This is a genomic window from Mesorhizobium sp. M0518 (assembly GCF_040321125.1).
GTDB lineage: Bacteria > Pseudomonadota > Alphaproteobacteria > Rhizobiales > Rhizobiaceae > Mesorhizobium.
In genome coordinates, this window is sequence record NZ_JAMYQY010000019.1 from 1 (window position 1) to 112,862 (window position 112,862).

Sequence of the window (112,862 nt, forward strand, 5' to 3'; positions counted from 1 at the left end):
CGCTCGCGCCTCCGGGGTGGGTTCGACATTTAGATCCTGGACCCCTGCCCCCCCCTCCGCGCGCCGCCCGCCCGGCCCGCCGCTCTCGCGCCCGCGCCCCCCACGCCCACTTCAACCTTCAAGGGTTACCAGAGACCGATGAACCTGTTTCGTACGATTGGTTTGATGCTGTTGTTCCTGCTGGCGACACTGTCGTCCTCCGGCGCCGGCGAAGCCGATCTGCGCGGCATCATCGCCAAATTCGCCGCGGCCAAGGGCTTTTCCGAGATCGGAGCCGTCGTCCACGAACTGGCTGCTGCCGGCGATCCGGCGGTGGAGCGGCCGCTTGCGGCACTGGCCGACGGCAACCTCTATGTCCGCAAGGCCGATTCCCTGGTGTTTGTCGGCAAGGAAGCGGGCGAAAGCGTCCAGCTTTCCGACCCGTTGAGCGGCGAGGCATCGGGCGAGGCGGCCAAGGACGACATCACCAAGATCAAGGTCAACAACACGCTGCGTCGCGTCATCCGCGATGCGTTGGGCACGCTGACGCTTTGCGCCAAGGATCCGGCCGTGCGCATCGCCGCCGCCGACACCATGTTCAAGACGCCCGACGCCGCAAACATCGGACCGCTCGACACGGCAATCGCCAGTGAGACCGTGGCCAGCGTCAAGGCGCTGCTCGAACAGGCTCGTGCCGCCTCCGTTCTGGTCTCCGACCGGCCTGAAGCCGACAAGCTCGCTGCAATTGCCCTGATCGGCGCGCGTGGCGACCGCGATGCGGTTTCCCTGCTCACCTCGGTCGAGGCGAAATCCACCGACGCGGTCAAGCAAGCGGCGACGACCGCAATCGCCAACATCAATTCGACGCTGGCCTTCTGGGATGCCGGCCAGAACATCTGGTACGGCATTTCGCTGGGCTCGGTGCTGCTGCTGGCGGCGATCGGCCTTGCCATCACCTTCGGCGTCATGGGCGTTATCAACATGGCGCACGGCGAGATGGTCATGCTCGGCGCCTACACGACCTTCGTCGTCCAGCAGGTGATCCGCACCTCCTTTCCCGGCCTGTTCGACTGGTCGCTGGTTATTGCGCTGCCGCTGGCTTTCCTCGTCTCGGCTCTGGTCGGCCTGATCATCGAGCGCGGCGTCATCCGCTTTCTCTACGGGCGGCCGCTGGAAACACTGCTTGCGACTTGGGGCGTCTCGCTGATCCTGCAACAGGCCGTGCGTTCGATCTTCGGGCCGACCAACCAGGAGGTGGGCAACCCCTCGTGGATGTCGGGCTCGTTCAATGTCGGACAGTTGGCGATCACCTGGAACCGGCTGTGGATCCTGGTTTTCGCGCTCGCTGTCTTCGGCATCCTGCTCTACGTGATGAAGCGCACGCCCTGGGGCCTTCAGATGCGCGCCGTCACCGCCAACCGGCGCATGGCCGCCTCGATGGGCATCAGGACGCCATGGGTAGACGCGCTGACTTTCGCGCTCGGCTCCGGCATTGCAGGCATTGCCGGTGTCGCGCTCAGCCAGATCGACAATGTCTCGCCCAATCTCGGTCGCGGCTACATCATCGACAGCTTCATGGTCGTCGTCTTCGGCGGCGTCGGCAATCTGTGGGGCACGCTGGTCGGCGCCTTCTCGCTTGGCATCGTCAACAAGTTCCTCGAGCCCTATGCGGGCGCGGTGCTCGGCAAGATCGTCGTGCTGGTGCTGATCATCCTGTTCATACAGAAGCGCCCGCGCGGCCTGTTCGCGCTCAAGGGCAGGGCGGTGGAAGCATGATCACGGGACGCTTCTTTGCCGCCGGCGCGGACCGCCGCATCGCCATCACGATCTTCATCCTGCTGGCGGTGGCCGTCATCGTGCCGCTGCTCAACCTTGCGGTGTCTCCTGCCAGCGCCTTCTACATCCCATCCTACATTGTCGCGCTGACCGGCAAATATCTCTGTTATGCACTGCTCGCCTTGGCGCTCGATCTTGTCTGGGGCTATTGCGGCATCCTTTCGCTTGGCCACGGCGCCTTCTTCGCGCTCGGCGGCTATGCGATGGGCATGTATCTGATGCGCCAGATCGGCTCACGCGGCGTCTACGGCAATCCCATCTTGCCCGACTTCATGGTGTTCCTGAACTACAAGGAATTGCCCTGGTTCTGGTACGGTTTCGACCATTTCTGGTTCGCCGGCCTCATGGTGCTCGCGGTGCCCGGCCTGCTCGCTTTCGTCTTTGGCTGGTTCGCCTTCCGCAGCCGCGTCACCGGCGTTTATCTCTCGATCATCACCCAGGCGATGACGTACGCGCTGCTGCTTGCCTTTTTTCGCAACGACATGGGGTTCGGCGGCAACAACGGCCTGACCGATTTCAAAGATATTCTGGGCTTCAACGTGCAGGCCGACGCGACGCGCTCGGCGCTGTTTGCCGCCAGCGCCGTGATGCTCGCGCTAGCCGTCTTCGTCACCTGGGCGATCGTCGGCTCCAAATACGGCAAGCTCTTGATGGCTGTGCGCGATGCCGAGAGCCGCACGCGCTTCCTCGGCTGGCGGGCGGAGAACGTAAAACTGTTCGCCTTCACCGTCTCGGCCGTCATGGCCGGCATAGCCGGCGCGCTCTACGTGCCGCAGGTCGGCATCATCAATCCGGGTGAATTCGAGCCGGCCAATTCGATCGAGGTCGTTGTGTGGGCCGCCGTCGGCGGGCGCGGCACCATTGTCGGACCGATCATCGGTGCGTTGCTGGTCAATGCCGGCAAATCCTGGTTCACCGGCGTGCTGCCGGAATTCTGGCTGTTTGCCTTGGGTGGGCTGTTCGTCGCCGTCACGCTCTTGCTGCCCAAGGGCATCATCGGCATGTGGGACAGCTGGCGCGGCAACGCCAGGGCGTTGCGGGCAGCTTCGATTGCCGAGGAAGCCGGCACCGATGCCGACGTCCCGCCGCCGGCGAAAATCGTTCGCAGCGAGGCGAGAAAGCCCGGCGACTGGTCCGCCAGCAACCCCGAACCGCAGCCGGCGGAGTGAGCGACCATGTCAAAGTCGAACACGATCCTTTATCTCGACGGAGTTTCGGTCTCCTTCGACGGCTTTCGCGCCATCAACAATCTGTCGCTGGTGCTCGACAAGGGTGAGATGCGCGCCATCATCGGCCCCAACGGCGCCGGCAAGACGACGATGATGGACATCGTCACCGGCAAGACGCGGCCCGACGAAGGCGACGTGTTCTTCGACGGCCAGGTCGATCTGACCAAGCATGATGAGGCCGAGATCGCCATGATGGGCATCGGCCGCAAGTTTCAGAAGCCGACCGTGTTCGAAAGCCACACGATCGAGGAAAACCTGATGCTGGCGCTGAAGGGGCCGCGCTCGATCTTCCCGGCGCTGTTCCATCGCCGCTCGGCCGCCGAGACGCGGCAGATCGATGACATCCTCGGCATCATCCGGCTTGGCGACAAGCGTGACGAACTGGCGGCCAATCTGAGCCATGGGCAAAAGCAGTGGCTCGAGATCGGCATGCTCTTGGCGCAGGACCCGAAACTGCTTCTGGTCGACGAACCGGTCGCCGGCATGACCGATGCCGAGACCGAGGAAACCGCGCGGCTGCTCAAGGATATTGCCCGCGACCATTCGGTCATCGTCGTCGAGCACGACATGCATTTCGTGCGCGAGCTCGGCGTCAAGGTCACCTGCCTGCATGAGGGCTCGGTGCTGAGTGAGGGCACACTCGATTTTGTGTCGGCCGACGAGCGTGTCGTCGAAGTCTATCTGGGGAGATGAGCATGGTTTGGCGGGTGCAGTTCCATCACTTCGATTTGTCGTTTCTGCGGTTCTGGAAAAGGCGCTGACATGCTCGAAGTTTCCAATGCCACGCTGCACTACGGCGCCGCCCAGGCGCTGCGCGGCGTGTCGCTGAAGGCGGGCGCCGGCAAGATCACCTGCGTGCTCGGCCGCAATGGCGTCGGCAAGACCAGTTTGATGAGATCGATCGTCGGCCATCACCGGCTGACGAGCGGAAGCGTTGCCTTCGAGGGGAAGGCGCTCGACCGGAGCGCGGCGTATGACCGCGCCCGGTCGGGCATCGCATTCGTACCGCAGGGCAGGGAGGTCTTTCCGCTGCTCACCGTGCGGGAGAACCTGGAATCAGGCTTCGCGCCGCTGAAACGGGCCGACCGCAACATTCCTGCACATGTCTTCGAATTGTTCCCGGTGCTGAAGCAGATGCTCGGCCGTCGCGGTGGCGATCTTTCCGGGGGCCAGCAGCAGCAGCTCGCCATCGGGAGGGCATTGGTGATGCGGCCGAAGCTGCTGGTGCTCGACGAGCCGACCGAAGGCATCCAGCCGTCGATCATCAAGGACATCGGCCGCGCCATCCGCTACCTGCGCGACCAAGCCGGCATCGCCGTGCTTTTGGTCGAACAATATCTCGATTTCTGCCGCGAACTCGCCGACGAGGTCAACATCATGGACCGGGGCGTGATCGTCCATACCGGTCCGGCGGAAGATCTGGACCGTGCCGATGTCCGGAAGTTCCTGACGGTGTAGAATCGCCGCCGCACTTCAGTTGACGATCCGAAGTCCTTGCCAAATCCAATATTTCTCCGGCCCTGCATCAGCGTCTCTGGTGCATCGGCAACTGCGTGCTAGTCTTTTCCTAGGCTTTTGTGAGTCGGCCGCTTCCGTACCAGTCTGGTTTATCGCAGATCGAGGCCGCGGCTATCACCGGCAAGTCTCACGCAAGCAAGGCTTCCTAGCTTCTCTCCTGCGATCTTTGTCGTTCAACGCGTTTGGGCACACAGGCTAAGGGACAGCCATGGAACGTTACGTCGAGGACTACCAGAAGCGGCGGCTTACCGAGCGCGTCGATATCATCACTGCCATCAACATCTTGAAGTCCCAAGGCTACGGCCATGACGACCTGATCGAGGAGATCACCAAGGTCTTCTATGTCGACCTGGATGCATTCAATGAAATCGTGATGGCGGCGTAGAGCAATTCTGGGAAAAGTGCGAAGCGCTTTCCCTGGATAATTGCATCAGACAACGGGTTAGAGCAGCTCGCCGTTTCCTTGAAACGGTGAAATGCTCTGGAAGTCGCACAGCTCATCGTGATCGTGGCTGCCACAGATGCGCGATCAGCCTGCGCGCCTGAACGGAGAGGCGGTGACGCGGTTGCGGCCACCGCGCTTGGCGTCGTAGAGCGCCTTGTCGGCGGTATTGAGCACCTTGTCGAAGCCGAGACCTTCCTTGGTGCCGAAAGCAAATCCGGCACTGACCGTGCATATCAGCGAGCCTGTCTCGGTTTCGATGCGGTGCGCGGCAAAAGCTGTCCGTATGGCCTCGGCGGTGGCCTCCACCGTTTCGGGCAAGGTCCGCTTCAGCACCAGCGCGAATTCCTCGCCGCCCATGCGCGCGGCGACGTCGCCCGGGCGGAGATTGCCGGCGAGTTCCCGTGCGAACACCTTCAGCACCTCATCGCCGGCGGCGTGGCCGAATTCGTCGTTGACGGCCTTGAAGTTGTCGAGATCGAAGACGACCACCGCCGTGAAGGCGCCGACCGGCGCATCGCCGTGCAGGTCGAACAGGGCGCGGCGGTTGAGCAGGCCGGTCAGCGGGTCGGTCAGGGCATTGTGGCGGTGATGCCGGGCCAGACGTCCCTGGTTCAGGGCCAGGGAAAGCGCCCCGATCCCGGTCATGCTGGCGATGACGATGATGAGGCTCAGTTCCTCGGCCCAGTTGCTTGGCGCATGTCCAAGGACCAGCTTTCCATCCAAGGCTAGAACCATGGCGCAGAGAGCGAAGGATGCGGCCGTGGCGGAATAGAGCGCGGTGATACCGATCGTCAGGGCAGGGGCTTCGTCGCGGCCTTTCCAGTATTCGACCGCCGTTGCGAACAGAAGCAAGGCGGCGAAGGCATTTTCGAACATGAAGCCCAGCCCGTCATAGCCTAGAGCCATCGGAGGCAACGTCACGGCCAGCGAAATGGCGCTGCCAAGCACCGTTCGCGGCACTGGCGAGCCGCCGGTTCTGAACTGGTAGGCCGCGCCCAGCATTGTCGAGAAACCGAGCAGGAGGAAAGCCAGCGTGGCGATGCCGAGCAGGCGCCCGGGCATATCGATATAGGCGTCATAGACAAAAATATCGCCGACCACGAACACCAGACTGATCGCCCATGTCAGCAGGAATTTCTCCGAGCGAGCGGTCAGCCACATGCCAAACAATGTCAGGCTCAGGCAGGCAGCGGAAAAACCGACAGCCAGCAGAAGTGAAGTGTAGTCGAGCGACATGCCCCTCGTCCTTGCCCGCGGCGGCCCAAATCTGCGACTGGTTCGGCTGGATTCATGCAGCAAGGAGGTATCGATAAGGTTACGACGGTAGCGAAGATGCCATGATTCCGCTGCGTCAGGGCACCGGCTGACCCTGGTCCACTCGCTTCATCAGTGCCATGGCGCCGAACGGCGCGCGCACCTTGCCCTCGGTGATGAAGTAGACGAACACGTCGCGCGGCTTGACCGGCGCATCGGTGGCGGGGTCGGCGCGCCGCAGGTCGGCCGGCTGCTTGCCTTGCGCCCAAATCTTTACCCGCGCGGCCCATTCATCGAGGCCTTTCGGCGTGTAGCAGTCGGGATTGTCATCGCTGCCGGTCTGCAGCCGGGCGTAGACGAAATCACCGGTGACATCGGCGATGTCGGGATATTTGGCATGGTCGGCGTAAACGATCGCGGCCTTGTATTTTCGGGCAAGTGCTGCGAATTCCGGCACGACAAAACTGTCGTTGCGGACTTCGAGCGCATGGCGCAGCCCAACGCCGTCCTGCTTTTCCGGCAGCAGTTTCAAAAAGGCTTCGAAATCGTCCGGATCGAATTTCTTGGTCGGCGCGAACTGCCACAGGATCGGCCCGAGCTTTTCACCGAGCGCGGCAACACCCGAGCCGAGGAAGCGCATCATCGATTCGCCGGCCTCGCCGAGCACGCGCCGGTTGGTGACGAAGCGGTTGCCCTTTAGCGAGTACACGAAACCGTCCGGCGCCTCGTTGGCCCATTTAACGAAGGTCGGCTCCTTGAAGCTGGAATAGTAAGTGCCGTTGACCTCGATGCTCGGCACCTGGCGAGTGGCGTAGTTCAGCTGCTTGGCCTTGGGAAGCTTGTCGGGATAGAAGGACGTATCCCAGGGCTCGAAGGTCCAGCCGCCCATGCCGGCGCGGATTGTTCCCGATGTGCTCATTGTCATCCTCCCAGTGCTGAAAAAATCAGGCCGCGGTGGTCTCATCGACGACTTTTGCCATGTCGACGAGCACCCATCCCGGCCGGTAGGGATTGGGCCGGCGACCCGTTTCGTGGAAACCGTAGGCCAGATAGAGCGCGATGTTCCGCTCCATCCTGGCGTTGGTGTAAAGCCGCACCTCGGGCAAGCGCCACAGCCGCGTCTGTTCGTCCGCGTGTTTGAGCAACGCAATACCGAAGCCTTTGCCCTGAAAGTCAGGAGAGACCGCGACGGAGAAGATCATCGCGTGATCGTCGTGCCGTTCCAGTGTGAGTACTCCGGCAATTTCGCTGCCGCTTTCCAACACCCACACCTCGCCGCGCGCGATGCGCGGCGTATAGTCTTCGGTGACTGGGATCGGCGGTGCGCCTAACAGTGCAGTGTAAGGCGCATAGGCCGCTTCCGTCAGCGAGACGACAGTTTGGAGATCACCGGCAAGCGCTCTTCTGATTTTCATTCAAAAGCTCTCCAGGCGCCAACCGGTCCGATCACTCCGCCGCTTCGCGCTTGCCTCCGGGGCGCCGCTCCAGAAGCTCCTTGAGGAACTGGCCGGTGTAGCTGCGCTTCTCGCGCACGATTGCTTCCGGCGTGCCGGAGGCAACCAGTTCGCCGCCGCCGTCGCCGCCTTCGGGGCCGAGGTCGAGCACCCAGTCGGCGGTCTTGATCACTTCGAGATTGTGCTCGATGACCACCACCGTGTTGCCCTGGTCGACCAGTTCATGCAGCACTTCCAACAGCTTGGCGACGTCGTGGAAATGCAGCCCGGTGGTCGGCTCGTCGAGGATATAGAGCGTCTTGCCAGTTGCCTTGCGCGACAGTTCCTTGGCGAGCTTGATGCGCTGCGCCTCGCCGCCGGACAGCGTCGTCGCCTGCTGGCCGATGTGGATGTAGCCGAGGCCGACCTGCTTCAGCGTTTCGAGCTTGTCGCGCACGCCGGGCACGGCGGCGAAGAAGTCGACGCCTTCCTCGACCGTCATGTCGAGCACGTCGGCGATCGACTTGCCCTTGAACACGACGTCGAGGGTCTCTCTGTTGTAGCGCTTGCCGTGACAGACGTCGCAGGTGACGTAGACGTCGGGCAAAAAGTGCATCTCGATCTTGATGACGCCGTCGCCCTGGCAGGCCTCGCAGCGGCCGCCCTTCACGTTGAAGGAGAAGCGTCCCGGCTGGTAGCCGCGCGCCTTGGCTTCGGGCAGCCCAGCGAACCAGTCGCGGATCGGCGTGAAGGCGCCGGTATAGGTGGCGGGGTTCGAACGCGGTGTCCTGCCGATCGGCGACTGGTCGATGTCGATGACCTTGTCGAGGAATTCGAGACCCTCGATGCGGTCGTGTTCGGCCGGATGTTCGCGCGAGCCCATGATGCGGCGCGACGCGGCCTTGAACAGCGTCTCGATGAGGAAGGTCGACTTGCCGCCGCCCGACACGCCGGTCACGGCGGTGAAGGTGCCGAGCGGGATTTCTGCGGTGACGTTCTTCAAATTGTTGCCGCGCGCGCCGACGATTTTCAGGCGGCGGTTCTTCTTCGCCTCGCGCCTGACACCAGGCGTCGCCACTTCGAGCGCACCGGACAGGTATTTGCCGGTGATCGAATTGGGATTGGCCATGACCTGCTGCGGCGTGCCCTGGGCGATGATCTCGCCACCATGGATTCCGGCGGCCGGGCCCATGTCGACGACATAGTCGGCATGCAGGATGGCATCCTCGTCATGCTCGACGACGATCACCGTGTTGCCGATGTCGCGCAGATGCTTCAGCGTATCGAGCAGACGGGCATTGTCGCGCTGGTGCAGGCCGATCGATGGCTCGTCCAGCACATAGAGCACACCGGTAAGACCCGAGCCGATCTGCGACGCCAGCCGGATGCGCTGGCTCTCGCCGCCCGACAGCGTGCCGGAATTGCGCGACAGCGTCAGATAGTCGAGCCCGACATCGTTGAGGAAGCGCAGCCGCTCGCGGATCTCCTTCAAGACCCGCACCGCGATCTCGTTCTGCTTGTCGTTGAGCGACGCTGGCAGGTCGGTGAACCACTGGTCGGCCTTGCGGATGGAAAGCTCGGTGACTTCGCCGATGTGCTTGCCGGCGATTTTCACCGCCAGCGACTCGGGCTTCAGCCGATAGCCCTTGCAGACCGGGCAGGGCGTCGCCGACATGAAGCGCTCGATTTCTTCGCGCATCCAGGCGGATTCGGTCTCTTTCCAGCGCCGCTCGAGATTGGGAATGACGCCTTCAAAGGTCTTGGTGGTCTTGTAGGAGCGCAGGCCGTCATCATACTGGAAGGTGATTTCGCGCTCGCCCGTGCCGTGCAGGATGGCTTCCTTGGCCTCTTCGGACAAATCCTTGAACTTGTCGCCAAGCTTGAAGCCATAAGCCTTGCCCAGCGCTTCCAGCGTCTGCGCGTAATAGGGCGAGGTCGACTTCGCCCACGGGCTGACGGCGCCGTCGCGCAGCGAGATGTTCTCGTCCGGCACGATCAGATTGCCGTCGATGGCGCGCTGGCTGCCGAGACCGTCGCAGGTCGGGCAGGCGCCGAACGGGTTGTTGAACGAGAACAGCCGCGGTTCGATTTCCGGAATGGTGAAGCCGGAGACCGGGCAAGCGAACTTTTCCGAGAACAGGATGCGCTCATGCGTCTCGTTCTTCGACTTGTTGACCGAATCCTCGCCGGTCTGGCTGGCATCGAGCGGCTTGTCGGCGAATTCGGCGACCGCCAGCCCATCGGCCAGCTTCAGGGCGGTCTCGATGGAATCGGCAAGCCGCGTCGCCAGATCGCCGCGCACGACGATGCGGTCGACGACGACGTCGAGGTCATGCTTGTACTTCTTGTCCAGCGCCGGCACGTCGGCGATTTCGTAGAAGACGCCATCGACCTTGACGCGCTGAAAGCCCTTTTTTTGCAACTCCAGCAATTCCTTGCGGTATTCGCCTTTGCGGCCGCGCACCATCGGCGCCAGGATGAACAGCCGCGTGCCTTCCTCGACCGCCAGCACGCGGTCGACCATCTGCGAAACCGTCTGGCTCTCGATCGGCAGGCCGGTGGCCGGCGAATAGGGGATGCCGACGCGCGCAAAAAGCAGCCGCATATAGTCGTAGATCTCGGTGACGGTGCCGACGGTCGAACGCGGGTTCTTCGAGGTGGTCTTCTGCTCGATGGAGATGGCGGGCGACAGGCCGTCGATCTGGTCGACGTCAGGCTTCTGCATCATCTCAAGGAATTGCCGCGCGTAGGCCGACAGGCTTTCGACGTAGCGGCGCTGGCCTTCGGCATAGATCGTGTCGAAGGCAAGCGATGACTTGCCGGACCCCGACAGGCCGGTCATGACAATCAGGCTGTCACGCGGCAAGTCGAGATCGACATTCTTCAGATTGTGTTCGCGCGCCCCGCGAATGGAAAGATATTTATGGTCGGCCATAGCCGGTCGCCGCCTCAGAATCTGGAATTTCCTGGAATGGCGGGTTTTCCCGGCCATCCCCTATGTAGGTAGTTTTGCCGCCACGTCGAGAGACGCCACAATTCCCGACCAAAGCGTTTAACCGTCTTTCGCGTGAACGGGCAAGCGGAAAGAACAAAGGCCGAACACGCTCCTGACAAAGCTGTGCAAAAGCTGACCTGCACGTAACCTTCCGGCGATCACATTTTTCGGTAACCGGCTATTGATGGTTGACGCCACCAGCTGACGGGAGCAGTCTCCAGCAGTCAACGAAGACGGCCGTCTTTCGATGGCCTCGCCGCCCAAAGGCGGCCTGCGAGACGCCGCAGGCATTTGCGATTTGTGCTTCGTGACGACAACGTCGCAATGGACAAAGGAGCGGAGCTATGACGCCACCGGATCGTCCCATAGGGTTCCAGTTGTTACTGGAGCGGCGGCAGGCATAAGTGCCAGGGTTTAGCGTTTTCGCCACCCGACAAACCGTGACCTGCCATATCCCCGTAAAAATCAGAGACTGTTAGTCGGATCGTCGGTTGAACGCCGCGTTGCATCCGAAATCAAATGCCGGCAGTACACTCCCGGTAGAGATTGGATTTGAGATCCAAAAAGGCCCCGTCCGTTTGCGCAAAGCACGGCGGGGCCGTTTTCATGTGCGGATTGTCTGTTGGCGACAGGCGCAACGCAGCACGCGCCGACAGACTGTCAGTGGCGCGGCGGCCCGATCGAGCCGGCGCCGACATCGACGGTGATGCTGCCGGAAATCCTGACATCCGTATCGCCGATCTTGAACTGGCCGTTGCCGTTGCCGGGAAACGCGTCGTCGGGCTCCGGAGCCGGCTTGGCGATGCGGTAGTCACCGGTTACGCCGGGCAGGGCGCCTTTTTGCGTTGACGGCGAACTGTCTTCGGCAAGTGCCGCGCCGCTGATGAGGCCCGCAATGGCGAGCGCTACAACGGCGATGACGCGGTGCAATGATCTGGACTGATGAGTGTCGGTCATCCCAAGACTATAGTGGCGCGCCGCCGATGGAACCAGACCGGCATCGTCAAATCTTCGACAGCCGGACGGACTCCGATCCGGCCCTGGCTCACGCCGCCTTTTTTCGCGTGTCGAAAACATGGTCGACGATGCCCCATGCCTGGGCCTCGCGGGCGGTCATGAAGTGGTCGCGGTCCAGCGTGCGCTCGACCTCTTCATAGCTGCGGCCGCAATGCTGCGCGTAGAGTTCGGCCATGTGCCGTTTCGTCCGGCCGATGCGCTCGGCATGGCGCTGGATGTCGGAGGCCTGGCCCTGGAACCCGCCCAGCGGCTGATGCAGCAGGATGGTGGCGTTCGGCAGCGAGATCCGGCGCCCCGGTGCGCCTGCCATCAGCAGGAACGAGCCCATCGATGCGGCAAACCCCATGCATACGGTCGACACCGGGCAGCTGATGTATTGCATTGTGTCGTAGATGGCGAAGCCGCTGGTGACCACGCCGCCCGGCGAGTTGATGTAGAGCGAGATCTCCTTGTCGGGATTGTCCGATTCCAGCGACAGAAGCTGCGCGCAGACCAACGCCGAGATGTCGTCGTTGATCTCACCGTTGATGAAGACGATGCGCTCGCGCAGCAGTCGTGAAAAGATGTCGAAGGCGCGTTCGCCGCGGCTCGATTGCTCGATCACCATCGGAACCAGATTGGCAACACCGCTCATTGTCTCTCTCCGTCTGTTTGTTTTCAGGCCGCGCGCAGCAGGAGGCGAGGCGTGTTTGCGGCGATTGGCTTAGGTGACCTGTTTGCATCGAGCGAAAGCCGGCAGCCGGCGCCTGCCATGGCGACGGCAGGCATGGCCTTGCGGGCAAAGCCGTCATGGACGACACGCAGATGCGTGCCGCCGGAAACGGTTCGGGCAAGTGTGAAGGTGACGGTGCTGTCGAGCGGATCCTGCCTGGCTGCGTCGCCCGGCTGCTCCCGCCAGGAATAGCGCAGCAGCTTCTCGGGATCGGCGTCGAGGATTTCGCATTCGATCGACGCGCCCGTTCCGGCGAAGGCAAAACGGTTGCCCATCTCGGGTCTGATGTCGTTCGGCATCATCCAGGCGGCGAGCAATTCCGGTACGGTCAGGGCCCGCCAGACCTTTTCCGGCGGCTCGGCAAGCTCGTACTCGAACTCGAGCGCATCCGCGGCGTCGCTTTGGCCCGCGTTGGTCGTTGATCCCGCCTTCTTCATTGATCCATGTCCTTCAAAACCGCCTTCAGCCTTTCGATGCGCTCCGGCCAGAAGGTCCGGTAGCGTTCGATCCAGGAGAGCAAGGGGGCGAGCCCCTGCGGATCGGCGCGGTAATAGGCGTTGCGGCCGGCTCGCCGCTCGACCACCAGCCCGGCCCCACGCAGCACCGCCAGATGCTGCGACACCGCGGGCTGCGACACCGTCATCCCGGTGCGCAATTCCGACACGCTCATCTCGCCGGCGGCCAGCCGCTCAAAGACGGCGCGGCGCGTCGGGTCGGCCAGTGCCCGGAAAATCTCTGCTTCGATCATGCCAAAAGCATAAGTGAATACTTATTGATTTGGCAAGCGGTCTTTTCAAACCCATATGAGCGGCTTCGGCATTGCTGCCATTCCTTGACAATAAGCAGCGATGCGGATAAGAACGAAAAGGGAACAAAAACCTTGTGGGTAAAGGCAGCCATGGCAAGCGGCGATCGCCTGCAGCCTGTAAGGTGCTGCGACAAAAATTTGTTTCGGATGAGCGCGGAGAAATATCATGGCGGGTAGCGTCAACAAGGTCATTCTGGTCGGCAATCTCGGCGCGGATCCCGAAATCCGTCGCCTGAATTCGGGTGAACCGGTCGTCAACATCCGCATCGCCACATCGGAAAGCTGGCGCGACAAGAATTCCGGCGAACGCAAGGAAAAAACCGAGTGGCACAACGTCGTCATCTTCAATGAGGGCATCGCCAAGGTGGCGGAGCAGTATCTGAAGAAGGGCATGAAGGTCTATGTCGAGGGCCAGTTGCAGACGCGCAAATGGCAGGACCAGACCGGTGCCGACAAGTACACGACGGAAGTCGTGCTGCAGAAATTCCGCGGTGAGCTGCAGATGCTCGACGCACGCGGACAGGGCGAGGGCGGTCAGGTCGGCGGCTATACCGGTGGCGGCAGCAGCCGTGGTTCCGATTTCGGTCAGTCCAGCCCGAGCGAAGGCTTCAATCGCGGCGGCGGCGGTACCAAGAGCGGCGGCGGTGGCGGTTCGTCGCGCGAATTGGATGACGAAATCCCGTTCTGATCGCAACAGTTATGTCAGACACAGTGCCCCGAGAGTCATTCATGGACTTTCGGGGTTTTGCATCGTGATTGAGGCTGACCGGGCCGATCAAGGAAATACGGTGAAAGGACGAGTTCGGTGAAAGCACGCGTAAAGTGGGTCGAGGAGCGCACCTTCGTCGGGGAATCCGGCAGCGGTCACAAGGTCGTGCTCGGAACAGCGCACGGATCGGAAGGCAAGACGCCGGGTCCAAGCCCGATGGAGCTGGTGCTGATCGGCACCGGTGGCTGTTCGGCCTATGATGTCGTGCATATCCTCGAAAAAGGCCGCGAGGCGGTCGAGGACTGCGTCGTCGAACTCGACTCCGACCGGGCCGAAACCGAGCCCAGGGTTTTTACACGCATCCATATGCATTTCGTCGTCAAGGGCAGGGCACTCTCCAGCGACAAGGTGAAACGCGCGATCGACCTTTCGATCGAAAAATATTGCTCGGCGTCTGCGATGCTGGCCAAGACCGCGACGATTACCCACGATTTCGAAGTGATCGACACGACGGTGAAATAGGGCCGGCTTCGGCGGCAGCTCGTCGCGTTACCCCGCCATCAGCGCCTTGATGCCGTCGGCCACGAATTGCACGGCCAGTGCCGCCAGGATGACGCCAAGCAGCCGGGTCAGGATCGAACGACCAGTCTGGCCGAGGATGCGGTCGATGCGTTCCGACAGCACGAACACCAGATAGGTGATGGCGAGGCAGACGAAGATGATGCCGACCAGGGCTGCCTGCGCGGCAAATCCCTGAAATGAACCGGAAAGCAGCACCGTCGCCGAAATCGCGCCGGGGCCGGCGATCAGCGGGATCGCCAGCGGGAAGGCGGCGATGTTGTGGATCATGTCCTTGGTGATGGCGACGTCGCCGATCTTCTCCTTACGGTCCTGCCGGCGCTCGAACACCATCTCGAAGGCGATGAAGAACAGCAGGAAACCGCCGGCGACGCGGAAGGCCGGCAACGTTATGCCGAACACCGACAGGATCGATGCGCCGGCAACTGCAAACAACGCCATCACCAGGAAGCCGATGATCGAGGCACGGACGGAAACCTGCTGGCGCTCCTCGCGGTTCATGCCGCGCGTTACGGCCAGGAACAGCGGCGCCAGGCCAGGCGGATCGATGGTCACGAGAATGGTGACGAAGGCGTTGAACAGGCTGTCGAAACTCGGCATCTCTGACCCTCCCGCCGGGCCGTGCCCGGACAGAATATTGGTAGAGCAAAGCCCGGTCGGTGGGAACTGTCAGCGGGAAAGTGGTTGATGCCGGCGCAAAGGATCGCGACGCTTTTATTCTGGGCTGCTGCTGCATTCCTCGGCGATCAAACCTCTCGGCGCGCCAGGAACTCGACTTCCAGCCGCCATGTCGCGCCATTGTCTTGCGAGCGTTCGCCCAGCCATCGGAAGGAGTTTTCGGTGATGCGTGAAAAGCTCCAGCGTACTGAACTGCCGGTGCCGTCGGCGCCCACTTGCATGATCGTGTCGCCCTCGGCGCGACCGAGCTGGCGGCTGTAATACTGGTTGCGCGGATCGCTCCAGAAGATGTGCCAGGCATCCGCGCCGGGATCATAGACGCGCAGCGTCGTGCCATAAAAAGTCCATTTGCCGAGCGAAGGCTGGGAACCAGTGTCCCGCGCGGGCAGGATCCACACGTCCTGAATCGCCCGGCCTTCCAGCACCCAGCCGAAATGCACCTCGCCACGCCCGGTCAGCACCGTACCGTCCTCGAGATGGCGCGAGGCGTTGAAAGTCCAGGCGCCGACGAAGCGGCCGTAAAGGCTCAGTTTTTCGGCAAGCCCTTCGATCGGTCCGGGGCTATGCAGGGCTTCGGCAAACGAGGATTGATCGAACATGGTTGTGGCCTCTTCTTGTCAGGAGACCGGGAAGGGTAGGCGGTGAAGGGGTTCTGGGCTTGGGAAAAATTGCTATATTTCGGCCATGACAGCGACCACACATATTCTCGCCTCCGGACCTGGCTGGCACGTGACGGATGTCATCTGCACGGCCGGTGCCGGCGACCGGCCGTTCGAGGAAGCACATCAGGATTTCTGCGTGGCTGCCGTCACCAGCGGCACGTTCCGCTACCGTGCGCAACAAGGCACGGCGATGCTGGCGCCCGGCGCGCTCCTGCTCGGCAATCCCGGCACATGCTACGAATGCGGGCATGAGCATGGCGGCGGCGACCGTTGCCTGTCGTTTCATTTCGGACCGTCTTACATGGAGCGGGTCGTGGCCGGCGTGCCGGGCGCCAGGAAGCTGGCCTTCGCCACGCCGCGCCTGCCGCCTTTGCCGGTGCTGGCGCCACTGCTGGCCGAGGCGGAAGCCGCGCGCGAGACTGCTGACATGGATGCCTTCGAGGAACTTTCCCTGCGCATGGCCGGTGCCGCCGCGACGATTGCCACCGGAGCCACGCATGTCAGGCGCGCGCCGAGCCGCCGCGATCAGAAACGGGTGGCCGAAGCGGTGCGGCGGATAGAGTTGGATGCCGACGGGCCGGTCTCGCTTTCAGCGCTTGCGGATGAGACTGCGACCAGTCCTTACCATTTCCTGCGCATCTTCCGGCAGGTCGCGGGCATGACGCCCTATCAGTTCTTGCTCAAGACGCGGCTGCACAGGGCAGCGGTGCGGCTGCAGATGTCGGATGATGCGGTCTCGGCGATCGCCTTCGGGGCCGGCTTCAACGACCTGTCGACCTTCAACCGCCGGTTTCGTCGTGTCATGGGCGAAACGCCCGGTAAGTATCGCGCCCGCCGTGGCGCTATGGGCCTTCGCGTCTCGTGAATCGGCTCAGGTGCTCGCAAGGGCAGCCACAGGGTCCAATCCATCGCGCTCGTGGCTTTTGCTCGGGGAAAACGTCCATTGCAGGCTTTTGCGTCGATGGCGGCGAAACCGCCTTGGCCATATCGTCGCAATCAGTGGTATCCATTTGAAATTACCACCAAAAATGACACTGGAAAAGTGCTGGGAATGTTGGAGTTTCAGCCTTGCTTCCTATATAAGCACCAAGTGATTCCTGATTAGATTGTGATCCGATTTGACCGACCAGAAGACACCGCGCGGCGCCGACGGCGGCCCCACCGGCATCGAGCCGATATCCATCGTCGAGGAGATGCAGCGCTCCTATCTCGATTACGCCATGAGCGTCATCGTCAGCCGTGCGCTGCCGGACGTGCGCGACGGCCTCAAGCCGGTGCATCGCCGCATTCTCTTCGCCGCCCATGAGAGCGGTTACCACTGGAACCGCAAATATGTGAAGTCGGCGCGTCCTGTCGCCGACGTGATGGGTAAATACCATCCGCATGGCGACGCCTCCATCTATGATGCCTTGGTGCGCATGGCACAGGACTGGTCGCTGCGCGTTCCGTTGATCGACGGGCAGGGCAATTTCGGCTCGATCGACGGCGATCCGCCTGCGGCGATGCGCTACACGGAAGCGCGCCTGACCAAGGTCGCGCACGAGCTCCTGGAGGATATCGACAAGGATACCGTCGATTTCCAGGACACTTATGACGCGTCGGGCAGCGAACCGAAGGTTCTGCCGGCACGGTTTCCCAACCTTTTGGTCAACGGCTCGGGCGGCATCGCCGTCGGCATGGCGACCAACATCCCGCCGCACAATCTCAGCGAAATCTGCAACGGCGCCATTGCCCTAATCGACAATCCGGCGATCGACCTGCCGGCGTTGATGGAGATCATTCCGGGACCGGATTTCCCGACCGGCGGCATCGTGCTTGGCCGTTCGGGCATCTACAACGCCTATTCGACCGGCCGTGGCTCCATCGTCATGCGCGGCAAGGTCAACATCGAACAGCGCGGCAATGACCGCGAGTCGATCATCATCACCGAAGTTCCCTACCAGGTGAACAAATCGTCGATGATCGAGAAGATGGCTGAACTGGTGCGCGACAAGCGTATCGAGGGCATTTCCGATATCCGCGACGAGAGCGACCGCCAGGGCTACCGCGTCGTCATCGAGTTGAAGCGCGACGCCGTTGCCGACGTCATCCTCAACCAGCTCTATCGCTTCACGCCGCTGCAGACCTCTTTCGGCGCCAATATGGTGGCACTGAATGGCGGCAAACCGGAAGTGATGAACCTGACCGATATGCTGAAGGCGTTCGTCGCCTTCCGCGAGGAGGTGATCACAAGGCGGACAAAATTCCTGCTGCGCAAGGCGCGCGACCGCGCCCATGTGCTGGTCGGTCTCGCCATCGCCGTCGCCAATATCGACGAGATCATCAAACTGATCCGCACCGCTCCGGATCCGCAGACAGCGCGTGAGCAGTTGATGGAGCGGCGCTGGCCCTCTGGCGACGTGGAATCTCTGATCCTCCTGATCGATGACCCGCGTCATCGGATCAATGAAGACGGCACCTACAATCTGTCAGAGGAACAGGCGCGCGCCATCCTCGAACTGCGCCTGCAGCGCCTGACCGCGCTCGGCCGCGACGAGATCGCCGACGAGTTGAACACGATCGGCGCTGAAATCATTGATTATCTGGACATTTTGTCGTCCCGAGCGCGTGTCCAGAAGATCGTCAAGGACGAGCTTGCCGCCGTGCGCGACGAGTTCGGCACGCCGCGCCGCACCGAACTCACCGACGGCGGTTCGGACATGGAAGACGAGGATCTGATCCAGCGCGAGGACATGGTCGTGACGGTGAGCCATTCCGGCTACATCAAGCGCGTGCCGCTGTCGCTCTACCGGGCGCAGCGCCGCGGCGGCAAGGGCCGCTCCGGCATGTCGACCAAGGAAGAGGATTTCGTCACCCGGCTGTTCGTCGCCAACACCCATACACCGGTGCTGTTCTTTTCCTCGCGCGGCATCGTCTATAAGGAAAAGGTCTGGCGGCTGCCGATCGGCAATCCGCAATCACGCGGCAAGGCGCTGATCAACATGCTGCCGCTGGAGCAGGGCGAGCGCATCACCACCATCATGCCGCTGCCCGAGGACGAGGCCAGCTGGAGCGAACTCTACGTGATGTTCGCCACCACACGTGGCACCGTGCGCCGCAACGATCTATCCGACTTCGTCCAGGTCAACCGCAATGGCAAGATCGCCATGAAGCTGGAGGAAGCAGGCGACGAGATCCTCGGCGTCGAGACCTGCACCGACAAGGACGACGTGCTGCTGACCGCCAGTTCCGGCCAGTGCATACGCTTCTCCGTCGGCGACGTGCGCGTCTTCCAGAGCCGCAATTCGGTCGGCGTGCGTGGCATAACCATGGCCGAGACCGACCGCATCATCTCGATGTCGGTGATAGAGCATGTCGATGCTTCGCCGGCGGAACGCGCCGCTTACCTGAAGCGCGCGGCGGCGGAGCGGCGTCTTGCCACAGAAACGGCCGGCGAAGAGGAAGAGATCGCGCTGACCAATGAGGAGATCGGCGAGGAGACGGAGCTTTCCGAAAGCCGATACGAAGAGCTCAAGGCGCACGAACAATACGTGCTGACGGTGACCGAGTTCGGCTACGGCAAGCGTTCGTCGTCTTATGATTTCCGGCTGACTGGACGCGGCGGCAAAGGCATCCGCGCCACCGACGTGTCGAAGGCAGCCGAGATTGGCAGGCTGGTGGCGACGTTCCCGGTCGGCAATGACGACCAGATCATGCTGGTGTCGGACGGCGGCACCGTCATCCGGGTGCCGGTCAACGGCATCCGTTTCGCCAGCCGCGCCACCAAGGGCGTGACCATCTTCAACACGGCTGAAGGTGAAAAGGTGGTTTCGGTCGAGCGGATATCGGAACCGCAAGCGGACGAAGAAAGCGACGAGACGGTCGAGGGCGGTCCCGATGCCGCTCCGGCGCCTGACGCCGGTCCGGAGGGTACGGACTAAGTCCGGCACCCAGGTTTTGACATGGCAACGCCGGCCAGTTGGCCGGCGCAGCAGCAAATCAGGCTTTATCAGTAGTGACGATATGGCTTGCGCAGGCCGAAGCCTTCGAAGCGCTTGGTGTTTGCCTTGACGCGGATGCGTTGTGCCTCGTGATGCAGCCCAAAGACGGTGGCGATCAGCATGGCGACGGTCATTGCGGTGGCGAGCATGTAGATCAGCATGTGCGTGTTCTCCTGCGCCTAACAACGGATAGATGGGATTTTGGTTTCATCTTATTAAGGTGCAACCTAGTGAACGCTGCGTGAAGGCTTCGTGATCAGCGTGTTCATCTGTCGTTCATGTGCCGGAAAAGGTTCATGGCCGGCGCGCCGATCGGATTTGCCTTTGCGAGAGAGGCTCGCTAGAGCCTGTTCCATCTTGATGGACGGAAGATGGAACAGGCTCTAGCTTTCATTTGAGCATGATCTCTAGGACAAACGAAAAACCGTTTGTCCGCAAAAACCGGTTTCCACTTTTTGGGATCATGCATTAGAAGCACCAGCCATGACTGAACGCATCGCCCTCTATGCCGGCTCCTTCGACCCGCTGACCAACGGCCATCTCGATGTGCTGAAGGCCTCGCTGGCCGTGGCCGATATCGTTTATGCGGCGATCGGCATCCATCCGGGCAAGCAGCCGCTGTTTTCCTTCGAGGAGCGGGTGAAGCTGATCGAGACGGCGACGAAGACGGAATTCGGCAGCGATGGTGCCCGCATCAAGGTCGTCGCCTTCGACGGGCTGGTCATCGACGCCGCCAGGAAGCACGGCGCCTCGATCATGATCCGCGGCCTGCGCGACGGCACCGACCTCGACTATGAGATGCAGATGGCCGGCATGAACGAGACCATGGCGCCTGAACTGCAGACGGTTTTTCTGCCCGCCAGTCCTTCGGTACGCACCATTACCGCCACACTTGTCCGCCAGATTGCCTCGATGGGCGGCGACATTCGCCCCTTCGTGCCGGCGGCGGTTGCCGGCGCGCTCACAGCCAAGTTCAAGAAGTAAGTTTTCGGAGAAAACCATGCAGCTGAAAAAGCTAGCCTCGTTCCTTGTCGTGCTCGCCGGTCTTGTGGCTGCGTCGGTCTCGGCTTTCGCCGCCGACCCGGAAAACACAATGATCATCACGCTGAAGGACGGCGACGTCACCATTGCGCTGAGGCCCGATCTGGCGCCAAAGCATGTCGAGCAGATCAAGAAGCTGGTGCGCCAAGGCGCCTATGACAACGTCGCCTTCCACCGCGTCATCGACGGCTTCATGGCGCAGACCGGCGACGTCAAGTTCGGCAATATGAAAAAGGGTTTCAGCGCCGAGGCCGTTGGCACCGGCGGTTCCGACCTGCCCGACCTGCCCGCCGAATTCTCACAGACCGAACATTATAAGCGCGGCGTGGTCGGTATGGCCCGCTCGCAGGACCCCAATTCGGCCAATTCGCAGTTCTTCATCATGTTCGCTCCGGCACCGCCCCTCGATGGCCAGTACACGATCGTCGGCAATGTCGTCAGCGGCATGGAACTGGTGGATCACATCAAGAAGGGCGACCAGGCGGACAACGGCACGGTCACCGATCCCGACCGGATGATCAAGGTGCGCATCGCCGCCGACAAGTAAATTGTCGAATAACTCTGTTTTTCTGAAAAAGGATATCTGACATGGCCGAAATCAAGGACCGCGAGAACGCGCTCATCATGGAAACGACCAAGGGCAATGTGGTCATCGAACTTTTCCCCGACCTGGCGCCGGGCCATGTCGGCCGCATCAAGGAACTGGCCAGGGAAGGCGCCTATGACGGCGTGGTCTTCCACCGCGTTATCGAGGGTTTCATGGCGCAGACCGGCGACGTCAAGTTCGGCAATTCCAGCAAGCATTCCTTCGCGCCGTCCCGCGCGGGCATGGGCGGCTCTGAAAAGCCGGATTTGAAGGCTGAATTCTCCAACGCCAACCATGCTCGCGGCACCTGCTCGATGGCCCGTTCGCAGAACCCGAACTCGGCCAATTCGCAGTTCTTCATCTGCTTCGACGATGCCGCCTTCCTCAATCGTCAGTACACGGTCTGGGGCCAGGTCATCGAAGGCATGGACAATGTCGACAAGATCAAGCGCGGCGAGCCGGTGCAGGATCCCGACAAGATCGTCTCGCTGAAGGTCGCGGCCGACGTCAAGTAAGGGCAAACGACAATGATGGGCGTCGTCTGGTCGCTTCTCGGCATCCTGTCCGGCGCCTTCATTGCCATTCAGGCGCCGATCAATTCGCAACTGGCGCGCGGCCTGGGCCTCCCGGTCGCGGCGGCTGCGTTTTCGTTCCTGTCGGGCGCGATCGTGCTCGGCATTATTTCCGTCACGGTGGTGAAGCTGCAGGGCATCTCGCTCGACTGGAAGGCGCCGGCGCCCTGGCTGTTCGTGGCCGGCGGCATGCTGGGCGGTTTCTATGTCACGCTGTCGACGATTCTCACGCCACGCATGGGTGCGGCCGCGCTGATGGCGTTTCTGGTCGCCGGCCAGTTGCTGGCCGGCATGCTCATCGACCGCATCGGCTTCCTCGGCGTCGCGGTGCGTGAAATCTCGCTCGGTCGCATCGCCGGCGCGGTGCTGCTGCTGGTCGGAGCGCTGCTCGTCCGGCTCTACTGATGCGCGTCGATCTCTTTGACTTCGATTTGCCGGAGGAGCGCATCGCGCTTCGCCCGGCGGAGCCGCGCGACAGCGCCAAGATGCTGGTGGTCAAGCCGGGCGAGGCGCTCGACGACCGGACGGTTGGCAACCTGCCATCGTTGCTCAGGGCCGGCGACGTGCTGGTGTTCAACGACACCAAGGTCATTCCAGCGCAGCTCAAAGGCATCCGGCGGCGGGGTGAGGCGACGGCGCAGGTCGAAGCCACGCTGCATATGCGCATGGCGCCGGACCGCTGGCTGGCCTTCATGCGGCCGGGCAAGCGCATCGCAGCCGGCGACCGTATCCATTTCGGCCATGACGGCAATTCCTGTTTCCTCGGTCAGCTCGACGCCACGGTGATCGAGAAAGGCGAGGGCGGCGAAGCGCTGCTTGACTTCGATCTGTCGGGGCCGTTCCTCGACGAGGCGCTGCACGCGGTCGGCCACATTCCGCTGCCGCCCTACATCGCCTCGAAACGCGACGACGACGAACGCGACCGGGCCGACTACCAGACCATCTATGCAAGCGAGGAAGGCGCCGTTGCGGCTCCGACAGCGGGCCTGCATTTCACGCCGGAGCTTTTTGCAGCGCTTGACAGCAAGGGCATCGAACGCCGCTTCGTCACCTTGCATGTCGGCGCAGGCACGTTCCTGCCGGTGAAGGCGGACGATACCGCCGACCACAAGATGCATGCCGAGACCGGTTCGGTCAGCGAAGCCACTGCGGACGCCCTGAATGCCGCAAGAGCAAGGGGCGGGCGCATCGTCGCTGTCGGCACGACCTCGCTGCGTCTGCTGGAGAGTGCGGCGCGTGAGGACGGTACTCTGGCTGCGTGGTCCGGTCCGACCGATATCTTCATCACGCCCGGCTACCGTTTTCGCACCGCCGACGTGCTGATGACCAATTTCCATCTGCCGCGCTCGACGCTGTTCATGCTGGTCTCGGCCTTCAGCGGCCTCGGCACGATGCGCGCGGCCTATGCGCATGCCATCGAGAGCCGCTACAGATTCTATTCCTATGGCGACGCAAGCCTGCTTTTCCGAGCGGAGACGAGCGATGGACGATGATCTGCAAGCCTTTGACCGTGATGCGCTGGTCGCGGAAGTGAAAAAACTGCGCGCGGGCATTCGCCAGCACCGCGATTCCACCATGCGCGGCATCCACTACCGCCAGTCGCTTGACAATCAGGCGCCGGACGCCCCGGTCCACGACAAGGAATTCAATGGCTAAGCCGTTCAGCTTCAAGGTTCTGGCAACCGACGGCAAGGCGCGACGCGGCGTGATCGACATGCCGCGCGGCGAAATCCGCACGCCGGCCTTCATGCCGGTCGGCACCGGCGGCACCGTCAAGGCGATGTATATGGACCAGGTGCGCGGTGTCGGCGCCGACATCATCCTGGGCAACACCTATCATCTGATGCTGCGGCCCGGCGCCGAGCGCGTCGCGCGGCTCGGTGGCCTGCACGAGTTCGCCCGCTGGCCGCATCCGATTCTGACCGACAGCGGTGGTTTCCAGGTGATGTCGCTGTCGAAGCTGAGAAAGCTGACCGAAAAGGGCGTCACCTTCCGTTCGCATATCGATGGCGCTGCCTACGAGATGTCGCCGGAGCGGTCGATCGAGATCCAGGGACTGCTTGATTCCGACATCCAGATGCAGCTCGACGAATGCACGGCGCTGCCGGCCGAGATGAAGGAGATCGAGCGCGCCATGGAGCTGTCGCTGCGTTGGGCCGAGCGCTGCAAGACGGCGTTCGGCGATCAGCCGGGCAAGGCGATGTTCGGCATCGTGCAAGGCGGCGACAACGCAGCGCTCAGGGTGCGTTCGGCGCAGGCGCTGAGCGCGATGGAGCTGAAGGGCTACGCGGTTGGCGGCCTGGCCGTCGGCGAGCCGCAAGCGGTGATGCTCGAAATGCTCGACATCACCTGTCCGGAATTGCCAGCGGACAAGCCGCGCTATCTGATGGGCGTCGGCACGCCTGACGATATCCTGAAATCGGTGGCGCGCGGCATCGACATGTTCGACTGCGTAATGCCGACGCGGGCCGGCCGCCACGGCCTTGCCTATACAAGGCGCGGCAAGGTCAATCTGCGCAACGCCCGCCATGCCGACGATCCGCGGCCGCTCGACGAGGAAAGCGACTGCCCTGCCGCCCGGGACTACTCACGCGCCTATCTGCATCATCTGGTGCGCTCACAGGAGGCACTTGGCGCCATGCTTTTGACCTGGAACAACCTTTCCTACTATCAAAAGCTGATGCAGGATATCCGCGCTGCGATCGAGGCCGGCGCCTTCGAGGCGCGCGGCGCGGAAATCACCGAGGGCTGGGCAAGGGGCGATATCCCGTTGCTGTGAGGCCTCAAGTGCTGAGCGAATTCGAGGCGCGCAGGCTGCAACCGGTGATCTGGAACGTGCCGTCGGGCTGTTGCTGCAACGTGTAGACAGCCTCGTAGTCCTTGCCGTTGGGGCCGACGATCAGCACCTGCTGGACGATCGAACCCGGAGCCGTCTCCTCGACCTTGCCGAAGGAATAGGTCCGCGGCTTGCGCACCGGCGGATAGCCGTTGGTCACCATGTTCATGAAGGCGTCGACGGTCGGGAAGATCCGCTTCACATTCGGGGCGGCGAAGCTGTAGGCAGTGGCGCCGTCATCGGCAATGAGGGCCTCTAGCTGACTGTCGATGACGGACTGGCCCGCCTTGATCTCGGCATCGCCGGCCAATGCCGACGATACAAAGAGGAATGGAACGACTGCGATTGCGAAAAAGGCGTGGCGCATGGCCTGTCTCCGTTATCCCGCGAAATATCTTCCCTCAAAAATGGTGCTGTCCGAAGACGCATCATAACATACGCTTGGCAGCGCATCGCGGTTTCAGCGATTGCGAATAATCGCTGGCGATCGGCGGCAGGTTGCATGCTGGTGTAGCAGCTGCGGAAGGTCGCAGCCCAGGCCTGGGCCGGCTGGGTACGGATTCCAGCGCTTGAAAGCCCGCCTCCAGTCTGCCAGAAGGGCCGCTGGACTTGGACGTTTAGCGGGACGAAGCCATGAAGGCGTTTTTCGTGCAGATCAAATGCGAGCTCGGCAAATCCTATGAGGTTGCCAGCGCGCTTGCCGATGCCGAGATCGCCTCGGAAATCTACTCCACCGCCGGCAATTACGATCTGCTCGCCAAATTCTACGTCGACGATGAGGAAGACGTCGGCCATTTCGTCAATGAGAAGGTGCAGATTCTCCCCGGCATCAAGGACACGTTCACCGTCGTCACGTTCCGCGCTTTCTAGCTGGCAAACGCATTTGCCCGGGCACGAGGCAAAGGCTGACCAGGGTCATATTTCGACTGCCTCAATTTTAGGCAGGCGCAACATACTGATCGCCCGTATCTCCCAAATCACCGATTGCGCTTGATTTTCTCCGGCGACGCCAGTGAAATGGCGTCACAGGGGAGTATGCGATTGGCAGCGTTCGATGAAATGCTTCCGGAAGTCTCCGGATTGAGAAGACCGTATTCGGCTTATGATCGCTGGCTGAAGGAGCAGGACCCAGCCAGGTTGACCGAGAAGATGCAGGACGCCGAACGCGTCTTCCGCAAGACCGGTATCACCTTCGCCGTCTATGGCGAGCAGGAAGCCTCCGAGCGGCTGATCCCGTTCGACATCGTTCCCCGCATCATTTCAGGCAATGAATGGCGGCGCCTCACGCAGGGCATAGAGCAGCGCGTGCAGGCGCTGAACGCCTTCCTCGACGACATCTACCATCGCCAGGAAATCCTGCGCGCAGGGCGCGTCCCCAGGGAATTGATCGCCAGGAACGAGGCCTTCCTGCCGGAGATGATCGGGGTCAGGCCGCCGGCCGGCGTCTATACCCACATCATCGGCGTCGACATCGTCCGCATCTCGGAGGACGAATTCTACGTGCTGGAGGACAATGCGCGCACGCCGTCGGGCGTCTCCTACATGCTGGAGAACCGCGAGACGATGATGCAGCTGTTCCCCGAGCTGTTCCAGAAGATCAAGGTGCGGCCGGTGGAAAACTACCCTCAGCTTCTGCGCCAGTCGCTGGCGGCGGTGCGGCCGCAAAGCACAAAGGGTGCGCCGACCATTGCGGTGCTGACGCCCGGCAGTTTCAACTCCGCCTATTTCGAACACGCCTTCCTCGCCGACCAGATGGGCGTGCAACTGGTCGAAGGCCAGGATCTGCGGGTCGTCGACGGGCATGTCGCGATGCGCACGACCGAAGGCTACAAGCAGATCGATGTGCTTTACCGCCGCGTCGATGATTCCTTCCTCGACCCGCTGACCTTCCGGCCGGACTCCGCACTTGGCATACCCGGCATCATGGATGTCTATCGGGCCGGCAACATCACCATCGCCAACGCGCCGGGCACCGGCATCGCCGACGACAAGGCGATCTATTCCTACATGCCCGAGATCATCGAATTCTACACCGGCCGCAAGGCGATCCTGGGCAACATCCCAACCTGGCGCTGCTCGGAGCCCGACAGTCTGAAATACGTGCTCGAACACATCGACGAACTGGTGATCAAGGAAGTGCACGGTTCCGGCGGCTACGGCATGCTGGTTGGGCCGGCAGCAACCAAGAAGGAATGCGAGACGTTTGCCAAGAAACTCCAGGCAAAACCTTCGAATTACATCGCCCAGCCGACGCTCGCGCTGTCGACATGCCCGATCCTGACGGAAAAGGGGTTGGCGCCGCGCCATGTCGATCTCAGGCCTTATGTGCTGGTCTCCGACCGCATCCAGATCGTGCCCGGCGGGCTGACCCGCGTCGCGCTGAAGGAAGGCTCGCTGGTGGTCAATTCCTCGCAGGGCGGCGGGACGAAGGATACGTGGGTGCTGGATGATTGAAGTGAGTGAGTAAGGAATTAGGCAGTAGGCAGCAGGCAGCAGGCAGCAGGCAGTAGGCAGTAGTGGAAGCAGAGGACAGGGAAATGCCATATTCCATTGAGATTCAAACTCTTACTATTCCCTACTGCCTATTCCCTACTCACTAGCCCGAGGGGCCAATTCAATGCTTTTAGGCCGCACCGCCAACGGGCTCTATTGGATGAACCGCTATATCGAGCGGGCGGAAAACATGGCGCGCTTGGTCGATGCCGGCCTGCGCATGGCGCTGACCCGCACGCAGAGCGCCTCGGAAGAGTGGAGTTCGGTGCTGCTCAGCGCCGGTTCCGACGTCACCTTCAGCCAGAAATATTCTGACTATACCGCCGCCAATGTCGCCGACTTCCTGTTGCGCGACACGTCGAACCCGTCGAGCACGATGGCGTCGATCGAGACGGCCCGCAACAATGCCCGCATGGTGCGTACCGCGCTGACGCGCGAAACCTGGGAAAGCATCAACGAAGCCTGGATGTCGCTGAAGCGGATGCTGGCCAGGCCGATCGACGAGCGCGACCTGCCCAGCGTGCTCGACGCCATCAAGCGCGAGACGGCGCTGATCCGCGGCTCATTCTACGGCACCATGCTGCGCAACGAGATCTTCGACTTCTCGCAGCTCGGCACTTATGTCGAGCGCGCGGACAACACGGCGCGCATCCTCGACGTGAAATATTATGTGCTGCTGCCGTCGATCTCCTGGGTCGGCTCGACGCTCGACAATTATCAGTGGGAATCGATCCTGCGTTCGGTCTCGGCGCATCGCTCCTATCGCTGGGTCTACGATGCCGATTACAAGCCGACCAACATTGCCGATTATCTGATCCTCAACGTTCGTATGCCGCGCTCGCTGATGTTCTGCTATCGCTTCCTGTCGGAGCATCTGAAATTCCTCGGCGACGATTACGGCGAACGCCATGCCTGCCACGCAACGGCCGAGAAGACGCAGACAATGCTGAGAGCCGGGTCGATCAAGGGCATATTCGACGCCGGCCTGCATGAATTCCTGGCCAATTTCATTCGCGACAACACCAAGCTGGGCGAAGAGATCGCACAAGATTATCGGTTCAATTGAGCATGGTCCCGAAAGGTGGAGCCGGTTTTCTCAGACAAATGGAAACCGTTTGTCCGGAGATCGTGCTCACAAACGGAATAGAAGCATGCGGCTGAAGATCACCCATCGGACCGAATACCGCTACGATGCGCCGGTGCACTATCTGTTGCAGCGGCTGCGGTTGCTTCCGGTCAGCGGATCGACGCAGACTGTTCTGTCCTGGGCTCTGGCGATCGAAGGCGCGCGCGAAGAGGTCCGCTTCGTCGACCATTTCGGCAACGACACAAGGCTGTTGAGCGTCGAGGGCGAGCGCGACTTCATCACTGTGGAAGCATCAGGCGAAGTGGTGACGCGCGACACCGCGGGTGTCTCGGGACCACACCAGGGCTTTACGCCGCTCTGGCTGTACAGCCATGAGACACCATTGACGACGATCGGCAGCGGTGTTCGCGATCTCGCCGCGTCGGTCGGCAAGGGCAGCGACATTGAAAGGCTGCACCGGCTGATGGCCATCATCGGCGAACGCGTCGCCTACACGCCCGGCACCACCAACGCGACGACGCCGGCGGAGGAAGCCTTGGCGCTCAAGACCGGGGTCTGCCAGGATCATACCCATATCTTTGCCGCCGCCGCCCGCGCCATGGGCTTTCCAGCTCGCTATGTCAGCGGCTATCTGATGCTGGATGCCACGGTCGAGCAGGCGGCCAGCCATGCCTGGGCCGAAGCGCATGTCTCGGGTCTCGGCTGGGTTGCCTTTGATGCCGCCAATGGCATTTCACCCGACGAGCGTTATGTAAAGGTGGCAACGGGCCGCGATTACCGCGACGCCACGCCGGTGTCGGGAATTCGGCTGGGACAGGCGGAAGAACGGCTTGCGGTCACCGTCACGGTGGAGCAGTAATCCTCCGCACGATTGCTGCCGAGCGATTCATCGTTTCAAGGAACGCCGAACCGCTCTATCCCCTTGTTTTAACGCAATTCCGCACGGAAAACCGCTTCACACTTTTCCTGGAATTGCTCTAGAAGAGATTCCATGACCTATTGCGTTGGCCTGAAGATCGACCGCGGGCTCGTGTTCATGTCGGACACGCGCACCAATGCAGGCATGGATTCCATCTCCACCTTTCGCAAGATGCATGTCTGGGAAGAGCCGGGCGAGCGTGTCATCGTTTTGATGTCGGCGGGCAATCTGGCGACGACGCAGGCCGTGGTCAGCCTGCTCGACGAGCGCACCAAGGCGATCTCCGAAAGGCATTCTACGGTGCTCGAAACGCCGTCGATGTACCAAACGGTCCGCATTGTTGGCGACACGGTCAAGGAGGTCATCGCCAATTCGTCACCCGCTGGCGAAAAGGCGGATTCCTATTTCAATGCGTCCTTCATCCTCGGCGGTCAGATCAAGGGCAGCGAGCCGCGCCTGTTCATGATCTATCCCGAAGGCAATTTCATCGAATCGACCGATGACACGCCGTTTTTCCAGATCGGCGAGACCAAATACGGCAAGCCGATCATCATCCGCGCCTACGAAAGGACGATGAGCCTGGCCGAGACGGTGAAGCTGCTTTTGGTGTCGTTCGATTCGACGTTGAAGTCGAACCTGTCCGTCGGCTTGCCGCTCGACCTGCTCTTCCTGGAGAAGGACGCCTTCAAGGTCGGATTGAAGAAGCGGATCGGCCAGGATGACCAGTACTACCGCACGATCTCCGACGGCTGGTCGAATGCGCTGAAGACGGCCTTTGCCAGCCTGCCGGATTTCCCCGGCTGAGGCGTGCGGCATCCGTTGCTGGTTGCATATATTTCACGCGTTAATTAATAAAGAGACCAGCCGCGATGGATGGTAGCGATGGATCATGTCGGGAGGACAGGATGAACAACGATGATTTCCGGCAATGGTCGCGGCGCGCCGCCGACTGGGGCGCCGACTACCGCAATACGCTGCGCGAGCGGCCGGTGCGGCCGCTGGTCGAGCCTGGCGACATTTTCCGAGGCATAGAGGCGTCGCCGCCCGAAGACGCCGAACCGATGGACCGGATCTTCGCCGACTTCGAAGAGAAGATTCTGCCTGGAATGACACATTGGCAGCATCCGCGTTTCTTCGCCTATTTCCCGGCCAATGCGGCGCCGGTCTCGGTGGTGGCGGAATATCTGGTTTCGGCGATGGCCGCGCAATGCATGCTCTGGCAAACGTCACCGGCAGCGACCGAACTCGAAACGCGCACCGTCGACTGGATGCGCCAGGCGCTCGGTCTGCCCGAAGGGTTTTCCGGGGTGATCCAGGATTCGGCTTCGTCGGCGACACTGGCCGCGGTGCTCACCATGCGCGAGCGGGCACTCGAGTGGCAAGGCAACAAACAAGGCCTGGCAGGGCAGGCGCGGCTGCGCATCTATTCCTCCGATCAGGTGCACACATCGATCGACCGGGCGATCTGGGTGTCAGGCATCGGCGAGGACAATCTCGTGCGCATTCCGGTCGGCGGCCGCTTTCGCGCCATGGACACCGCAGCGCTCGAGGCGGCAATCATCGCCGACCGGGAAGCGGGCATGCTGCCGGCCGGCATCATCGCTTGCGTCGGTGGCACCAGCACCGGCGGCACCGACGACATCGCCGCGGTGGCAGAGGTGGCGCGGCGGCATGGGCTCTATCTCCACGTCGATGCCGCATGGGCGGGGTCGGCGATGATCTGTCCGGAGTATCGGCATTTCTGGACAGGCGTCGAAGGCGCCGATTCGATCGTCTTCAACCCGCACAAATGGCTGGGCGCCCAGTTCGACTGCTCGATCCAGTTCCTGCGCGACCCCGAAAGCCATGTGAAGACGCTGGCCATCAAGCCGGATTATCTGAAGACGCACGGTCATGACGGCATCATCAACTATTCGGAATGGTCGGTGCCGCTCGGCAGGCGCTTCCGCGCCCTGAAATTGTGGTTCCTGCTGCGCGCCCATGGTCTGGAAAACCTGCGCATGATGATCCGCAATCATGTCGCGTGGAGCGAAGGGTTGGCGGCGCGGCTGGCAAGGGAGCCGGATTTCGAGATCGTCAGCGAACCGATGCTGTCGTTGTTCTCGTTCCGACACAAGACCGCAACCGATGCGGACGAGCACAATCTGCGCCTGGTCAATGCGATCAACGACGATGGCCGCATCTACCTGACGCAGACGAAAGTCGATGGACTGATAGCAATCCGTTTCCAGGTCGGCCAGTTCGAGGCGACCGCCGCCGATGTCGATATGGCTTTTGTGGTGATTACTGATATCGCACGTGGCTTGGATCGCTGATTTCGTTAGCCGGCTTATGCCTTTTCATCGGTTTCGTTTTCGACTATAGACAAGAAAAACGAAAACGGGAGGTTGCCTATGTATCTGTCGCCGCGCCATGCCGAGATTATCCAGATGGCCAAGGATCATGGCCGCGTGCTGGTCGATGATCTGGCCGCCCACTTCAATGTGACGCCGCAGACCATACGCAAGGACCTCAACGATTTGTGCGACCAGCGGCTGCTCTCGCGCATCCATGGTGGCGCGCTGTATCCCTCCGGCATCGAGAACATGGAGTATGAGGCGAGACGCAAGATCGCCGCCGACGAAAAGGAGGCGATCGGCCGTGCGGCCGCCAGACTGATTCCCGACAATGCCTCGCTGTTCATCAACATCGGCACCACGACAGAGTCGGTCAGCAAGGCGTTGCTCGATCACAACGGTCTCATGGTCATCACCAATAACATCAATGTTGCCAATAGGATGCGGATATATCCCTCGATCGAGGTGGTGATCGCCGGCGGGGTTGTGCGCGGTTCTGATGGCGGTGTGGTCGGCGAAGCGGCGGTCGACTTCATCAGGCAGTTCAAGGTCGACTACGCGGTGATCGGTGCATCCGCCATCGACCATGACGGCGCCTTGCTCGATTTCGATTTTCGCGAGGTCAAGGTGGCGCAGGCGATCATCGCCAATGCAAGGCATGTCATCCTAGTTTCCGACCAGACCAAATTCGAGCGAACCGCACCGGTGCGCATCGGCCATCTGTCGCAGGTCAACACCTTCATCACCGATCGTTGCGACATCCCGTCGGTGCGCAAGATCTGCCAGGAGGCCGAGGTTCAGCTGATCGAGACGTCGCTCGCCTAGGCGGTTTTCACCCGATATCACGCGCTCGTGATATTTCGTTTGACATTCGTTATCATTTCGAAATAATTCCGACACGGTTTCGTAAAAGCCCAAAAATGGTGCAATGCGAAATCGTTGGAGGAATTGTGGACGCATCTCCGATCCGTGACATTTTCGTCATAGGTGGCGGCATCAATGGCTGCGGCATTGCCCGTGATGCCGTCGGTCGTGGCTTTTCCGTGTTTCTCGCCGAGATGAACGACCTCGCCAGCGGAACCTCCTCGGGTTCGACCAAATTGATCCATGGCGGCCTGCGCTACCTCGAATTCTACGAATTCCGCCTGGTGCGCGAGGCGCTGATGGAGCGCGAGGTTTTGTGGAAGAACGCGCCGCACATCATCTGGCCAATGCGCTTCGTGCTGCCCTATGCCAAGGGCCTGCGCCCGGCCTGGCTGATCAGGCTCGGTCTCTTCCTCTACGACCACATTGGCGGGCGCAAATTGCTGCCCGCGACCCGGACGCTGGACATGGCCAGGGATCCGGCCGGCAAGCCTTTGAAGCCACTGTTCAAAAAGGCCTTCGAGTATTCGGATGGCTGGGTCAATGATGCGCGGCTGGTGGCGCTGAACGCACGTGACGCCGCCGACCGCGGCGCAACGGTCCGCACCCGCACGAAAGTGACCGGCGCGCGCCGCGAAAACGGCCTGTGGGCAATCCAGATCGAGGATCTGCAGACCGGCGAGACCGAGGAGATCAAGGCGCGACTGCTGGTCAATGCCGCCGGCCCCTGGGTCGATCATGTGCTGTCCGGCGTCGTCGGGCTCAACGATGTGCACAATGTTCGTCTCGTGCAGGGCAGCCACATTGTCATCGCCAGGAAGTTCGACGATCCACGCGCGTATTTCTTCCAGAACAAGGATGGCCGCATCATCTTCGCCATTCCCTATGAGGAAGAGTTCACCCTGATCGGCACCACCGACCAGGATTATCCCGGCGATCCGCATGACGTGAAGATCAGCGACACCGAGATCGATTATCTCTGCGCCGCGGCAAGCGAATATTTCGCCCAACCCGTCAAGCGCTCGGACATCGTCTGGACCTATTCGGCCGTCCGTCCGCTCTATGATGACGGCGCCTCCAAGGCGCAGGAAGCGACGCGCGACTATGTGCTCAAGGCCGATGGCGGCGAGGGCGCCGCCCCGATCGTCAACGCCTTCGGCGGCAAGATCACCACCTATCGCCGGCTGTCGGAATCGATGCTGGAAAAGATCGAGGGTTTTCTCGGCAAGCGCGGCAAGCCGTGGACGGCAAACGCGCCACTGCCGGGCGGCGATTTCCCGGCCACCGGTTTCGATGCCGAAGTGGCGAAATTGAAAACCGCTTATCCATTCCTCGACGCGCGCCTGGCTCGCCGGTTGACCCGGCTCTATGGAACCCGCGCGAGGATGCTGTTGGGGCTGGCCAAATCGAACGTCGATCTCGGCCGCAACTTCGGCGCCGATCTCTACGAGGCCGAGGTGCGCTATCTCGTTCAAAACGAATGGGCCGTCACATCAGAAGATGTATTGTGGCGCCGGACCAAGCGCGGTCTGCATCTCAGCCGCGAGCAGGTGGCGGCGCTCGATGAATTCATGCGCGGCATAAGCCGGCGCCATGTCGCGGCTGCCGAATGAAGAGGGGTTTGAGCTGATGCGGAAGGCCTGGGAGGAGGCGTCATGCTGGAACTGAGAAACGTCACCAAGGCGGTCGGCGCGGTCGAGCATATAAGCGACGTGTCGCTGACGCTCCAGCACGGCTCGCTCAACGTCCTGCTCGGACCTACGCTTTCCGGCAAGACAAGCCTGATGCGGCTGATGGCCGGCCTGGACGTGCCAACCTCCGGTTCGATCTGGTTCGACGGCCAGAATGTCACCGGCGTGCCGGTGCAGAAGCGCAAGATCGCTATGGTCTACCAGCAGTTCATCAACTATCCGGCGATGACCGTCTATGAGAACATCGCTTCGCCGCTGCGGGTGGCCGGCATCGAGCAGGCCAGGATCGACAGCCAGGTGCGTGAAGCCGCCGCTCTTCTCAAGCTGACACCCTATCTCGACCGCACGCCGCTCAGCCTGTCGGGCGGCCAGCAGCAGCGCACCGCGCTGGCGCGCGCCATCGTCAAGAACGCAAGCCTGGTCCTGCTCGATGAACCGCTCGCCAATCTCGACTACAAATTGCGCGAGGAACTGCGCGCCGAATTGCCCAGGATATTCGCCGCCGCCGGCACAATCTTCGTCTATGCCACGACCGAGCCGCACGAAGCGCTGCTGCTCGGCGGCAACACGGCGACGCTTTCTGAAGGGCGGATCACCCAGTTCGGACCGACCATCGAGGTGTTCCGCAAGCCGGTAGATCTGGTGACAGCCAGGACGTTTTCCGATCCGCCGCTCAACACCATCGTGCTCGCCAAGAAGGGTCGGGATTTCCTGCTCGAGGGCGGCGTGAACCTGCCGGTGCCGGCCGAACTCTCCGGCATTGCCGACGCCATCTATACGATCGGTTTTCAGCCGCACCACCTGTCGCTCGAGCGGCCCAATGCGGCGGCGGTGCCGGTGCGTGCCAAGGTGACGATCACCGAGATCACCGGATCGGAGAGCTTCATCCATCTCGATTTTGCCGATGCGCGCTGGGTCATGCTGACCCATGGTATCAGGCATTTCGAGCCAGACGAGGTGGTCGAGGTGTTCATCGATCCGCGCCACATCATGGTTTTCGACGAGCACGGCAGCGCCGTGACTGCGCCGAAGCTGGCGGCTTGAGGGCAAAGAGATGGCACGCATCGACGTCAACCATGTCCGACATTCCTACCTGCCTAACCCGCAGAAGGATGCCGATTTCGCGCTGCGGGAAGTGCATCATGTCTTCGAGGACGGCGGCGCCTATGCGCTGCTCGGGCCCTCCGGTTGCGGCAAGACCACGCTGCTCAACATCATTTCGGGATTGTTGCACCCCTCGCATGGCCAGTTGCTGTTCAACGGCAAGGACGTGACCAATTTGTCGACGCAGGAGCGCAACATCGCGCAGGTGTTCCAGTTCCCGGTCATTTACGACACCATGACCGTCTACGATAATCTGGCCTTCCCGCTGCGCAACCGCGGCGTGCCGGAAGCCGATGTCGACCGCAAGGTTCGCGAGACGTTGGAGATGATCGATCTGGCGTCCTGGGCGAAGAAGAAGGCGAGGGGCCTGACCGCCGACCAGAAGCAGAAGATCTCGCTCGGCCGCGGGCTGGTGCGCTCCGACGTCAACGCCATCCTGTTCGACGAGCCGCTGACCGTCATCGATCCGCACATGAAGTGGGTGCTGCGCTCGCAGCTGAAGCAGTTGCACCGCCGCTTTGGCTACACCATGGTCTATGTGACCCACGACCAGACCGAGGCGCTGACCTTCGCCGAGCAGGTCGTGGTCATGTATGATGGCGGCATCGTGCAGATCGGCACACCGGCCGAATTGTTCGAACGGCCACGCCATACCTTTGTCGGTTATTTTATCGGCTCGCCGGGCATGAACGTCATGCCGGTGGCAATCGACGGCAAGACGGCGACACTCGGCTCGCAGCGCATCGAACTGCCGGGCGCGCCAAAGGCAGGCAGCGGCGCCGTCGAGCTCGGCATCCGTCCCGAATATGTCCGGCTCGGCCGCGAAGGCATGGCCGTGCAGGTCAGCAAGGTCGAGGATCTCGGCCGCCACAAGGTGGTGCGCGCCAAGCTCGAAGGCCGCGATATTTCTGCCGTGATCGGTGAGGACGAGACCCTGCCCGCCGATCCGAAGGTGCGGTTCGACCCGGCCGGCATCAACATCTATGCCGATTCCTGGCGTGTCGAGATGGAGGCCTAGATGGAGAAGACCTGGAACAACAAGGCCTGGTTCATGGTGCTGCCGGTTCTTCTGCTGGTGGCGTTCTCGGCGGTGATCCCGCTGATGACGGTGGTCAACTATTCGGTGCAGGACACGTTCGGAAACAACGTCTTCTTCTGGAACGGCTCGGACTGGTACACCGAAATCCTGGAGTCGGAACGCTTCTGGCTGTCGATGGTCCGCAACCTGATCTTTTCCGCAACCATCCTCGCCATCGAGATTCCGCTCGGCATCTTCATCGCTCTTAACATGCCCAAGAAAGGCTGGGGCGTGCCAGTCTGCCTGGTGCTGATGGCTCTGCCGCTGCTGATCCCGTGGAACGTCGTCGGCACGATTTGGCAGGTATTCGGCCGCATCGACATTGGCCTGCTCGGCTACACGCTGTCGGCGCTCGGCTTCGACTACAACTACGTCAACGATCCGACTGATGCCTGGGTGACGGTCATCCTGATGGACGTATGGCACTGGACAAGCCTCGTCGTTCTGCTCTGCTACGCCGGACTGGTCTCGATCCCCGATGCTTTCTACCAGGCGGCCAAGATCGACGGCGCCTCACGCTGGGCAGTGTTCCGCTACATCCAGCTGCCGAAGATGAACCGCGTGCTTCTGATTGCAGTGCTGCTGCGCTTCATGGACTCGTTCATGATCTACACCGAGCCGTTCGTCGTCACGGGCGGAGGCCCTGGCAATTCGACGACGTTCCTGTCGATAGACCTGGTCAAGATTGCGATCGGTCAGTTCGATCTCGGGCCGGCGGCCGCCATGTCGATCATCTACTTCCTGATCATCCTTTTGCTGTCTTGGGTGTTCTACACCGTCATGACCAATGTCGATGCGGAGCGCTGAGATGAGCGGCGCCAACGAAGGAACGACGAGGCAGGACCGAGTGCGTGAGACGGCGGTTTCGGACGGGCTCGCCAGCACATTATCGCAGGACCAGCTTGCGCGGCTGATGCGCCGGCGCGGCGAAGAATCCCGGTTCTGGTGGTTGGTGCCAACGATCTACATCATCTTTCTGATGCTGCCGATCTACTGGCTGGTCAATATGAGCTTCAAGACCAATCAGGAGATTCTGGGCGCGTTTTCGCTGTGGCCGAAGAGCCCGACCCTGGCCAACTACATCGTGATCTTCACCGACCCGTCCTGGTACAAGGGCTACATCAATTCGATCATCTATGTCGTCATGAACATGGTGATCTCGGTTTCGGTGGCGCTGCCGGCGGCCTACGCTTTCTCGCGCTACCGGTTCCTCGGCGACAAGCACCTCTTCTTCTGGCTGTTGACCAACCGCATGGCGCCGCCGGCAGTGTTCGCGCTGCCGTTCTTCCAGCTCTATTCGGCGTTCGGGCTGATCGACACGCATATCGCGGTGGCGCTGGCGCACTGCCTGTTCAACGTGCCGCTGGCGGTCTGGATCCTCGAGGGTTTCATGTCCGGCGTGCCGAAGGAGATCGACGAGACCGCCTATATCGATGGCTATTCCTTCCCGCGCTTCTTCCTGAAAATCTTCATGCCGCTGATCGCAAGCGGCGTCGGCGTGGCCTGCTTCTTCTGCTTCATGTTCTCATGGGTCGAACTGCTGATCGCGCGCACCTTGACCACGACGGCCGCCAAACCGATCGCGGCGATCATGACGCGTACGGTCTCGGCCTCCGGGCTCGACTGGGGCGTGCTGGCCGCCGCCGGCGTGCTCACCATCCTTCCAGGCGCGCTCGTGATCTGGTTCGTCCGCAACTACATCGCCAAGGGCTTTGCCCTAGGGAGGGTATGACCATGAACCTCACCTGGATGGCATGGACGCTGCCAACGGCGATCTTTTTCATCACGATCCTGGTACTGCTCTGTGGCATGGCGGTCTGGGAATACGCCTCGCCTGGCGGCAATCCCCGGGTCGGCCTCCTGCGCTTCGAGACGACGCGCGGCGACCGCCTCTTTGTTTCGCTGCTCGGCAGCGCCTTTATCCATCTCGCTTGGCTGGGTCTTGTCGGACCCAACCTGTGGTGGGCTCTCGCTCTCTCCGTAGTCTACGCCGTCGGCGTGTTCCGCTACGTATAGAGGGGGAAACTGTTGGAGCGACCGCGTGCCGACGGCCGCTCCAGATCGCACTTGAAACTTGAAAAGTGGAGGAACGAAATGCGAAGGCAATTTTTAACATCAACGACTGCGCTTGTCCTGCTCTGGGGAGCAGGCCAGGCCTATGCCGGAATGGACGAAGCCAAGACTTTCCTCGATACCGAAATCAAGGACTTGTCGACGCTCGATCGCGGCGCCCAGGAAGCCGAATTGCAATGGTTCATCGATGCCGCGAAGCCTTTCGCCGGGATGGACATCAAGGTGGTCTCCGAGACCATCGATACGCATAGCTATGAGTCCAAGGTCTTGGCGCCCGCCTTCACCGCGATCACCGGCATCAAGATCACTCACGACCTGATCGGCGAAGGCGATGTCGTCGAGAAGCTGCAGACGCAGATGCAGTCGGGCGAAAACATTTACGACGCCTACGTCAACGACTCCGACCTGATCGGCACCCACTGGCGGTACCAGCAGGCGCGCAGCCTGACCAAGTGGATGGCGAATGAGGGCAAGGATGTCACCAATCCCAACCTCGACCTCGCCGACTTCATCGGCACCAAGTTCACGACCGCTCCGGACGGCGACCTCTACCAGCTGCCCGACCAGCAGTTCGCGAATCTCTACTGGTTCCGCTACGACTGGTTCAACGACGAGAAGAACAAGGCCGATTTCAAGGCCAAGTACGGCTACGACCTCGGCGTTCCGGTCAACTGGTCGGCCTATGAGGACATCGCCGAGTTCTTCACCGGCCGCGAAATCGACGGCAAGAAGGTCTATGGCCACATGGACTACGGCAAGAAGGACCCGTCGCTCGGCTGGCGGTTCACCGACGCATGGCTGTCGATGGCCGGCAACGGCGATAAGGGCCTGCCGAACGGTCTTCCCGTCGACGAATGGGGCATCAAGGTCAACGAGAAGTCGCAGCCTGTCGGCTCGTGCGTCGCGCGCGGCGGCGACACCAATGGCCCGGCTTCCGTGTATTCGATCCAGAAGTACCTGGATTGGCTGAAGGCCTATGCGCCGCCGGAAGCCCAAGGCATGACGTTCGGCGAATCCGGCCCCGTCCCGTCGCAGGGCACGGTCGCGCAGCAGATGTTCACTTACACCGCCTTCACCGCCTCCTTCGTCAAGGAAGGGCTGCCGGTCGTGAACGCGGACGGCACCCCGAAATGGCGCTTTGCTCCCTCGCCGCATGGCGTCTACTGGAAGGACGGCATGAAGCTCGGCTACCAGGACGTGGGTTCATGGACGCTTCTCAAGTCCACGCCTGACGATCGCGCCAAGGCCGCCTGGCTCTATGCGCAGTTCGTCGTATCGAAGACGGTCGACGTGAAGAAGAGCCATGTCGGCCTGACGCTGATCCGCGAGTCGACGATCCAGGACAAGAGCTTCACGGAACGCGCTCCGAAGCTCGGCGGCCTGATCGAGTTCTACCGCTCGCCGGCCCGTGTTCAGTGGTCGCCGACCGGAACGAACGTTCCGGACTATCCGAAGCTGGCACAGCTCTGGTGGCAGGCGATCGGCGATGCGTCGTCGGGTGCCAAGACGGCACAGGAGGCGATGGACTCGCTTTGCTCTGAGCAGGAAAAGGTCATGGAACGCCTGGAAAAGGCCGGCATCCAGGGCGATATCGGCCCGAAGATGGCCGAAGAGCATGACCTCGCCTACTGGAACGCCGACGCGGTCAAGAAGGGCAATCTCGCTCCTCAGTTGAAGATCGAGAACGAGAAGGAAAAGCCGGTCACCATCAATTACGACGAGCTGGTGAAGAGCTGGCAAAAGTAAGGCTGTTCTAAGCGGGCGTCTGCGCCCGTGTGAAATTAGGGGAGGCGGCTCGTTGCCGTCTCCCCTGTTTGTGTAAAAGACTAAGCGGGGAGGCAGAATGACCGGATACATCCTTGCCATCGACCAGGGCACGACTTCGACCAGGGCGATCCTGTTCGACGGCGAGATGAAGCTCGCCGGCAGCGGGCAAAAGGAATTCGCCCAGCACTATCCGGCTTCCGGCTGGGTCGAGCACGATCCCGAGGATATCTGGGCGAGTGTGGTGTCGACCGTGAAGGCGGCGCTGAAGAAGGCCGGCCGGAATGCTTCCGACGTGGCCGCGATCGGCATCACCAATCAGCGCGAAACCGTGGTCATCTGGGACAGAGCGACCGGCAGGCCGATCCACAATGCCATTGTCTGGCAGGACCGGCGCACCGCGCCGCTGTGCCAGAAACTCAAGAAGCAAGGGTTGGAGAAGACATTCACCAAGAAAACCGGGCTGCTGCTCGATCCCTATTTTTCCGGCACCAAGATCGCCTGGATGCTGGACAAGGTGAAAGGCGCCAGAAAACGCGCCGAGAAGGGCGAACTGCTCGCCGGCACCATCGACAGTTTCCTGATCTGGCGGCTGACCGGCGGCAAGGTCCACGCCACGGACGCCACCAACGCCTCGCGCACGCTGGTCTACAACATCGCTGAGAATGCCTGGGACGACGAGCTGCTGTCGATCCTCAACATCCCGGCAAAAATGCTTCCCGAGGTGAAAGACTGCGCCGATGACTATGGAATCACGGAGAAAAATCTCTTTGGCGCCGAGATAAGAATCCTCGGTGTCGCCGGCGACCAGCATGCGGCAACCATCGGCCAAGCCTGCTTCGAGCCAGGCATGATGAAATCGACCTACGGCACCGGCTGCTTTGCGCTGCTCAACACGGGTAGCGACCTGGTGCGCTCGAAAAACCGGCTGCTGACCACTATCGCCTACAGGCTGAACGGCAAGACGACCTATGCGCTGGAAGGTTCGATCTTCATTGCAGGGGCCGCGGTGCAGTGGCTGCGCGACGGCGTCAAGGTGATCGGCAAGGCCGAGCAGAGCGGCAAATTGGCGGCCGAGGCTGATCCGACGCAAAATGTCTATCTGGTGCCCGCCTTCGTCGGGCTGGGCGCGCCGCATTGGGATGCCGAAGCACGCGGCGCCATCTTTGGGCTGACCCGCAATTCCGGCCCGGCGGAGTTTGCCCGCGCCGCCCTGGAAGCCGTGGCCTACCAGACGCGCGACCTGCTCGACGCCATGCGCAAGGACTGGAAAGGCGCTTCGGCCAAGACAGTGCTGCGTGTCGATGGCGGCATGGTGGCGTCGGACTGGACGATGCAGCGTCTGGCCGACATCCTCGATGCACCGGTCGACCGCCCGACCATTCTGGAGACGACGGCGCTCGGTGCCGCCTGGCTGGCCGGCTCGAAGGCAGGTGTGTGGCCGGATGCCAAGAAGTTTGCGAAGAGTTGGGCACTCGAACGGCGCTTCAAGCCGGACATGGATGGCTCCGTGCGCGCAGCCAAGCTCGCTGGTTGGCGCGATGCTGTGCGCAGGACGCTCAGCGTGTCATAAACAGCCATCAGTGGCGGGTGATGGGGCGCGAGGAATGCAGCCAGACTGGTATCCTGCTTGGCGCGACGAGGCTATCGAACAGCTGAAGGCCAAGAATGCACGCTTGAAAAAAGATCTCCACCTCGGTAGCTGGTTGCGCTATGACTATGACCTGACGGCCGGAACGCTTCTGTTCTCGCAAGACGGGGTCGCCAAGGTCGTCACCGAAATCCAGATTGTCGGCTCAACGAGCACGGAGGCCGGAAGCTGGCTGTGGGCTTGGGCAAATTCCAGCCTGCCCAGCGAGCTCCTCAGCGATGCAAAGCTAGTCCGATCCTTCGGAGAGCAGAATGGCATCGACGAACTGGCCCAAGCCTATGCGACGGATGCGGACAATGCGCTGGAAGTGGTTGGTTGGGAACTCAGTGCGGTGATGGCCCGTATCTGCAATGGGTTGGGTATCTATCGTTGTCCCAGCAGAGAGGACGGCGGTGGCTTTTATCTGATGCTCAAGAGCATCAACTGGGCAAACTGACGGCAACTGTTCGTCTTCCGGCCAAACGATCAAAAGCCCGCGCCGCTGCCGGCGCGAGCTCCACTAACGCATCTCAGCTACTTAAACGCGCCTTGATCAGTAAGGCGAACGGCACTCCTTGCGAGGGCCGTAATTCGGCTGGAACGTGTTGTCCGAAGCACGGTAGCTGCGATAGCGGTCGTAGCACCATTGGACGTGGGCGTTGCCTCCGTAGACGCGGTTGTTTTCGTTGTTGATGATTGCGCCGGTAATCAGCGCGCCGGTAGCGAAGGCGGCAAGCGGGAACCAATAATCGCCGTGACGACGGTAGCCGGGGCGATATTCGCGATAGCCGCGATGGCCGTTCCAATACGCGCCGCGATTGCGGGAAAAATTGCGGTCACGCGAAAAACTGCGGTCACGCGAAAAATTGCGATTGTGGCGGTCCTTGCGCCACTCCCGGTACTGGACTGTCTGCACATCCGGCACCGCGACCTGGGATTGCGGCACATAGTTCGGTTGGGCATTAACGGACACCGCCTCCGCCGCAACGAATGTGACGGAGAGAGTGGCCGCCAGCAGGCTCGTTGTGATTCTGTTCATTGGTCTTCTCCTCGATAGTTTGGCGGACGTCCCTGTGCCGGGAAAACGAGCGGCGCATACAATTGTTCCCCAGACTGGATGCCGCTGTCGGGCAGAAATGCCAGTGTTCCCTTGGCTGTTCTCCCACCGATGGCGCGGCTGGCAAGTGTCGCGACAGGGCGAAGCCGCCCGTGTTTGCGAGCCCTCTTTTTCCGGTTGACCGGTCGAGGCACTCTCCCTATGTTCCGCGCAATTTCGAGGGCCGCCTTTCGCCCGCGGGAGCGCGTAGCTCAGCCGGTAGAGCAACTGACTTTTAATCAGTAGGTCATGGGTTCGAATCCCATCGCGCTCACCAAATCCACGCGATAAACTGTCACCCATCTCTCGGGAAGGGCACACCACAACTGGCTCGAAGCCGTCAGCGCTTCCAGAAATCGCGGTGCGGTGCGAGCATCTCGTCGGCGATTTCTGGGAAGGGGCCAAAGACCTCGATCTTTTTCTGGCCAGAGTCGAGGACGGTGCGCGAAGAGAGGCTCATCGTCGGATTCTCTGCGTGATCCCCGGTGAGCGCCAGCAGCTCGGTCTCCTCGAAGCCGTAGACCAGCCGGCCGATATTCGCCCAGTAGAGCGTTCCGGTGCACATCGCGCAGGGCTCACCGGTTGAGACCAGCGTGCATTGCCATAAGAACTCCGGCTCGTAGGCTGCCGCGGCGCGCCGGGCGAGCTCCGTCTCGGCGTGGCGCACCGTGTCGAGATTGCCTTGCCGCATCAGCACCCGATCGTCCGGCCCGACCAGCACGCAACCAAACGGATGATGCCCATGCGCCGCCGCCTCGCGCGCGACCGCGTCGGCGGATCGAAGGTGGGCGAGCATCGGATCGCGTGTCATGGCAAGATCCTGTCATGCCGACATCCACCGATGAGCGGCTGAGCGAGATTGGTGCCAACGGACGCGAGTGGCAAGAGCCAACTTTTGCTTGAGACCTTTGCCTCGGGATATCAGACCTTTGCCCTACAATCCGCCGGCCGGTCTTGGCGTCGAACAGATGAGCACAGGCGCGGCAAAGCGGAAAGCCGGCTGAAAAGGCCATCCTCGCCGAGCTTCTCGAAGGAGTTCGGCGGCGCGAAAATGCGAACAGCGTCAGACCGAAGGCTCCCCGAACACCAGCGAAACATTGGCGCCGGCGTGGCGTTCGAGCCGGCCGGCGAGGTCGAGTTCCAGCAGCACCATGAAGACCTGGGCCGGGTGCAGGCCGGTGTGGCGGATGATCTCGTCGACCGCCACTGGCGTCGGGCCGAGCGCCTCGATGACGCGGGCGCGGTCGCTTTCGCCGGGCGGTGGTGTGGCCGAGAAGTCGGGCGGCTCTTCGAACGGCGGCACGTCGGGCGCCCGCATGCCGGTCAGCGGGGCGATCGCCCTGGAAATATCCGATGCCTCGGTGACCAGGGTGGCACCATCCTTGAGCAGGCCGTTGGTACCGGCGGCGCGTGGATCGAGCGGTGAGCCCGGCACGGCAAAGACCAGCCGGCCCATTTCGCCGGCAAGCCTGGCGCTGATCAGGGAGCCGGAGCGTTGCGCTGCCTCGACCACCACCAGCCCAAGGACCGCACCCGCAACAAGGCGGTTGCGGCGCGGAAAATCCTGGGCGCGCGGCTGCCAGCCGAACGGCATCTCCGAAATGATGGCGCCACGCTCGGCGATTTCCTCGCACAGGCCGGCATTTTCAGGCGGGTAAGGCAGGTCGAGACCGCCAGCCAGGACGCCGATCGTGCCGGTCGCAAGACTGCCCTGATGCGCCGCGGTGTCGATGCCGCGCGCCAGGCCGGAGACGATTGCGTAGCCGTCGCGGCCGAGGTCGGCTGCCAGCATGCGTGCCATCTTGATGCCGGCCAGCGACGCGTTGCGTGCCCCGACGATGGCGACACCCGGCAGCCGGAAAACAGCTGCGTTGCCCTTTACCGCCAGCAGGGGCGGCGGATGGTCCATGTTGCGCAACAGGGGTGGGTAGTCTGTCTCACCGATCCCGACAAAGCGGGCGCCGGCCTTTCCGGCTAGTTCCAGTTCCGCCTCGGCTTCGGCAACGGAAGGGATGCGAGCGATCCGGATGGCGCCGCCCGAAATCATCAGTTCCGGCAATATCTCCAGCGCCACCTCGGCCGAACCGAAACGGTTGATGAGGTCGCGAAAGGATGCGGGGCCGACATTCTGGGTGCGGATCAGCCGCAGCCAGCTCAGCCGCTGCCGGTCGCTGAGCCGCGGCCCGGCGGCCGGCCCACTCACCACGGCGGCAGGCTCGCTCACCCCTTGGCTCCGATCTTGCCCTCGGTGCCGGTAAGCAGGCGCGAAATGTTTTCCCGGTGCTTGATGAAAACGATGATGCTCATCACCACGAACAAGGCCGCATTCTGTGGTGTGCTCAGCACATAGAGGGCGATCGGCACGATGACCGCCGCTGTCAGCGCCGCAAGCGAGGAATACCGGAAGAGGAATGCCATCACCAGCCAGGCGACGGCGAAGATCAGCGCCACCTGCCAGGCAAGGCCGATCAGCACACCGAGATAGGTGGCGACGCCCTTGCCGCCCTTGAAACCGAGCCAGACCGGGAAGAGATGACCGAGAAAGGCGCCGAGACCGGCCCAGATCGCCAGGTCAGGCGCGAAATGGCCTGCTATCAGCACGGCGGCCGTGCCCTTCAGCGCGTCGAGTAGCAGCGTCGCGGCGGCAAGGCCCTTGTTGCCGGTGCGCAGAACGTTGGTGGCGCCGATATTGCCGGAGCCGATCTTGCGCACATCGCCAAGGCCAGCGGCGCGAGTGAGCAGGAGCCCGAACGGAATCGAGCCAAGCAAATAGCCGAACACGAGCGCTGGGATGAGGCTGTAAATCATTGTTTCCCCCGCATTTCCCCAGTTCGGCCGGATCAGGCGCGGTGCGCCGTGGCCGGTTCAGGCGGAAAACACTGTGCGGCCCGCAATCAGCGTTTGCAAGACCTTGCCTTGCAGTCGCGCGCCTTCGAAACAGGTGTTTTTCGACCGCGAACGAATGCCGCTTTCGCTGACGATCCAGGGTCCGTCGAGGTCGACAAGCGCAAGATCGGCGACAGCGCCCGGCTTCAGCGTGCCGCCGGGCAGGCCGAACAGTTTTGCGGGAGCGGTGGACAGGGTTTCGATCAGCCGGAGCAACGGCACATCGCCATTGTGGTAGAGCCGCAGTGCGGCGCCCAGAAGCGTCTCCAACCCTATGGCGCCGGCCGCCGCATCGGCGAAGGGCAGGCGCTTGGTGTCGACATCCTGCGGATCATGCGAGGAGACGATGATGTCGATCGTGCCGTCCCTGACCGCCTCGATCATCGCCAACCGGTCTTCCTCGGCGCGCAAAGGTGGCGTCAGGCGGAAGAAGGTGCGGTATTCGCCGACATCGTTTTCATTCAGCGACAGATTGTGGATCGCCACGCCTGACGTCACCGTCGCGCCGTCGGCTTTCGCACGCGTTATGGCGTTTGCCGCCATCGCCGTCGAGATCTTTGCTGCATGGTACGAACCACGCGTCAGCCGGGCCAAGGCCAGATCGCGCTCCAGCGGGATGGATTCGGCTTCGCGCGGAACGCCGGAGAGGCCGAGCCAACTGGCGTAGAGGCCTTCATTCATCACGCCGGATGAACCGAGGTCCGCATCCTGCGTCTCATGCACGATGGTGGCGCCGAAGTCGCGCGCATAGGTCAGCGCGCGGCGCATCACCAGCGCGCTCGATATGGTGTGACGGCCATCGGTGAAGGCGACGGCGCCGGCTTCGCGCAGCAGGCCGAACTCGGTCATTTCGCGCCCGTCGAGGCCCTTGGTGATCGCCGCAGCCGGAAAGACGTTGACGATGGCCGTGTCCTTGGCGGTGCGCAGCACGAATTCGACCAGCGCCACATTGTCGATCACCGGATCGGTATCGGGCATCATGACGATGGATGTGACGCCGCCGGCCGCCGCCGCGACACTTGCCGACGCAATGGTCTCGCGATGCTCGCCGCCCGGTTCGCCGATGAAGACACGGCCGTCGATCAGGCCTGGAATGATCGCCTTGCCGGCGCAGTCGATAACGGTGGCGCCCTCGGGCGCGCCCTGGTTCAGCGCTGCTTTGCCGGCGGCTACGATCTTGCGGCCATCGACGAAGACGGCGCCGACTTCATCGATGCCGCGCGAGGGGTCGATAATGCGGGCGCGCTCAAAGACCGTTATGCTCATACCCCGCGGCCCTCTTGATTACGGCGCGGGTCAAGAAGCGCTTCCATCACCGCCATGCGCACGGCGACGCCCATCTCGACCTGTTCCTGGATGACGCTCTGCGGACCGTCGGCGATTTCCGAGGCGATCTCGACGCCGCGGTTCATCGGCCCGGGGTGCATCACCAGCGCGTCGTCCTTGGCGGCCTTCAGTTTTTCCGCATCGAGGCCGAAATAGCGGAAATATTCGCGCACCGAAGGCACGAAAGCGCCTTCCATGCGCTCGCGCTGCAGGCGCAGCATCATCACCACGTCGGCGTCCTTGAGGCCTTCGGCCATCGAACGGGTTACGATGACGCCCATCTTCTCGATGCCGGTGGGCAGCAGCGTCGACGGAGCGACGACGCGCACCTGCGCGCCGAGCGCGTTGAGCAGCATGATGTTGGAACGCGCCACGCGCGAATGCAGGATGTCGCCGCAGATTGCCACGATGAGCTTCGACAGCGGACCCTTGGCGCGACGAATGGTCAGCGCATCGAGCAGCGCCTGTGTCGGGTGTTCATGCGCGCCGTCGCCGGCGTTGACGACGGAGCAGCCGACCTTCTGCGCCAGAAGGGCGGCAGCACCGGCCGATTGGTGGCGGATGATCAGGATGTCGGGCCGCATGGCGTTCAGCGTCATCGCCGTGTCGATGAGCGTTTCGCCCTTCTTCACCGAAGAGCTTGCCACCGACATGTTCATGACATCGGCGCCGAGCCGCTTTCCGGCAAGCTCGAACGACGACTGTGTGCGCGTCGAGGCTTCATAGAAGAGGTTGATCTGTGTGCGACCGCGCAGCGTCGAGGTTTTCTTCTCCGACTGCCGCGAGATCGCGACCGCCCGGTCCGCCCTGTCGAGCAACAGCTCGATATCGGCGGGGGAAAGGTCGCGGATGCCCAGAAGATGGCGATGAGGATAGGGGGACGAAGCGTCGGTCATCTCAAGGCGCTGCTATAGGGTGGAGACTTTGCGGCTGCAAGCGCCAGCTTTGCATTGTAGCCGTTCTCCTCAATTTTTTCGTGTAGATAGCCGATTGTATCGGCCGGTATTTTCATCGCGCGCGCTGCATGGCTTGGCTATATCTAGCCGACAGCCCCGGATTCGTGGCTTTCTGACGATAGAAGGATTGGGCGTGACCGACGACGTGACGAACCAGCCGCCGCCGCTGACGGGCGGCAACGCCTGGCGGGGCGATCCGTTGCTGATCCAGCTAGCGGAGCGTTTTTCCGATCCGGTGCGCCGGGAACTCGATGGTCTCGGCCGCTTTGTGCTGACGCAGGAGGCGCAGGAATTGGCGCGCCTCGCCAATGTCGAGACGCCGAAGCTCAGGACGCATGATCGCCAGGGACGGCGCATCGACGTGGTCGAGTTCCATCCCGCCTATCACGCCTTGATGCGCCGCTCTGTGGCCAACGGGCTGCATTCCTCGGTGTGGGAGAACGGCGACACCGAGATCGGCCGCCGCCATCAGGTCCGTGCCGCCCGGTTTTATCTGACGGCGGAGCTGGAGACCGGGCATCTGTGCCCCATCACCATGACCAACGCTTCGCTGGCGGCCTTGATGGCCAGCCCGAAACTGTTTCGCGAATGGGCGCCGCGCGTGACGACGCGCAAATACGACCAGAGCCAGAAACCGCCGGTCGAGAAGACCGGGCTGACCCTCGGCATGGGCATGACCGAGAAACAGGGCGGCACCGATGTGCGCGCCAATGTGACGAGGGCGGAACGCGCCGGCAGCGGTTTTTATCGTCTGAACGGGCACAAATGGTTCATGTCCGCGCCGATGTCGGATGCCTTCCTGGTGCTGGCGCAGGCGCCTGAGGGACTATCGTGCTTCCTCGTGCCGCGCGTTCTCGGTGACGGTTCGGGCAACGGCTTCCGCTTTCAGCGGCTGAAGGACAAGCTCGGCAATCGTTCCAACGCCTCCTCCGAAGTCGAATTTGTCAATGCCATCGGCGAGATGGTCGGCGAAGCCGGTGCCGGTGTGAAGACGATCATGGACATGGTCACCCTGACCCGGCTCGATTGTGCCATCGCATCGTCGGCGATCATGCGCGCGGGCCTGGCCGAGGCCGTTCACCACGCCCGCCATCGCCAGGTGTTCGGTTCGACCCTGATCGAGCAGCCGTTGATGCAGCGCGTTCTGGCCGACATGGCGCTCGATGTCGCCGCCGCCACCGCGCTGTCGTTCCGGTTGGCGCGCTCCTTCGACGAGGCGGCCAGCGATCGCGGCGAGGCGGCGTTTGCTCGGGCCATGACGCCGGTCGTCAAATACTGGGTCTGCAAGATCGCGCCGCCTTTGCTCTATGAGACTATGGAGTGCCTCGGCGGCAATGGCTATGTCGAGGAGGCGCCACTCGCCCGCTACTATCGCGAGGCCCCGGTCAACGCGATCTGGGAAGGCTCGGGCAATGTCATGGCGCTTGATGTGCTGCGCGTGCTCGGCCGTGCGCCCGGCCTGTTCGAGGATGTGCTGGCCGGCATCGACCGTGATCTCGGCGCCGGCGGACGCGGCACGATCGGCGTGCTGAAGGCGGCGATGCAGGTTGCCTCAACCGACGAAGGTTCTGCCCGGCTGCTGACCGAGCAGCTGGCGCTGTCGGCTGCGGCGGCGGAATTGCGCCGTCTGGGGGCAGGGCGGATCGCCGACGCTTTCGTCGAGACGCGTTTGGCCGGCCAATGGCGCAACACCTATGGCATGATCGATTCGCGCCACGATGCACGCATGATCATCGACACGCTCTATCCGCCGGTGAACTGAGCCGCGAGCATCGCAAAAACCGGCGCCATCCACAGTTTTGACGCGTTGGCGGGCATCTTCACGCGTATGGCTAATCGCCGTTAACCTTAACAAATGGTTTCCATTGCGATGGCGGACGGCAAGGCCCACTGTCCTAGTGCAAGCAGGGAATGGTTCAGATTGGCCGTCTCTTGCTTTGCGAAGCAGGAACACCGATGCGACAGGTACTGACCTCTTTTCTGGCCTTGCACTGGGCGATTGTTTTCGCCCTGCTTGCGCTAATCTGCATCGACGGAAACCGGGGTGTGGCGGCGGCGCTCGGCGTGCTGGGCACTACAATCGAGGGTACCCGCTTCGTCGACCTCGACAATTTCGTCGTCGTGGCGCCGCTCGCCACCGCATTGCTTGTCGTCGCGGTTCTGTTTTTCTGGGCCTTTGTCGAAGCCCTGGTCAACGACGCGACCAGCGCGGGCGCCGACAGCGTCGCCCGCATCGCCTTCATATGCGCGTCCGGCGTGTTGTCGCTGATCGTCGTCGGTGGCGCCGCGCAAGGCATCAACGGGCTGTTCATGGCTGTCGCCGTGCAACTGGCGGCACTTCTGGCGTCCTATGTCGCCATGCTTGCCGAGCGGCGGTCCGTGGTTGCGGCAGCGGCTTCCGGCGAAAGCGAGATCCATGCCGTCGCGCATGGCATGGCAAAAGCCGCGGCCCACAATTCGCTGCTTTCACTCATATCAGGCCGAACGGTCTCCAAGACCGGCTCCAATCCCAGGGGAGGTCGCTGATGCGCTACATCTTCGGATTTTGGGCGGCGCCGATGGCGATTTTCTGGGGCTGGTTCTATCTGTCGGCCAATGACATCAATTTCGGCTACACGATGCTCAGCCGACAGATGCACGACTTCTTCTTCCAACTCTATGGCCAGATGCTCGGCATCGATCCGGCGATCATTCCCGGCATGGTGGCGAAGACGTGCGTCTTCGACGGGTTGTTGCTGATGGCGCTTTGGGCCTTCCGCCGTCGCCGCGAAATCGCCGGCTGGGTCAGACAGCGCTGGGCGGGTCCGGTTCCGTTCGAGCGGATGCGTGGAGCGACTGAAGCCGGTCCAAAACTCCCTGCAGAATAAACGCGGCTGCCGCCGAATCGATCTTGCCGGCGCGCTTGCGGCGCGAGAAATCCATCTCGATCAGCGTCCTTTCGGCCGCGACCGTCGATAGTCTTTCATCCCAGAGCACGAAGGGCAGGTCGCTCATCTGGGCCATGTTGCGGACGAAGGCGCGCGATTTCTGCGCACGCGGCCCTTCCGAACCGTCCATATTGATCGGCAGCCCAATCACCACCGCGCCGGCATTCTCCTTCCGCAGCAAGGCGAGCAGCACCGCCGCATCGAGCGAGAATTTCCTTCGCATGATGACCGGGCGCGGATGGGCGAAGGAAAACCTCTGGTCCGAGACCGCGACGCCGATCGTCTTGTCGCCGAGGTCAAGCCCCGCCAGCGTCTTGCCGCCGGTTAGCCGCGCCGGCAATTCCTCGATCGTGATAATGCCCACCGGCCGTCCTTCGCCTTTCACCACCACGTGTTTTGTCAAACGCGTGGCGGACACAGTAACCCTTTGATCTCCGGGCCGTCGGCGTTCTATCCTTTGGCAAGATAAAAATCGAGGAATGCATTCATGAAACTGACCTGGTACGGCCACTCGGCCTTTCGCATCGAGACCGCTGATGCCAAGATCCTCATCGATCCCTATCTGATCGGCAATCCGTCCTGGACGGGCGGCTGGGAGGGACCGGCCGAGGGGATCACGCATGTGCTGCTGACGCATGGCCATAGCGACCACATCAGCGGCGCCGTGGAAGTGCTCGGCAAAAGCGGCGCCCAATTGGTCGCCAATTTCGAGATCTGCATGTATCTGGTCGGCAAGGGTGTCAGCGACAAGAAGATCAACCCGGGCAACATCGGCGGCACCGTCGATTGCGGCAGCTTCACCACCACTTTTGTCCAGGCGCTGCACTCATCCTCGTTCCCCGGCGAGGGCGGCCAGAACACCTATCTCGGCAATCCGGGCGGCCTCGTCCTGCATTTCCCGGAAGACAAGACGCTCTATCACATGGGCGACACCGACATCTTCTCCGACATGGCGCTGATCAACGAGTTGCATGAACCCAAGGTCGGCCTGGTGCCGATCGGCGACCGCTTCACCATGGGCGGCGCGGTGGCTGCACTTGCCTGCCGGCGCTTCTTCAAATTCGACACCGTGGTTCCCTGTCACTTCGGCACGTTTCCGATGATCGACCCGACCGCCGACAAGTTCGGGGCCGGCATGGAAGGGTCCGGCGTGACGGTGGCATTGCCTGACATCGGTGAGACGATTACGATCTAGGCACAGCTAAAGCGGAATGAAACCATGGCTTTGAGGAAATCTCTTTGTGTATCGATGTTGGTCGCGGCGTCGCCCGCGCTCGCCGCGAATGATTTCATCGAGGGCGTCTACCTGCAATCCGAGGAGCTTTGCAAACAGGCCAAAAAGGACACGCTGCAAACGCTGATCGACGCAGGGAACATCGTGCTTTCGGCGCACGGCCTGCAGAGCGTCGAATACAATTGCGAGTTTCTGCAGATCAGCAAGGCCACGGCTTCGCCGAGCTGGGCGGTGACGGCCATCTGCCAGGAACCGGGTTATGTCTTTCCCGACGTTCTCTCCGTGACGCAAATGAACGCCAAGCAGATCGATCTCGTGTCGGTTCGGCCCGTCGACGACGAAAGCGAAGCAAGCGGCAACAGCGGCAGCTACTATCTGTGCGAAGGCGTGGCTCTGCCATAGACGTATTCTGAGGGCCCACGAGCGGGCCGCCGGCACAGCCTGGTCTCTCGCACGATGCATGTTGCGCAGCGCGCGCGGCGCCGCTATAGCCCGAACTGGTTTTCCCCGAGGCAAAAACATGTCCGTAGATCTTCAGACAGTGAAGCGCGTCGCGCATCTCGCCCGCATCGCGGTGAGCGAAGAAGACGCCGAACGGATGACCGGCGAGCTGAACGCCATTCTGGGCTTCGTCGAGCAGCTGAACGAGGTCGATGTTTCCGGTGTCGAACCAATGACCTCGGTGACGCCGATGGACATGAAGAAGCGCAGCGATGTCGTCACCGACGGCGGCAAGGCGGCCGACATCGTCTCTAACGCGCCGGCGACCGAAGAGAATTTCTTCCTCGTGCCGAAGGTCGTGGAGTAAACCGGCCGATGGCAATCGAGATCGCCATTGAGAAGCCGCTCCAGGACGACGTGCGCAGGCTGGTCACGGAACTCAACGAGACCTTGCTCGAACTGACGCCGCCGGAGCATTGCTATCATTTGACGGTCGAGCAGATGGCCGGTGAGGACACGACGGTTTTCATCGCCCGCGATAATGGCCTGGCCATTGGCTGCGGCGCGCTGAAGCGTCATGACGGCGCCATTGGCGAGGTCAAGCGCATGTATATCAGGCCGTCGCATCGCGGGCAGAAGATCGGCGCGAAAATCGTTGAGCGGGTCGAATCGCTGGCGCGCAACGAGGGGCTGAAGCGCCTGGTGCTGGAGACGGGCGATCGTCATCCCGCGGCGTGGACAGTCTACGAACGCGCCGGGTTTTCGCGCTGCGGCCCGGTGCTGGATTATCCCGATTCTGAGTGGTCGGTGTTTTACGAAAAGAGCCTTTGATGAGCGACCTGACCCAGCTGACGATTTCACAGGCCCGCGCCAAGCTGCGCGACAAGGAAATCACCGCGACCGAGATCACCGAGGCCTATCTCGGCGCTATCGAGCGCGCCAATCCGGCGCTCAATGCCTATGTCGCCGTGACCGGCGACAAGGCGCGCGACATGGCCAAGGCGTCCGACGCCAGGCTGGTCAAGGGCGAGGGCGGTGCGCTGGAAGGCATTCCGTTGGGGATCAAGGACCTGTTCGGCACCGAAGGCGTCCACACGCAGGCTTGCAGCCATGTGCTCGACGGGTTCAAGCCGCGCTACGAATCGACCGTTACGTTAAATCTGTGGGCCGACGGCGCCGTTATGCTCGGCAAACTCAACATGGACGAGTTCGCCATGGGCTCGTCCAACGAGACGTCCTACTATGGCCCGGTCATCAATCCGTGGCGGCGCTCGCGCCTCGATACTGCGGTGATGCCCACGACGCATCAGGGCGACGGCGGCTTCGTTTCGGCCGGCGGCACGAGGACCGTGCGCAGCCTGGACAATGCGCAGTTGGTGCCGGGTGGCTCTTCTGGCGGGTCGGCCACGGCAGTCTCCGCCTTCCTGTGCGCCGGCGCGACCGCGACGGACACTGGCGGCTCGATCCGCCAGCCGGCCGCCTTCACCGGGACGGTCGGCATCAAGCCGACCTATGGCCGCTGCTCACGCTGGGGTATCGTCGCGTTCGCCTCGTCGCTCGACCAGGCCGGCCCGATCGCGCGCGACGTACGCGATGCCGCGATCCTGTTGAAATCGATGGCCTCTGTCGATCCGAAGGACACGACGTCGGTCGACCGGCCGGTGCCGGATTATGAGGCGGTGATCGGCAAGCCGATCAAGGGCATGAAGGTCGGCATTCCCAGGGAATACCGCGTCGACGGCATGCCCGAAGAGATCGAAGCGCTGTGGCAGAAGGGCATTGCCTGGCTGAAGGACGCCGGCGCCGAGATCGTCGACATTTCCCTGCCGCATACGAAATACGCGCTGCCCGCCTATTACATCGTGGCGCCGGCCGAGGCTTCGTCCAACCTCGCCCGCTATGATGGCGTCCGCTACGGCTTGCGCGTGCCGGGCAAGGATATCGTCGACATGTATGAGAAGACCCGCGCCGCGGGTTTCGGCCGCGAGGTCAAGCGCCGCATCATGATCGGCACCTATGTGCTGTCGGCCGGCTATTACGACGCCTACTATCTGCAGGCGCAGAAGGTGCGCAATCTGATCAAGCGGGATTTCGAGACTGTCTTCGCCGCCGGCGTCGATGTCATCCTGACCCCGGCAACGCCGTCCGCCGCCTTCGGCATCGCCGACGAGGACATGGCTGCCGATCCGGTCAAGATGTACCTGAACGACATCTTCACCGTCACTGTGAACATGGCGGGCCTGCCGGGCATCGCTGTGCCCGCCGGGCTCGACGCCAAGGGCCTGCCGCTCGGCCTGCAGCTGATCGGCCGGCCGTTCGATGAGGAAACCCTGTTCCAGACCGCTGCCGTCATCGAGCAGGCCGCAGGCACGTTCCAGCCGGAGAAGTGGTGGTAGGGACGTCGCTCGTCTAGCGCATGCCCTGAAAGTCGAATCGATTTTCGGAAGGATCCTGCGCAAAATCAAAGTGTTAGCGTCCTTTGAGCGCGCACGCCCGCGCGGCGCTGCAATGGGGTGAGCGATGTTCTTCTACCTGTCCAAGATCTTTTGGTTCTTCATCCAGCCGCTGAACCTGGCGATCTTTCTGCTGCTGGCGGGATTGCTCGCGGCCATGATCGCGCGCCGGCGGCTGGCGGCTACCGGCAGCGTGCTGGCATTTCTGGTCCTTGCGCTGTCAGCGTGGACGTCGCTCGGCGCCATGATGCTCAATCCGCTGGAAGAGCGCTTCGCGCGCCCGCCGCTGCCGGCAAAGGTCGACGGCATCGTCGTGCTCGGCGGCGGCTTCGAGGGCGCCATCAATCTGGCGCGCGGCGGCTATGAGTTGAACAGCAGCGGAGATCGGATGGTCGAGACCGCAGTTCTGGCCCGGCGCTTTCCTACCGCCAAGGTGGTCGTCTCCGGCGGCACCGGCGCGTTGTTTCTCGATGGCGAGGGCGATGCCGCAACCGCGCCGCGCCTGCTCACCGCGCTTGGCGTGGCCGCCGATCGTCTGATCCTGGAGAACAAGTCCCGCAACACCTATGAGAACGCGGTCTTCACCAAGGAGTTGCTAACGCCGAAGCCCGGCGAGACCTGGCTGCTGGTGACTTCGGCCTTCCATATGCCGCGCGCCAAGGCGCTGTTCGACAAGGCCGGCTTTGCGACTGTTCCCTGGCCGGTCGACTATCGCACCTCGGGCAAAGAAGGCATCGGCCTGTTCCGCGACAATCCAGCCGATTCGCTGCAGGCCGCCACCATGGCCATCCGCGAATGGATCGGGCTTTTTGCCTACTGGCTGTCAGGCCGGATCGATCAGCCTTTTCCAGGCGGCTGACCGATCACCGCCTGCCTGGCGGCCGAGAAGAACTGGCGCCGCACCAGAACGGCCAGCAGCAACAGCGTCGACAACACGAACACCATTGGGTCGACGAACCAGCCGAGATAACCGATCGAGAAGAACACGCCGCGCAGGCCGGAGTTGAAGTGCTTTCCGGCCAGCATGTTCATTTGCGCCGCACGCCACACCGCCGTTTCGGTGACCGGATTGCGTGAGGCTTCGCCATGCGGGATCGGCACGGCGCCGATCAGGATCGTGCAATAGTTGAACAGCCGGTACGCCCAGCCGAATTTGAAGAACGAAAACGCCAGGATCAGCACCAGCCCGAACACCTTTATCTGGAAGGCCGCGCGCGACGGCGCGCCACCCAGGGGCAGGTCGCTGAGCACTTCAAGAACCCGGTCGGATGCGCCGAGCAGGGCAAAACAGCCGCCGATGGCGATCAGCGAGCTGGAGGCGAAGAAGGCGGTGCCTTGCTGCAGCCCGCTCATGATGGCGGTATCGACGATGCGGATCTCGCGCTCGGCCATGGTCCGCATCCAGGCTTGCCGCTGTGCATTCATCGCCGTCGTCAGTGACATGCGGCTGACCAGCTTGCCGTCGGAGGCGAACGTGTGCAGCAGCCACGCGACGAGGAAGAAGGCCAGCGCCGCGAGATCGGCTGTCGAAAGATCGAGGGAATCGCCCATGCCTGAATTTAGCACATTCAGCGCGATCGCTTCGATGTCCGCCTACAGCGATAAGGCACCAATGTCGCTGCCGGAGCAAACAAGGTCGGCGGGTGCAGCGCCGCGATTTCCAAAAGAGCGGAAACATCGTGGGAATTCCTATATGTAGTCATCGACCTGACGCCAGGAGACAACGCCGCGTGTTCCTTTCGGTTTTCGACCTGTTCAAGATCGGCATAGGACCCTCGAGTTCGCACACGATGGGGCCGATGACAGCCGCTGCGCGGTTTCTCGACGAGGTCGCGGGAAATGACTGGCCGCGTCCGGCGGGCGTCAAGGTCGATCGGCTTGGCGCAAGTCTGCACGGGTCACTCGCCTACACCGGTATTGGCCACGGCAGTGATCGCGCCGTCATGCTCGGCCTTGCCGGCCTGACGCCGCAGACGGTCGATCCCGACCAGGCCGATGGCATTGCCAGCCGCATCGCCGCCGAAAAGCGCATTTCGCCGCCCGGCCATCCCGCCTATCGCTTCGATCCGGCCACCGATCTGGTGCTGGACCGCAAAACGCCGCTCACCGGTCACGCCAACGGCATGGCGTTCTACGCCTATGATTCCGGCGGCCGCCTGCTGCTCAAGCGCATCTATTATTCGATCGGCGGCGGCTTCGTGGTTTCCGAAGAAGAACTGCAGCGGATGAAAGCCAAAGGTTCGGTGACAACCGAAGGCAAGAAAGTGCCTTATCCGTTCAAGAATGCGGTCGAGATGCTGGCCATGGCCGGCAAAAGCGGCCTTTCCATCGCCGACATGAAACGCGTCAACGAGGAGACGCAGATGACGCGCGAGGAGCTCGACGCCGGCCTCGACGGAATCTGGAGCGCCATGAAGGGCTGCATCGACCGTGGCCTGTCGCAGGATGGCATCATGCCGGGTGGGCTGAAGGTGCGCCGCCGTGCCCGCATGCTGCACGATAAGCTGCAGGAGCAGTGGCAGCAGAACAAGCCCAATCCTTTGCTCGCCAATGACTGGCTGTCGATCTACGCCATGGCCGTGAACGAGGAAAATGCCGCCGGCGGCCGCGTCGTCACCGCGCCGACCAATGGCGCTGCCGGCACGCTGCCGGCGGTGCTGCGCTACTGGCTGCATTTCCATCCCGAGGCGGACCAGCCGAGCATTCGTGATTTCCTGCTGACGGCTGCCGCCGTTGGCGGCATCATCAAGACCAACGCGTCGATCTCGGGCGCCGAGGTCGGCTGTCAGGGCGAGGTCGGCTCGGCATCGGCGATGGCGGCGGCCGGCCTGTGCGCCGTCATGGGCGGCACGCCCGAGCAGGTCGAGAATGCCGCCGAGATCGCGCTCGAACATCATCTCGGCATGACCTGCGATCCGGTCGGCGGGCTGGTGCAGGTGCCGTGCATCGAACGCAATGCGCTGGGCGCGGTCAAGGCGGTGACGGCAGCGTCACTGGCCATCAAGGGCGACGGCATCCATTTCGTACCGCTCGATGCGGCGATCGAGACCATGCGCCAGACCGGCCTCGACATGAACGAGAAGTACAAGGAAACCAGCCTTGGCGGGCTTGCAGTCAACGTCGTGGAGTGCTGAAGGCTGGCCTAAACCGCCACTGTGGAGAAGTCGATCCGGTCGTTGACGCGTTCGCGTGCAGGACTAACCTTAAGCGATGTCTCTCAATCTCATAAAACTCTGTGTCGGCTGCGACAGCGTCGAGGATCTCGAAGAGTGGATCGCCTTCCGCCTCGACGAGCGGCGGCGCGCCGGTGAGCCGGTCGAGCAGTATCACACCACCCGTATGATGCCGACGCGCGGCGCCGAGGTTACCGATGGCGGTTCGCTCTATTGGGTGATCAAAGGCAATGTGCAGTGCCGCCAGTTGATCACCGAAATCCGGCCGTTCACCGACAGTGAAGGCATAGGCCGTTGCCATCTGATACTCGACCCCGAGGTTGTACGCACCGACTGGCAGCCACGCCGGGCTTTTCAGGGCTGGCGCTACCTGAAGCCGGCGGACGCGCCGCTCGATCTGGGTAAGGGCAAGGCCGGATTGATCGAGATGCCGCCGAAACTCAGGCGCGAGCTGGCCGATCTCGGTCTGCTCTGACCCCAGGTGGCATCACCGCCTGGCCCTTTGCACTGCCCGATGTGGGGCTTGCAAGCGATGTGGCAACGCCACATCTTGTTTTTCATGAGCGATAAGAAGCAGCCTGTGCCAGCGGGGACCAATCCTGCGCCGATCAAGCCTCAATCCAACGCCGGCGAGATCGACGCCTTCATTCGTCAGGCGAGGACACTTGCCGCGTCGGCGACCGATTCGGGCAGGCTGATCCTTGCTCTCGACGCAACAATGAGCCGCCAGCCGACCTGGGATCTGGCTTGTGAGCTGCAGGGCCAGATGTTCGACGCTGTCGGCAAGGCCGGAACCCTCAGCGTGCAACTGGTTTATTTTCGTGGTCTCGGCGAGTGCCGTTCGTCCGCTTTCGTGAGCGACACCAATGCCTTGAAGCAGCTGATGACGCGGATCGAATGCCGCAGCGGCCACACCCAGATCGGCAAGGTCCTGACGCGTGCGTTGAAACAGACGGCGGCCGCCAAGGTCAATGCGCTGGTCTACATCGGCGACGCGATGGAAGAGAATATCGACGATCTGGCCGAAAAGGCCGGCAGCCTCGGCCTTCATGGCGTTCCCGTCTTCGTGTTTCAGGAAAGCCATGATTCCGGCGCAGAAAAGGCGTTCAAAGAGATTGCGCGGCTGTCCAAGGGGGCTTGGTTTAGATTTGATCGGCGGGCTGCCGCGACCCTGGCAGGACTGCTTTCGGCCGTCGCCGTGTTTGCGACCGGCGGGTTGAAGGCGCTCGAAGCCAGGGGCAGGCCGGAAGACCGGCTGATGATCGAGTATCTGCGGGGCGGCGGAAAATAATGGGCGCGATCATCGCTTTTGGAGCGTTGCTTCTGCTGCTCCTCGGCGCGGTGACGATCTTTCTGCGTGCCGAGCCGGCGAAACTGGCGAGCACGCTGCGAACGCTCGGGCCGGCTCTTCTGGCACTTGTCGGCGTCGCCGTGCTTGTGGTCGGCCGGGAAGGCATCGGCGGCATGATTCTCACCGGCGCAATTGCCTGGTATGGTTCCATGCGCATGAAACGCCAGCCGGCCGGGCTTGCACCGGGCAAACGCTCGACGGTGCGCACAGCGGCATTGGAAATGGAACTCGATCACGATACCGGCGGCCTCGAAGGACTGGTCCTGGCTGGCCGCCACGAAGGCAAGATGCTTGGCGCGATGGGGCTGGCGGAATTGCAACACCTCTACCGCGAACTCTCCGGCGATCCGGAGAGCCGACAGCTGCTAGAGACGTATCTTGACGGCAGATTTCCCGTCTGGCGCAAAAACGCTGAGACGAACGGTGGCGAAGGGCTGGGTGTTGCGCCAGGTCCGGGCGCCATGACTAAGGAGGAGGCCTACAAGGTCCTTGGTCTTGAAGCGGGGGCCGCCGCGGCGGATGTCCGCAAGGCGCACCGCCGCCTGATGCAGCGCCTGCACCCCGATGTCGGCGGCACGTCTTTCCTGGCGGCGCGGATTAACGAAGCCAAGGACGTCTTGCTCTCCAATCACAACTAGTCTCCTTCGATGCAGAACTTTTCCGGGAGATGACTTGCACGCCGTCCTACTGCTGGACGGCGTAGCACTCGATGTTCTTCTTCTTCAAAGCGGTGCAGGCCTTCCAGGCGGCGGTCTTCGAACCGAAGCCGCCGAAGCGGGCGCGGTAGTAGGTGACGCCGTCCTTGTCGAAGGCGACGGTGAAGCCGGACGCGTCGGCCAGCACCTTGGGTGCCTGCTTGGTGGTCTTGTCGAGGAAGGCCTGGGCCTCTGACTGCTTTGGCGACGAGGCGACCTGAATGGCCCAGCCCGACGGCACCGACGCGGTGTTGACCGGGTCGACAGCCGCCGGCGTCGGCTCGGCATAGGCCGCTACCACCTGGGCCGTCGCGACTTGGGGGGCTGAAACGATGACGGTCTTGACCTTTCTGGTCTTGACGACGGGAGCTGCTTCCTCGGCCTGCGCGGTATCGTCTTCGGCGACCGTGGCGTCCTCGGCAACGATGGCATCGTCCTGCGCTACGACAGGCTTGTCGTCCGGTGTCGGAGCGTCATGCTTGGGCAGGAGAACCTTGGCAAGGGCAGTGATCGGGTTGTTGCCGCCAGCCTTGGCGACCAGATCGCCACCACCGCGAGTCGATGCCCTCGGCAGATAGGTGTTGATCAAGCTGGCCATCTGATTGTCGCGGCTGCCGCCGGAGGTGCCGCCCATGACCACGCCGACGATGCGGCGATTGCCGTCGGAAACCGACGAGACGAGGTTGAAGCCGGAGGCGCGGGTGTAGCCCGTCTTGATGCCGTCGACACCCTTGATGCGTCCAAGCAGGCGGTTGTGCCCGTTGATGCGCTTGCGCCCGTAGAGAAAGGAGCGCTGCGAGAAATAGCCGTAATACTGCGGAAAATGCTCGCGCAGCGCGATGCCGAGCGTCGCCATGTCGCGCGCGGTGGTGAACTGGCCAGGGTCTGGCAGGCCATTGGCGTTTCGGAACACGGTGCCGTTCATGCCCAGCGCACGCGCCTTGGCGGTCATCATGCGGGCAAAAGTGGTTTCATTGCCGCCGAGCATTTCGCCGAGCGCGGTGGCCGAGTCGTTCGCCGATTTGGTGACGATCGACAGGATCGCGGTCTCGACCGTGACGGAACCACCCGGCTTCACGCCAAGTTTCGTCGGCGCCTCGGCGGAGGCCTTGGCGGAAAACACGACCTGCGAATTCCGGCTGATCTTGCCCTTCGCCATCGCTTCGAAAGTCAGGTACAGCGTCATCATCTTGGTCAGCGAAGCTGGGTAGCGCCTGCCGTTGGCATCTGCGGAGTAAAGCACCTTGCCGGTCTTGGCATCCACGACGATGGCCGCCTGCCTGGCCGCCAGCGACGAGGCAACGTCGCCAAAAACGAATGTCATCGCCAAGGCGATGATCATCATCGTTTTGAGAGGGGAGGTGGATTTGGAAACGATGCCCAACAACGCCTTACGCACTGGTACTTCCCTTGGATTTCTTCGTTGCGTTGGAGGCGGCAAAGGGTCCTGCCTCGCTTCCGGTCAAGCTACCGGCGCAGCGTTACCAATCCGTTTATGGTAACCGCCGCGTTCACCATTTTCTTCGGGCTTGTGGCTCTCTTTATTCGATTTTTAGCCATTGGCTGCGCAGGCGGGTCCGCAAGCCCGCGAAATCTTGACTTTTGTGCGCCGCACAATATATTATCTTGCATCGCACAAGGGCGCCCCGAAGAAGGACGCTTCAACCGTCAAGGGAATCGTGAAATGACCCAGACCTATGAGGACTTCAGCAAATACGGCAAAGAGTTCGCCGACACCGGATTGAAGAGCTTTGCGTCGCTGTCTAAGGGCGCGCAGGCGATTGCCACCGAAGCTGGTGAATACACCAAGAAGAGTTTTGAAACCGGCAGCGCCACTGTGGAGAAGCTGTTTTCAGCCAAGTCGCTGGAAAAGGCGATCGAGATCCAGTCGGATTACGCCAAGCAGTCCTATGAGGCGTTCGTCGCCGAGGCCACCAAGATCGGCGATCTCTATGCCGAACTCGCCAAGGAAGCTTACAAGCCATTCGAATCGATCGTTGCCAAGGCAAAGTAATTTTGCCCGGGCGAACTGATTTCGCCTGACGTGACCCCAGATTCAGCCTTTGAACCCGAGAAAAAGCCCGGCCACGGAAACGCGGCCGGGCTTTTTCGTGTCAATTTCCGTTCCAGAGCCTCGCGCCCCTTCACGATTGCGAAAATCGTCCAAGTTTGGTGACCTAGCCATATTGTCAGCTAACCAGAAGGGCTTAAAATCGTACATCGAACACCTACATGTCGAACTCGCATGGGGAATCGAAAGAGGCAGGAATACGTGACGATCGGTTTGACTGCCACGAGACGAGTGGTGCGGATGCAAGACGGCGACGGTAACGGCAATGGGGCCGGCCGTGGGACGGCCGTCATCACGCGCACCAAAACCAAGACCAAGAAGCCCAGCCTTTATCGGGTCCTCATCCTCAACGACGACTACACTCCGATGGAGTTCGTGGTTCACGTGCTGGAGCGTTTTTTCCAGAAGGATCGCGAAGCCGCCACACGCATCATGCTTCATGTTCACAATCATGGAGTGGGCGAGTGCGGGGTCTATACATTCGAGGTGGCCGAGACCAAAGTGTCCCAGGTCATGGATTTCGCCCGACAGAATCAGCATCCGCTGCAATGCGTGATGGAGAAGAAGTGAGGTAACATGCCGGCTTTCTCCCAAGGCCTGGAAAAGGCGCTTCACCAGGCGCTGACGCTCGCCAATGAGCGGCACCATGAATATGCAACCCTAGAACATCTGCTGCTCGCGCTCATCGACGACACCGAGGCGGCCGCCGTCATGCGCGCCTGCAATGTCGATCTCGATGAGCTCAAGCACACGGTTCTCACCTATATCGACACCGAGCTCGACAACCTCGTCACCGGTTACGACGAGGACTCCAAGCCGACCGCCGGTTTCCAGCGCGTCATCCAGCGCGCGGTGATCCATGTGCAGTCGTCTGGCCGCGAGGAGGTTTCGGGCGCTAACGTCCTCGTCGCCATCTTCGCCGAGCGCGAGAGCCATGCCGCCTATTTCCTGCAGGAACAGCAGATGACCCGCTACGACGCGGTCAACTACATCTCGCACGGCATTGCCAAGCGTCCGGGCGCGTCGGAGACACGCTCGCCGCGCGGTGCCGATGACGAGCAGGGCGGCCAGAACGGCGCCGAGCCACAAGAGGAAGGCGGCAAGAAGAAGCAGCAGCAGGATGCGCTGACGGCTTACTGCGTCAATCTCAACAACAAGGCCAAGGCCGGCAAGATCGACCCGCTGATCGGCCGCGAGTCCGAGATCAACCGCACCATTCAGGTGCTGTGCCGCCGCTCGAAGAACAACCCGCTCTATGTCGGTGATCCCGGCGTCGGCAAGACGGCGATCGCCGAGGGTCTGGCCAAGCGCATCGTCGAGGGCGACGTTCCCGAAGTGCTGCACAACGCCACCATCTTCGCGCTCGACATGGGCACGCTGCTCGCCGGCACGCGCTATCGCGGCGATTTTGAGGAACGGCTGAAGCAGGTCGTCAAGGAGCTCGAGGACTATCCCGGTGCCGTGCTGTTCATCGACGAGATCCATACGGTCATCGGCGCAGGGGCTACTTCAGGCGGCGCCATGGATGCGTCCAACCTGTTGAAGCCGGCGCTGTCATCGGGTGCGATCCGCTGCATCGGCTCGACCACCTACAAGGAATTCCGCCAGTTCTTCGAGAAGGACCGTGCTTTGGTGCGGCGCTTCCAGAAGATCGACGTCAACGAACCGACCATCGCGGACGCCATCGAGATCATGAAGGGCCTCAAGCCCTATTATGAGGAGTTCCACAAGGTGAAGTTCACCAACGAGGCGATCAAGGCCTCGGTGGAGCTGTCGGCACGTTACATCAACGACCGCAAGCTGCCGGACAAAGCGATCGACGTGATCGACGAGACCGGCGCCTCGCAGATGCTGGTTCCGGAAGCCAAGCGCAAGAAGACGATCGGCATCAAGGAGATCGAGGCGACGATCGCCACCATGGCCCGCATCCCGCCGAAGACGGTTTCGGCCGATGACGAGAAGGTGCTGCAGGGTCTCGATATCGAGCTGAAGCGCGTCGTCTATGGCCAGGACACCGCGATCACCGCGCTGACCTCGGCGATCAAGCTGGCACGTGCCGGCCTGCGCGAACCGGAGAAGCCGATCGGCTCCTACCTGTTCTCCGGCCCGACCGGCGTCGGCAAGACCGAAGTGGCCAAGCAGTTGGCCGCCTCGCTCGGCGTCGAGCTTATCCGCTTCGACATGTCGGAATATATGGAACGCCACACTGTCTCGCGGCTGATCGGCGCGCCTCCCGGCTATGTCGGCTTCGACCAGGGCGGTCTTTTGACGGACGGCGTCGACCAGCATCCGCATTGCGTGCTGTTGCTTGATGAGGTCGAGAAGGCGCATCCGGACCTGTTCAACATCCTGTTGCAGGTTATGGACCATGGCAAGCTGACCGACCACAACGGCAAGCAGATCGACTTCCGCAATGTGATCCTGATCATGACCACCAATGCGGGCGCGTCGGATGCGCAGCGCGCGGCGATCGGCTTCGGCTCGACCAAGCGCGAAGGCGACGATGTCGAGGCGATCAACCGGCTGTTCACGCCGGAATTCCGCAACCGTCTCGATGCGATCATCCCGTTCGGCTCGTTGCCGGTGCCGGTCATTCATCAGGTGGTGCAGAAGTTCGTCATGCAGCTCGAGGCCCAGCTTTCCGAGCGTGGCGTCACCTTCGACCTGTCGGCGGATGCGATCGCCTGGCTCGCCGACAAGGGCTATGATGAGCGCATGGGAGCGCGGCCGCTCGGCCGTGTGATCCAGGAGCACATCAAAAAGCCGTTGGCCGACGAGGTGCTGTTCGGCAAGCTCAAGAAGGGCGGCACGGTGCGCGTCACCGTCGAGAAGAAGGAAACCGGCGAGACCGGCCTGAAGCTCGAATCGCTCGCCGACGAGGCGCCGGTGAAGCCGAAGAAGGAAGAGCCGGAAGAAACGCCGAAGCCCAGAAAAGCCGTGGCGAAGAAGCCGACGGCGAGGAAGCTGGTGGCGCCGAAGCCTGAAGCCAAGGGCAAGGACGGCGGCAAGCGCAGTCTCGTCCCGCAACTGCCCAGAAAGAACTGACCTTGACGAAAGTCGAAAAAGCCCCGGAAATGAACTGACCCCATAAAGTTGGACGGTTCATTGAGTTGGTAGGTTTAAGGGCTGGTTCCTGTATTGCACAGGGGCCAGCCCTTTCAGTTTCAGTTTGATGCGGCGGTGGTTGTAATAGTCGATGTAGTCCGTGATGGCGTCGTCCAGGCTTTGAACGGTGTCGAAGGTTCCGGGATGGAAGAGCTCGGATTTGAGGATGGCAAAGAAGCTCTCCATTGGGGCGTTGTCGAGGCAATTGCCTTTGCGTGACATGCTCTGTTGGAGGCCTCTGGCTTCCAGCCTGCGTTGGAATGCCGACATCTGATACTGCCATCCCTGATCGGAATGCAGGATCGGCCTTTCGTTCTCACCAAGCCGGGCGAGGGCTTTGGTCAGCATATTGTCCACCATTTTGAAGCGTGGCCGCCGCGCCGTCTCGAACGCGACGATCTCGCCATTGTAGAGATCCATGACCGGGGACAGATAGAGCTTGTCGCCGGCCAGGCTGAACTCCGTCACGTCGGTCACCCATTTGCGGTTGGCGCGGTCGGCGCCGAACTTGCGCTGCAACAGATCGGGAGCGGTCCGCCCAGCCTCGCCCCTGTAGGAGCGATACTTCTTCGGCCTGACCAGCGACTTCAATCCCATCCCGGCCATCAGGCTCTGGACGGTCTTGTGGTTGACGCGCCGGCCCAACCGGTGCAGTTGCGCAGTCACCCGGCGATAGCCGTAGCGACCCTTGTGGCTGTCGAAGATGGCCTTGATCGCCGCCTTCAGCGCCGCATGGCGGTCCGAGCGCTTCGCTGCTTTCTGTCTGTAATAGAACGTGCTGCGCGCAAGCTTCGCCAGCTCGAGCAGCCCCTCAAGCGAATGCAACGGCCTTAACGCCTGGACGGCTTGCGCTTTTTGAGCGCATGTCCCTGCGTTAAGGCCTCTAGTTTTTTTAGGTAGTCGTTCTCCATCCGCAGATGCTTCAGCTCAGCCAGCAGTTCTTCGCGGCTTTTGGCCTCGTCACTGGCTGCAACAGGCACTGCGGGGGACGGCGGCTTTGACATGGGTCGTCCTCTGGGACGTGGGCCGAGCGCCTCTATCCCGCCCGCATGATAGCGCTTCTCCCAGCCCGTCAGGCAACTGGCATTGCGGATATTGAACAATGCAGCCGTCTGCCGATACGACAGACCTTCCTCCCACATTCGCTCAAGCACCGACAGCCTGAACGCCGCGTCGTAACGACCGTACTTACCAGATAGCCCGGCATCGCCATGCGCCTGGTACAACGCAACCCACTTGCGAACAGTGGCCGCATCAACGCCATGCATCGACGCCGCACTCGCGCAGCTCTCATCCCCGCCTAAATAGCTATCGACAACCGAGCGCTTGAAACTCTCGCTGTATTTGGACATGCAAAACCCCCGAAGGTTGTGTCCAACTTTCGGGGGTCAGTTCAAAACGGGGCTTTTTCATTGAACGAGGAAACACATGGCCGGGCAGGTCATCATTCTGAACGGTGCACCGAGATCGGGAAAATCAAGCATCGCCAGTGCTGTTCAGGAGAGCTTCGATGGCGTCTGGATCAATCTCGGCGTCGACGTTTACGAGCAGGCTACGCCGGCACGCTATCGGCCTGGGATAGGATTGCGGCCCGGCGGCGAGCGTCCGGACCTTGAGGGCCTCGTGCCCGGATATACGCCGCGCTCTACGAATCGATTGCCGCCCACAGCCGGCTGGGGCTGAATGTCGTGGCGGATGTCGGCCATCACGATGCTTATTCGAGACCACTTCACATTGTGGCCGATTGCGCGCGCCGGCTTGTAGGTCTGCCGGTGCTGTTTGTCGGTGTTCGCTGCCCGCCGGAAATCATCATGGAAAGGCGTGCGGCCAGCGCGGCAGACAAGGGATATGTAACCGGCTCGCCCGATGATCCCGTCCCGCTGCCCGTGCGTCTGTGGCAAGAAGAGGTCCACCGCCCAGGCGTGTACGATCTGGAAGTCGACACCTCGCTCCTCAGCCCTGGGCAATGCGCGGATACGATCGCAGAGCAGCTTCGGCAAGCACCGTATCCAACAGCGTTTCAGAAACTATTCAACCCATCCAGCGCGGCCCTTGAGCCGTTTTGACCGGCATGGCCGCCGCAGGCGGGTTCGTCCAGATCGGCGAATTTACAGCCCGCATACGGCCGGCGATTGCATGGTGGAGCTCTCGATTTCAGCGGCCATGCGGTCCGACGCGAAACGTGTCACCAAATATCCGCACGCCTTCCAGATCGCGATCATCAGGAATGCACCCGCATAGCCATCCACGGCATAGTGCCAGCCAAGTACGACGGAACCGACCATAATGACGCCGGCGAATAACCACATCACAAGACCGGCCAGCCGAGACCGCCGTGTTGCATAGAGGGCGAACAGCACCGCCATCGCAACGTGCAGGGATGGGAAGGCGGATATACCGACGCTGCCGGTAGTTGCGCCGGTATAGCCACTCCACAGCATATCCTGCGTGCTGAGCGCCCAGATCGGATAGACGCGATCGGCAACGGCAAGTGCTTGCATGAGGGGGTGAAAGTCGTTGCCGAACCCCAATCGCTCGTAAAAGCAAGGGCCAGCCGACGACAGGCCCATCGCGAGGAAGAAGCCACCCAGCGTCCACATCGTCATGAAGCTCATCAGGAACTGGTGACGCAGCTTCGTATCCTTGCGTGTGATGCACACGGTGAAAACCGTGGTGATGAGCACGACGAACCAGAAATTGTACGCGATGTTGATGATCTTCAACGCAAGCGGCGACTGGACGACAAACCACAACCATTCGTGCGGGGCTCGACCGAAATGCAGGATGCGATCGGCGTGAGCCAATGCTTTGTCCCATGCAAACGGAGAGAGGATTGCAATGGCTCCCTTCAACACACCGATCGAGGATATGAAGGCAAGACCCGCACCCAGGCCATTCAGGCTGTTGGCAATGCGTTCGGCATCGCCAAAGAATCTACCCAGTGACTTGAGGAAGGTGTGCAGCGGTTCGGTATCCCGCTGGACCAGCGCAAGGTGGAAAAGCGTCCCAAGTGCAAGGGCTGAGCCGCAAATCCAGAAGGCGATGAAAAGATACTCGGCGTATTCCTCCAGAACGCCGAAATCCGGCATGTTTCCAGTGTGCCACCCGACTGCGCTTGCCAGAAGCAGCGCTGAGGCAGCCATAGCGTGCAGCAGCCGGTGTCGCCAAAAGGCATCCGCCAAGATACCAAGAAAAGCACGTCCGAAAATTGCCCCCGTCAGCGGGGCCGATGCCGCAACCGAATCTTCCATGGTTTTGAAGCCCCACAGCTCGCCACGCCGTTACTGTTTTACCGTGAGACGGTTCAATATTTCCTAATCAGACGATTAGAGTTGCAAACGTTGAGTCCCGGCGCCGGCACGGCCGGGCACTAGAATCGTCTTCTCGGCTAAACGGCGCTACCCGGTCCGCCACATCGGCTGACCTCTCGCTCTCAATTTTTGAGCGCAGTCCGGATCTTTTCGGCATTTTCGGTCAGCACCTCCGGCTTCTCCATTCCTCCCGTGTGCGACTTCAGCGGGATGCCGTCGAAGCGCGGAATGACATGTACATGCAGATGATAGACGGTTTGCCCCGATGCCGGCTCATTGAACTGCATGATGGTGACGCCGTCGGCGCCAAAGGCCTTTTTCACCGCCAGCGCCACTTTCTGAACGACGTTCAAGAGATGGCCGAAAATTGACGGGTCGGCGTCGAGCAGGTTGCGCGATGGCGCCTTCGGCACCACCAGCGTATGGCCCGGCCCCTGCGGCATCACATCCATGAAGGCTATGAACGCATCGTCCTCGTAGACGCGGTGCGAGGGAATTTCGCCGCGCAGGATTTTCGCGAAAATGTTGTCGGTGTCATAGGCGGTTTCAGCCATGGCAATGCTCCGGATTGTGACTTTCGTGTAGCGAAGCCGTCGAAAGTCGGCAAGGCGATCGTCGACCCTGCCCTTCCGGGCAGCCGGTCGCTACTCTTCTAAATCCTTGCGGAACGGGGTGTGCCCCTCGAGATATTCGCTCATCCGCTCCACCTCGTGGCGTTCACGCCTGAGATAATCGGCGACGGCATTGCGCAGGCCTGGGTGTGCAATGTAGTGCGCGGAATGCATGGTCACCGGCCGGTAGCCGCGCGCCAGCTTGTGCTCGCCCTGCGCGCCCGCCTCCACCACCTTCAGCTTGCGCTCGATGGCGAAGTCGATCGCCTGGTGATAGCAGACCTCGAAATGCAGGAAGGGATGGTCCTCGATACAGCCCCAGTTGCGGCCATAGAGTGCGTCGGAGCCGATGAAATTGATGGCCCCGGCAATGTATCGCCCGTTGCGCCTCGCCATCACCAGCAGGATGTCGTCGGCCATGCGTTCGCCGATCAGCGAAAAGAATTGACGGTTGAGATAGGGCCGACCCCATTTGCGGCTGCCGGTGTCCATGTAGAAGGCGAAGAAATCGTCCCAGGCCTTCTCCGTGAGGTCCTTGCCGGTCAGCCGGTCGATCGAAATGCCTGGGGCAAGCGCTTCACGCCTTTCCTTCTTCATCGCCTTTCGCTTGCGCGAGGCAAGGGTGGCGAGGAAGTCGTCATAGGTCGAAAAGCCTTCGTTGAAGAAATGGAATTGCTGGTCGGTGCGGTGCAGGAAACCGGCCGCTTCCAGCACCTCCACATCGCTCTCTTGCGCAAAGGTGACATGCGCGGAAGAGACGCCGAGTTTTTGCGTCACTGCCTTCAGGCCCGCCGCGAGACCGGCCTTCACTTTGGCGCTGTCCTCGCCTTTGCTGACCAGCAGGCGAGGGCCGGTGACCGGGGAGAACGGCACGGCACTTTGCAGTTTGGGATAGTAACGGCCGCCGGCGCGCTCGAAGGCATCCGACCAGCCATGATCGAACACATATTCGCCCTGGCTGTGCGATTTGAGATAACAGGGCACCGCGCCCAGCAATCTGCCTTGCCCGTCCTCCAGCCTGAGGTGATGGCCCTGCCAGCCGGTACGCCGCACGGCGCATCCAGAATCTTCGAGCGCACTTAGAAAAGCGAAGGAAACCAAAGGATTGTAACTGGTTTCTGAATCTCCGCGCGCGGTTCCGGCAAAGCTGTTCCATTCATCACAGGTGAAGGCGCCGATGCCGGCGGCGACGCGGATCGAATAGTCCGCATTGGCCGTTTGTCCGTCGCCCTCGTCGCCCTGATCCATGAGGCTTATTTAAGCTCCGTCCGGCCTGGTACAAGTCACGTTTCAGACACTCATGCGACTTTGACCAGATCGGGCTCAAACCCCTCGAACGTCATCTGGTCGGCATATCTGAAGGTCAGGTCGACCGCCGGCTGGTCGTGCACCGTCCAGGTGATAACAGGCATTTTCAGCTTTTCGCGCACGAAGCTGACGAATGGGTTCGGCAGGTCGCCTGCGGCATAGGAGGTGAAGGCGATCTTATGCGCCAGCATGGCGAAATGCGCCTCGATCAGCCCGACGTCCTTGCCGTAGGCGGTGAGCCCCCCTGGGATACCCGGCGCGTCCTTCGGAAAATCGCGGACCAGCCAGTGGTCGAACGACATGATCGCCGCTTTGCCCTTGTAGCGCTTGAGCATCTTGCCGACGCTTGCCACCAGGCCTTCGTCATAGCCGGGCGTGCCTTTCAACTCGACCACCAATGGCACGCGGCCGTTCACCAGGTCGAGCGCTTCCTGCAGCGTCGGCACATGGTCCGCCGTGCCGCCGACCCTGAGCGCCGCGAGTTCAGCTGCGGTACGCTGCCAGACGAAACCATCCTGGCCGGTCAGGCGCTTGAGATCGCCGTCATGGATGACGACTGGAACGCGGTCGGACGACAGGTGGACGTCGCATTCGATGGCATAGCCGCGTTCGGCGGCCGCGGCGAAGGCCGACAGCGTGTTTTCCCAGCGCGTCTTGTTCATGTCGTGGAAGCCGCGATGGGCGACGGGCCGGGCGGTCAGCCAGGATAGGTCGGTCATATCTGTCCCCTGGCTCATTCGATTTCGAAGACGGCTTCGATTTCCACTGCGGCATTAAGCGGCAGGCAGGCGGTGCCGACGGCGGAGCGCGCATGCTTGCCACGTTCGCCAAGGGCCGCCACCAGGAAATCGGAGGCGCCGTTGGCAACCAGATGCTGCTCGACGAACTCAGGTGCCGAGGCGACGAAAACGGTGATCTTCACCAGACGGCTAATCTTCTCGAGGTCGCCGAGTGCTGCCTTGGCCTGCGCCAGGATGTTGATCGCGCAGTATTTTGCCGCGTCCTTGCCGCCTGCCGTATCCAGATCGCGACCTAACAGCCCGCTCGCCTGCAGCTTGCCGTCCTTGAGCGGCAATTGCCCGGCGGTGAACAGCAGATTGCCGGTCCGGCAATAGGGCACGTAGTTGGCGGCGGGCGCGGCGGCGACGGGAAGCGTCACACCCAGATCACTTAGCCGCTTTTCGATTGTTTCACTCATGGTATTTCCCTATTGCTTGGTGACGCCGCGCCGGCCGGGCCGAAATTGCTATTTTTGCCTCGCTTCCGCCACGACTTTTTTTAAGCTGGACCATCTTTCCCTGCGGCCTGCCATCAGTCGCGACGATCGGAGTACCTCATGCGCGCAACGCGCCTCGCATTCCATGCCGTCCTGTTGTCGGGAGCCCTCTCGATAGGCCCTGCCTTTGCCGCGCCGGCGCTGCAAGCCCACCGCGCCGTCTACGATCTTACCCTGAAAAAGGCTTCCGATCAGTCCGGCATCACGGGCATATCCGGCCGCATGGTCTATGAGTTCAATGGCTCGGCCTGCGAAGGCTATACGGTGAAATTCCGCTTCGTCACCCAGATCGTCACCGCCGACAACACCAGGTTGACCGACCAGCAGACGACCACTTTCGAGGACGCCGAAGGCAAGACTTTTTCGTTCGTGACAAAATCCTTCGTCGACCAGAACCTCGACAAGGAGGTCAAGGGCATCGCCACGAAAGAGACCAAGGGCCTGAAGGTCGACATCGACAAGCCTGAAAAGAACAGCGTCGAGCTGGCGACAACCCAATTTCCGACCCAGCACCTGGTCGAGCTGATCGGCAAGGCCGAAAAAGGCGAGAATTTTTACGAAACGAACCTGTTCGACGGTTCCGAAGACGCCAACAAGGTGATGACCACCACTGTCGTGGTCGGCAAGAAAACCGATGCCGACAAGGCCGACCCGGAAGCTTCGGCACTGGCAAAGCTCGCCACGGACAAATACTGGCCGGTCGACATCGCCTATTTCGACGACACCAACAAGACGGGCGAAGAGGTGCCGGAATACCGTATCAGCTTCAAGCTGCATGAGAACGGCATCACCCGCGATCTCGTCATGGACTATGGCGACTTCTCGATGACCGGCAAGCTGGTCAACCTGTCGCTGTTCGACCAGACGAAACCCTGCCCCGCCAAATAGTGCCGGTCTAGGCAGTTGATTTACCACGACACGGCGTGGTCGTTGCGATCGACTTGAACGTGCCGCAATCGTCTCTCAACCTCTCCCAGCGTCCAGGCGCGAGGGGGATCAGCTTGAGCAGGATCGATACATTCGTCGCGCCGCGGCCCAACCCGGCACTGATCAGGGCCATGACATCCGTCAACCGGATCGTCATGCTGCGCGGCATTCCCGGATTTCGGGATCTGTTGCCGTTCAATCGCCTGGCCGGTCTTCGCGGCGTCGCCAATGTCCGCCATATCGACTTTCCCGACGCCGATCTTGAGCGGCTGAAGGCCAGTTGCGGGGCAGGGAAGGCGACCTTCATCACGCCCAATCATCCCGAGTTCTTCACCGACTGGATGATCGACAAGGAGATTGTGTCGCAGGTCAGCCCGCTCACGGCCTCATGGGCAACCAATGGTGTCGTCAACGGCCTTGGCCGGCTGATGCAGAAGTTCTGGCTGGCCAACAATCTGATCGCCCAGATTCCGGGCAACAGCGGGGCAGCCAAGGAACACTCCGTCGCCTGGGCCTTGAAAGGCCATGGCGTGCTGCTGCATCCCGAAGGCGGCGTTGGCTGGCATGCCAACATCGTTGCGCCTTTGCTGCCGGGTGCCGTCGAGATGGGGCTTGAGGCCCTCAAGCGCGGCCGGGCCACGGATCCGGATTTCAAGGTCTGGATCGCGCCAGTCGTCTGGAAGCTTGCCTTCACCGGGAATGTCGAAGCGGCGCTGGCGAAGGAATGCGCCTATGTCGAGAAAAGCCTGAAAATAGAACGCCTTGCGACCGACACGCTGCCGCAGCGCATCCACCATGTCTATTCGACGCTGCTGGCCCGCGATGAAGCAGCATCGGGCATGCCATCCGACGAAGGCGCAACCTATGCCGAGCGCCAGCAGGCGTTGGTTGCTGAACTCGGCCGCCGACTCGGCGAAAGCATCTCGCCCGACACTGATGTCACCGACGCAACCGAACTTCTGCGGCGGGCGCGTCGTTGGCAGCGCGAAAACAGTGGCGATGCGGAAGGCCGAAAGCAGGTCCGCGCGCTCGCCGACACGATTCAGAGGCTGCAACGCGTCGGGCCCTGGGCCGCGGCCAACCCGCGCATCAGCCTGGAAGAGATCGCCGAACATCTGAAGCGGGTCCGCAACGACTATTGCCGGGGCGGACTGCGTGACACGATCAACCGGTTCATTCCGCAGCCGGCCGGACCGCGTTGCGCCCATATCCGGGTGCCGGAGGCGCTGGGCCTGCATGAGTATGCCGGCTCGATCGACGATGCGGTTGCCGAGTTGCATCGTCGCATGCAGGACACAATCACCAGCACCGTGGCTGAAGTCGAGGCCGGCGGCGGCTTCATTTTATATCCGAATCCCTTCTATTATCGCTAGACGAGTGCCTGTCGGCGCAAGATGAAGGAATACGGCAAGCCTCATGGCAGTCTATGTCGACGCAGCGATCTGGAACTGGGCCGGCCATCGCTGGTGCCATCTGTTGGCCGACGACACCGACGAACTGCATCGCTTCGCCGCGGAGCTGGCCATCAAGCGTTCATCGTACCAGGGACCGCCCAAGACTTCGGCGCCGCATTATGACATAACGGGCTTCGAGCGTGATCGTGCGGTGCGGCTCGGCGCTATCGAATGCAGCCGCGAGGAGATCGTCGCGGTCTTCCGGCGGGTGCGGGTGCCGAACGGCAAGGTCAAGCGCTGACAGCAGGGCGCGGATCGTCGCACGCAACACCACGGATCCTGCGGCGCTTGCGTTTATCGCGCATCCCCTCTATATGCGCGCTCATTCCACACACGGACTTTGGTGTCTGCCCGGGAGAAATCCGGCTGAAACCTCCGGTGGCGTTCGAGGACAAAGTCCAAAAATGCCTGTGTCCGTGGAGGCTAACCGGAAAGGAACTTTGAATGGCACTGCCTGATTTCAGCATGCGCCAGCTTTTGGAAGCTGGCATTCACTTCGGCCACCAGACCCACCGCTGGAACCCGAAGATGGCGCCCTACATCTATGGCGCCCGCAACAACATCCACATCATCGACCTGTCGCAGACGGTGCCTTTGCTGCACCAGGCGCTGAAGCAGGTTTCCGACACCGTTGCCAAAGGTGGCCGCGTGCTGTTCGTCGGCACCAAGCGCCAGGCCTCCGACATCGTCGCCGATGCGGCACAGCGTTCGGCTCAGTATTATGTCAACTCGCGTTGGCTCGGCGGCATGCTGACCAACTGGAAGACGATCTCGAACTCGATCCAGCGCCTGCGCAAGCTCGACGAGATGCTGGCCGGCGAAGCGCAAGGGTTGACCAAGAAGGAACGCCTCAACCTCGACCGCGAGCGCGAGAAGCTCGACAAGGCGCTGGGCGGCATCAAGGACATGGGCTCGACGCCCGACCTGATGTTCGTGATCGACACCAACAAGGAAGCGATCGCCATCCTCGAGGCCAAGCGCCTCGGCATCCCGGTCGTCGCCATCATCGATTCGAACTGCGATCCGGACAAGATCGACTTCCCGATCCCCGGCAATGACGACGCGGCCCGTGCCATCCAGCTCTATTGCGACCTGATCGCCAAGGCTGCGATCGACGGCATCGCCCGCCAGCAGGGCGCGCTCGGCGTCGACATCGGCGCTTCGGTCGAAGCTCCGGTCGAACCCGCGCTCGACCCGGCTCCGGCCCCGGCGTCGGAAGCTCCCGAAGCTTGATAATCGAAGGCCGGTTGCGGCTTTCATCTTTCTCATATTCTGGCACGCTAAACAGACGCACCATCGAATACCGATGGTGCGTCGGTGCATTTAAAACAAAGAGGCGACAATGAGCATTTCGGCTGCACAGGTCAAAGAACTCCGCGACTTGACCGGCGCGGGCATGATGGATTGCAAGGCCGCGTTGACCGAGACCAACGGCAACATGGAAGAGGCCGTCGACTGGCTGCGCAAGAAGGGTATCTCCAAGGCCGACAAGAAGGCTGGCCGCACCGCGGCTGAAGGTCTGATCGGCGTCGACAATGGCGTGCGCGAAGCTGCCGTCGTGGAAGTCAATTCCGAGACCGACTTCGTGGCCCGCAACGCCGCGTTTCAGGAAATCGTCGCCAACGTTGCCAAGGTTGCGCTGGCCTATGGCACGACGGAGGCTGTGGCCGCCGCAAAGTATCCGGGGTCCGACAAGTCGGTTGCCGACACCATCAAGGACGCTGTCGGCACCATCGGCGAAAACATGGGCTTCCGCCGCTCGGCCAAGCTCACCGTTCCGCACGGCGCTGTCGCTACCTACGTTCACAACGCGGTTGCCGACGGCCTTGGCAAACTCGGCGTGCTGGTCGCGATCGAGACCACGGGCAATGAGCATGCCGCCAACGCCTTTGGCCGCCAGGTGGCGATGCATGTTGCCGCCACCAACCCTCTGGCGCTGACGGCAGAGCAGATCGATCCGGCCGCGGTCGAACGCGAGAAGGCGATCTTCTCCGACCAGGCGCGCCAGTCCGGCAAGCCGGAAGCGATCATCGAGAAGATGGTCGAGGGCCGTCTGCGCAAGTTCTACGAGGAAGTCGTGCTCCTGAAGCAGGCCTTCGTGCTCAATCCCGACATCACTGTCGAGAAGGCGCTGAAGGATGCCGAGAAGGAGATTGGTGCGCCGGCCAAGATCACCGCCTACCTGCGCTTTGCGCTGGGCGAGGGCATCGAGAAGGAAGAGACCGATTTCGCCGCGGAAGTCGCTGCAGCGGTCAAGAAATAGCCCTTTCCAGGGCTCACGAACTCAGGCAACTCGGCCGGGTGTCCGCAAGGAGGCCCGGCCGATTTCTTGTGCGGTGTCGATAAAGGCCCTGAGCTTCGGCGCCATCGCCGCCCGGCGAGGGAAATAGAGGAATAGCCCCGGTTCCTCGATCGCCGTCTGCGGCAGCACCTGGACGAGGCGGCCCGCGGCAAGATCGGCGCGCGCCAGCGGCTCGAACACATAGGCAAGCCCGACGCCTGCAAGCGCAAGATCGATTGCTGCGAGCGAATCCGTCACGACAACGCTGCCCCGCGTCTCCATGGCGATGTCCTTGCCATCCTCGATCAAATCCCAGCGATAGAGCGCACCGGAGCGGACGAGCCGGTAGCCGATACAATTGTGGTTCGCCAGGTCGGCAACGCCGCCGGGACGGCCGTGCCTTCCGATATAGGCGGGCGAGGCGACGATGACGACGGAGAATGGCGGCGTCAGCCGGACCGCAACCATGTCCTGAGCGATCATCTCGCCAAGCCGGACGCCGGCATCGAAGCCTTCGCCGACGATATCAACCAGACCCTGGTCAGCGAAGACCTCGACCGTAACCTCCGGATAGCGCTCGGCCATCGCCGCGACCACCGGCGTCACCGCCAATGGTATCGCTATGTTGGAGGCGTTGATCCTGAGCAGGCCAGACGGCCTGCCTTTGACGCTGCGGATGCGGTCCATCCGCTCGGCAATATCCTGGAGGGCCGGAGCCGCCGTTTCCACCAGCGCCTTGCCGGCCTCGGTGAGCGAAACGCTGCGCGTCGTGCGGGCGAACAAGGGCTGGCCGATCCGCTCTTCGACAATGCGCACCGCATGGCTGACCGCCGAAGGGCTCATGCCGAGTTCGGCGGCGGCAAGCGCGAAGCCGCCACGCCGGGCAACGGCGACCACGACCGGAAGATGGCTGAGCAGATCGCGATCCATTCATGAATGATATCGCATGGTCTTTGCGAACAATGCAACCTTATCGATGCCAAGGCGGTGGTCCACATTGTCGCCAACTCATCGGCGATCGGCTGATGGCACTGAGGAGACGAGACATGAACACGTTAAAGCACGTAACTTTCACGGCAGGCATGGCGTTGGCGCCGATGGATGCCGGTGGGGCGGAGCCATCAGACTGGCGGGCCCTTGCAGACGAACGCGCGGTCATTCGCATTGCCGATGCCATCGACCGGGCCGTTGACGCCCAGGACTGGAAACTTGCACGCGGCTATTTTGCGGATCGGATCACCGCCGACTTCAGCAGTCTCTCCGGACAGCCGGCGGCCAACATCGCTTCCGACGATCTGGTTGGCGCTTGGGCGGCCAACCTCAAGGGCAGCAAGACAAGCCTGCATCTGCGCACCAATCACCAGGTCGCTCTCAAGGCGGACACGGCGACTGTCCTGTCGAACGGCTATGCTTGGAACCGGATGGAAGGCAATGGCGACCCGCTTTGGGAGGTCTGGGGCACCTATGAGCATCACCTGACGCGTTTTGCGGATGGCTGGAAGGTCGATGGCTTCGCGTTCCACATGACACACGAGCGCGGCAATCCCTGGGTCAAGAACACTCCGGGCCAGTGACGCGCGGGGTATCTATCACCAAGCATTGGAAGACGATCATGACCATGACCTACTACACTCTTGGCAACAGCGGCCTTAGGGTCAGCCGACTGGCACTGGGCACGATGACTTTCGGCAAGGAATGGGGCTGGGGAGCCGACAGGGATACGGCGCGGGCGATTTTCGACGCCTATGTCGAGGCGGGCGGCAATGTGTTCGACACGGCGGATCTCTACACAGATGGCACGGCCGAAGCCTGGCTTGGTGAATTCATCGCCGAGCGCGGGCTGCGCGACACGGCGGTGATAGCCAGCAAGTTCACCATGAACATGCAGCCCGGCAATCCGAATGCTGGCGGCAACGGCCGCAAGAACATCATGCGGGCCGTCGATGCTTCGCTGAAACGGTTGGGGACCGACTATATCGATCTCTATCTCATGCATGTCTGGGACAGGCTGACCCCGGCTGAAGAGGTCATGCGCACGCTGGACGACCTGGTCCGGATGGGCAAGGTGCGCCATGTCGGCCTTTCCGATGTGCCCGCCTGGTATGCGGGCCGCGCACAGGCGATCGCCGAATTGCGAGGATATGAGCCGGTTTCGGCGCTACAGCTCGAATATTCGCTGGCCGAACGCGCGATCGAGAACGAGTTCGTGCCATTCGGCACGCGCCATGGCGCCGGCATCATGGTGTGGAGCCCGCTGGCCGGCGGTTTGCTGAGCGGCAAGTATCGACCGGCCCAGACCGGAAACGGCCGCCTCGACGGATTTCGCAACTCGACGCATCCGGGTTTCCAAAAGTTCACGCAACGCAACTGGGCTATCGTGGCCGAACTCGAGAAGGTCGCATCCGAGGTCGGCCGCAGCATGCCTCAGGTCGCGCTCAACTGGGTGGCCACGCAGCCGGGGATCGCAACCGTCATCCTCGGTGCGACGACGCTCAGCCAAATGCATGACAATCTTGGCGCGCTGGATTTCGAGATTCCGAAAGCGCATCGCGACCGGCTGGAGAGAGCCAGCAGAACTCCAGCGCCGTTTCCCTATTCCTATTTCGGTTCGCAGATACAGGCGCGCGTTACCGGCGGCGCGACAACCGGCGACAAGCCCCCCAACTACGTGTCACCGGTGCTTATCGAAGGAGAGTCGGCCAGCGTGTCCACCAATTGATCAATGGGCAGGAAACCGGCAATTTGCCGTTTGGGCGCCGCGTGACATCGCGGCGCCCTTCGTGTATCGGAACGCCATTGTTTCGGATGGCGCGCCTGCGCCAGAGCAGCCACCCGGAACGCGCCACATGCAAATGAAGAGGCCCAGATGACGGTGAAGCCCCTCTACCGACGTGTCTTGCTGAAAGCGTCGGGCGAAGCACTGATGGGCGAGCAGCATTTCGGCATCGACGTTTCAGTAGTGGATCGCATCGCCGGCGACATCGCCGAGGCGCGTGCATTGGGCATCGAGGTCGGCGTCGTCATCGGCGGCGGCAACATCTTTCGCGGCGTGGCCGTTGCCTCCAAGGGCGGCGACCGTGTCACCGGCGACCACATGGGCATGCTTGCCACGGTGATCAACTCGCTGGCGCTGCGCACGTCGTTGAACAAGATCGGCGTCGACGCCGTGGTGCTTTCGGCGATCGCCATGCCCGAACTTTGCGAGAGCTTTTCGCAGCGCCAGGCGACCGCCTACATGAACCAGGGCAAGGTGGTGATCTTTGCCGGCGGCACCGGCAATCCATTCTTCACCACTGATTCGGCCGCAGCCCTTCGCGCCGCTGAAATCGGCGCCGACGCGCTGTTCAAGGGCACTCAGGTCGACGGCGTCTACTCGGCGGACCCGAAGAAGGACCCGAATGCGACGCGTTTCGAGCGCATCAGCCATGGCGAAGTCATAAATCGCGGCCTTTCCATCATGGATACCGCTGCGATTGCACTTGCGCGCGAAAACAACATTCCGATAATCGTCTATTCGATCCACGAAAAAGGTGGTTTCGGCGATATTCTGAGGGGCGGCGGCCGCTGCACGGTCGTCGCGGACGATTGATCGGCGGCCTGACCCGAAAAGGGAAGCCGGTTTTCGGAAGTTCGATTCGAAGACGGCCCCGAAGCAGTGAGCCCGCATTAGACGGTCGAGGAGATAAAGATGAGTGGTGAGTACGACGATCTCAAGCGGCGCATGGATGGGGCCATTGCCGCGTTCAAGCATGATCTGGCCTCGCTGCGGACCGGTCGCGCCTCCAGCAATCTGCTCGATGCGATCCAGGTGCAGGCCTACGGCACCACCATGCCGATCAATCAGGTCGCCAACGTCTCGGTGCCGGAGCCGCGCATGATCTCGGTATCGGTATGGGACAAGTCGATGGTTGGCGCGGTCGACCGCGCGATCCGCGAATCCAATTTGGGGTTCAACCCGATCGTAGACGGCACCAACCTCAGGATTCCACTTCCCGAACTTAACGAACAGCGCCGCAAGGAACTGGTCAAGATCTCGCACACCTACGCCGAGAACGCCCGTGTCGCCGCGCGCCATGTGCGCCGCGACGGCATGGACTTCCTGAAGAAGGCGGAGAAGGACGGCGACATCAGCGAAGACGATCAGCGCAAGCGCTCGGACCAGGTCCAGAAACTTACCGACGAGACGATCAGCAACATCGACCACCTGCTTTCCGATAAGGAAGCTGAAATCATGCAGGTTTAGGGTCATGGCCGCCGGCTGACCCGAAAGCAAGAACATGGCAACGCCCGCGCATGTCGCGATCATCATGGACGGAAACGGACGCTGGGCCAAGGCGCGCGGCATGCCCCGTCTTGCGGGCCACCGTGCCGGTGTCGAGGCGCTGCGCAAGACGGTGCGCGCGGCACCTGGGCTCGGCATTTCCTACCTGACCGTCTATGCTTTCTCGTCGGAGAATTGGTCGCGGCCGAAGTCCGAGGTCAGCGACCTGATGGGCCTCTTGAAAATGTTCATCCGCCGTGACCTTGCTGAACTGCACCAGAGCGGTGTGCGGGTTAGAATCATCGGCGACCGGGCAGGGCTGCAGTCTGATATCAGGGGACTGCTCGATGAGGCCGAAACGCTGACGGCCGCAAACGAATCGCTGACGCTGGTGATCGCCTTCAACTATGGCGGACGAGACGAAATCGTTCGCACGGCACAAAAGCTTGCGGCGGCCGTGGCGCGTGGCGAACTCGACGCCGAGGCGATATCAGCCGAAAGTTTTGCCGGCGCGCTTGATACGCAAGGCATTCCCGACCCGGAACTCGTCATCCGCACCAGCGGCGAGCTTCGGTTGTCAAACTTCCTTCTGTGGCAAGCCGCCTATAGCGAACTCGTCTTCCTGCCTTGCTATTGGCCCGACTTCAGCCGCGAGCACCTTGCGGAAGCTTTGCGTGAGTTTGCTGGCCGCGAACGCCGTTTCGGCGGACTTGGAGGCCAGGACGTCGCTTCGCGACCGGCCGCGGGATGAGCAATCTTCAACTCCGTATCGTTTCGGCGATCGTGCTCGCCATCATCACTCTCGGCTTGACCTGGATCGGCGGTTTGCCGTTCCGGCTGCTGTGTGCCGTGATCGTAGCGGCGATCTTCTATGAATGGACCCGCATGTCGCGGCCAACCGGGGCAACGGGTCTGGGTTTCCTGCCGGAAGCACTGCTGGTTGTCTTCATTGGCGCCTTGATTGGCGGCCTGGCCTCCTCCTGGCTGCTACCGCTTGTGGCGGCCATTGTTGCCGCAACGGCGATAGCCGCCTCGGTTCGCAAGACCGGACAATGGGATGCGAGCGGCCTTGCCTATGCCGCGGTTTCAGGCCTGTCGCTCGCCTTGCTGCGGGATGGCGATCGTTCAGGCCTCATTGCCATCCTGTTCCTGTTCGCGGTCGTCTGGGCCACCGATATCCTTGCCTATTTCGTGGGGCGCGCCGTTGGGGGGCCGAAACTGGCGCCGGCGATCTCGCCCGGCAAGACGCGCAGCGGCGCACTCGGCGGCGCTGTCGGCGGCGTCGTCGCCGGGCTGGTCCTCGCCGCAGCTGCCGGTGTCGGCAATCTGGTATTGCTCGGCTTGGTCGCGCTCGTGCTGTCGATTGTCTCGCAGGCAGGCGACCTGTTCGAATCCTGGATCAAGCGCCGCCATGGCCGCAAGGATTCGGGGGCGCTCATCCCGGGCCATGGCGGCGTCATGGATCGTGTCGACGGGCTTGTCGCAGCGGCATTCGCCCTATACGTCATCGGCTGGATTTCGGCGAACGCCGATCATCCGGCGCAGGGTCTGTTTCCCGTTTGAGCGATGTCATTTCAGGGTCCTATGCGCGGTGCGCCTTGGATTCGCCCGGATTGGTGTCACAGTCACGGCGCAGTCTGCGCCGTGGAAGAATTTGAGGGTTTGTCTTGAACGAGATTCTTCACGCGCTTTTCAGCACAGAAGGCTTTGTCCTGGGCACGCTGGTGCCATTCCTCTTCGTGCTGACAGTGGTCGTGTTCGTCCATGAAATGGGCCATTACCTTGTCGGGCGCTGGTGCGGCATCGGTGTCAGGGCCTTCTCGATCGGCTTCGGCCCGGAACTTTTCGGCTTCAACGACAGCCACGGCACGCGCTGGAAACTGTGTGCGATACCGCTTGGCGGCTATGTCAAATTCGTCGGCGACATGAACGCCACATCGAGCCAGCCCACGTCGGAAGAAATTGAAACGCTGACCGAGGAAGAGCGCAAGGTCGCCTTCCACACGCAGCCGATCTGGAAGCGCGCGGCAACGGTGGTGGCCGGACCGTTGTTCAATTTCCTGCTGACGATCGTCGTCTTTTCCGTGCTGTTCACCGCCTATGGCCGCTATGTCGCCGAGCCCATGGTGGCCGAGGTGACCGCCGACAGCCCGGCGGCGAAGGCCGGCATTCTTCCCGGCGACCGATTCGTCAGCGTCGACGGCAACAAGGTCGAAACCTTTGGCGACGTTCAACGCCTGGTCTCGGGCCGTGCCGACGACGCAATCACCTTCGTCATGCTGCGCGACGGCCAGGAGGTCACTGTGACCGCGGCGCCGCGGCTGATGGAACAGGAAGACGCGCTCGGCAACAAGGTCAAGGTCGCCGTGATCGGTGTCGTCAATAACAAGGAACTCGGCCAGCCGAGGCTCATCACCTACACGCCGGTCGGAGCGGTCGCGGCGGCGGTCGAGGAAACCGGTCACGTCATCCAGCGCACCGGCCAGTTCCTGCAGCGCTTTGTTGTCGGGCGCGAAGACAAATGTCAGCTGGGCGGTCCGGTGAAGATAGCCGACATGGCGGGCAGGGCTGCGAAACTGGGATTCGAATGGCTCGTGCAGCTGGTTGCACTGCTATCCGTTGGCATCGGAATTCTGAACCTTTTGCCGATTCCCCCCCTCGACGGCGGTCACCTCTTGTTCTACGGGGTGGAGGCTGTCATTCGCCGTCCGGTGTCGGAACGGATGATGGAAATGGCCTATCGGGCCGGGTTGCTTCTGGTGCTGTGCTTCATGGGGTTCGTTTTTTGGAACGATCTGTTTGGGTGCTGAAATCATGAAGAAATTTGGCTTCTGCATGGACGATGTTGAGACGCCGTTTACCATGCAAGGGGATATGAGTGACGCGAAAGCCACGCCGCAGGGTTAAGTAAATACAAATTAACCAGAAGCCTTGCGTGTAGGGAAAATCCGGTTAATACGGTAGGGGAAATTACCGCACGTCCGGTTTTCTCGCCGTGGGGACTACGAGAAAAGGTTATTAAGCCCGATGAAGGCAGCATCCAAGTTTCTAAGCGCCGCGTCCGCGGTGACCCTGTCCGCGGCCATGGTCGTGCCAGGCGCGCTCGCAGTGCAGTTCGTTGCCACATCGGCGGCTGAAGCCGCTGTCGTCAGCAGAGTCGAAGTGAGCGGCAATCAGCGTATCGACGCTGAGACCATCCGCAATTACATCACCATCAAGCCGGGCAAGGCTTTCTCCAGTTCCGATATCGACGGTGCGGTCAAGGCGCTCTTCGGCACAGGCCTGTTTTCGGACGTGCAGATCAACCAGGTCGGCTCGACGCTGGTGGTCAAGGTTGCCGAGTACCAGGTTGTCAACCAGGTGCTGTTCCAGAACAACAAGAAGCTCAAGGACAATGCGCTTGCGGCGGCCGTGCAGCTGAAGCCGCGCGGAACGTTCTCGCAGGCGACGCTCGATGCCGACGTGGAATCGGTCAAGGCTGCATACAGGCGCATTGGTCGCGACGATGTGACCGTGACCACGCAGGTCATGCAGCTTGGCGACAATCGCGTAAATGTTGTCTTCAACATCGCTGAAGGCGATCGCACGCAGATCGCGGCGATCAATTTCGTCGGCAATAGCGCCTATTCCAGCCGCCGCCTGTCGGATATCATCAACACCAAGCGTTCGTCCTGGGTTTCCTTCATCCTGCGCGACGACGTCTATGACGACGACAAGCTGCGCGCCGACCAGGAGCTGCTGCGTCGCTTTTACTACAATCATGGGTATGCCGACTTCCAGGTCGTGTCCGCTGTCGGTGAACTCGACAGTGCGACGAACAAGTACACGGTCACCATCACCGTCCAGGAAGGCGACCGCTACACGTTCGGTGACGTCAGCGTCGAGAGCTCGATCCCTGAAGTCGACGGCAAGTCGCTGGAATCGGTGATCGAGACCCACAAGGGTGACGTCTACAACGCCAAGAACGTAGAGGATTCCATCATCGCGCTGACCGAGAAGGTGGCCGGTTCCGGCTATGCCTTCGCGCAGGTCACGCCGCGCGGCGACCGCAATTTCGAGAACCACACCATTTCGGTTGTCTATACGATCGACCAGGGCACCAAGGCCTATATCGAACGCATCGAGATCCGCGGCAACGATCGCACGCGTGACTATGTCATTCGCCGTGAGTTCGACGTCAGCGAAGGCGATGCCTTCAACCAGGTGCTCATCCAGCGCGCGAAGAAGCGTTTGGAAAACTTGAATTACTTTGAGAAAGTCGACATCTCGACCGTGCCGGGCTCGCAGCCTGACCAGGTCGTTCTGGTGGTCGATGTGGTCGAGAAATCGACCGGCGAGTTCTCGGTAGGCGCTGGTTATTCGACCGGTGGCGACACGGCCGGTCCGTCGGTCGAAGGCTCGGTGACCGAGCGCAACTTCCTCGGTCGTGGCCAGTTCATCAAGCTGTCGGCGGGCGGCGGCAAGAATTCACGCGACTACAGCCTGTCCTTCACCGAGCCTTATTTCCTCGGACGGCGCATCGCTGCCGGTTTCGACATCTTCAAGCAGACCAGGGAATACGACAACTACGAAAGCGACACTGTGGGCGCGACGGTGCGCTTCGGTCTGCCGATCACCGACAGCATCTCGACCCAGTTGGCGTACAACATCTCGCAAGAAAAGTATAAGCTGGAAGACGATTGCGTGACCGGCGGCGTTTACGATCCGGCGAAGTGTGACGTTTCCACGGCTATCCTGGATGGCATCGAACAAAGCCCTTGGATCAAGTCGTCGGTCAGCCTCGGGCTGGTCTACAACACCATCGACGATATGAAGAGCCCGCACGAGGGTATCTACGCCACCACGACGGTAGAAGTCGCAGGCCTCGGCGGTGATGCCAAGTTCGTGAAGGTCACGGGGCGCGGCAGCATCTACCAGACGTTGTCGGAGCAGTACGACCTAGTCGGGCTCATTTCAGGTGGCGCTGGCCATGTTGAAGGATACGGCAGCGATGGTCTGCGGATCTTCGATCAATTCCAGAGCACCGATCGCATGATCCGTGGCTTTGCCTATGGCGGCATCGGTCCTGTCGATATTGCTACGGGCGACCATCTCGGCGGCACGACCTATTTCAATGCGTCCGCAGAAGCTCAGTTTCCGTTGCCGGTCGTACCGGAAAGCTTCGGCTTGCGTGGCGCTGTCTTCGCGGATGCGGCAACGCTCTATGGAAGCAAGGTCGACACCGCTGGCGTCACCCAGGACTCGGTCGGCATGAAGTTGCGTGCCTCGGTCGGCCTCGGCCTGATGTGGGCGTCGCCGTTCGGTCCGATCCGTATCGACTATGCGATCCCGGTCAAGAAGGAAGCGCGCGACGACGTGCAGGAATTCAACTTCGGCATATCGACCCGCTTCTGATCGGCGGCCAACGATGCTCCCGGGTCTTCAGGGTCCGGGAGAAATGTTCCGACCTAGGTGGATATAGCTTCTGGAATGACCGATCCGGTGTTCTTCGCGCCATCACGCCGGTATACGGCGGGCGAAGTCGCGAATCTGACCGGCTCGGTGCTCGTCGATTCCGGCCACTCAGATATTTCGATCGAAGCACTCGCGCCAGCCAGCGAGGGCGGCGAGAATGCGCTCGTCTTTGTCGACGGCAAGCGCAATTCCGCGCTGATGCCGTCGCTGCGGGCAGCCGCGGTCCTGTGCCCGGCGGAATTTGCCGGCAAGGCGCCGGCCGGCGTTGCCGTTCTGGTTCATCCGCGTCCGCAACAGGCCTTCGCGTTTGTCGGGCGTCTGCTGTTTCCGAGGGCGGCGACACCAGGGCCGATGACCAGTGAAACCGGCGTCTCGCCGCACGCTCATGTCGATGCGACCGCGCATGTCGAAGCCGGTGCCGTCATCGAAGCCGGCGCGGTCATCGGGCCAGGTGCTTCGATCGGCAGCGGTACCGTCATCGCCCCAAATGCGGTCATCGGATCATCTTGCCAGATCGGCCGCGACGGCTATGTCGGTCCAGGCGCTAGCATCCAGTATGCCTTGATCGGCAATCGCGTCATCATTCATGGCGGCGCCAGGATAGGCCAGGATGGTTTTGGGTTCGTTGGCGGGGCCAAGGGTCCCGAGCGCGTGCCGCAGATCGGCCGTGTCGTTATCCAGGATGACGTCGAGATCGGCTCCAACACCACCGTCGATCGCGGCGCCATGTCCGATACGGTCATCGGCCAGGGCACCAAGATCGACAATCTCGTGCAGATCGCCCATAACGTCCGCATCGGCCGCAATTGCATAATAGCCGGGCTTTCGGGTATTTCGGGTTCTGTGGTCGTGGGTGACAATGTCACCATGGGCGGCGGCGTCGGGCTTGCGGATCACCTGACCATAGGGACAGGGGCCAAGCTTGCCGCCAGAAGTGGATTTATGAGCAATGTCCCTGCAGGCGAGATCTGGGGCGGCTATCCGGCACAGCCGATGGCGGAAGCCATGCGGGAGATAGCCATGCTGCGCAAGCTCGCCAGGACCCGCAAACAGGGCGAGGGAGGCAATGGCTGACATGATCGCGTCGACGACGCTGGAAGCGGTCGACATCATGGGGCTGATGAAGCTCCTGCCGCACCGCTATCCGTTCCTGATGATCGATCGTATCGTCGACATCGATGGCGACGAATCCGCCATCGGCATCAAGAACGTGACCATAAACGAGCCGCATTTTCAGGGCCATTTCCCTGAGCAGCCGGTCATGCCGGGTGTGCTCATCGTTGAGGCGATGGCGCAGACGGCCGGCGCCATCTGTATCCGCAGCCTGGGCACCGAAAAGCCGTCGCTGGTCTATTTCCTGACCATCGACAACGCCAAATTCCGCAAACCGGTCGTTCCCGGCGACCAGTTGAAGATCTATGTCAAGAAAATCAAGAAACGCGGCAATCTGCTCAAATTCGCTTGTGAAGCTATGGTCGACGGCGCCAAGGCGGCCGAGGCCGAGATTTCAGCCATGATGGTCACCAGCGACTGACGATCGAGTGCTTATGAAAATCAAAACATCCATCCATGCTTCCTCCGTTGTGGAGGAAGGCGCTCAAATCGGCCAAGGTGTGCGCATCGGACCGTTCTGCCATGTCGGTGCCGATGTGGTGATCGGCGACGACGTCGAACTGGTCAGTCATGTCTCGGTGATGGGCGCGACGTCGATCGGCGCCTCGACCAAGGTCTATCCGATGGCGACATTGGGCGCACCGCCGCAAAACACCAAGCACAAGGGCGGCCGCACCACCCTGGTCATCGGCAAGAACTGCACGATCCGCGAAGGTGTGACCATGCATCTCGGCACCGATTCCAGCCGCGGCGAGACCACGGTCGGCGACAATGGCAATTTCCTTGCCTACGCACATATCGCCCATGATTGCGTCGTCGGCAACAATGCGACGTTCGCCAATGGCGCAACGCTGGGCGGCCACTGCGAGGTCGGCAACAATGTCTATATCGGCGGCCTGACCGCTGTGCATCAGTTTGTTCGCATCGGCGACAACGCCTTTCTGGGCGGCTGCTCGGCGATCGTCGGCGATGTCATTCCCTTTGCCATCGCGGTCGGCAACCGCGCCAGCCTGCGCGGTCTCAACATCATCGGCCTCAAGCGTTCCGGTCTGCCGAGGTCCGAAATCCTTGTGCTGCGCAAGGCTTACAGGATGATCTTCGATCGTTCCCGCACCGTTGGCGAGAACATCGAATTCGCCAAGGCGGAGTTCGCGTCGTCGCCGACCGCCATGAAGATCATCGATTTCATCACCAGTCGCGGCAAGCGGCACTATGCTGTGCCGTCGCTCAAGGGCGGCGATGGCGACGATGTCGATGACGAAGACTGAGACAGCGGCAGCGCGTCTTGATCTTCCGCCGGGCTCCAGGGTCGGCATCATTGCCGGCGGCGGCAGTCTGCCGGTCGAAGTCGCGGCCGGTTCGGCTGAACAAGGTTATCCGCCCTTCGTCATCCTGATGGAAGGCGAAGTCGACCGCATCGCGGAACTCTCCCGATACGATCACGAAAACCTCGCTCTGGAAGGTATAGGCTCGCTCGTCCCATTGCTGCGGCGGCACCGGATCACCCATCTGGTGCTTGCAGGCGAGATCAAGCGCCGGCCGCGATTGCTTGCGCTGCGCCCCAGTCTCAGCCTGCTCGCGGTGATTCCTTTGGTCGTCATGGCGCTCGCGCGTGGCGATGATGGTCTTCTAAAGATCTTGGCACGGGGCCTCGAAGCGCGTGGAATAAAGGTCGTTGGCGCCCACGAAGTAGTGCCGAATCTTGTCGCCGCCGAAGGCGTGCTGACCAAGACCGAACCGCGAAAATTGGACTGGCGCGATATTGAGGCGGGCCTTGCGGCAGCAAAGGCCATCGGGGCGCTGGATGTCGGCCAGGCGGCGATCGCCGTTGGCGGCCGGGCAATCGCGCTGGAAGGCATCGAAGGAACAGCCGGCCTGCTTGATCGTGCGAAGCTGCTGCGCGGCCACGGCCGTATTGCGGGCAAGACCCGCGGCGTCCTCGTCAAGTGCGCCAAGCCTGGTCAGGAACTGCGCGCCGATCTTCCATCCATCGGTCCGCAGACGGTCGAGGCAGCGCACGCGGCCGGGCTCGCCGGCATTGCCGTCGAGGCGGGACGCTCGCTGATCCTCGAAGGTCCTGAAACCATCGCACGCGCCAATGCACTCGGCCTGTTCGTCCTTGGCCTGCCTGTCGCCACGGAGCCGCGTAATGGCTGACAGGGTATTGAAGATCGCGATCGTTGCCGGAGAGGAGTCCGGCGACCTGCTCGGCGCCGACATAGTACGCTCGCTCAGGCAGGCGGCCGGGCGCGAGGTGCAACTCGTCGGCCTCGGCGGCCGTCATTTGCAGGCGCTGGGACTGGTCTCGCCATTCGATGCCGGTGAGATCGCCCTCATGGGGTTCAGTGCCGTCCTGCGCGACCTGCCGCGCCTGATACGGCGGATCAGCCAACTGGCCAAGACCGTTGCCGACGAAAAGCCGGACTGCCTTGTCACCATCGACAGTCCGGACTTTTCGTTGCGCGTCGCCAAAAAGGTGCGTGCGGCCAACCCGTCGATTCCGATCATCCACTATGTCTGCCCGAGCGTATGGGCGTGGCGGCCGGGCAGGGCGGTGGCGATGAAGCCCTATGTCGACCACATCCTCTGCATCCTGCCTTTCGAGGTCAAGGAGCTCGATCGGCTCGGCGGGCCACCGGGCACTTATGTCGGGCATCGCCTGACCCACGATGCGGGCTTGCTGGCCGCAGCCAAGGCGCAGGAGCTGCCGCGCGACCTTTCTCCTGATCGCGTCAAGACCCTGCTCGTCCTGCCCGGTTCGCGGCGTGGCGAGGTACGGCGGCTGCTCGACCCGTTCGGCGAGACGGTGTCGATTCTGCGTGCGCGTGGCCACCGCCTACGGCTGCTGCTGCCGACCGTTCCGCATGTCGCCGACCTCGTCAAATCCTCCGTCAACCGCTGGGATGAAAAGCCTGAGATCATCGTCGATCCCCAACGCAAATGGCAGGCTTTCGGCAAAGCCGATGCGGCGCTGATCGCGTCCGGGACGGTATCGCTGGAACTGGCGCTGGCCGGCGTGCCGATGATTTCCTGCTACAGGCTCGACCCGGTCGCGCGCGTCTTGGCGCCGTACCTCGTTTCCGTCTGGTCGGCGCTGCTGCCCAATCTGATATCGGATCGAGCGCTTATTCCGGAATTCTACGACGGCTACATCAAGCCGAACAATCTGGCCCGGCAATTGGAAGCCCTGTTCGCCGACAGCGGCATGCGCGCCTGGCAGAAGAATGGATTTGCAGAGATCACGCGGCGCATGGCGACGGATAGACCGTCCGGCGAGATCGCCGCGCAGGTGGTGATGCGGTATATCAAGAGAGGGAATAGTCAGTAGGGAGTAGGGAAGTTGACCGTGCCTACTGCCTACTGCCTACTGCCTACTGCCCAATCCCCAATCCCTACTCCCAATTCACCGCTTGGCGATCGGCACGTAGTCACGCTCGGGTGCGCCGGTATAGAGCTGACGCGGGCGGCCGATCTTCTGGCGCGGATCCTCGATCATCTCTTTCCACTGGGCGATCCAGCCGACGGTGCGGGCGACCGCGAACAGCACGGTGAACATGGTGGTGGGAAAGCCCAGCGCCTTCAGCGTGATGCCGGAATAGAAGTCGACATTCGGGTAGAGCTTCTTCTCGATGAAATAGGAATCGGTCAGCGCGATCTTTTCCAGCTCCATGGCGATGTCGAGCAGCGGATCGTCCTTGATGCCGAGCTCGCCCAGAACCTCATGTGCCGTCTTCTGCATGATCTTGGCGCGCGGATCGTAGTTCTTGTAGACGCGGTGGCCAAAGCCCATCAAGCGGAACGGGTCGTCCTTGTCCTTGGCGCGGGCGATGAATTCGGGGATATGATCGACATGGCCGATCTCGCCAAGCATGTTGAGCGCCGCTTCATTGGCGCCGCCATGCGCCGGTCCCCACAGGCAGGCTATACCGGCGGCGATGCACGCAAACGGGTTGGCGCCCGACGAGCCGGCGAGACGAACGGTCGAGGTCGAGGCGTTCTGCTCGTGGTCGGCGTGCAAAATGAAGATGCGCTCCATGGCGCGCGCCAGCACCGGGTTGATCTTGTATTCCTCGCACGGCACGGCAAAGCACATGTGCAGGAAGTTGGCGGCGAAGTTGAGCTCGTTCTTCGGGTAAATGAACGGCTGGCCGATGTGGTATTTGTAGGCCATCGCCGCGATCGTCGGCATCTTGGCGATCAGCCGCATGGAGGCAACCATGCGCTGGTAGGGGTCGGAGATGTCGGTGGAGTCGTGGTAGAAGGCCGACAGCGCGCCGACCACGCCGCACATCACCGCCATCGGATGCGCGTCGCGGCGGAAGCCGGTGAAAAAGCGCGACATCTGCTCATGCACCATGGTGTGGCGCGTCACGCGATAGTCGAAGTCGTCCTTCTGCGCCTTGGTCGGCAATTCACCGTAGAGCAGGAGATAGCAGACCTCGAGGAAATCGCCATGTTCGGCCAACTGGTCGATCGGATAGCCGCGGTGCAGGAGGATGCCGGCGTCGCCGTCGATGAAGGTGATTTCGGACTCGCAGCTTGCCGTCGAGGTGAAGCCGGGATCGTAAGTGAAGGCGCCGGTGGTTGAGTAGAGCGAGGCGATATCGATGACATCAGGCCCGACCGAACCACTTCGCACCTTGAATTCATGGGTCTTGCCGGCGAATGCAAGCGTTGCCGTGGCCTCCTGGGTCTTGCCGCCCAAATCCATTTTTTTCGCAGCTTCGGTCATTGCAAACTCCTTCTTGTTTCCTCATGCCGGCAAAGGCAAAATTCTGCAGAGCGACACGTCGAAAATCACCGCAATGCGCGTATTCGCCACCGCATCTCAGGAGGTGCGTGCCAGATTGGGCCAAGGCCTAATGTTGCACTGCGAAACCCGCCTTTCAATGCCAATCTTCTTGGGCCAGTTTGCTCCTAATCGATTTGATCTGAGATGCGCGCCAGGCTTTCCTCGCGGCCGAGCACGGCGAGCACATCGAACACGCCCGGCGAGGTGCTTTTGCCGGTCAACGCAGCGCGCAAAGGCTGGGCCACCGCGCCGAGCTTGTGACTGCCGGCCGCTGCCACCTCGCGGATCGCCGCCTCCGCCGAGGCGGCTGTCCAGTCACCCGCAAGCCCGTTCAAAGCTTCGTGAGCACTGCGCAGGATCTTGCGGGCATCGTCGGTAAGCAGAAGGGCCGCCTTGTCGTCGATCGGCAGGGGGCGCGTGGCGAACAGGAAGGCCGCGCCATCGACGAGCTCGACCAGTGTCTTGGCGCGCTCCTTCAGGCCCGGAAGCGCTGCCAGCAACTGCGCCTTGGTGCTGTCGTTCAGGCGCGCGGCGATCGCCGGGCCACCTTCGAGATAGGGCAGGGTGGCGATGAAGATGTCGAACAGTTCGGCATCGCTCATGCGGCGCATATGCGCGCCGTTGATCGCCTCCAGCTTGGCGAAGTCGAAGCGCGCCGCGCCCTTGTTGACATCGCCGATGTCGAACCACGAGATCATATCCTTGATCGACATGATCTCGTCGTCGCCATGGCTCCAGCCAAGGCGCGCCAGGTAGTTGAGCAGCGCCTCCGGCAGGTAGCCCATGGCGCGATAGGCCTCGACGCCAAGCGCGCCGTGCCGCTTCGACAGCTTGGCGCCATCGGCGCCGTGGATCAGGGGGATATGCGACATGGACGGCACGTCCCAGCCCATGGCGTTGTAGATCACGGTCTGGCGAGCGGCATTGGTCAGATGATCGTCGCCGCGAATGATATGGGTGACGCCCATATCATGATCATCGACGACGACGGCATGCATGTAAGTGGGATTGCCGTCAGAACGCAGGATGATGAAGTCATCGAGATCCTTGTTGGGAAAGCGCACCTCGCCCTGGACACGGTCATGGACGATGGTCTCGCCTTCGGTCGGCGCCTTGATGCGGATGGCGCCCTTGACGCCTGCGGGCGCCTCAGAGGGGTCGCGGTCGCGCCAGCGGCCGTCATAGCGGGGCGGCAGCCCCTTGGCTCTGGCAGCCTCGCGCATGGCCTCCAGTTCGGCTGGCGTGGCATAGCAATAATAGGCCATGCCCATGCGCACGAGCTCCTCCGCCACCTCGCGGTGGCGCGGCGCACGCTCGAACTGTGACACCGGCTCGCCGTCCCAGCTCAGGCCAAGCCAGGAAAGCCCGTCGAGGATGGCAGCCGTCGCGGCTTCATTGGAGCGTTCACGGTCGGTGTCTTCGATGCGCAGCAGCATCGTGCCGCCAGTGTGCTTTGCATACAGCCAGTTGAACAGCGCCGTGCGCGCGCCGCCTATGTGCAGATAGCCGGTGGGCGAGGGGGCAAAACGGGTGACGACCTTGTCGGACATGGAACTCTCGGAAACCATCTGAAGCGGGTGCGGTTGCGCGGACTTTCGCGCGCCCGGCGTTCATGTAGCATAGGGTGTCGAGGGCGCAAGGGGCAGACCCGATGGCTGGACGAGGCTGGGGCTCGGATCAGGGCGAGGACGCTGCCATCGGCGTCAGCGAACGGTCCCTCTTTGCGCCTCTGCCATTGCCGTCGCCCCTCCTGCCGGATCCCGGCCAAGCGCCGTTACAAGCGGATGTCGCCGCCTCTGTTCCTGTTGCCGAAACCGGCAGGATCGTTCGCGTGCGCCGGCAAATCAGCCTGACATCACTGCCTCGCCTGCGCCACAGCGTGAACACGGCGGCGAGCCTGGAACTCGACCGGGGCGTGGCCTTCCTGCTGGTGCCGGTCTGCCTGGCGATCGGAGCGATCGGCTATTTTTCGCTGACGGCTGAACCCGACTTTGCGAGACCTGTCGCGGTTGTCATTCTGACGGGGATCTGTGCGCTGGTCTCGCGCTCATGGCCAAAGACCCATCTGTGTTTCATGGCGGCACTTTTGTGCGCCCTAGGACTGCTTGCTGCCAAGGTCGAGACGTGGCGTGCGGGCACACAAATGTTGGGCTCGGAAATTTCGACGCAAGTCACCGGCCGCGTCGTCTCGCTCGACCGGATGGAAACCGGCCGTATCCGGCTGACCATCGACGTGACATCGACCGCAAGACCGAAACTGCGCTATGCGCCGGAACGGGTGCGGCTTTCGGCACGCAAGATCCCGGCTGACGTGACCGCCGGCTCCCTCATCACCGGATATGCCAAGCTCTTGCCGCCGACCGGGCCGGTGCGGCCGGACAGCTATGACTTCTCCTTCGACAGCTACTTTGCCGGCATCGGTGGCAGCGGGTTCTTTCTCGGCAATCCAAAGCTTGTCGTCAACGATGACGGCGACATGCCGCTGCCGGCCCGAATTTCCTCTAGCGTGGAAAATGCCCGTGAAGGCATCGCCGACCATATCAGGGCGAGCGTCGGCGGCGCCGAAGGCGAGATCGCCGCGGCGCTGATCGTCGGCGTGCGCGCCGGCATTCCCGATGACATCAATGAGGCGATGCGACGTACCGGCATCTACCACATCATCTCCATTTCGGGACTGCACATGGCTCTGGTCGCAGGCACCATCATGGGTTTGCTGCGCGGCGCCTTCGCCTTGTTTCCCGACTTTTCCGCGCGTCGCCCGGTCAAGAAGTATGCCGCCGCCGCCGCACTGTTCTCGATCGCGGCCTATCTCATCATCTCGGGAGTCGTCGTTGCCGCCGAGCGCAGCTTCATCATGCTGGCGGTGATGCTGATTGCCGTGCTGTTCGATCGAGCAGCACTCACCATGCGCAATCTGGCGATCTCGGCGATCGCCGTCATCGTGGTGTCGCCGCATGAGGTGGTCGGCCCGAGTTTTCAGATGTCGTTCGCCGCGACCGCGGCTCTGGTCGGCGCCTATGCCGGCTGGGCGGATCACCGCGCGGGAAAAGCAAGACCGCCGCCGCCAAAGCGATCCGTGCCCGGTTTCCTGACGCGAAAATTCCTGCTGGCGGCAACCGGCCTTGCCATGACCTCGATCATCGCGGGAAGCGCGACGACGCTGTTTGCCATCTGGCATTTTCAGCGTGTCTCGCCGCTCAGCCTGTTTGCCAATCTCGCGGTAATGCCGATCGTCACCGTCGTCATGTTCCTGGCCGTCGCCAGCGCGCTGTTGATGCCTTTCGGATTGGATTGGCCGGCTCTCTACCTGATGGGTAAGGGCCTGACGATGATGATCGCCATATCAGGCTGGATCTCCGAGCGTTCGCCTGTCGATGGGGTCGGGCTGATTTCGCAGCAGTCGGTCCTGTTGGTGGCAATTGCCCTGGTCATCGCGACAATGGCGACAACTTGGCTGCGGCTCGCTGCTCTGCCATTCGCGCTGGCAGGCTTGCTGACCGTCTCGGATACGCGCACGCCGGATGTGCTAATCTCGGAAGACGCCCGGCTGGTGGCGTTGCCGATCGGTGGCGGCGAGCTTGCCGTCAGCCGGGAACGGCCGAACGAATACACCGTCGACAACTGGAAACGCGCCCTGACATCAGAAACCATCGTCGTGCCAGAGGTGTTCGACAACAGCGATGGGCAATTCGATGTCGCGGATGCCGTTGATCTGCCGCTGGGATCGCCGTTCTATTGCTCCTCAGGCGTTTGCGTGGCCAGGCACATGTCCGGTGCGATCATTGCCTATGTCGAGGACCGCAAGGACGCCTGGAAAGCCTGCGGCTTCGCCGAGCTGATCGTCATCAATGACGCCACCGCGTATGACGCCTGTCACAATCCGCTGGTTCTCGTCATCACCAAGCGGCAACTGGCTCGCAAAGGCAGTGCCGCGGTCTTCTTCGATCGCCAATCGGCGACCACGCCGGCGACGATCAGCTTCGCGGTGGACAGCCCATATCGGCCCTGGCACACGCAACGCAAATACTCTCGTGAGGCAAGGGGGCTGGCACCCTTCAAGAAACCGGAGAAGCCAGCGGCCAACCCACAGCCGCCTCAGTAGCGGCGGATCAGGCCGACGAGCTTGCCTTGCACCTTGACCCTGTCCGGGCCGAAAATACGGGTTTCATAGGCCGGATTGGCGGCTTCGAGAGCAATCGAAGCGCCCTTGCGGCGGAACCGCTTCAGCGTCGCTTCCTCTTCATCGACCAGCGCCACGATGATCTCGCCGGGGCTCGCCGTGTCGGCATTGCGGATGATGACGGTGTCGCCGTCGAAGATACCGGCCTCGATCATCGAGTCTCCCTTGACCTCCAGCGCATAGTGGGCGCCGCCCATGATCATGTCCGGCGGCACCGAGATCGAATGCGTCTGATGCTGGATGGCATCGATCGGCACACCGGCGGCGATACGGCCCATGACCGGGATCGACACGGCGGAGACCGCATCGTCATCATTGCCGGGCGAGGGCATCCGCGAAGGCGCCGGCTTGATCTGCCGGCCAAGGGCGCCACCCTGACCGAGACTGCCCTGGATGACGCTTGGCGAAAACTTCTTTGCCGCGTTGAGACCGGGCGCGATCGAGTCCGGCAATCGCAGCACTTCCAGCGCGCGTGCCCGGTTGGGCAACCGGCGAATAAAGCCGCGCTCCTCAAGTGCGGTGATCAGCCGATGAATCCCGGATTTGGAGGCAAGGTCAAGCGCCTCCTTCATCTCGTCGAAGGATGGCGGAATGCCGCTCTCCTTCAGGCGTTCATGGATGAACATCAGCAGTTCATGTTGCTTGCGCGTCAGCATGGCGGCCCCCAGGTTACCTGAAACCAGAATCGAAAAACAAACCCAGAACAAACCCTATCTGTTCCAGTTGTGTTCTGCAACCGTTTAAAGTTTAATGAATTTGTTAAGGCTGCTGAAATTATTTGGCGCTTGCCAGCGGGTCGCGATCAACAGGCGCTAGGCACGGCGATGCGCCTGTTCCCATTGAAATTATTATGGTTAATGACCTGTGGCTCATCCTCGACCCAAGGCTTGGCATTATCAGTCTATCGACCTCCACAAAGGACGATATCAATCTTCGGGACGTTCGTTTGCCGTGAACGAAACGGAGCCAAAACGCCAACGTCTGTTGGCATTTGTGGCTGGAAATTCAGCCCTCCGTCATCTGCCAGGCAGTGAGGGCGGCGGCGGTGGATCGCGGGGATCGTTGCGTCAGGTAACGGCTTCCTTGACCGCGAAACGGCGGTCCTTCCATGCGCCCGTGCGCAGAATACCCTCCAGCACCTCAACCGCCAGCCACACATCCTTGTAGCCGACATAGAGCGGCGTGAAGCCGAAACGGATGGTCGATGGCGCACGAAAATCACCGATGACGCCGCGCTCGATCAGCGCCCGCATGATTTGATAGCCGTGATCGTGAAGGAACGACACCTGGCTGCCGCGCCTGGTCGCGTCGCGGGTGGTCTCCAGCGTGAGACCGTAGGCGCCGCACCTGGCTTCGACGAGCTGGATGAACAGTTCTGTCAACGCGACACTCTTCTTTCGCAATGCCGCCATGTCGACGTCATTCCAGATGGCAAGCGCGCCTTTGAGCGCCCGCATCGACAGGATCGGCTGAGTGCCGCACAAAAAGCGGCGGATGCCGGTGCCGGCAACATAACCCCGTTCGAAGGCAAAGGGCCGCGCATGGCCCCACCAGCCGCTGAGCGGCTGGCTGATATCGCCGTGGTGGCGCTGCGCGGCATAGATGAAGGCCGGTGCGCCCGGACCGCCGTTGAGGTACTTGTAGGTGCAGCCGATGGCGAAATCGGCATTTGCGTGATCGAGCTCGACGGGCAGGGCGCCGGCGGTGTGGCAAAGATCCCAGACGATCAGCGCTCCGGCCGCATGAGCTTTGCGCGTCAGCGCCGCCATGTCGCGCAGTTCACCCGATTTGTAATTGACGTGATTGACCAGCACCACCGCGACGTTTTCGTCGATCAGCTCTTCGATGGTCGGCGCGTCGACACCCGCGAGGCGCAGCAGGACGCCATCCCGGGTCGAGGCCACGCCTTCGGCGATGTACAGGTCGGTGGGAAAACTGTCACCTTCGGCGACGATGGCCGACCGGCCGGGCCGCATCTCCATCGCCGCGTGCAGCACCTTGTAGATGTTGGTCGATGTCGTGTCGCAGACAACGGTCTGGCCGGCCGCGGCTCCTATCAGGCGTCCGAGCTGGTCGCCGAGTTCGATTGGCATCTCGAACCATCCGGCCGTGTTCCAAGCTCGGATGAGATCCTGGGCCCATTCTTGGGTCGCCGCCTGCTGCAGCTCGCTGAAAACGGCATGAGACGCTGCCCCCAGTGAATTGCCGTCGAGATAGATCATCCCCTCCGGCAGAATGAAACGGTCGCGCATGGCCCGCAGCGGATCCGTGGCATCCATCGCTTCGACTGCGGCGAGATCAGGAATTCCACTCATGGTCGGTCAGTCCCCGGTTGTTCGCGAAGGGTTTTCCGCCACAGCGCGTCCCCTCGGTGTGCCTGTTTTCATTTCGACGTCAGAGCCGGGTGCGGACCGTCCACAGCTCCGGGAACAGCACGACCTCGAGCATTTTCTTCAGATACGAAGCACCCGACGTGCCGCCGGTGCCGCGTTTCAGGCCGATGATGCGCTCCACCGTGGTGACGTGGTTGAAGCGCCAGCGGCGGAAGTAGTCCTCGAAGTCGACCAGCTTCTCGGCCAGTTCGTAGAACATCCAGTAGCGCTGCGGATCGCGGTAGATGGTCTGCCAGGCGACCAGCACCTCTTCATTCTCGGTTCGCGTCTCACGCCAGTCCGTGCGCCTGGCATCGGCACCGATGTCGAATCCGTTGCGCGCCAAAAGCAGCAGTGCCTCGTCATAGAGCGACGGCTCGGCCAGGATCGCTTCCAGCTTCCCGCTCAGGTCGGGCCGATGCTTGTGCGGCCCGAGCATTGCCAGGTTTCGGTTGCCGGCCATGAACTCGATGGCGCGATACTGCCAGGACTGGAAACCCGAGGACTGGCCGAGCGCGTCGCGGAACTCGGTGTATTCGCTGGGCGTCATCGTCCGCAGCACGTCCCAGGCATTGTTCAGCTGCTCGAAGATGCGCGCAACGCGCGACAGCATCTTGAAGCTCGGCTCGAGCCGGTCGGCGCGGATGGAACGGATCGCGGCGCCAATCTCGTGCAGAGCAAGCTTCATCCAGAGCTCGGAGGTCTGATGCTGGATGATGAACAGCATCTCGTCATGCGCCGATGACAGCGGCGTCTGGGCCTCCAGCACTTTCTCCAGGTGCAGGTAGTCGCTGTAGGACATGCGCTCCTTGAACGACATCTGGGCGCCTTCGGACGCCGGATCGTACGGTTGGCTCAATTGATTTTCTCCGTGCGCAGCCGGAAGCGCTGGATCTTTCCGGTCTGGGTCTTGGGCAGAGCGGCGATGAATTTTACCGATCGCGGATATTTATAGGGCGCGATCGTTGCCTTGACATGGTCCTGCAGGCGCTTGGTGGTGAGGGCGTCGGGCGCGACGCCCTGCACCAGCACGACATGCGCCTCGACGATCTGGCCGCGTTCGGCGTCCTCTGCACCGATCACCGCGCATTCGGCGACGTCCGGATGCGCCAGCAGCGCCGCCTCGACCTCGGGACCGGCGATGTTGTAGCCGGCGCTGACGATCATGTCGTCGGAGCGTGCGGCGAAATGGAAGAAGCCGTCCTCGTCCTGCGTGAAGGTGTCGCCGGTGAGGTTCCAGCCGTCGCGCACATATTCCTTCTGCCTGTCATCGGCCATGTAGCGGCAGCCGGTCGGGCCGCGCACCGCCAGCCTGCCGGTCGTGCCGCGCGGCACCTCGCGCATCTCGTCATCGACGATGCGCGCCTCATAGCCGCCCACCGGCTTGCCGGTCGACGCAGGCCTCATGTCATCGAAGCGGTTGGAGATGAAGATGTGCAGCATTTCGGTGGCGCCGATGCCGTCGAGGATCGGCTTGCCGGTCTTTTGCGTCCACTCTTCGAAAACCGGGGCGGGCAAGGTTTCGCCGGCCGAAACGGCGACGCGCAGCGACGACAGGTCGGCACCTTCATCCATGGCCTTCAGCATGGCGCGGTAGGCAGTCGGCGCGGTGAAGGAGATCGTCGCTTTGTAGGTCTCGATGATGTGGATCATGTTGGGTGGCGTCGCCTGCTCCAGCAGCGTCGCCGCCGCACCGAAGCGCAGGGGAAAGATAGCGAGCCCGCCAAGGCCGAAGGTGAAGGCCAGCGGCGGCGAGCCGACGAAGATGTCGTCCGCCGTCACCTCCAGGATTTCGCGTGCATAGGCGTCGGCAATGATCAGGAGGTCGCGGTGGAAATGCATCGTCGCCTTCGGAACGCCTGTCGTGCCCGAGGTGAAGCCGAGCAGGGCGACATCGTCGCGGCCCGTGTCGACTGCGGTGAACGTCACCGGCTTGTCGAGAGCGGCACGATCGAGTTCGGCATCATGGTTGGCGGTGCCGTCGAAACCGATGACCTGCTTGAGGAACGCGCTGTCCTTGGCGCAGGCAGTCATCTCGTCCATCAGTCTGGTGTCGCACAGCGCAACGGTAATCTCGGCCTTGTCGACGATCTTGGCGAGTTCGCCGGCGCGCAGCATCGGCATGGTGTTGACGACCACGGCGCCAACCTTGGTGGCAGCCAGCCAGCAGGCGACCATGGCGGGGTTGTTGGCGGAGCGGATCAGCACCCGGTTGCCGGGCTCGACGCCATAATTCTCGACCAGCGCGTGGGCCAGCCTGTTCGTCCAGTCGGACAGTTCCTTGTAGGTGCGGCGGCGGCCATTGCCGATCAGGGCGGTGTGGTCGCCGAGACCTTTTTCGACCAGCCTGTCGGTCAGTTCGACACCGGCGTTGAGGCGTTCGGGATAGTCGAAGCCGTCGAGCAGGATTTCAGGCCATTGCTCCGGCGGCGGCAGGTGATCGCGCGTGAACGTGTCGATATGCGCTGAAGGCCCAAGCATGTCGCCGCTATCCCGTCTGCTGCCTGACCAGTGCGCGATGCGCCTTGGCCGGATGTAGTGGATCCTAAGGTCCTGCTCTGAGGAAGCTTCGTACTACCCATCGCACCTGCTGAGATGCGCCCAGAAAGGGTGAACATCTGCAGGTTCGGGCAGCACAGCAGACCTCCCATTGTCGGCTGTTCGTTGGGGCAGGATCGCACCAGTCGAAATTTGTTTCAAGCCTAAAATGTTTTTGCTCAGGGCATTGACGCATGGCATGGCGGTGGCCATTGCTAGCAAGTAGCGATGCCGTCTTGGGGAAGGGCGCAGATGTTCGAACGTCACATCGTCGATTGGGATGATGCCTATGCCAACGGTGCGAATATCGCCGGCAGTGATCGCTGGCCGGCCGCATGGGCGAAGCCGGCGCAAGCATTCCGTGATGCGCTGTCGGCGCAGGGCCGGGCACGGCTCGACATCGCCTATGGCGAAGGGCCGCGCAATCGGCTCGATCTTTTCATTCCTAGTGCCGCGCCCAAAGGGCTGGTGGCGATTATCCATGGCGGTTACTGGCTGGAGACCGACAAGAGTTTGTGGTCTCACCTTGCCAATGGCGCGGTCAGCAACGGTTTTGCCGTTGCGATGCCGTCCTACACGCTGTGCCCGGACATACGCATCGCCGGCATCGTCAGGGAGATTGGGGCGGCAATCGGCGAGGCAGCGGCAATGGTCGACGGACCGCTGATGCTGACCGGACATTCGGCCGGCGGCCATCTCGCCACCCGGATGGTGACGACAACCACGCCGTTGGCTGCCGATGTGGCGCGGCGCATACGCCACGTCGTTTCGATTTCAGGCTTGCATGACCTGCGTCCGATCATGCGCACCGGCATGAACAAGGAACTGGCAATCGACGAAGAGGAGGCGCTGGCTGAAAGCCCGGCGCTGCTGCGCCCGATAAATGGCGCCCGCATCACCTGTTGGGCCGGTGGCGGCGAGCGCGCCGAATTCCTGCGCCAGAATGCGCTGCTTGCCAACATCTGGACCGGCCTCGGCGCCACCACCAGCGTCGTGGTCGAGCCCGACCGGCATCATTACAGCATTGTCGACGGCCTTGCCGACCCGGCGCATCCGCTGACGCAGAGCTTGATCTCGAACTAGAGCCGGGATCACTTTCTCGTCTGTTATGAGTGGCTTGTCTGGGATTCCTCAGCGCAGCATCAAAACGCTGCAAGCCTCGCCAGCAGCTGCTGCAGGGGCAAACGGCGCCCGCACGATCAGCCCGTTGGCGTCGGCCAGCATTCTCAGCATCGAGGAATCCTGGATACCGAACGGCGTCGCCACCGGTACGCCGTCATCTTCCCTGACCACGGCTCGGACATAGTCCTGGCGCAAATCATTGGCCGGCATTGCGGCGCCCAATCGCGCTTGGCGAACGTCCTGGCGATGATTGCGGCCGCCGAGCCGCGCCAGCAGCGGCTTCAGGAACAACTGCGAGCAGACCAGGCTTGCCACCGGATTGCCGGGCAGGCCGATGCACCTGATGTCGCCGAGGCGGCCGAACATCAGGGGCTTGCCGGGGCGCATGGCGATCTTCCAGAAGCCGAGCGTCATGCCTTCGCCGGTCAGCACGTCGTGGATCAGGTCGTGATCGCCGACCGAGGCGCCACCAAGCGTCACGATGACATCCGCACCGGCCGCGACCGCTTGTCTGATCAGGGCAGCGATAGCCTCCTTGCGATCGGCGGCAATGCCGAGATCGAGCGCGCGGGCGCCGACCGAGTGTGCGGTGGCAGCGACGCCATAGGCATTCGATGAGATGATCTGATCCGGGCCGAGATCACTGCCCGGCGGCAGCAATTCGTCGCCGGTGGCGACGATGGCGACCAGCGGCCGTTTCACCACGCTGACCCGAGGATGGTTGGCCGATGCTGCCAGCGACAGTGCCGCCGGGTCGAGTAAGCGGCCTTTTTCCAGCAGCATGTCGCCTGTTGAAAAATCGAGCCCGATGCGGCGGATATTGCGCCATTGCGCCGTCGGCTCGGTCACTTCGATTTCGCCGCCGCCGAGGTCGCGGACATTCTCCTGGATGACGATGGTGTCGGCGCCTTCGGGCAGCGGCGCGCCGGTGAAGATGCGCACGGCCTGCGTCTGGCCGACCGTGCCGTCGAAGCCACGTCCAGCCGGCGCCATGCCGATCACCGACAGCCTGGATGGGACCGACGTGACGTCGGCGGCGCGCGCCGCATAGCCGTCCATGGCGGAAGCATTGAAAGGCGGCTGGGTGCGAAGAGCAACGACCGGTTCCGCCAGAACACGATCCACCGCCTCGAACAGAGGAACGCTTTCGCCGGCTAGAGGTGCCGCACCATCGAGCAGGCGTTCAAGCGCCTCCGCGATAGGAACCAGCGCCATCAGGCGCTCGCCTTGTAGTCACCCGACTTGCCACCCGTCTTTTCGACCAGGCGGATGCCGGTGATGACCATAGCGCGGTCGACTGCTTTCGCCATGTCGTAGATGGTCAGGCAGGCCACCGAAGCGGCGGTCAGCGCTTCCATCTCGACACCCGTCTTGCCGGTGACGCGCGCCAGCGCGGTGACCTTCAGGCCCGGCAAAGCATGGTCGGGCTCGATGTCGACGGAAACCTTGGTCAAAAGCAGCGGGTGGCAGAGCGGGATCAGTTCATGCGTCTTCTTCGCCGCCATGATACCGGCGATGCGCGCTGTGCCGAGCACATCGCCCTTCTTGGCGTTGCCGGCGAGGATCATCTTCAGCGTCTCGGGCTGCATCGCGACAAAGCCTTCGGCAATCGCCGTGCGCGTTGTTTCTTCCTTGTCGCCGACATCGACCATGTTGGCCTCGCCCTGCGCGCCGAGATGGGTAAGACCTGATACCATCGTCAGATAGCCCCGGCCAAAGCCTTGCCTGTCAGCAGCAGGCGCGTCGCCGCGGTGACGTCCTGTTGCCGCATCAGGCTCTCGCCGACAAGAAAAGTGCCGATGTCGCTCTTTTGCAGCCTGAGGCAGTCGTCATGCGAGAAAATACCGCTCTCGCTGACCAGCAAGCGGTCGGCCGGAACCATCGTCGCCAGCCGCACTGAAGTGTCGAGGCTGGTCTCGAATGTGCGCAGATTGCGGTTGTTGATGCCGATCAGCCGCGACGACAATTTTAGCGCGCGTTGCGTCTCGGCCTCGTCATGCACTTCGACCAGTGCATCCATGCCGAGTTCGAACGCCGTCGCCTCGAGCTCGCTCGCCAGGGCGTCGTCGACGCTGGCCATGATGATCAGGATGGCATCCGCGCCCCAGGCGCGGGCTTCGTAGACCTGATACGGATCGAACAGGAAATCCTTGCGCAGCGCCGGCAGCGCGACGGCGGCTCGCGCCCGGGTGAGAAATTCAGGCGCACCCTGGAAGGACGGTGCATCGGTCAGCACCGAAAGACAGGCAGCACCACCCTTGGCATAGGCCTGCGCCAGAGCCGGTGGATCGAAATCGGCACGGATCAGACCCTTGGAGGGGCTCGCTTTCTTGATCTCGGCGATCAGCGCGAAGGCGCCGGATTTGCGCTTCGCTTCCAGTGCGGCAAGAAAACCGCGCGGTGCGTCGGCATCTTTTGCCCGGACCTTGATTTCGGCCAACGGCACGCGTGCCTTTGCCGCCGCGATCTCGTCGCGCTTGTAGGCCTCGATCTTGCGAAGAATGTCAGACACGCTCTATCCGTTATCCGTTCGAAATCTCGACCAGCCTGTCGAGCACTTGCAGGGCACGGCCGCTATCGATGGCTTGCGCCGCCGCCGCGATGCCGTCGCCAAGCGTCGTCGCCTTGCCGGCCACAACCAGTCCGGCACCGGCGTTCATCAGCACGGTGTCGCGATAGGCGCCGGCGCCGCCGCCCAGCATATCGCGCAAGGCCTTGGCGTTGTAGTCCGCATCGCCGCCGCGCAACTCATCCTTGCTATGGCGCGCCAGCCCAACCGCTTCAGGGGTCAGCGTGAAGCTGCGGATTTCGCCGCCGATCAGTTCGGCGACCTGCGTCTCGCCGGTGGTGGTGATCTCGTCATAGCCGTCGCCATGGGCGACCCAGACATGCTCGGCACCCAGCGCCTTCAGTGTCTCGGCAACCGGCAGGATCCATTCCGGCAGGAACACACCGACCAGCTGCCGCTTGACGCCGGCCGGATTGGAGAGCGGCCCGAGCAGGTTGAATATGGTGCGGGTGCCGAGTTCGACGCGGGTCGGGCCGACATGCTTCATCGCAGGATGATGCGCGGGCGCGAACATGAAGCCAACGCCTGCCTCGTGGATGCAACGGCTAATGAAATCGGGCGAGATGTCGATCTTGACCCCGAGCGCCACCAGCACATCGGCTGCCCCTGTCAGCGACGACAGGCCGCGATTGCCGTGTTTGGCAACCGGCACGCCGCTGCCGGCAACGACGAAGGCCGATGCCGTCGAAATGTTGACGCTGTGAGAATTGTCGCCGCCGGTGCCGACGATGTCGACGGCATCGGTGGGCGCGTCGACGTGCAGCATCTTGGCCCGCATGGTTGCGACGGCGCCGGAAATCTCGCTCACCGTCTCGCCGCGCACGCGCAGCGCCATCAGGAAACCGCCGATCTGGCCGGGGGTCGCGTCACCCGACATGATGATGTCGAAGGCCTCGCGCGCTTCCTCAAAGGAAAGCGCGCTACCGGTCGCGATCTTGGCGATATGGGTTTTCAGCGCGCTCATCTTGTCGAGGCTTGGGCGACGGCGGCCTGATCGATGCGAACGTCGTACTGCGTCTGCAACTGCGCCACCAACTGATCGAGCAGATCATCCGACATGCCGGAGGTGAAGGATTTCTGTGCGTCATCCGGCACCGAGCTGGCATCGGCTCCGGCGGGCTCGAACACTTCGGCGACCTTGTACAGGATCTGCCCGTCCCCGGTGGGCGAGGGGATCAGGCCGGTGCCGCCTTCGCCAACGCCGAACATCGCTGCCGCACCCTCCTTACCGAAGTCGACGTCGTCAGCCTCACGCTTAACACCGCGCTTGGTCTGCTTTTCGAGCTTCAGTTCGCTGGCGATGACATCGAGCGTTGCGCCGGCCTTGAGCCGCTTTTCCAGCTCGTCAGCCTTGGCGGCCAGCCGCTTGCTTATTTCCGCCGCGGTCCAGTCGGTGACGGCTTTCTGACGAACCTCATCCAGCGTGCGGTCGCGAGCCGGCGTGATGGACGCCACCTCATAGAAGACGAAGCCGTTGTCGGCTGTGGTCAAGGCATCGTTTTCCGTGTTGGGTTCGGCGTCGAAGACCGCTTTGATCAGCTCCGGCGATTGCGGCAGGTCCTTGACGATGCTTGCATCTGGCCGCAGCCCACTGCGATCGATGGCGTCGATGGTGACGACCTTCAGCTTCAGCTTGGCCGCGGCCTCTGCCAGCGAACTGCCGGCGGCGCGGGTGTCATCGTAATTGTCACGCACGTCCAGAAGGATGCGGCTTGCCTCGCCCAGCGCCAGATCCTTGCGGATCTGATCGGACACCTCGGCCAGTGGCTTCACCACCTCGGGCTTGATCTCGGTGACGCGCAGCAGCACCGGACCGAAGGCGCCTTGCACGACCTGGCTGACTTCATTGGCATTGAGCGAAAAGGCCGCGCCGGCGACCGCCTTGTCGGCAATCTTGTCCTTGGCAAGCGTGCCGAGCAGCGTGTCGGCCGGGGTCTTGCCTTCCGCCGTGACCAGCTTGTCGAAGGTGGCGCCGGCCTTGAGCGAATCGAGTGCGGCCTTGGCCGCATCCGGCGTCTTGAATACAAGCTGCTCGACGGTGCGCAGTTCCGGCGTGGTGTAACGCGCCTTGTTCTTGTTGTAGTCGTCGCTGACCTGGCTGTCGGTGACGGCGGTCGTGTCCATGATGTCGACGGGTTCGAGGCGGACATAGGAGAATTTGCGGTATTCGGGTGCCGCATATGTCTTCTTGTTGGCTTCGAAATAGGCCAAGAGCACGCTATCGGACGGTGCCGCGATCGGCTCGACCAGTGCCTTGGGCAGCGTCAAATAGTCGATGGTGCGGTCTTCGCCGCGATAGAGTGCAACAGCCTTGAAGAAAGTGTCCGGAGCCTTGAGGCCATCCGAGACAGCCTCGACGATCTGCTGGCGCACCGCCACCTGGGCACGGTTCTTCAGATAGTCCTCGGGCCGCATGCCAATCTGCTGCAGCATGTATTCGAATGTTCTGCGGTCGAACTGGCCGCCCGGGCCCTTGAATGCCGGGTCTTCGCGCGTCAACTCGGCCAGCCGGTCCTTGGAAAGTCCGAGGCCCAGCTTGCGGGCCTGTTCGTCGAGAACGGCACCAGAGACGAGCTGAGCCAACACCTGGTTGTCGACGCCGAGCGCCTTTGCCTGTTCGTGGCTGAGACGCTGGCCGAACTGTTGCGACATGACGGCGAGCTGGCGATCGTAGGCGAGACGGTATTCGTTGATCGACACTTTGGTGCCGCCAGCCGTTATGACCGAATCATGGCCAGCCAAACCGCCCATCAGCCGTCCGGAAACGCCCCAGACCAAAAAGCTGAGCACCAGCAGCACCAACAGCCCTTTCGCGACCCAGGTGCCTGCCGCGCTTCTCAATATACCAAGCATTTTTACTTCCGATTTATGCGCATTTTCGCATGCGCCGAGTCTGAAACAAGCGCAATAGCGCCCTTCCGGCCCACTGTCGATTGCTTTGTGGCCTGATTTTGGTAGTGAGGGCCAGAGCCCCGATATCATCCGGAGAAGCAAACCCATGACGCCAGGAATTCGCCCGCTCGTCGCCGGCAACTGGAAAATGAACGGCACCAGTGCCTCGCTCAACGAGCTCAGGATGATCGGCAACGGCTTCATGAGCGGACTTGATGCGGAGACCGAAGCGTTGGTTTGCGTTCCCGCGACCCTGCTTGCCCACGCCGCGGAGATCCTGTCACGCACGCCGGTGCATGCCGGCGGTGAGGATTGCCATACCAAGGAGAGCGGCGCCTACACCGGCTGCATCTCGGCGGAAATGCTCAGGGATGCCGGTGCGAGCCATGTCATCGTCGGCCATTCCGAATGCCGCGAGCAACGCGGCGAGGATGACGCCACTGTCCAGGCCAAGGCATCCGCCGCATGGCGTGCCGGGCTTGTTGCCATCATTTGCGTCGGCGAAACGCATGAACAGCGTGAAGCGGGCGCCACGCTGGATGTGCTGTCGCGGCAGGTCGATGGTTCGGTCCCGCCAAGCGCCACCCCGTCCAACACCATCATTGCCTATGAGCCGGTATGGGCGATCGGCACCGGCCTGACGCCGACAGCCGGCGATGTGGCGGCAGCACATGCACATATCCGCGAAAAGCTGTCGGAAAAGCTCGGCGGCGTCGCGGCGAAGATGCGCATTCTCTACGGCGGCTCGGTCAAGCCCTCCAACGCGGTCGAATTGCTCGGCGTCAGGAATGTCGACGGCGCGCTGGTCGGCGGCGCCAGCCTGAAAGCGGCGGATTTTCTCGGCATCGCCGAGGCCTATCGCAATATTGCCTGAAGACATTCGCTGCGTCGGACAGGGCTTCCGGTACACGAAATCGTTGCAAAGGACGGGTTGCTTCCCATATTCCGGCCACGGGCTTGGAAATGCCGTCAAAGCATTGTATTGAGCCGCCTCCAATTCACCGGTCGTGTCCGCGGCCGGGCAAGGCCTTGCCAGGATAAACTATGGAAACCGTACTGATCGTCATCCATCTCATGGTCGTGCTCGCCCTTGTCGGCGTGGTGCTGCTGCAGCGTTCCGAAGGCGGTGGCCTCGGCATCGGTGGCGGATCCGGCTTCATGACCGCGCGTGGTGCTGCCAATGCGCTGACGCGTGCGACGGCGATCCTGGCGGCCGCTTTCTTCGCCACGTCACTGACACTGTCGATCGTCGCCCGCTACGGCGAGAAGCCGATCGATATCCTCGACCGCGTGCCGGCGACGTCGGACGGCGCAGGCAAAGGCGTGCTCAACCAATTGCCCGGCACGACCACCCCGGCGCCCGCCGGCAGCACCACGCCGACGGCGCCTTCCGGCAACGACGCCGCGGCTCCGGCGACTGCGCCTGCCGCCGGCTCGACGCCGCCGGCGACCAACGGCACGGCTCCCGCCGCGCCGGCGGCCCCGCAGGTGCCGAACCAATAGTCTTCGGGCCCCTGAAACCGCGATCTGTGGTCGTTTGAACACAGTCGCGGCAAATGCGGCGAGATCACGAAGATTCGACGAGGTGAGGCATGGCCTCGCGCTTGAGGCGCCCGCGCTTATTCGACTATAGATTGCGTGCGGCATTTCCGGCGCCCTTGGGGGGCGCTGGGCGACGCCGTGGCAACAAGCATAGAACGATCGGATCTTCGCCATGCAGCTTCGCAGCTTCATTTTCCTGGGACTTTGCGCCGCACTCGGCGTGAGTTCCCCCGCTTTCGCAGGCGTTCCGGCCAATATGGCCGCACAGCCTTCGGTTGAAACAACCTCCGCCATCAACGTCGCCGTCAAAAGTGACGCGTCGCAATTGAAGCTTCTCAAGAAGAAGAAAAACCCGACGCCCGACGACCTCGCCCAGATCAAGAAGATCGAGGCCAAGATCGTTGCCGACAAGGAGGCCGCCAAAGCCAAGGCGCTCGAAGCCAGGAAACTGGCGATGCGCGAGGCGGCCAAGGCCAAGGCCGACGCTGAACGGCAGGCGTTCCTTGCCAAGAAGGGCAAGAGCGCGCCGGCAACCGAGGTGGCCGATGCCAAGCCGGCCAAGAAGCAGGTTGCCAAGATCATCGAGCCTATCGAACCGATCGCGCCGATCCAATCGGCAGAGCCGCTTCCGGCAGAGGCGATGAACGTCGCCTTGACCGGCAACAATGGCGAGCTGCGCAGCGAGGTCATCGGCCAGAAGCAGCCGAGCAACGGTGGTCTGTTCGCCGGTCTCTTCGGCGGGACCTCGTCCGGGTCTTCGATAAGCTATCTCCCTGAGACACGGGCTCTCGACCAGGTGCTCGCCAAGAGGGAAGCCAAGAAGCAGTTCAAGGTGAAGCCGGAATTCGTGCCGCAGGACGTGGAATTCAGCGGTTACGATGCGGGCACCATCGTCATCGACACCAGTGCGCGGCGCCTCTACCTCGTCGAATCGTCCTCCACCGCCCGCCGCTACGCCATTGCGGTCGGCCGCGAGGGTCTGCAGTACAAGGGTACGGTTGCGGTCGGCGACAAGCAGGAATGGCCGCGCTGGATCCCGACGCTGGACATGCAGAAGCGTGAGCCGAAGCATTATGGCCAGTACAAGGACGGCATGCCCGGCGGTGGCCAGAACCCGCTCGGCGCCCGCGCCATCTACCTCTATGACGGCAAGAAGGACACGCATCTGCGTATCCACGGCACAATCGCGCCGCAGTCGATCGGAACCAGCGCCTCGAATGGCTGCTTCCGCATGATCAACGAGCACGTCATGGACCTCTACAGCCGCGTCAGGGTTGGCACCAAGGTCGTCATCATCTGACGTTTTCGTCATCCTGCCGAAAGGGCCGGCTCAGCCGGCCCTTTTGTTTTGCCCTGTTCACGATCCGAGCGCCTTCTTGGGAAAAAACCTTCGCGGTGGTTTTTTCTCTGGCGGAATCAATCCGGCCGCGTTAAGCGATGACTCCCATGGCGCGATATGTATTCATCACAGGCGGCGTGGTTTCCTCACTTGGAAAAGGCATAGCCGCAGCGGCCCTTGGGGCTCTCCTGCAGGCGCGAGGCTATCGCGCACGCATCAAAAAACTCGACCCCTACCTCAATGTCGATCCGGGCACGATGTCGCCGTACCAGCATGGCGAGGTTTTCGTCACTGATGATGGCGCGGAAACCGATCTCGATCTTGGCCATTACGAGCGCTTCACCGGCCGCTCCGCCAATCAGCAGGACAACATCACCACCGGCCGCATCTACAAGAACATCATCGAGCGTGAGCGGCGCGGCGATTATCTCGGCGCAACCGTGCAGGTCATTCCGCACGTCACCGACGAGATCAAGAATTTCGTCCTCAACGGCAATGACGACTATGATTTCGTGCTTTGCGAGATCGGCGGCACGGTCGGCGACATCGAGGCGATGCCGTTCCTGGAAGCGATACGCCAGCTCGGCAACGACCTGCCGCGCAACAACGCCGTTTACGTGCATCTGACGCTGATGCCCTACATCCCGACAGCGGGCGAGCTGAAGACCAAGCCGACTCAGCATTCGGTCAAGGAGCTGCGCGGCATCGGCATCGCGCCCGACATCCTGCTGGTCCGCGCCGACCGCGCCATCCCCAAGGAAGAACGCAGAAAATTGTCGCTGTTCTGCAACGTCCGCGAGAGCGCTGTGATCCAGGCGCTCGACGTGCCGCACATCTACGACGTGCCGATGGCCTATCACAAGGAAGGGCTCGATTCGGAAGTGCTGGCCGCCTTCGGCATCGATCCGGCCCCGAAGCCGCGCATGGAGCCGTGGCAGGCGGTGTCCAACCGCATCCACAATCCGGAAGGCGAGGTGACCATCGCCGTCGTCGGCAAGTACACCGGCCTCAAAGACGCCTACAAATCGCTGATCGAGGCGCTCTCGCATGGCGGCCTGGCCAACCACGTCAAGGTCAAGCTCGACTGGATCGAATCGGAGATCTTTGAAAAGGAGGATCCGACGCCATGGCTGGAAAAGGTGCATGGCATCCTGGTTCCCGGCGGCTTTGGCGAGCGCGGTGCCGAAGGCAAGATCCTGGCGGCGAAGTTCGCGCGCGAGCGCAAGGTGCCGTATTTCGGCATCTGCTTCGGCATGCAGATGGCCTGCATCGAGGCGGCGCGGTCGCTGGCCGGCGTCGAACATGCGTCTTCGACCGAGTTTGGTCCGACCGAGGAACCGGTCGTCGGCCTGATGACCGAATGGCTGAAAGGCAACATGCTGGAGAAGCGCCGGGAAACCGGCGATCTCGGCGGCACGATGCGGCTCGGCGCCTATCAGGCCGAACTCGCCAAGGGCTCCAAGATCGCCGAGATTTACGGCGACACACAGATTTTCGAGCGCCATCGCCACCGCTACGAGGTCAATATCGACTACAAGGAGCGACTCGAGGATTGCGGCCTGGTATTCGCCGGCATGTCGCCCGACGGCGTGCTGCCGGAGACGGTCGAGTATCCAGACCACCCCTGGTTCATCGGCGTGCAATATCATCCGGAACTGAAAAGCCGGCCGCTCGACCCGCATCCGCTGTTCGCCAGTTTCATCGAGGCGGCGGTGGAGCAGAGCCGGTTGGTGTAGCGATCAGGTCGGGCGGCAATGCAGACCTATGTCGCGCTGCTTTACAGCATCATCCTGGGCGAGGGCCGCCGGGTCGTCATGGCCGACCTCAAGGCCATGGCGGAAGATTTCGGGTTGAAGAATTCGCGCACGCTGGTGGCGACCGGCAATCTGGTCTTCGAG

General features: G+C 62.1%; 112 protein-coding genes, 1 tRNA gene and 1 pseudogene (1 of these 114 running past the window's edge). 75 read left to right on the top strand and 39 right to left on the bottom strand.

The features are described 5' to 3' along the window. Positions 1–138: 138 nt before the first annotated feature. The 5 genes from urtB to NKI66_RS24275 all read left to right on the top strand — a co-directional run bounded on the left by urtB (position 139) and on the right by NKI66_RS24275 (position 4,947). The gene (gene urtB, locus NKI66_RS24255; RefSeq protein WP_023813009.1) at positions 139–1,755 is read left to right on the top strand and encodes an urea ABC transporter permease subunit UrtB; all 1,617 of its coding nucleotides are present in this window, start codon (positions 139–141) and stop codon (positions 1,753–1,755) included. Continuing rightward, on the top strand, positions 1,752–2,984 hold the full coding sequence (gene urtC / locus NKI66_RS24260; RefSeq protein WP_023813008.1) for an urea ABC transporter permease subunit UrtC: 1,233 nt from the start codon (positions 1,752–1,754) through the stop codon (positions 2,982–2,984). Before urtB ends, urtC begins: the two co-directional genes overlap by 4 nt. Before the next feature lie 6 nt (positions 2,985–2,990). Further along, a complete protein-coding gene (urtD, locus tag NKI66_RS24265) occupies positions 2,991–3,737 on the top strand; it encodes an urea ABC transporter ATP-binding protein UrtD (RefSeq protein WP_023813007.1) in 747 nt (248 codons plus the stop codon). A gap of 69 nt (positions 3,738–3,806) precedes the next feature. After that, positions 3,807–4,502, top strand: a complete 696-nt coding sequence (gene urtE, locus NKI66_RS24270; protein ID WP_023813006.1) for an urea ABC transporter ATP-binding subunit UrtE — start codon at positions 3,807–3,809, stop codon at positions 4,500–4,502. A gap of 268 nt (positions 4,503–4,770) precedes the next feature. Next, positions 4,771–4,947 (top strand): hypothetical protein, encoded by a 177-nt coding sequence (locus NKI66_RS24275; RefSeq protein WP_023759335.1) that lies wholly within the window; start codon positions 4,771–4,773, stop codon positions 4,945–4,947. Positions 4,948–5,091: 144 nt separating this feature from the next. On the opposite strand, the gene NKI66_RS24280 is transcribed toward NKI66_RS24275, so the two are convergent. The 8 genes from NKI66_RS24280 to NKI66_RS24315 form a co-directional block, all read right to left on the bottom strand. Beyond that, positions 5,092–6,243, bottom strand: a complete 1,152-nt coding sequence (locus tag NKI66_RS24280; protein ID WP_023813005.1) for a GGDEF domain-containing protein — start codon at positions 6,241–6,243, stop codon at positions 5,092–5,094. Between the two features lie 115 nt (positions 6,244–6,358). Next, positions 6,359–7,180: a DUF72 domain-containing protein gene (locus tag NKI66_RS24285; RefSeq protein WP_023813004.1), complete on the bottom strand. Its 822-nt coding sequence runs from the start codon at positions 7,178–7,180 to the stop codon at positions 6,359–6,361. 25 nt (positions 7,181–7,205) lie between these two features. Beyond that, entirely contained in the window at positions 7,206–7,676 is a 471-nt protein-coding gene (locus tag NKI66_RS24290) for a GNAT family N-acetyltransferase (protein WP_023813003.1), read from the bottom strand. A 31-nt stretch (positions 7,677–7,707) separates the two neighbouring features. Further along, a complete protein-coding gene (gene uvrA / locus NKI66_RS24295) occupies positions 7,708–10,629 on the bottom strand; it encodes an excinuclease ABC subunit UvrA (RefSeq protein ID WP_023813002.1) in 2,922 nt (973 codons plus the stop codon). Between the two features lie 720 nt (positions 10,630–11,349). After that, a complete protein-coding gene (locus NKI66_RS24300) occupies positions 11,350–11,646 on the bottom strand; it encodes a hypothetical protein (RefSeq protein WP_128303588.1) in 297 nt (98 codons plus the stop codon). Between the two features lie 88 nt (positions 11,647–11,734). Further along, positions 11,735–12,340 (bottom strand): ATP-dependent Clp protease proteolytic subunit, encoded by a 606-nt coding sequence (locus NKI66_RS24305; RefSeq protein ID WP_128303589.1) that lies wholly within the window; start codon positions 12,338–12,340, stop codon positions 11,735–11,737. Between the two features lie 23 nt (positions 12,341–12,363). After that, entirely contained in the window at positions 12,364–12,855 is a 492-nt protein-coding gene (locus NKI66_RS24310) for an SRPBCC family protein (RefSeq protein WP_023813000.1), read from the bottom strand. After that, complete coding sequence (locus NKI66_RS24315) at positions 12,852–13,166, bottom strand: ArsR/SmtB family transcription factor (protein ID WP_013531836.1); 315 nt, start codon at positions 13,164–13,166, stop codon at positions 12,852–12,854. The genes NKI66_RS24310 and NKI66_RS24315 overlap by 4 nt, the downstream gene beginning before the upstream one ends. A gap of 226 nt (positions 13,167–13,392) precedes the next feature. Between NKI66_RS24315 and NKI66_RS24320 the strand changes: the two genes are divergently transcribed. Both NKI66_RS24320 and NKI66_RS24325 read left to right on the top strand, forming a co-directional pair. After that, positions 13,393–13,914 carry a single-stranded DNA-binding protein gene (locus NKI66_RS24320; protein ID WP_023812999.1) on the top strand — a complete coding sequence of 174 codons (522 nt, stop codon included), beginning with the start codon at positions 13,393–13,395 and terminating at the stop codon, positions 13,912–13,914. 117 nt (positions 13,915–14,031) lie between these two features. Next, positions 14,032–14,457: an OsmC family protein gene (locus NKI66_RS24325; protein ID WP_023812998.1), complete on the top strand. Its 426-nt coding sequence runs from the start codon at positions 14,032–14,034 to the stop codon at positions 14,455–14,457. A gap of 27 nt (positions 14,458–14,484) precedes the next feature. On the opposite strand, the gene NKI66_RS24330 is transcribed toward NKI66_RS24325, so the two are convergent. Continuing rightward, entirely contained in the window at positions 14,485–15,114 is a 630-nt protein-coding gene (locus NKI66_RS24330; RefSeq protein WP_023670949.1) for a MarC family protein, read from the bottom strand. Positions 15,115–15,260: 146 nt separating this feature from the next. Further along, positions 15,261–15,791: a hypothetical protein gene (locus NKI66_RS24335; RefSeq protein ID WP_023812997.1), complete on the bottom strand. Its 531-nt coding sequence runs from the start codon at positions 15,789–15,791 to the stop codon at positions 15,261–15,263. 85 nt (positions 15,792–15,876) lie between these two features. Here NKI66_RS24335 and NKI66_RS24340 point away from each other — a divergent pair, with 85 nt between their 5' ends. Continuing rightward, positions 15,877–16,719: a helix-turn-helix transcriptional regulator gene (locus NKI66_RS24340; RefSeq protein WP_023812996.1), complete on the top strand. Its 843-nt coding sequence runs from the start codon at positions 15,877–15,879 to the stop codon at positions 16,717–16,719. Between the two features lie 253 nt (positions 16,720–16,972). Continuing rightward, a complete protein-coding gene (gyrA, locus tag NKI66_RS24345) occupies positions 16,973–19,774 on the top strand; it encodes a DNA gyrase subunit A (protein ID WP_023812995.1) in 2,802 nt (933 codons plus the stop codon). Positions 19,775–19,842: 68 nt separating this feature from the next. Here gyrA and NKI66_RS24350 read toward each other — a convergent pair whose 3' ends face one another. Then, entirely contained in the window at positions 19,843–19,995 is a 153-nt protein-coding gene (locus NKI66_RS24350; protein ID WP_023812994.1) for a hypothetical protein, read from the bottom strand. 322 nt (positions 19,996–20,317) lie between these two features. Between NKI66_RS24350 and coaD the strand changes: the two genes are divergently transcribed. The 7 genes from coaD to tgt all read left to right on the top strand — a co-directional run bounded on the left by coaD (position 20,318) and on the right by tgt (position 24,812). Then, on the top strand, positions 20,318–20,818 hold the full coding sequence (gene coaD / locus NKI66_RS24355; protein ID WP_023812993.1) for a pantetheine-phosphate adenylyltransferase: 501 nt from the start codon (positions 20,318–20,320) through the stop codon (positions 20,816–20,818). 109 nt (positions 20,819–20,927) lie between these two features. Beyond that, on the top strand, positions 20,928–21,422 hold the full coding sequence (locus NKI66_RS24360; RefSeq protein ID WP_245273275.1) for a peptidylprolyl isomerase: 495 nt from the start codon (positions 20,928–20,930) through the stop codon (positions 21,420–21,422). Between the two features lie 41 nt (positions 21,423–21,463). Further along, a complete protein-coding gene (locus NKI66_RS24365; protein WP_352753274.1) occupies positions 21,464–21,976 on the top strand; it encodes a peptidylprolyl isomerase in 513 nt (170 codons plus the stop codon). A 12-nt stretch (positions 21,977–21,988) separates the two neighbouring features. Continuing rightward, positions 21,989–22,438, top strand: coding sequence for a DMT family transporter (locus tag NKI66_RS24370; RefSeq protein ID WP_023812990.1), 450 nt, complete (start codon positions 21,989–21,991; stop codon positions 22,436–22,438). Further along, positions 22,438–23,526: a tRNA preQ1(34) S-adenosylmethionine ribosyltransferase-isomerase QueA gene (queA, locus tag NKI66_RS24375; RefSeq protein ID WP_023812989.1), complete on the top strand. Its 1,089-nt coding sequence runs from the start codon at positions 22,438–22,440 to the stop codon at positions 23,524–23,526. The genes NKI66_RS24370 and queA overlap by 1 nt, the downstream gene beginning before the upstream one ends. Next, a complete protein-coding gene (locus tag NKI66_RS24380; protein WP_023812988.1) occupies positions 23,516–23,689 on the top strand; it encodes a hypothetical protein in 174 nt (57 codons plus the stop codon). Before queA ends, NKI66_RS24380 begins: the two co-directional genes overlap by 11 nt. Next, positions 23,682–24,812, top strand: coding sequence for a tRNA guanosine(34) transglycosylase Tgt (gene tgt, locus NKI66_RS24385; protein ID WP_023812987.1), 1,131 nt, complete (start codon positions 23,682–23,684; stop codon positions 24,810–24,812). Before NKI66_RS24380 ends, tgt begins: the two co-directional genes overlap by 8 nt. 4 nt (positions 24,813–24,816) lie before the next feature. On the opposite strand, the gene NKI66_RS24390 is transcribed toward tgt, so the two are convergent. Further along, the gene (locus NKI66_RS24390) at positions 24,817–25,236 is read right to left on the bottom strand and encodes a DUF4864 domain-containing protein (protein ID WP_023812986.1); all 420 of its coding nucleotides are present in this window, start codon (positions 25,234–25,236) and stop codon (positions 24,817–24,819) included. A gap of 266 nt (positions 25,237–25,502) precedes the next feature. Between NKI66_RS24390 and NKI66_RS24395 the strand changes: the two genes are divergently transcribed. The 16 genes from NKI66_RS24395 to NKI66_RS24470 all read left to right on the top strand — a co-directional run bounded on the left by NKI66_RS24395 (position 25,503) and on the right by NKI66_RS24470 (position 42,365). Next, positions 25,503–25,739, top strand: coding sequence for an Lrp/AsnC family transcriptional regulator (locus NKI66_RS24395; protein WP_010909609.1), 237 nt, complete (start codon positions 25,503–25,505; stop codon positions 25,737–25,739). A gap of 171 nt (positions 25,740–25,910) precedes the next feature. Then, entirely contained in the window at positions 25,911–27,323 is a 1,413-nt protein-coding gene (locus NKI66_RS24400; protein WP_023812984.1) for a circularly permuted type 2 ATP-grasp protein, read from the top strand. A 163-nt stretch (positions 27,324–27,486) separates the two neighbouring features. Further along, positions 27,487–28,428, top strand: coding sequence for an alpha-E domain-containing protein (locus tag NKI66_RS24405; protein WP_023812983.1), 942 nt, complete (start codon positions 27,487–27,489; stop codon positions 28,426–28,428). An 85-nt stretch (positions 28,429–28,513) separates the two neighbouring features. Continuing rightward, entirely contained in the window at positions 28,514–29,308 is a 795-nt protein-coding gene (locus NKI66_RS24410) for a transglutaminase family protein (RefSeq protein ID WP_023812982.1), read from the top strand. Positions 29,309–29,440: 132 nt separating this feature from the next. After that, entirely contained in the window at positions 29,441–30,172 is a 732-nt protein-coding gene (locus NKI66_RS24415) for a proteasome-type protease (protein WP_023812981.1), read from the top strand. A gap of 101 nt (positions 30,173–30,273) precedes the next feature. Beyond that, the gene (locus NKI66_RS24420) at positions 30,274–31,683 is read left to right on the top strand and encodes a pyridoxal phosphate-dependent decarboxylase family protein (RefSeq protein ID WP_023812980.1); all 1,410 of its coding nucleotides are present in this window, start codon (positions 30,274–30,276) and stop codon (positions 31,681–31,683) included. 78 nt (positions 31,684–31,761) lie between these two features. Further along, positions 31,762–32,529, top strand: a complete 768-nt coding sequence (locus NKI66_RS24425) for a DeoR/GlpR family DNA-binding transcription regulator (protein ID WP_023812979.1) — start codon at positions 31,762–31,764, stop codon at positions 32,527–32,529. 125 nt (positions 32,530–32,654) lie between these two features. Next, on the top strand, positions 32,655–34,181 hold the full coding sequence (gene glpD / locus NKI66_RS24430; protein WP_023812978.1) for a glycerol-3-phosphate dehydrogenase: 1,527 nt from the start codon (positions 32,655–32,657) through the stop codon (positions 34,179–34,181). A gap of 42 nt (positions 34,182–34,223) precedes the next feature. Next, positions 34,224–35,303 (top strand): ABC transporter ATP-binding protein, encoded by a 1,080-nt coding sequence (locus NKI66_RS24435; protein ID WP_023812977.1) that lies wholly within the window; start codon positions 34,224–34,226, stop codon positions 35,301–35,303. A 10-nt stretch (positions 35,304–35,313) separates the two neighbouring features. Then, on the top strand, positions 35,314–36,381 hold the full coding sequence (locus NKI66_RS24440; RefSeq protein ID WP_023812976.1) for an ABC transporter ATP-binding protein: 1,068 nt from the start codon (positions 35,314–35,316) through the stop codon (positions 36,379–36,381). Then, positions 36,382–37,248: a carbohydrate ABC transporter permease gene (locus NKI66_RS24445; RefSeq protein ID WP_023812975.1), complete on the top strand. Its 867-nt coding sequence runs from the start codon at positions 36,382–36,384 to the stop codon at positions 37,246–37,248. A gap of 1 nt (position 37,249) precedes the next feature. Then, the gene (locus NKI66_RS24450; protein WP_027036701.1) at positions 37,250–38,173 is read left to right on the top strand and encodes a carbohydrate ABC transporter permease; all 924 of its coding nucleotides are present in this window, start codon (positions 37,250–37,252) and stop codon (positions 38,171–38,173) included. Between the two features lie 2 nt (positions 38,174–38,175). Then, complete coding sequence (locus tag NKI66_RS24455; RefSeq protein ID WP_023812973.1) at positions 38,176–38,457, top strand: DUF2160 domain-containing protein; 282 nt, start codon at positions 38,176–38,178, stop codon at positions 38,455–38,457. A 78-nt stretch (positions 38,458–38,535) separates the two neighbouring features. Next, a complete protein-coding gene (locus NKI66_RS24460) occupies positions 38,536–40,260 on the top strand; it encodes an ABC transporter substrate-binding protein (RefSeq protein ID WP_023812972.1) in 1,725 nt (574 codons plus the stop codon). Between the two features lie 97 nt (positions 40,261–40,357). Further along, positions 40,358–41,851 (top strand): glycerol kinase GlpK, encoded by a 1,494-nt coding sequence (gene glpK, locus NKI66_RS24465; RefSeq protein ID WP_023812971.1) that lies wholly within the window; start codon positions 40,358–40,360, stop codon positions 41,849–41,851. Positions 41,852–41,885: 34 nt separating this feature from the next. After that, complete coding sequence (locus NKI66_RS24470) at positions 41,886–42,365, top strand: DUF6882 domain-containing protein (RefSeq protein WP_023812970.1); 480 nt, start codon at positions 41,886–41,888, stop codon at positions 42,363–42,365. A gap of 96 nt (positions 42,366–42,461) precedes the next feature. Here the strand turns inward: NKI66_RS24470 and NKI66_RS24475 are convergent, their stop codons facing one another. Continuing rightward, on the bottom strand, positions 42,462–42,947 hold the full coding sequence (locus NKI66_RS24475) for a BA14K family protein (protein WP_023812969.1): 486 nt from the start codon (positions 42,945–42,947) through the stop codon (positions 42,462–42,464). 258 nt (positions 42,948–43,205) lie between these two features. Between NKI66_RS24475 and NKI66_RS24480 the strand changes: the two genes are divergently transcribed. Next, positions 43,206–43,281, top strand: a tRNA-Lys gene (locus NKI66_RS24480). Between the two features lie 63 nt (positions 43,282–43,344). On the opposite strand, the gene NKI66_RS24485 is transcribed toward NKI66_RS24480, so the two are convergent. The 5 genes from NKI66_RS24485 to NKI66_RS24505 form a co-directional block, all read right to left on the bottom strand. Then, positions 43,345–43,815 (bottom strand): nucleoside deaminase, encoded by a 471-nt coding sequence (locus NKI66_RS24485; RefSeq protein ID WP_023812968.1) that lies wholly within the window; start codon positions 43,813–43,815, stop codon positions 43,345–43,347. Positions 43,816–44,067: 252 nt separating this feature from the next. Continuing rightward, the gene (gene dprA, locus NKI66_RS24490; RefSeq protein ID WP_023812967.1) at positions 44,068–45,207 is read right to left on the bottom strand and encodes a DNA-processing protein DprA; all 1,140 of its coding nucleotides are present in this window, start codon (positions 45,205–45,207) and stop codon (positions 44,068–44,070) included. A gap of 17 nt (positions 45,208–45,224) precedes the next feature. Continuing rightward, positions 45,225–45,812, bottom strand: a complete 588-nt coding sequence (gene plsY, locus NKI66_RS24495) for a glycerol-3-phosphate 1-O-acyltransferase PlsY (RefSeq protein WP_023812966.1) — start codon at positions 45,810–45,812, stop codon at positions 45,225–45,227. 57 nt (positions 45,813–45,869) lie between these two features. After that, positions 45,870–47,156 (bottom strand): dihydroorotase, encoded by a 1,287-nt coding sequence (locus NKI66_RS24500; RefSeq protein WP_023812965.1) that lies wholly within the window; start codon positions 47,154–47,156, stop codon positions 45,870–45,872. Next, a complete protein-coding gene (locus NKI66_RS24505) occupies positions 47,153–48,112 on the bottom strand; it encodes an aspartate carbamoyltransferase catalytic subunit (protein WP_352753279.1) in 960 nt (319 codons plus the stop codon). Before NKI66_RS24505 ends, NKI66_RS24500 begins: the two co-directional genes overlap by 4 nt. Positions 48,113–48,305: 193 nt before the next feature. On the opposite strand from NKI66_RS24505, the gene NKI66_RS24510 reads away from it, so the two are divergent. From NKI66_RS24510 to NKI66_RS24520, 3 genes are all read left to right on the top strand, one after another. Beyond that, positions 48,306–49,934, top strand: a complete 1,629-nt coding sequence (locus NKI66_RS24510; protein ID WP_023812964.1) for a DNA alkylation response protein — start codon at positions 48,306–48,308, stop codon at positions 49,932–49,934. A 194-nt stretch (positions 49,935–50,128) separates the two neighbouring features. Then, positions 50,129–50,698, top strand: a complete 570-nt coding sequence (locus NKI66_RS24515) for a hypothetical protein (protein ID WP_023812963.1) — start codon at positions 50,129–50,131, stop codon at positions 50,696–50,698. Beyond that, positions 50,698–51,039 (top strand): DUF6105 family protein, encoded by a 342-nt coding sequence (locus tag NKI66_RS24520; protein ID WP_023812962.1) that lies wholly within the window; start codon positions 50,698–50,700, stop codon positions 51,037–51,039. Before NKI66_RS24515 ends, NKI66_RS24520 begins: the two co-directional genes overlap by 1 nt. On the opposite strand, the gene ruvX is transcribed toward NKI66_RS24520, so the two are convergent. Next, positions 50,957–51,463 carry a Holliday junction resolvase RuvX gene (ruvX, locus tag NKI66_RS24525; protein ID WP_023812961.1) on the bottom strand — a complete coding sequence of 169 codons (507 nt, stop codon included), beginning with the start codon at positions 51,461–51,463 and terminating at the stop codon, positions 50,957–50,959. The genes NKI66_RS24520 and ruvX overlap by 83 nt on opposite strands. Before the next feature lie 123 nt (positions 51,464–51,586). Here ruvX and NKI66_RS24530 point away from each other — a divergent pair, with 123 nt between their 5' ends. From NKI66_RS24530 to NKI66_RS24555, 6 genes are all read left to right on the top strand, one after another. Beyond that, positions 51,587–52,294, top strand: coding sequence for a metal-dependent hydrolase (locus tag NKI66_RS24530; protein ID WP_023812960.1), 708 nt, complete (start codon positions 51,587–51,589; stop codon positions 52,292–52,294). A gap of 24 nt (positions 52,295–52,318) precedes the next feature. Then, positions 52,319–52,735, top strand: a complete 417-nt coding sequence (locus NKI66_RS24535) for a hypothetical protein (protein WP_023812959.1) — start codon at positions 52,319–52,321, stop codon at positions 52,733–52,735. Between the two features lie 118 nt (positions 52,736–52,853). Then, the gene (gene gatC / locus NKI66_RS24540; protein ID WP_352753283.1) at positions 52,854–53,141 is read left to right on the top strand and encodes an Asp-tRNA(Asn)/Glu-tRNA(Gln) amidotransferase subunit GatC; all 288 of its coding nucleotides are present in this window, start codon (positions 52,854–52,856) and stop codon (positions 53,139–53,141) included. 8 nt (positions 53,142–53,149) lie between these two features. Then, positions 53,150–53,605 carry a GNAT family N-acetyltransferase gene (locus tag NKI66_RS24545; protein ID WP_023812957.1) on the top strand — a complete coding sequence of 152 codons (456 nt, stop codon included), beginning with the start codon at positions 53,150–53,152 and terminating at the stop codon, positions 53,603–53,605. Further along, positions 53,605–55,170, top strand: a complete 1,566-nt coding sequence (locus NKI66_RS24550) for an amidase (protein ID WP_352753286.1) — start codon at positions 53,605–53,607, stop codon at positions 55,168–55,170. The genes NKI66_RS24545 and NKI66_RS24550 overlap by 1 nt, the downstream gene beginning before the upstream one ends. A 124-nt stretch (positions 55,171–55,294) precedes the next feature. Continuing rightward, the gene (locus tag NKI66_RS24555) at positions 55,295–56,086 is read left to right on the top strand and encodes a YdcF family protein (protein WP_352753288.1); all 792 of its coding nucleotides are present in this window, start codon (positions 55,295–55,297) and stop codon (positions 56,084–56,086) included. Here the strand turns inward: NKI66_RS24555 and NKI66_RS24560 are convergent. Further along, positions 56,065–56,778 carry a DUF599 domain-containing protein gene (locus NKI66_RS24560; RefSeq protein ID WP_027161543.1) on the bottom strand — a complete coding sequence of 238 codons (714 nt, stop codon included), beginning with the start codon at positions 56,776–56,778 and terminating at the stop codon, positions 56,065–56,067. The genes NKI66_RS24555 and NKI66_RS24560 overlap by 22 nt on opposite strands. A gap of 179 nt (positions 56,779–56,957) precedes the next feature. On the opposite strand from NKI66_RS24560, the gene NKI66_RS24565 reads away from it, so the two are divergent. The 4 genes from NKI66_RS24565 (at position 56,958) to NKI66_RS24580 (ending at position 60,389) form a co-directional block, all read left to right on the top strand. Continuing rightward, on the top strand, positions 56,958–58,361 hold the full coding sequence (locus tag NKI66_RS24565) for an L-serine ammonia-lyase (protein ID WP_127295570.1): 1,404 nt from the start codon (positions 56,958–56,960) through the stop codon (positions 58,359–58,361). Between the two features lie 76 nt (positions 58,362–58,437). Continuing rightward, positions 58,438–58,875, top strand: a complete 438-nt coding sequence (locus NKI66_RS24570) for a DUF1489 family protein (protein ID WP_013531780.1) — start codon at positions 58,438–58,440, stop codon at positions 58,873–58,875. Positions 58,876–58,959: 84 nt separating this feature from the next. Then, positions 58,960–59,691, top strand: coding sequence for a VWA domain-containing protein (locus NKI66_RS24575; RefSeq protein ID WP_352753292.1), 732 nt, complete (start codon positions 58,960–58,962; stop codon positions 59,689–59,691). Further along, positions 59,691–60,389, top strand: a complete 699-nt coding sequence (locus tag NKI66_RS24580) for a DnaJ domain-containing protein (RefSeq protein WP_023812952.1) — start codon at positions 59,691–59,693, stop codon at positions 60,387–60,389. The genes NKI66_RS24575 and NKI66_RS24580 overlap by 1 nt, the downstream gene beginning before the upstream one ends. A 46-nt stretch (positions 60,390–60,435) precedes the next feature. On the opposite strand, the gene NKI66_RS24585 is transcribed toward NKI66_RS24580, so the two are convergent. After that, positions 60,436–61,845, bottom strand: coding sequence for an SPOR domain-containing protein (locus NKI66_RS24585; RefSeq protein WP_352753294.1), 1,410 nt, complete (start codon positions 61,843–61,845; stop codon positions 60,436–60,438). A gap of 285 nt (positions 61,846–62,130) precedes the next feature. Here NKI66_RS24585 and NKI66_RS24590 point away from each other — a divergent pair, with 285 nt between their 5' ends. The 3 genes from NKI66_RS24590 (at position 62,131) to clpA (ending at position 65,562) form a co-directional block, all read left to right on the top strand. Further along, positions 62,131–62,460 carry a phasin family protein gene (locus NKI66_RS24590; RefSeq protein ID WP_013531776.1) on the top strand — a complete coding sequence of 110 codons (330 nt, stop codon included), beginning with the start codon at positions 62,131–62,133 and terminating at the stop codon, positions 62,458–62,460. Between the two features lie 297 nt (positions 62,461–62,757). Then, a complete protein-coding gene (gene clpS / locus NKI66_RS24595; RefSeq protein ID WP_023812950.1) occupies positions 62,758–63,087 on the top strand; it encodes an ATP-dependent Clp protease adapter ClpS in 330 nt (109 codons plus the stop codon). Positions 63,088–63,093: 6 nt separating this feature from the next. Then, the gene (clpA, locus tag NKI66_RS24600) at positions 63,094–65,562 is read left to right on the top strand and encodes an ATP-dependent Clp protease ATP-binding subunit ClpA (protein ID WP_352753296.1); all 2,469 of its coding nucleotides are present in this window, start codon (positions 63,094–63,096) and stop codon (positions 65,560–65,562) included. 57 nt (positions 65,563–65,619) lie between these two features. Here the strand turns inward: clpA and NKI66_RS24605 are convergent. Continuing rightward, a protein-coding gene (locus tag NKI66_RS24605) for an IS3 family transposase (RefSeq protein WP_502895240.1) occupies positions 65,620–66,974 on the bottom strand; the annotation gives its coding sequence in 2 pieces (ribosomal slippage) (positions 65,620–66,509 and positions 66,509–66,974; 1,356 coding nt in all). A 76-nt stretch (positions 66,975–67,050) separates the two neighbouring features. Between NKI66_RS24605 and NKI66_RS24610 the strand changes: the two are divergent. Continuing rightward, positions 67,051–67,688 (top strand): annotated as a pseudogene (locus NKI66_RS24610) (chloramphenicol phosphotransferase CPT family protein). A 42-nt stretch (positions 67,689–67,730) separates the two neighbouring features. Here NKI66_RS24610 and NKI66_RS24615 read toward each other — a convergent pair. The 5 genes from NKI66_RS24615 to NKI66_RS24635 all read right to left on the bottom strand — a co-directional run bounded on the left by NKI66_RS24615 (position 67,731) and on the right by NKI66_RS24635 (position 72,050). Then, the gene (locus NKI66_RS24615) at positions 67,731–68,873 is read right to left on the bottom strand and encodes a phosphatase PAP2 family protein (RefSeq protein WP_352753298.1); all 1,143 of its coding nucleotides are present in this window, start codon (positions 68,871–68,873) and stop codon (positions 67,731–67,733) included. Positions 68,874–69,055: 182 nt separating this feature from the next. Further along, positions 69,056–69,487, bottom strand: coding sequence for an HIT family protein (locus NKI66_RS24620; protein ID WP_352753300.1), 432 nt, complete (start codon positions 69,485–69,487; stop codon positions 69,056–69,058). 90 nt (positions 69,488–69,577) lie between these two features. Beyond that, positions 69,578–70,792, bottom strand: coding sequence for a GNAT family N-acetyltransferase (locus NKI66_RS24625; RefSeq protein ID WP_352753302.1), 1,215 nt, complete (start codon positions 70,790–70,792; stop codon positions 69,578–69,580). Between the two features lie 50 nt (positions 70,793–70,842). Beyond that, positions 70,843–71,571 (bottom strand): glycerophosphodiester phosphodiesterase, encoded by a 729-nt coding sequence (locus NKI66_RS24630; protein ID WP_127295554.1) that lies wholly within the window; start codon positions 71,569–71,571, stop codon positions 70,843–70,845. Positions 71,572–71,585: 14 nt separating this feature from the next. Then, positions 71,586–72,050, bottom strand: coding sequence for a RidA family protein (locus tag NKI66_RS24635; RefSeq protein WP_023812941.1), 465 nt, complete (start codon positions 72,048–72,050; stop codon positions 71,586–71,588). Positions 72,051–72,188: 138 nt separating this feature from the next. Here NKI66_RS24635 and NKI66_RS24640 point away from each other — a divergent pair, with 138 nt between their 5' ends. The 5 genes from NKI66_RS24640 (at position 72,189) to tsf (ending at position 76,772) form a co-directional block, all read left to right on the top strand. Beyond that, positions 72,189–73,016: a cell envelope integrity EipB family protein gene (locus NKI66_RS24640; RefSeq protein WP_023812940.1), complete on the top strand. Its 828-nt coding sequence runs from the start codon at positions 72,189–72,191 to the stop codon at positions 73,014–73,016. Positions 73,017–73,129: 113 nt separating this feature from the next. Continuing rightward, on the top strand, positions 73,130–74,428 hold the full coding sequence (locus tag NKI66_RS24645) for a lysophospholipid acyltransferase family protein (RefSeq protein ID WP_352753305.1): 1,299 nt from the start codon (positions 73,130–73,132) through the stop codon (positions 74,426–74,428). Between the two features lie 43 nt (positions 74,429–74,471). Continuing rightward, positions 74,472–74,750: a DUF4031 domain-containing protein gene (locus NKI66_RS24650; protein ID WP_128303613.1), complete on the top strand. Its 279-nt coding sequence runs from the start codon at positions 74,472–74,474 to the stop codon at positions 74,748–74,750. A gap of 203 nt (positions 74,751–74,953) precedes the next feature. After that, positions 74,954–75,742 carry a 30S ribosomal protein S2 gene (gene rpsB, locus NKI66_RS24655; RefSeq protein ID WP_023812937.1) on the top strand — a complete coding sequence of 263 codons (789 nt, stop codon included), beginning with the start codon at positions 74,954–74,956 and terminating at the stop codon, positions 75,740–75,742. Between the two features lie 109 nt (positions 75,743–75,851). After that, positions 75,852–76,772, top strand: coding sequence for a translation elongation factor Ts (tsf, locus tag NKI66_RS24660; protein WP_023812936.1), 921 nt, complete (start codon positions 75,852–75,854; stop codon positions 76,770–76,772). 21 nt (positions 76,773–76,793) lie between these two features. On the opposite strand, the gene NKI66_RS24665 is transcribed toward tsf, so the two are convergent. Beyond that, the gene (locus tag NKI66_RS24665) at positions 76,794–77,720 is read right to left on the bottom strand and encodes a LysR family transcriptional regulator (RefSeq protein ID WP_127295546.1); all 927 of its coding nucleotides are present in this window, start codon (positions 77,718–77,720) and stop codon (positions 76,794–76,796) included. 116 nt (positions 77,721–77,836) lie between these two features. On the opposite strand from NKI66_RS24665, the gene NKI66_RS24670 reads away from it, so the two are divergent. The 13 genes from NKI66_RS24670 to lpxB all read left to right on the top strand — a co-directional run bounded on the left by NKI66_RS24670 (position 77,837) and on the right by lpxB (position 90,946). Next, entirely contained in the window at positions 77,837–78,364 is a 528-nt protein-coding gene (locus NKI66_RS24670) for a nuclear transport factor 2 family protein (RefSeq protein ID WP_128303617.1), read from the top strand. Positions 78,365–78,402: 38 nt separating this feature from the next. Then, positions 78,403–79,509: an aldo/keto reductase gene (locus NKI66_RS24675; RefSeq protein WP_023812932.1), complete on the top strand. Its 1,107-nt coding sequence runs from the start codon at positions 78,403–78,405 to the stop codon at positions 79,507–79,509. A 147-nt stretch (positions 79,510–79,656) separates the two neighbouring features. Continuing rightward, positions 79,657–80,379 (top strand): UMP kinase, encoded by a 723-nt coding sequence (gene pyrH / locus NKI66_RS24680; protein WP_013531760.1) that lies wholly within the window; start codon positions 79,657–79,659, stop codon positions 80,377–80,379. Positions 80,380–80,478: 99 nt separating this feature from the next. Then, on the top strand, positions 80,479–81,033 hold the full coding sequence (gene frr, locus NKI66_RS24685) for a ribosome recycling factor (RefSeq protein WP_023812931.1): 555 nt from the start codon (positions 80,479–80,481) through the stop codon (positions 81,031–81,033). A gap of 34 nt (positions 81,034–81,067) precedes the next feature. Then, a complete protein-coding gene (locus NKI66_RS24690; RefSeq protein ID WP_023812930.1) occupies positions 81,068–81,802 on the top strand; it encodes an isoprenyl transferase in 735 nt (244 codons plus the stop codon). Beyond that, positions 81,799–82,614, top strand: coding sequence for a phosphatidate cytidylyltransferase (locus NKI66_RS24695; RefSeq protein WP_023812929.1), 816 nt, complete (start codon positions 81,799–81,801; stop codon positions 82,612–82,614). The genes NKI66_RS24690 and NKI66_RS24695 overlap by 4 nt, the downstream gene beginning before the upstream one ends. A 104-nt stretch (positions 82,615–82,718) precedes the next feature. Next, positions 82,719–83,861: an RIP metalloprotease RseP gene (gene rseP, locus NKI66_RS24700; protein ID WP_023812928.1), complete on the top strand. Its 1,143-nt coding sequence runs from the start codon at positions 82,719–82,721 to the stop codon at positions 83,859–83,861. A 217-nt stretch (positions 83,862–84,078) separates the two neighbouring features. Then, complete coding sequence (gene bamA / locus NKI66_RS24705; protein WP_352442395.1) at positions 84,079–86,445, top strand: outer membrane protein assembly factor BamA; 2,367 nt, start codon at positions 84,079–84,081, stop codon at positions 86,443–86,445. A 75-nt stretch (positions 86,446–86,520) separates the two neighbouring features. After that, on the top strand, positions 86,521–87,579 hold the full coding sequence (gene lpxD / locus NKI66_RS24710; RefSeq protein ID WP_023812926.1) for a UDP-3-O-(3-hydroxymyristoyl)glucosamine N-acyltransferase: 1,059 nt from the start codon (positions 86,521–86,523) through the stop codon (positions 87,577–87,579). Further along, positions 87,572–88,039 carry a 3-hydroxyacyl-ACP dehydratase FabZ gene (gene fabZ / locus NKI66_RS24715; protein ID WP_013531753.1) on the top strand — a complete coding sequence of 156 codons (468 nt, stop codon included), beginning with the start codon at positions 87,572–87,574 and terminating at the stop codon, positions 88,037–88,039. The genes lpxD and fabZ overlap by 8 nt, the downstream gene beginning before the upstream one ends. 13 nt (positions 88,040–88,052) lie before the next feature. Beyond that, positions 88,053–88,886 (top strand): acyl-ACP--UDP-N-acetylglucosamine O-acyltransferase, encoded by an 834-nt coding sequence (lpxA, locus tag NKI66_RS24720; protein ID WP_023812925.1) that lies wholly within the window; start codon positions 88,053–88,055, stop codon positions 88,884–88,886. Beyond that, the gene (locus tag NKI66_RS24725; protein WP_023812924.1) at positions 88,858–89,775 is read left to right on the top strand and encodes an LpxI family protein; all 918 of its coding nucleotides are present in this window, start codon (positions 88,858–88,860) and stop codon (positions 89,773–89,775) included. Before lpxA ends, NKI66_RS24725 begins: the two co-directional genes overlap by 29 nt. Beyond that, the gene (gene lpxB, locus NKI66_RS24730) at positions 89,768–90,946 is read left to right on the top strand and encodes a lipid-A-disaccharide synthase (RefSeq protein WP_023812923.1); all 1,179 of its coding nucleotides are present in this window, start codon (positions 89,768–89,770) and stop codon (positions 90,944–90,946) included. Before NKI66_RS24725 ends, lpxB begins: the two co-directional genes overlap by 8 nt. A 75-nt stretch (positions 90,947–91,021) precedes the next feature. Here the strand turns inward: lpxB and gltA are convergent, their stop codons facing one another. Together gltA and gltX are read right to left on the bottom strand one after the other, a co-directional pair. Then, positions 91,022–92,350, bottom strand: a complete 1,329-nt coding sequence (gltA, locus tag NKI66_RS24735; protein ID WP_027036654.1) for a citrate synthase — start codon at positions 92,348–92,350, stop codon at positions 91,022–91,024. A gap of 185 nt (positions 92,351–92,535) precedes the next feature. Next, positions 92,536–93,960 carry a glutamate--tRNA ligase gene (gene gltX / locus NKI66_RS24740; protein WP_023812921.1) on the bottom strand — a complete coding sequence of 475 codons (1,425 nt, stop codon included), beginning with the start codon at positions 93,958–93,960 and terminating at the stop codon, positions 92,536–92,538. Between the two features lie 101 nt (positions 93,961–94,061). Here gltX and NKI66_RS24745 point away from each other — a divergent pair, with 101 nt between their 5' ends. Then, positions 94,062–96,512, top strand: a complete 2,451-nt coding sequence (locus NKI66_RS24745) for a ComEC/Rec2 family competence protein (RefSeq protein WP_352753308.1) — start codon at positions 94,062–94,064, stop codon at positions 96,510–96,512. Here the strand turns inward: NKI66_RS24745 and lexA are convergent. The 4 genes from lexA to NKI66_RS24765 all read right to left on the bottom strand — a co-directional run bounded on the left by lexA (position 96,506) and on the right by NKI66_RS24765 (position 101,443). Further along, positions 96,506–97,246 carry a transcriptional repressor LexA gene (lexA, locus tag NKI66_RS24750; protein ID WP_013531746.1) on the bottom strand — a complete coding sequence of 247 codons (741 nt, stop codon included), beginning with the start codon at positions 97,244–97,246 and terminating at the stop codon, positions 96,506–96,508. The two genes, NKI66_RS24745 and lexA, sit on opposite strands and share 7 nt — an antisense overlap. 411 nt (positions 97,247–97,657) lie before the next feature. Next, entirely contained in the window at positions 97,658–98,905 is a 1,248-nt protein-coding gene (gene kynU / locus NKI66_RS24755) for a kynureninase (protein ID WP_023812918.1), read from the bottom strand. 79 nt (positions 98,906–98,984) lie between these two features. Then, positions 98,985–99,821: a tryptophan 2,3-dioxygenase gene (gene kynA / locus NKI66_RS24760; protein WP_031213580.1), complete on the bottom strand. Its 837-nt coding sequence runs from the start codon at positions 99,819–99,821 to the stop codon at positions 98,985–98,987. Beyond that, a complete protein-coding gene (locus NKI66_RS24765; RefSeq protein WP_023812916.1) occupies positions 99,818–101,443 on the bottom strand; it encodes an AMP-binding protein in 1,626 nt (541 codons plus the stop codon). The genes kynA and NKI66_RS24765 overlap by 4 nt, the downstream gene beginning before the upstream one ends. Before the next feature lie 309 nt (positions 101,444–101,752). On the opposite strand from NKI66_RS24765, the gene NKI66_RS24770 reads away from it, so the two are divergent. Then, positions 101,753–102,583, top strand: a complete 831-nt coding sequence (locus tag NKI66_RS24770) for a hormone-sensitive lipase (protein WP_023812915.1) — start codon at positions 101,753–101,755, stop codon at positions 102,581–102,583. A gap of 48 nt (positions 102,584–102,631) precedes the next feature. On the opposite strand, the gene NKI66_RS24775 is transcribed toward NKI66_RS24770, so the two are convergent. From NKI66_RS24775 to NKI66_RS24795, 5 genes are read right to left on the bottom strand one after another with little or no spacing between them, the layout of a single operon-like run. Continuing rightward, positions 102,632–103,837: a molybdopterin molybdotransferase MoeA gene (locus tag NKI66_RS24775; protein WP_023812914.1), complete on the bottom strand. Its 1,206-nt coding sequence runs from the start codon at positions 103,835–103,837 to the stop codon at positions 102,632–102,634. Further along, positions 103,837–104,319, bottom strand: a complete 483-nt coding sequence (gene moaC, locus NKI66_RS24780; RefSeq protein WP_023812913.1) for a cyclic pyranopterin monophosphate synthase MoaC — start codon at positions 104,317–104,319, stop codon at positions 103,837–103,839. The genes NKI66_RS24775 and moaC overlap by 1 nt, the downstream gene beginning before the upstream one ends. Before the next feature lie 2 nt (positions 104,320–104,321). Then, positions 104,322–105,134: an indole-3-glycerol phosphate synthase TrpC gene (gene trpC / locus NKI66_RS24785; protein WP_023812912.1), complete on the bottom strand. Its 813-nt coding sequence runs from the start codon at positions 105,132–105,134 to the stop codon at positions 104,322–104,324. A 10-nt stretch (positions 105,135–105,144) separates the two neighbouring features. Next, positions 105,145–106,155, bottom strand: a complete 1,011-nt coding sequence (gene trpD / locus NKI66_RS24790) for an anthranilate phosphoribosyltransferase (protein ID WP_023812911.1) — start codon at positions 106,153–106,155, stop codon at positions 105,145–105,147. Further along, positions 106,152–108,044, bottom strand: coding sequence for a SurA N-terminal domain-containing protein (locus tag NKI66_RS24795; RefSeq protein ID WP_023812910.1), 1,893 nt, complete (start codon positions 108,042–108,044; stop codon positions 106,152–106,154). Before NKI66_RS24795 ends, trpD begins: the two co-directional genes overlap by 4 nt. A 145-nt stretch (positions 108,045–108,189) precedes the next feature. Here NKI66_RS24795 and tpiA point away from each other — a divergent pair, with 145 nt between their 5' ends. The 5 genes from tpiA to NKI66_RS24820 all read left to right on the top strand — a co-directional run. Beyond that, a complete protein-coding gene (tpiA, locus tag NKI66_RS24800; protein WP_023812909.1) occupies positions 108,190–108,957 on the top strand; it encodes a triose-phosphate isomerase in 768 nt (255 codons plus the stop codon). Positions 108,958–109,127: 170 nt separating this feature from the next. Then, positions 109,128–109,586, top strand: coding sequence for a preprotein translocase subunit SecG (gene secG, locus NKI66_RS24805; protein ID WP_352721540.1), 459 nt, complete (start codon positions 109,128–109,130; stop codon positions 109,584–109,586). Positions 109,587–109,797: 211 nt separating this feature from the next. Next, the gene (locus NKI66_RS24810) at positions 109,798–110,925 is read left to right on the top strand and encodes a L,D-transpeptidase (RefSeq protein WP_023813920.1); all 1,128 of its coding nucleotides are present in this window, start codon (positions 109,798–109,800) and stop codon (positions 110,923–110,925) included. Between the two features lie 137 nt (positions 110,926–111,062). Then, on the top strand, positions 111,063–112,700 hold the full coding sequence (gene pyrG, locus NKI66_RS24815) for a CTP synthase (RefSeq protein ID WP_081734993.1): 1,638 nt from the start codon (positions 111,063–111,065) through the stop codon (positions 112,698–112,700). An 18-nt stretch (positions 112,701–112,718) separates the two neighbouring features. After that, positions 112,719–112,862: the beginning of a DUF1697 domain-containing protein gene (locus NKI66_RS24820; protein WP_023813922.1), read on the top strand. It continues 393 nt past the right edge of the window; the window shows 144 of its 537 coding nt (coding positions 1–144); the start codon lies at positions 112,719–112,721; the stop codon falls past the right edge of the window.

Excerpts from the sequence above, each read along its gene's own strand:
- urtB (WP_023813009.1), top strand. The coding sequence starts at position 139 with ATGAACCTGTTTCGTACGATTGGTTTGATGCTGTTGTTCCTGCTGGCG.
- urtC (WP_023813008.1), top strand. The coding sequence starts at position 1,752 with ATGATCACGGGACGCTTCTTTGCCGCCGGCGCGGACCGCCGCATCGCC.
- urtD (WP_023813007.1), top strand. The coding sequence starts at position 2,991 with ATGTCAAAGTCGAACACGATCCTTTATCTCGACGGAGTTTCGGTCTCC.
- urtE (WP_023813006.1), top strand. The coding sequence starts at position 3,807 with ATGCTCGAAGTTTCCAATGCCACGCTGCACTACGGCGCCGCCCAGGCG.
- NKI66_RS24275 (WP_023759335.1), top strand. The coding sequence starts at position 4,771 with ATGGAACGTTACGTCGAGGACTACCAGAAGCGGCGGCTTACCGAGCGC.
- NKI66_RS24280 (WP_023813005.1), bottom strand. The coding sequence starts at position 6,243 with ATGTCGCTCGACTACACTTCACTTCTGCTGGCTGTCGGTTTTTCCGCT.
- NKI66_RS24285 (WP_023813004.1), bottom strand. The coding sequence starts at position 7,180 with ATGAGCACATCGGGAACAATCCGCGCCGGCATGGGCGGCTGGACCTTC.
- NKI66_RS24290 (WP_023813003.1), bottom strand. The coding sequence starts at position 7,676 with ATGAAAATCAGAAGAGCGCTTGCCGGTGATCTCCAAACTGTCGTCTCG.
- uvrA (WP_023813002.1), bottom strand. The coding sequence starts at position 10,629 with ATGGCCGACCATAAATATCTTTCCATTCGCGGGGCGCGCGAACACAAT.
- NKI66_RS24300 (WP_128303588.1), bottom strand. The coding sequence starts at position 11,646 with ATGACCGACACTCATCAGTCCAGATCATTGCACCGCGTCATCGCCGTT.
- NKI66_RS24305 (WP_128303589.1), bottom strand. The coding sequence starts at position 12,340 with ATGAGCGGTGTTGCCAATCTGGTTCCGATGGTGATCGAGCAATCGAGC.
- NKI66_RS24310 (WP_023813000.1), bottom strand. The coding sequence starts at position 12,855 with ATGAAGAAGGCGGGATCAACGACCAACGCGGGCCAAAGCGACGCCGCG.
- NKI66_RS24315 (WP_013531836.1), bottom strand. The coding sequence starts at position 13,166 with ATGATCGAAGCAGAGATTTTCCGGGCACTGGCCGACCCGACGCGCCGC.
- NKI66_RS24320 (WP_023812999.1), top strand. The coding sequence starts at position 13,393 with ATGGCGGGTAGCGTCAACAAGGTCATTCTGGTCGGCAATCTCGGCGCG.
- NKI66_RS24330 (WP_023670949.1), bottom strand. The coding sequence starts at position 15,114 with ATGCCGAGTTTCGACAGCCTGTTCAACGCCTTCGTCACCATTCTCGTG.
- NKI66_RS24335 (WP_023812997.1), bottom strand. The coding sequence starts at position 15,791 with ATGTTCGATCAATCCTCGTTTGCCGAAGCCCTGCATAGCCCCGGACCG.
- NKI66_RS24340 (WP_023812996.1), top strand. The coding sequence starts at position 15,877 with ATGACAGCGACCACACATATTCTCGCCTCCGGACCTGGCTGGCACGTG.
- NKI66_RS24350 (WP_023812994.1), bottom strand. The coding sequence starts at position 19,995 with ATGCTGATCTACATGCTCGCCACCGCAATGACCGTCGCCATGCTGATC.
- coaD (WP_023812993.1), top strand. The coding sequence starts at position 20,318 with ATGACTGAACGCATCGCCCTCTATGCCGGCTCCTTCGACCCGCTGACC.
- NKI66_RS24360 (WP_245273275.1), top strand. The coding sequence starts at position 20,928 with ATGATCATCACGCTGAAGGACGGCGACGTCACCATTGCGCTGAGGCCC.
- NKI66_RS24365 (WP_352753274.1), top strand. The coding sequence starts at position 21,464 with ATGGCCGAAATCAAGGACCGCGAGAACGCGCTCATCATGGAAACGACC.
- NKI66_RS24370 (WP_023812990.1), top strand. The coding sequence starts at position 21,989 with ATGATGGGCGTCGTCTGGTCGCTTCTCGGCATCCTGTCCGGCGCCTTC.
- queA (WP_023812989.1), top strand. The coding sequence starts at position 22,438 with ATGCGCGTCGATCTCTTTGACTTCGATTTGCCGGAGGAGCGCATCGCG.
- NKI66_RS24380 (WP_023812988.1), top strand. The coding sequence starts at position 23,516 with ATGGACGATGATCTGCAAGCCTTTGACCGTGATGCGCTGGTCGCGGAA.
- tgt (WP_023812987.1), top strand. The coding sequence starts at position 23,682 with ATGGCTAAGCCGTTCAGCTTCAAGGTTCTGGCAACCGACGGCAAGGCG.
- NKI66_RS24390 (WP_023812986.1), bottom strand. The coding sequence starts at position 25,236 with ATGCGCCACGCCTTTTTCGCAATCGCAGTCGTTCCATTCCTCTTTGTA.
- NKI66_RS24395 (WP_010909609.1), top strand. The coding sequence starts at position 25,503 with ATGAAGGCGTTTTTCGTGCAGATCAAATGCGAGCTCGGCAAATCCTAT.
- NKI66_RS24405 (WP_023812983.1), top strand. The coding sequence starts at position 27,487 with ATGCTTTTAGGCCGCACCGCCAACGGGCTCTATTGGATGAACCGCTAT.
- NKI66_RS24410 (WP_023812982.1), top strand. The coding sequence starts at position 28,514 with ATGCGGCTGAAGATCACCCATCGGACCGAATACCGCTACGATGCGCCG.
- NKI66_RS24415 (WP_023812981.1), top strand. The coding sequence starts at position 29,441 with ATGACCTATTGCGTTGGCCTGAAGATCGACCGCGGGCTCGTGTTCATG.
- NKI66_RS24420 (WP_023812980.1), top strand. The coding sequence starts at position 30,274 with ATGAACAACGATGATTTCCGGCAATGGTCGCGGCGCGCCGCCGACTGG.
- NKI66_RS24425 (WP_023812979.1), top strand. The coding sequence starts at position 31,762 with ATGTATCTGTCGCCGCGCCATGCCGAGATTATCCAGATGGCCAAGGAT.
- NKI66_RS24435 (WP_023812977.1), top strand. The coding sequence starts at position 34,224 with ATGCTGGAACTGAGAAACGTCACCAAGGCGGTCGGCGCGGTCGAGCAT.
- NKI66_RS24440 (WP_023812976.1), top strand. The coding sequence starts at position 35,314 with ATGGCACGCATCGACGTCAACCATGTCCGACATTCCTACCTGCCTAAC.
- NKI66_RS24445 (WP_023812975.1), top strand. The coding sequence starts at position 36,382 with ATGGAGAAGACCTGGAACAACAAGGCCTGGTTCATGGTGCTGCCGGTT.
- NKI66_RS24450 (WP_027036701.1), top strand. The coding sequence starts at position 37,250 with ATGAGCGGCGCCAACGAAGGAACGACGAGGCAGGACCGAGTGCGTGAG.
- NKI66_RS24455 (WP_023812973.1), top strand. The coding sequence starts at position 38,176 with ATGAACCTCACCTGGATGGCATGGACGCTGCCAACGGCGATCTTTTTC.
- NKI66_RS24460 (WP_023812972.1), top strand. The coding sequence starts at position 38,536 with ATGCGAAGGCAATTTTTAACATCAACGACTGCGCTTGTCCTGCTCTGG.
- glpK (WP_023812971.1), top strand. The coding sequence starts at position 40,358 with ATGACCGGATACATCCTTGCCATCGACCAGGGCACGACTTCGACCAGG.
- NKI66_RS24470 (WP_023812970.1), top strand. The coding sequence starts at position 41,886 with ATGCAGCCAGACTGGTATCCTGCTTGGCGCGACGAGGCTATCGAACAG.
- NKI66_RS24475 (WP_023812969.1), bottom strand. The coding sequence starts at position 42,947 with ATGAACAGAATCACAACGAGCCTGCTGGCGGCCACTCTCTCCGTCACA.
- NKI66_RS24485 (WP_023812968.1), bottom strand. The coding sequence starts at position 43,815 with ATGACACGCGATCCGATGCTCGCCCACCTTCGATCCGCCGACGCGGTC.
- plsY (WP_023812966.1), bottom strand. The coding sequence starts at position 45,812 with ATGATTTACAGCCTCATCCCAGCGCTCGTGTTCGGCTATTTGCTTGGC.
- NKI66_RS24500 (WP_023812965.1), bottom strand. The coding sequence starts at position 47,156 with ATGAGCATAACGGTCTTTGAGCGCGCCCGCATTATCGACCCCTCGCGC.
- NKI66_RS24505 (WP_352753279.1), bottom strand. The coding sequence starts at position 48,112 with ATGACCGACGCTTCGTCCCCCTATCCTCATCGCCATCTTCTGGGCATC.
- NKI66_RS24515 (WP_023812963.1), top strand. The coding sequence starts at position 50,129 with ATGCGACAGGTACTGACCTCTTTTCTGGCCTTGCACTGGGCGATTGTT.
- NKI66_RS24520 (WP_023812962.1), top strand. The coding sequence starts at position 50,698 with ATGCGCTACATCTTCGGATTTTGGGCGGCGCCGATGGCGATTTTCTGG.
- NKI66_RS24530 (WP_023812960.1), top strand. The coding sequence starts at position 51,587 with ATGAAACTGACCTGGTACGGCCACTCGGCCTTTCGCATCGAGACCGCT.
- NKI66_RS24535 (WP_023812959.1), top strand. The coding sequence starts at position 52,319 with ATGGCTTTGAGGAAATCTCTTTGTGTATCGATGTTGGTCGCGGCGTCG.
- gatC (WP_352753283.1), top strand. The coding sequence starts at position 52,854 with ATGTCCGTAGATCTTCAGACAGTGAAGCGCGTCGCGCATCTCGCCCGC.
- NKI66_RS24545 (WP_023812957.1), top strand. The coding sequence starts at position 53,150 with ATGGCAATCGAGATCGCCATTGAGAAGCCGCTCCAGGACGACGTGCGC.
- NKI66_RS24550 (WP_352753286.1), top strand. The coding sequence starts at position 53,605 with ATGAGCGACCTGACCCAGCTGACGATTTCACAGGCCCGCGCCAAGCTG.
- NKI66_RS24555 (WP_352753288.1), top strand. The coding sequence starts at position 55,295 with ATGTTCTTCTACCTGTCCAAGATCTTTTGGTTCTTCATCCAGCCGCTG.
- NKI66_RS24560 (WP_027161543.1), bottom strand. The coding sequence starts at position 56,778 with ATGGGCGATTCCCTCGATCTTTCGACAGCCGATCTCGCGGCGCTGGCC.
- NKI66_RS24570 (WP_013531780.1), top strand. The coding sequence starts at position 58,438 with ATGTCTCTCAATCTCATAAAACTCTGTGTCGGCTGCGACAGCGTCGAG.
- NKI66_RS24575 (WP_352753292.1), top strand. The coding sequence starts at position 58,960 with ATGAGCGATAAGAAGCAGCCTGTGCCAGCGGGGACCAATCCTGCGCCG.
- NKI66_RS24580 (WP_023812952.1), top strand. The coding sequence starts at position 59,691 with ATGGGCGCGATCATCGCTTTTGGAGCGTTGCTTCTGCTGCTCCTCGGC.
- NKI66_RS24590 (WP_013531776.1), top strand. The coding sequence starts at position 62,131 with ATGACCCAGACCTATGAGGACTTCAGCAAATACGGCAAAGAGTTCGCC.
- clpS (WP_023812950.1), top strand. The coding sequence starts at position 62,758 with ATGCAAGACGGCGACGGTAACGGCAATGGGGCCGGCCGTGGGACGGCC.
- clpA (WP_352753296.1), top strand. The coding sequence starts at position 63,094 with ATGCCGGCTTTCTCCCAAGGCCTGGAAAAGGCGCTTCACCAGGCGCTG.
- NKI66_RS24615 (WP_352753298.1), bottom strand. The coding sequence starts at position 68,873 with ATGGAAGATTCGGTTGCGGCATCGGCCCCGCTGACGGGGGCAATTTTC.
- NKI66_RS24620 (WP_352753300.1), bottom strand. The coding sequence starts at position 69,487 with ATGGCTGAAACCGCCTATGACACCGACAACATTTTCGCGAAAATCCTG.
- NKI66_RS24625 (WP_352753302.1), bottom strand. The coding sequence starts at position 70,792 with ATGGATCAGGGCGACGAGGGCGACGGACAAACGGCCAATGCGGACTAT.
- NKI66_RS24630 (WP_127295554.1), bottom strand. The coding sequence starts at position 71,571 with ATGACCGACCTATCCTGGCTGACCGCCCGGCCCGTCGCCCATCGCGGC.
- NKI66_RS24635 (WP_023812941.1), bottom strand. The coding sequence starts at position 72,050 with ATGAGTGAAACAATCGAAAAGCGGCTAAGTGATCTGGGTGTGACGCTT.
- NKI66_RS24640 (WP_023812940.1), top strand. The coding sequence starts at position 72,189 with ATGCGCGCAACGCGCCTCGCATTCCATGCCGTCCTGTTGTCGGGAGCC.
- NKI66_RS24650 (WP_128303613.1), top strand. The coding sequence starts at position 74,472 with ATGGCAGTCTATGTCGACGCAGCGATCTGGAACTGGGCCGGCCATCGC.
- rpsB (WP_023812937.1), top strand. The coding sequence starts at position 74,954 with ATGGCACTGCCTGATTTCAGCATGCGCCAGCTTTTGGAAGCTGGCATT.
- tsf (WP_023812936.1), top strand. The coding sequence starts at position 75,852 with ATGAGCATTTCGGCTGCACAGGTCAAAGAACTCCGCGACTTGACCGGC.
- NKI66_RS24665 (WP_127295546.1), bottom strand. The coding sequence starts at position 77,720 with ATGGATCGCGATCTGCTCAGCCATCTTCCGGTCGTGGTCGCCGTTGCC.
- NKI66_RS24670 (WP_128303617.1), top strand. The coding sequence starts at position 77,837 with ATGAACACGTTAAAGCACGTAACTTTCACGGCAGGCATGGCGTTGGCG.
- NKI66_RS24675 (WP_023812932.1), top strand. The coding sequence starts at position 78,403 with ATGACCATGACCTACTACACTCTTGGCAACAGCGGCCTTAGGGTCAGC.
- pyrH (WP_013531760.1), top strand. The coding sequence starts at position 79,657 with ATGACGGTGAAGCCCCTCTACCGACGTGTCTTGCTGAAAGCGTCGGGC.
- frr (WP_023812931.1), top strand. The coding sequence starts at position 80,479 with ATGAGTGGTGAGTACGACGATCTCAAGCGGCGCATGGATGGGGCCATT.
- NKI66_RS24690 (WP_023812930.1), top strand. The coding sequence starts at position 81,068 with ATGGCAACGCCCGCGCATGTCGCGATCATCATGGACGGAAACGGACGC.
- NKI66_RS24695 (WP_023812929.1), top strand. The coding sequence starts at position 81,799 with ATGAGCAATCTTCAACTCCGTATCGTTTCGGCGATCGTGCTCGCCATC.
- bamA (WP_352442395.1), top strand. The coding sequence starts at position 84,079 with ATGAAGGCAGCATCCAAGTTTCTAAGCGCCGCGTCCGCGGTGACCCTG.
- lpxD (WP_023812926.1), top strand. The coding sequence starts at position 86,521 with ATGACCGATCCGGTGTTCTTCGCGCCATCACGCCGGTATACGGCGGGC.
- fabZ (WP_013531753.1), top strand. The coding sequence starts at position 87,572 with ATGGCTGACATGATCGCGTCGACGACGCTGGAAGCGGTCGACATCATG.
- lpxA (WP_023812925.1), top strand. The coding sequence starts at position 88,053 with ATGAAAATCAAAACATCCATCCATGCTTCCTCCGTTGTGGAGGAAGGC.
- NKI66_RS24725 (WP_023812924.1), top strand. The coding sequence starts at position 88,858 with ATGGCGACGATGTCGATGACGAAGACTGAGACAGCGGCAGCGCGTCTT.
- lpxB (WP_023812923.1), top strand. The coding sequence starts at position 89,768 with ATGGCTGACAGGGTATTGAAGATCGCGATCGTTGCCGGAGAGGAGTCC.
- gltA (WP_027036654.1), bottom strand. The coding sequence starts at position 92,350 with ATGACCGAAGCTGCGAAAAAAATGGATTTGGGCGGCAAGACCCAGGAG.
- gltX (WP_023812921.1), bottom strand. The coding sequence starts at position 93,960 with ATGTCCGACAAGGTCGTCACCCGTTTTGCCCCCTCGCCCACCGGCTAT.
- NKI66_RS24745 (WP_352753308.1), top strand. The coding sequence starts at position 94,062 with ATGGCTGGACGAGGCTGGGGCTCGGATCAGGGCGAGGACGCTGCCATC.
- lexA (WP_013531746.1), bottom strand. The coding sequence starts at position 97,246 with ATGCTGACGCGCAAGCAACATGAACTGCTGATGTTCATCCATGAACGC.
- kynU (WP_023812918.1), bottom strand. The coding sequence starts at position 98,905 with ATGAGTGGAATTCCTGATCTCGCCGCAGTCGAAGCGATGGATGCCACG.
- NKI66_RS24765 (WP_023812916.1), bottom strand. The coding sequence starts at position 101,443 with ATGCTTGGGCCTTCAGCGCATATCGACACGTTCACGCGCGATCACCTG.
- NKI66_RS24770 (WP_023812915.1), top strand. The coding sequence starts at position 101,753 with ATGTTCGAACGTCACATCGTCGATTGGGATGATGCCTATGCCAACGGT.
- NKI66_RS24775 (WP_023812914.1), bottom strand. The coding sequence starts at position 103,837 with ATGGCGCTGGTTCCTATCGCGGAGGCGCTTGAACGCCTGCTCGATGGT.
- moaC (WP_023812913.1), bottom strand. The coding sequence starts at position 104,319 with ATGGTATCAGGTCTTACCCATCTCGGCGCGCAGGGCGAGGCCAACATG.
- trpD (WP_023812911.1), bottom strand. The coding sequence starts at position 106,155 with ATGAGCGCGCTGAAAACCCATATCGCCAAGATCGCGACCGGTAGCGCG.
- NKI66_RS24795 (WP_023812910.1), bottom strand. The coding sequence starts at position 108,044 with ATGCTTGGTATATTGAGAAGCGCGGCAGGCACCTGGGTCGCGAAAGGG.
- tpiA (WP_023812909.1), top strand. The coding sequence starts at position 108,190 with ATGACGCCAGGAATTCGCCCGCTCGTCGCCGGCAACTGGAAAATGAAC.
- secG (WP_352721540.1), top strand. The coding sequence starts at position 109,128 with ATGGAAACCGTACTGATCGTCATCCATCTCATGGTCGTGCTCGCCCTT.
- NKI66_RS24810 (WP_023813920.1), top strand. The coding sequence starts at position 109,798 with ATGCAGCTTCGCAGCTTCATTTTCCTGGGACTTTGCGCCGCACTCGGC.
- pyrG (WP_081734993.1), top strand. The coding sequence starts at position 111,063 with ATGACTCCCATGGCGCGATATGTATTCATCACAGGCGGCGTGGTTTCC.